Source organism: Sulfurimonas crateris (genome assembly GCF_005217605.1).
In the GTDB taxonomy this organism is placed as follows: Bacteria; Campylobacterota; Campylobacteria; order Campylobacterales; family Sulfurimonadaceae; genus Sulfurimonas; species Sulfurimonas crateris.
In genome coordinates this window covers 115,344-228,689 of record NZ_SZPX01000001.1, presented here as the reverse complement: position 1 = coordinate 228,689, position 113,346 = coordinate 115,344, and the positions used below count along the sequence as shown (strand labels likewise).

General features: G+C 40.2%; 121 protein-coding genes and 2 pseudogenes (2 of these 123 running past the window's edge). 63 read left to right on the top strand and 60 right to left on the bottom strand.

Features of this window, described 5'->3' with window-relative positions; translation table 11 throughout:
• Positions 1-372, top strand: partial view of a cation:proton antiporter gene (locus FCU45_RS01145; RefSeq protein WP_137011444.1) — the 3' portion only. Its footprint begins 792 nt before the window's first position; 372 of the gene's 1,164 nt are visible here — the last part of the coding sequence; the start codon falls outside the window, past its left edge; it ends in the stop codon at positions 370-372.
• Positions 373-406: 34 nt separating this feature from the next.
• Positions 407-817 carry a thioredoxin family protein gene (locus tag FCU45_RS01140; protein ID WP_137011442.1) on the top strand — a complete coding sequence of 137 codons (411 nt, stop codon included), beginning with the start codon at positions 407-409 and terminating at the stop codon, positions 815-817.
• A 7-nt stretch (positions 818-824) separates the two neighbouring features.
• Here the strand turns inward: FCU45_RS01140 and FCU45_RS01135 are convergent, their stop codons facing one another.
• Positions 825-1,778, bottom strand: coding sequence for an NAD(P)-binding domain-containing protein (locus FCU45_RS01135; protein ID WP_137011440.1), 954 nt, complete (start codon positions 1,776-1,778; stop codon positions 825-827).
• Positions 1,779-1,881: 103 nt separating this feature from the next.
• On the opposite strand from FCU45_RS01135, the gene FCU45_RS01130 reads away from it, so the two are divergent.
• Positions 1,882-2,472 (top strand): class I SAM-dependent methyltransferase, encoded by a 591-nt coding sequence (locus FCU45_RS01130; RefSeq protein ID WP_137011438.1) that lies wholly within the window; start codon positions 1,882-1,884, stop codon positions 2,470-2,472.
• Positions 2,472-4,277, top strand: coding sequence for an asparagine synthase (glutamine-hydrolyzing) (gene asnB / locus FCU45_RS01125; RefSeq protein ID WP_137011436.1), 1,806 nt, complete (start codon positions 2,472-2,474; stop codon positions 4,275-4,277). The genes FCU45_RS01130 and asnB overlap by 1 nt, the downstream gene beginning before the upstream one ends.
• Positions 4,278-4,279: 2 nt before the next feature.
• Here the strand turns inward: asnB and FCU45_RS01120 are convergent, their stop codons facing one another.
• Positions 4,280-4,930, bottom strand: a complete 651-nt coding sequence (locus FCU45_RS01120; protein ID WP_137011434.1) for a carbonic anhydrase — start codon at positions 4,928-4,930, stop codon at positions 4,280-4,282.
• A 382-nt stretch (positions 4,931-5,312) separates the two neighbouring features.
• Between FCU45_RS01120 and FCU45_RS01115 the strand changes: the two genes are divergently transcribed.
• The 5 genes and pseudogenes from FCU45_RS01115 to FCU45_RS11845 all read left to right on the top strand — a co-directional run.
• Positions 5,313-5,594 carry an NgoPII family restriction endonuclease gene (locus FCU45_RS01115; RefSeq protein WP_170175809.1) on the top strand — a complete coding sequence of 94 codons (282 nt, stop codon included), beginning with the start codon at positions 5,313-5,315 and terminating at the stop codon, positions 5,592-5,594.
• On the top strand, positions 5,591-6,649 hold the full coding sequence (locus tag FCU45_RS01110) for a DNA cytosine methyltransferase (protein ID WP_137011430.1): 1,059 nt from the start codon (positions 5,591-5,593) through the stop codon (positions 6,647-6,649). Before FCU45_RS01115 ends, FCU45_RS01110 begins: the two co-directional genes overlap by 4 nt.
• Positions 6,646-7,866 (top strand): DNA cytosine methyltransferase, encoded by a 1,221-nt coding sequence (locus FCU45_RS01105; protein ID WP_137011428.1) that lies wholly within the window; start codon positions 6,646-6,648, stop codon positions 7,864-7,866. Before FCU45_RS01110 ends, FCU45_RS01105 begins: the two co-directional genes overlap by 4 nt.
• A gap of 11 nt (positions 7,867-7,877) precedes the next feature.
• Positions 7,878-8,915 carry an HNH endonuclease gene (locus tag FCU45_RS01100; RefSeq protein ID WP_137011426.1) on the top strand — a complete coding sequence of 346 codons (1,038 nt, stop codon included), beginning with the start codon at positions 7,878-7,880 and terminating at the stop codon, positions 8,913-8,915.
• A pseudogene (locus FCU45_RS11845) lies at positions 8,912-8,956 on the top strand (hypothetical protein); the annotation flags it as partial. The gene FCU45_RS01100 and the pseudogene FCU45_RS11845, both read left to right, overlap by 4 nt.
• A 24-nt stretch (positions 8,957-8,980) precedes the next feature.
• On the opposite strand, the gene FCU45_RS01090 reads toward FCU45_RS11845, so the two are convergent.
• The 9 genes and pseudogenes from FCU45_RS01090 to FCU45_RS01050 all read right to left on the bottom strand — a co-directional run bounded on the left by FCU45_RS01090 (position 8,981) and on the right by FCU45_RS01050 (position 17,174).
• A complete protein-coding gene (locus tag FCU45_RS01090) occupies positions 8,981-9,865 on the bottom strand; it encodes a class I SAM-dependent methyltransferase (RefSeq protein WP_137011424.1) in 885 nt (294 codons plus the stop codon).
• Positions 9,866-10,492, bottom strand: coding sequence for a uracil phosphoribosyltransferase (gene upp / locus FCU45_RS01085; RefSeq protein WP_137011422.1), 627 nt, complete (start codon positions 10,490-10,492; stop codon positions 9,866-9,868).
• Between the two features lie 43 nt (positions 10,493-10,535).
• A pseudogene (locus tag FCU45_RS01080) lies at positions 10,536-11,844 on the bottom strand (aminotransferase class V-fold PLP-dependent enzyme).
• Complete coding sequence (locus tag FCU45_RS01075) at positions 11,837-13,396, bottom strand: nitrite/sulfite reductase (RefSeq protein ID WP_137011420.1); 1,560 nt, start codon at positions 13,394-13,396, stop codon at positions 11,837-11,839. The pseudogene FCU45_RS01080 and the gene FCU45_RS01075 overlap by 8 nt, the downstream one beginning before the upstream one ends.
• Before the next feature lie 9 nt (positions 13,397-13,405).
• On the bottom strand, positions 13,406-14,818 hold the full coding sequence (cysN, locus tag FCU45_RS01070) for a sulfate adenylyltransferase subunit CysN (protein ID WP_137011418.1): 1,413 nt from the start codon (positions 14,816-14,818) through the stop codon (positions 13,406-13,408).
• A gap of 1 nt (position 14,819) precedes the next feature.
• Positions 14,820-15,731, bottom strand: a complete 912-nt coding sequence (cysD, locus tag FCU45_RS01065; RefSeq protein WP_137011416.1) for a sulfate adenylyltransferase subunit CysD — start codon at positions 15,729-15,731, stop codon at positions 14,820-14,822.
• Entirely contained in the window at positions 15,728-16,438 is a 711-nt protein-coding gene (locus FCU45_RS01060) for a phosphoadenylyl-sulfate reductase (protein ID WP_137011414.1), read from the bottom strand. Before FCU45_RS01060 ends, cysD begins: the two co-directional genes overlap by 4 nt.
• A 13-nt stretch (positions 16,439-16,451) precedes the next feature.
• Positions 16,452-16,682: a DUF2061 domain-containing protein gene (locus FCU45_RS01055; protein WP_137011412.1), complete on the bottom strand. Its 231-nt coding sequence runs from the start codon at positions 16,680-16,682 to the stop codon at positions 16,452-16,454.
• 45 nt (positions 16,683-16,727) lie between these two features.
• A complete protein-coding gene (locus tag FCU45_RS01050) occupies positions 16,728-17,174 on the bottom strand; it encodes a DUF4395 domain-containing protein (protein ID WP_137011410.1) in 447 nt (148 codons plus the stop codon).
• A gap of 233 nt (positions 17,175-17,407) precedes the next feature.
• Here FCU45_RS01050 and FCU45_RS01045 point away from each other — a divergent pair, with 233 nt between their 5' ends.
• Together FCU45_RS01045 and FCU45_RS01040 are read left to right on the top strand one after the other, a co-directional pair.
• The gene (locus FCU45_RS01045; RefSeq protein ID WP_137011408.1) at positions 17,408-17,812 is read left to right on the top strand and encodes an RrF2 family transcriptional regulator; all 405 of its coding nucleotides are present in this window, start codon (positions 17,408-17,410) and stop codon (positions 17,810-17,812) included.
• Between the two features lie 12 nt (positions 17,813-17,824).
• Positions 17,825-18,259 (top strand): DUF4395 domain-containing protein, encoded by a 435-nt coding sequence (locus tag FCU45_RS01040; protein ID WP_137011406.1) that lies wholly within the window; start codon positions 17,825-17,827, stop codon positions 18,257-18,259.
• A 145-nt stretch (positions 18,260-18,404) separates the two neighbouring features.
• Here FCU45_RS01040 and FCU45_RS01035 read toward each other — a convergent pair whose 3' ends face one another.
• Entirely contained in the window at positions 18,405-18,860 is a 456-nt protein-coding gene (locus FCU45_RS01035; protein WP_137011404.1) for a hypothetical protein, read from the bottom strand.
• A gap of 67 nt (positions 18,861-18,927) precedes the next feature.
• On the opposite strand from FCU45_RS01035, the gene arsC reads away from it, so the two are divergent.
• Positions 18,928-19,281, top strand: coding sequence for an arsenate reductase (glutaredoxin) (gene arsC, locus FCU45_RS01030; protein WP_137011402.1), 354 nt, complete (start codon positions 18,928-18,930; stop codon positions 19,279-19,281).
• On the opposite strand, the gene FCU45_RS01025 is transcribed toward arsC, so the two are convergent.
• Genes FCU45_RS01025 through FCU45_RS01015 form a run of 3 tightly spaced genes read right to left on the bottom strand, consistent with a single transcriptional unit; the run spans position 19,278 to position 21,103 of the window.
• Positions 19,278-19,820: an iron-sulfur cluster assembly scaffold protein gene (locus tag FCU45_RS01025; protein WP_137011400.1), complete on the bottom strand. Its 543-nt coding sequence runs from the start codon at positions 19,818-19,820 to the stop codon at positions 19,278-19,280. The genes arsC and FCU45_RS01025 overlap by 4 nt on opposite strands.
• 2 nt (positions 19,821-19,822) lie before the next feature.
• Positions 19,823-20,266, bottom strand: coding sequence for a deoxycytidylate deaminase (locus tag FCU45_RS01020; protein WP_137011398.1), 444 nt, complete (start codon positions 20,264-20,266; stop codon positions 19,823-19,825).
• 3 nt (positions 20,267-20,269) lie between these two features.
• Complete coding sequence (locus FCU45_RS01015; RefSeq protein ID WP_137011396.1) at positions 20,270-21,103, bottom strand: peptidylprolyl isomerase; 834 nt, start codon at positions 21,101-21,103, stop codon at positions 20,270-20,272.
• A gap of 93 nt (positions 21,104-21,196) precedes the next feature.
• Between FCU45_RS01015 and gltX the strand changes: the two genes are divergently transcribed.
• The 4 genes from gltX to FCU45_RS00995 are packed head-to-tail and all read left to right on the top strand — an operon-like array spanning position 21,197 to position 26,921.
• The gene (gltX, locus tag FCU45_RS01010) at positions 21,197-22,585 is read left to right on the top strand and encodes a glutamate--tRNA ligase (protein ID WP_137011394.1); all 1,389 of its coding nucleotides are present in this window, start codon (positions 21,197-21,199) and stop codon (positions 22,583-22,585) included.
• 4 nt (positions 22,586-22,589) lie between these two features.
• A complete protein-coding gene (locus FCU45_RS01005) occupies positions 22,590-23,123 on the top strand; it encodes an RBBP9/YdeN family alpha/beta hydrolase (protein ID WP_137011392.1) in 534 nt (177 codons plus the stop codon).
• Complete coding sequence (locus tag FCU45_RS01000; RefSeq protein ID WP_137011390.1) at positions 23,120-24,952, top strand: ABC-F family ATP-binding cassette domain-containing protein; 1,833 nt, start codon at positions 23,120-23,122, stop codon at positions 24,950-24,952. Before FCU45_RS01005 ends, FCU45_RS01000 begins: the two co-directional genes overlap by 4 nt.
• Positions 24,953-24,983: 31 nt before the next feature.
• Positions 24,984-26,921, top strand: a complete 1,938-nt coding sequence (locus FCU45_RS00995) for a CHASE domain-containing protein (RefSeq protein WP_137011388.1) — start codon at positions 24,984-24,986, stop codon at positions 26,919-26,921.
• Here FCU45_RS00995 and FCU45_RS00990 read toward each other — a convergent pair.
• From FCU45_RS00990 to FCU45_RS00970, 5 genes are read right to left on the bottom strand one after another with little or no spacing between them, the layout of a single operon-like run.
• Positions 26,918-27,676, bottom strand: coding sequence for a hypothetical protein (locus tag FCU45_RS00990; protein WP_137011386.1), 759 nt, complete (start codon positions 27,674-27,676; stop codon positions 26,918-26,920). The genes FCU45_RS00995 and FCU45_RS00990 overlap by 4 nt on opposite strands.
• A gap of 27 nt (positions 27,677-27,703) precedes the next feature.
• On the bottom strand, positions 27,704-28,216 hold the full coding sequence (locus FCU45_RS00985) for a YgjP-like metallopeptidase domain-containing protein (protein WP_137011384.1): 513 nt from the start codon (positions 28,214-28,216) through the stop codon (positions 27,704-27,706).
• Complete coding sequence (gene dbpA / locus FCU45_RS00980; RefSeq protein ID WP_137011382.1) at positions 28,204-29,574, bottom strand: ATP-dependent RNA helicase DbpA; 1,371 nt, start codon at positions 29,572-29,574, stop codon at positions 28,204-28,206. Before dbpA ends, FCU45_RS00985 begins: the two co-directional genes overlap by 13 nt.
• Positions 29,574-29,765, bottom strand: a complete 192-nt coding sequence (locus FCU45_RS00975; RefSeq protein ID WP_137011380.1) for a YwbE family protein — start codon at positions 29,763-29,765, stop codon at positions 29,574-29,576. Before FCU45_RS00975 ends, dbpA begins: the two co-directional genes overlap by 1 nt.
• Positions 29,766-29,769: 4 nt before the next feature.
• Entirely contained in the window at positions 29,770-31,023 is a 1,254-nt protein-coding gene (locus FCU45_RS00970; RefSeq protein WP_137011378.1) for an EAL and HDOD domain-containing protein, read from the bottom strand.
• 79 nt (positions 31,024-31,102) lie between these two features.
• On the opposite strand from FCU45_RS00970, the gene FCU45_RS00965 reads away from it, so the two are divergent.
• Together FCU45_RS00965 and FCU45_RS00960 are read left to right on the top strand one after the other, a co-directional pair.
• Entirely contained in the window at positions 31,103-32,317 is a 1,215-nt protein-coding gene (locus FCU45_RS00965) for a DNA recombination protein RmuC (protein ID WP_137011376.1), read from the top strand.
• Positions 32,318-32,357: 40 nt separating this feature from the next.
• Positions 32,358-32,588 (top strand): hypothetical protein, encoded by a 231-nt coding sequence (locus tag FCU45_RS00960; RefSeq protein WP_137011374.1) that lies wholly within the window; start codon positions 32,358-32,360, stop codon positions 32,586-32,588.
• Here FCU45_RS00960 and FCU45_RS00955 read toward each other — a convergent pair.
• Positions 32,585-32,836, bottom strand: a complete 252-nt coding sequence (locus tag FCU45_RS00955) for an EscU/YscU/HrcU family type III secretion system export apparatus switch protein (protein WP_137011372.1) — start codon at positions 32,834-32,836, stop codon at positions 32,585-32,587. The two genes, FCU45_RS00960 and FCU45_RS00955, sit on opposite strands and share 4 nt — an antisense overlap.
• Positions 32,833-34,425, bottom strand: a complete 1,593-nt coding sequence (fliK, locus tag FCU45_RS00950; RefSeq protein ID WP_137011370.1) for a flagellar hook-length control protein FliK — start codon at positions 34,423-34,425, stop codon at positions 32,833-32,835. The genes FCU45_RS00955 and fliK overlap by 4 nt, the downstream gene beginning before the upstream one ends.
• Positions 34,426-34,609: 184 nt before the next feature.
• Here fliK and FCU45_RS00945 point away from each other — a divergent pair, with 184 nt between their 5' ends.
• From FCU45_RS00945 to FCU45_RS00930, 4 genes are all read left to right on the top strand, one after another.
• Positions 34,610-35,533, top strand: a complete 924-nt coding sequence (locus tag FCU45_RS00945; protein WP_137011368.1) for a hypothetical protein — start codon at positions 34,610-34,612, stop codon at positions 35,531-35,533.
• A gap of 79 nt (positions 35,534-35,612) precedes the next feature.
• Entirely contained in the window at positions 35,613-36,527 is a 915-nt protein-coding gene (locus FCU45_RS00940; protein ID WP_137011366.1) for a DUF234 domain-containing protein, read from the top strand.
• A complete protein-coding gene (locus tag FCU45_RS00935) occupies positions 36,523-38,619 on the top strand; it encodes a helix-hairpin-helix domain-containing protein (RefSeq protein ID WP_137011364.1) in 2,097 nt (698 codons plus the stop codon). Before FCU45_RS00940 ends, FCU45_RS00935 begins: the two co-directional genes overlap by 5 nt.
• 6 nt (positions 38,620-38,625) lie before the next feature.
• Positions 38,626-39,177, top strand: a complete 552-nt coding sequence (locus FCU45_RS00930) for a GNAT family N-acetyltransferase (RefSeq protein WP_188109164.1) — start codon at positions 38,626-38,628, stop codon at positions 39,175-39,177.
• A gap of 4 nt (positions 39,178-39,181) precedes the next feature.
• On the opposite strand, the gene FCU45_RS00925 is transcribed toward FCU45_RS00930, so the two are convergent.
• The 13 genes from FCU45_RS00925 to FCU45_RS00870 all read right to left on the bottom strand — a co-directional run bounded on the left by FCU45_RS00925 (position 39,182) and on the right by FCU45_RS00870 (position 49,381).
• Entirely contained in the window at positions 39,182-39,934 is a 753-nt protein-coding gene (locus FCU45_RS00925; RefSeq protein WP_137011362.1) for a TIGR04219 family outer membrane beta-barrel protein, read from the bottom strand.
• 102 nt (positions 39,935-40,036) lie between these two features.
• Positions 40,037-40,540, bottom strand: coding sequence for a thiol peroxidase (gene tpx / locus FCU45_RS00920; protein WP_137011360.1), 504 nt, complete (start codon positions 40,538-40,540; stop codon positions 40,037-40,039).
• A gap of 107 nt (positions 40,541-40,647) precedes the next feature.
• On the bottom strand, positions 40,648-41,625 hold the full coding sequence (tsaD, locus tag FCU45_RS00915; protein ID WP_137011358.1) for a tRNA (adenosine(37)-N6)-threonylcarbamoyltransferase complex transferase subunit TsaD: 978 nt from the start codon (positions 41,623-41,625) through the stop codon (positions 40,648-40,650).
• Positions 41,626-41,632: 7 nt separating this feature from the next.
• The gene (locus FCU45_RS11780) at positions 41,633-41,758 is read right to left on the bottom strand and encodes a hypothetical protein (protein ID WP_281276875.1); all 126 of its coding nucleotides are present in this window, start codon (positions 41,756-41,758) and stop codon (positions 41,633-41,635) included.
• A gap of 143 nt (positions 41,759-41,901) precedes the next feature.
• The gene (locus FCU45_RS00910) at positions 41,902-42,120 is read right to left on the bottom strand and encodes a hypothetical protein (RefSeq protein ID WP_137011356.1); all 219 of its coding nucleotides are present in this window, start codon (positions 42,118-42,120) and stop codon (positions 41,902-41,904) included.
• Positions 42,107-42,334 carry a hypothetical protein gene (locus FCU45_RS00905; RefSeq protein WP_137011354.1) on the bottom strand — a complete coding sequence of 76 codons (228 nt, stop codon included), beginning with the start codon at positions 42,332-42,334 and terminating at the stop codon, positions 42,107-42,109. Before FCU45_RS00905 ends, FCU45_RS00910 begins: the two co-directional genes overlap by 14 nt.
• 5 nt (positions 42,335-42,339) lie before the next feature.
• Positions 42,340-43,008: an HNH endonuclease gene (locus tag FCU45_RS00900; protein ID WP_223175799.1), complete on the bottom strand. Its 669-nt coding sequence runs from the start codon at positions 43,006-43,008 to the stop codon at positions 42,340-42,342.
• Positions 42,998-43,615 carry a DNA methyltransferase gene (locus FCU45_RS00895; protein ID WP_137011352.1) on the bottom strand — a complete coding sequence of 206 codons (618 nt, stop codon included), beginning with the start codon at positions 43,613-43,615 and terminating at the stop codon, positions 42,998-43,000. The genes FCU45_RS00900 and FCU45_RS00895 overlap by 11 nt, the downstream gene beginning before the upstream one ends.
• Positions 43,616-43,723: 108 nt before the next feature.
• A complete protein-coding gene (dxr, locus tag FCU45_RS00890; RefSeq protein WP_137011350.1) occupies positions 43,724-44,785 on the bottom strand; it encodes a 1-deoxy-D-xylulose-5-phosphate reductoisomerase in 1,062 nt (353 codons plus the stop codon).
• Positions 44,786-45,541, bottom strand: coding sequence for a phosphatidate cytidylyltransferase (locus FCU45_RS00885; protein ID WP_137011348.1), 756 nt, complete (start codon positions 45,539-45,541; stop codon positions 44,786-44,788).
• Positions 45,542-45,676: 135 nt separating this feature from the next.
• Positions 45,677-45,985: a hypothetical protein gene (locus tag FCU45_RS00880; RefSeq protein WP_137011346.1), complete on the bottom strand. Its 309-nt coding sequence runs from the start codon at positions 45,983-45,985 to the stop codon at positions 45,677-45,679.
• A 69-nt stretch (positions 45,986-46,054) separates the two neighbouring features.
• A complete protein-coding gene (locus tag FCU45_RS00875) occupies positions 46,055-47,380 on the bottom strand; it encodes an NFACT family protein (protein ID WP_137011344.1) in 1,326 nt (441 codons plus the stop codon).
• 27 nt (positions 47,381-47,407) lie between these two features.
• On the bottom strand, positions 47,408-49,381 hold the full coding sequence (locus FCU45_RS00870) for a sensor domain-containing protein (protein ID WP_170175808.1): 1,974 nt from the start codon (positions 49,379-49,381) through the stop codon (positions 47,408-47,410).
• 131 nt (positions 49,382-49,512) lie between these two features.
• Between FCU45_RS00870 and FCU45_RS00865 the strand changes: the two genes are divergently transcribed.
• The 14 genes from FCU45_RS00865 to FCU45_RS00800 are packed head-to-tail and all read left to right on the top strand — an operon-like array spanning position 49,513 to position 63,530.
• Positions 49,513-49,845, top strand: coding sequence for a hypothetical protein (locus FCU45_RS00865; protein ID WP_137011340.1), 333 nt, complete (start codon positions 49,513-49,515; stop codon positions 49,843-49,845).
• Between the two features lie 30 nt (positions 49,846-49,875).
• On the top strand, positions 49,876-51,678 hold the full coding sequence (locus tag FCU45_RS00860) for a TonB-dependent receptor plug domain-containing protein (RefSeq protein WP_137011338.1): 1,803 nt from the start codon (positions 49,876-49,878) through the stop codon (positions 51,676-51,678).
• On the top strand, positions 51,678-52,505 hold the full coding sequence (locus tag FCU45_RS00855; RefSeq protein WP_137011336.1) for an ABC transporter substrate-binding protein: 828 nt from the start codon (positions 51,678-51,680) through the stop codon (positions 52,503-52,505). Before FCU45_RS00860 ends, FCU45_RS00855 begins: the two co-directional genes overlap by 1 nt.
• A complete protein-coding gene (locus FCU45_RS00850; protein WP_137011334.1) occupies positions 52,506-53,198 on the top strand; it encodes an ABC transporter ATP-binding protein in 693 nt (230 codons plus the stop codon).
• Positions 53,195-54,139, top strand: coding sequence for a FecCD family ABC transporter permease (locus FCU45_RS00845; RefSeq protein ID WP_137011332.1), 945 nt, complete (start codon positions 53,195-53,197; stop codon positions 54,137-54,139). Before FCU45_RS00850 ends, FCU45_RS00845 begins: the two co-directional genes overlap by 4 nt.
• 34 nt (positions 54,140-54,173) lie before the next feature.
• Positions 54,174-55,796, top strand: coding sequence for a YcaO-like family protein (locus tag FCU45_RS00840; RefSeq protein ID WP_137011331.1), 1,623 nt, complete (start codon positions 54,174-54,176; stop codon positions 55,794-55,796).
• Positions 55,793-56,218, top strand: a complete 426-nt coding sequence (locus tag FCU45_RS00835; RefSeq protein WP_137011329.1) for a hypothetical protein — start codon at positions 55,793-55,795, stop codon at positions 56,216-56,218. The genes FCU45_RS00840 and FCU45_RS00835 overlap by 4 nt, the downstream gene beginning before the upstream one ends.
• The gene (locus FCU45_RS00830; RefSeq protein ID WP_137011327.1) at positions 56,219-57,016 is read left to right on the top strand and encodes a phosphotransferase; all 798 of its coding nucleotides are present in this window, start codon (positions 56,219-56,221) and stop codon (positions 57,014-57,016) included.
• Positions 57,013-58,011, top strand: a complete 999-nt coding sequence (locus tag FCU45_RS00825; RefSeq protein ID WP_137011325.1) for an aminotransferase class I/II-fold pyridoxal phosphate-dependent enzyme — start codon at positions 57,013-57,015, stop codon at positions 58,009-58,011. The genes FCU45_RS00830 and FCU45_RS00825 overlap by 4 nt, the downstream gene beginning before the upstream one ends.
• A gap of 60 nt (positions 58,012-58,071) precedes the next feature.
• Entirely contained in the window at positions 58,072-59,103 is a 1,032-nt protein-coding gene (locus FCU45_RS00820; protein WP_137011323.1) for a virulence RhuM family protein, read from the top strand.
• Entirely contained in the window at positions 59,100-59,999 is a 900-nt protein-coding gene (gene cbiB, locus FCU45_RS00815) for an adenosylcobinamide-phosphate synthase CbiB (RefSeq protein WP_137011321.1), read from the top strand. The genes FCU45_RS00820 and cbiB overlap by 4 nt, the downstream gene beginning before the upstream one ends.
• A 36-nt stretch (positions 60,000-60,035) precedes the next feature.
• Positions 60,036-60,458, top strand: a complete 423-nt coding sequence (locus tag FCU45_RS00810; RefSeq protein WP_137011319.1) for a hypothetical protein — start codon at positions 60,036-60,038, stop codon at positions 60,456-60,458.
• Between the two features lie 23 nt (positions 60,459-60,481).
• Complete coding sequence (locus tag FCU45_RS00805; protein ID WP_137011317.1) at positions 60,482-61,864, top strand: PhoH family protein; 1,383 nt, start codon at positions 60,482-60,484, stop codon at positions 61,862-61,864.
• A complete protein-coding gene (locus tag FCU45_RS00800) occupies positions 61,854-63,530 on the top strand; it encodes an HD domain-containing protein (RefSeq protein WP_246032207.1) in 1,677 nt (558 codons plus the stop codon). The genes FCU45_RS00805 and FCU45_RS00800 overlap by 11 nt, the downstream gene beginning before the upstream one ends.
• Before the next feature lie 260 nt (positions 63,531-63,790).
• Here the strand turns inward: FCU45_RS00800 and FCU45_RS11865 are convergent, their stop codons facing one another.
• Positions 63,791-64,324, bottom strand: coding sequence for a methyl-accepting chemotaxis protein (locus tag FCU45_RS11865; protein WP_425471116.1), 534 nt, complete (start codon positions 64,322-64,324; stop codon positions 63,791-63,793).
• Positions 64,325-64,788: 464 nt separating this feature from the next.
• On the opposite strand from FCU45_RS11865, the gene FCU45_RS00785 reads away from it, so the two are divergent.
• Positions 64,789-66,186 carry a cobyric acid synthase gene (locus FCU45_RS00785; RefSeq protein ID WP_137011313.1) on the top strand — a complete coding sequence of 466 codons (1,398 nt, stop codon included), beginning with the start codon at positions 64,789-64,791 and terminating at the stop codon, positions 66,184-66,186.
• Between the two features lie 71 nt (positions 66,187-66,257).
• On the top strand, positions 66,258-66,743 hold the full coding sequence (locus FCU45_RS00780; RefSeq protein ID WP_170175807.1) for an SHOCT domain-containing protein: 486 nt from the start codon (positions 66,258-66,260) through the stop codon (positions 66,741-66,743).
• A gap of 56 nt (positions 66,744-66,799) precedes the next feature.
• Here FCU45_RS00780 and FCU45_RS00775 read toward each other — a convergent pair whose 3' ends face one another.
• Positions 66,800-67,144, bottom strand: a complete 345-nt coding sequence (locus FCU45_RS00775; protein WP_137011309.1) for a HepT-like ribonuclease domain-containing protein — start codon at positions 67,142-67,144, stop codon at positions 66,800-66,802.
• Positions 67,137-67,433, bottom strand: coding sequence for a nucleotidyltransferase family protein (locus tag FCU45_RS00770; protein WP_137011307.1), 297 nt, complete (start codon positions 67,431-67,433; stop codon positions 67,137-67,139). Before FCU45_RS00770 ends, FCU45_RS00775 begins: the two co-directional genes overlap by 8 nt.
• A 221-nt stretch (positions 67,434-67,654) precedes the next feature.
• On the opposite strand from FCU45_RS00770, the gene FCU45_RS11770 reads away from it, so the two are divergent.
• From FCU45_RS11770 to FCU45_RS00735, 8 genes are all read left to right on the top strand, one after another.
• Positions 67,655-67,780, top strand: coding sequence for a hypothetical protein (locus FCU45_RS11770; RefSeq protein WP_281276870.1), 126 nt, complete (start codon positions 67,655-67,657; stop codon positions 67,778-67,780).
• Between the two features lie 107 nt (positions 67,781-67,887).
• Positions 67,888-68,391, top strand: a complete 504-nt coding sequence (locus FCU45_RS00765; RefSeq protein ID WP_137011305.1) for a bifunctional adenosylcobinamide kinase/adenosylcobinamide-phosphate guanylyltransferase — start codon at positions 67,888-67,890, stop codon at positions 68,389-68,391.
• Positions 68,388-69,113: an adenosylcobinamide-GDP ribazoletransferase gene (locus FCU45_RS00760; protein WP_137011303.1), complete on the top strand. Its 726-nt coding sequence runs from the start codon at positions 68,388-68,390 to the stop codon at positions 69,111-69,113. The genes FCU45_RS00765 and FCU45_RS00760 overlap by 4 nt, the downstream gene beginning before the upstream one ends.
• Entirely contained in the window at positions 69,110-69,649 is a 540-nt protein-coding gene (locus FCU45_RS00755) for a histidine phosphatase family protein (protein ID WP_137011301.1), read from the top strand. The genes FCU45_RS00760 and FCU45_RS00755 overlap by 4 nt, the downstream gene beginning before the upstream one ends.
• A 33-nt stretch (positions 69,650-69,682) precedes the next feature.
• Positions 69,683-70,882 carry a P-loop NTPase family protein gene (locus FCU45_RS00750; RefSeq protein WP_137011299.1) on the top strand — a complete coding sequence of 400 codons (1,200 nt, stop codon included), beginning with the start codon at positions 69,683-69,685 and terminating at the stop codon, positions 70,880-70,882.
• A 14-nt stretch (positions 70,883-70,896) separates the two neighbouring features.
• On the top strand, positions 70,897-71,775 hold the full coding sequence (locus tag FCU45_RS00745) for a mechanosensitive ion channel family protein (protein ID WP_137011297.1): 879 nt from the start codon (positions 70,897-70,899) through the stop codon (positions 71,773-71,775).
• Positions 71,775-72,830, top strand: coding sequence for a nicotinate-nucleotide--dimethylbenzimidazole phosphoribosyltransferase (locus FCU45_RS00740; RefSeq protein WP_137011295.1), 1,056 nt, complete (start codon positions 71,775-71,777; stop codon positions 72,828-72,830). Before FCU45_RS00745 ends, FCU45_RS00740 begins: the two co-directional genes overlap by 1 nt.
• Positions 72,831-72,921: 91 nt before the next feature.
• Positions 72,922-75,939 carry an EAL domain-containing protein gene (locus FCU45_RS00735; RefSeq protein WP_137011293.1) on the top strand — a complete coding sequence of 1,006 codons (3,018 nt, stop codon included), beginning with the start codon at positions 72,922-72,924 and terminating at the stop codon, positions 75,937-75,939.
• Between the two features lie 6 nt (positions 75,940-75,945).
• On the opposite strand, the gene FCU45_RS00730 is transcribed toward FCU45_RS00735, so the two are convergent.
• The 13 genes from FCU45_RS00730 to FCU45_RS00675 form a co-directional block, all read right to left on the bottom strand.
• A complete protein-coding gene (locus tag FCU45_RS00730; protein ID WP_137011291.1) occupies positions 75,946-76,152 on the bottom strand; it encodes a hypothetical protein in 207 nt (68 codons plus the stop codon).
• Positions 76,149-77,903 carry a Na/Pi cotransporter family protein gene (locus FCU45_RS00725; protein WP_188109162.1) on the bottom strand — a complete coding sequence of 585 codons (1,755 nt, stop codon included), beginning with the start codon at positions 77,901-77,903 and terminating at the stop codon, positions 76,149-76,151. Before FCU45_RS00725 ends, FCU45_RS00730 begins: the two co-directional genes overlap by 4 nt.
• A 73-nt stretch (positions 77,904-77,976) precedes the next feature.
• A complete protein-coding gene (locus FCU45_RS00720; protein WP_137011287.1) occupies positions 77,977-78,696 on the bottom strand; it encodes a class D beta-lactamase in 720 nt (239 codons plus the stop codon).
• A gap of 4 nt (positions 78,697-78,700) precedes the next feature.
• Positions 78,701-78,925 carry a DUF2798 domain-containing protein gene (locus tag FCU45_RS00715; protein ID WP_137011285.1) on the bottom strand — a complete coding sequence of 75 codons (225 nt, stop codon included), beginning with the start codon at positions 78,923-78,925 and terminating at the stop codon, positions 78,701-78,703.
• A 19-nt stretch (positions 78,926-78,944) separates the two neighbouring features.
• Positions 78,945-79,784, bottom strand: coding sequence for a DNA damage-inducible protein D (gene dinD, locus FCU45_RS00710; RefSeq protein ID WP_223175798.1), 840 nt, complete (start codon positions 79,782-79,784; stop codon positions 78,945-78,947).
• 330 nt (positions 79,785-80,114) lie between these two features.
• Positions 80,115-80,579, bottom strand: a complete 465-nt coding sequence (locus FCU45_RS11540) for an FKBP-type peptidyl-prolyl cis-trans isomerase (protein WP_170175806.1) — start codon at positions 80,577-80,579, stop codon at positions 80,115-80,117.
• Between the two features lie 11 nt (positions 80,580-80,590).
• Positions 80,591-80,941 (bottom strand): MmcQ/YjbR family DNA-binding protein, encoded by a 351-nt coding sequence (locus tag FCU45_RS00700; protein ID WP_137011283.1) that lies wholly within the window; start codon positions 80,939-80,941, stop codon positions 80,591-80,593.
• 41 nt (positions 80,942-80,982) lie between these two features.
• Complete coding sequence (locus FCU45_RS00695; RefSeq protein ID WP_137011281.1) at positions 80,983-81,516, bottom strand: pyridoxamine 5'-phosphate oxidase family protein; 534 nt, start codon at positions 81,514-81,516, stop codon at positions 80,983-80,985.
• An 11-nt stretch (positions 81,517-81,527) separates the two neighbouring features.
• Entirely contained in the window at positions 81,528-82,148 is a 621-nt protein-coding gene (locus FCU45_RS00690; protein WP_137011279.1) for a fumarylacetoacetate hydrolase family protein, read from the bottom strand.
• Positions 82,145-82,567 (bottom strand): PhzF family phenazine biosynthesis protein, encoded by a 423-nt coding sequence (locus FCU45_RS00685; RefSeq protein ID WP_137011277.1) that lies wholly within the window; start codon positions 82,565-82,567, stop codon positions 82,145-82,147. Before FCU45_RS00685 ends, FCU45_RS00690 begins: the two co-directional genes overlap by 4 nt.
• 104 nt (positions 82,568-82,671) lie before the next feature.
• Positions 82,672-82,797, bottom strand: a complete 126-nt coding sequence (locus FCU45_RS11765; protein WP_281276862.1) for an MmcQ/YjbR family DNA-binding protein — start codon at positions 82,795-82,797, stop codon at positions 82,672-82,674.
• Entirely contained in the window at positions 82,794-83,171 is a 378-nt protein-coding gene (locus FCU45_RS00680; protein WP_137011275.1) for a cupin domain-containing protein, read from the bottom strand. The genes FCU45_RS11765 and FCU45_RS00680 overlap by 4 nt, the downstream gene beginning before the upstream one ends.
• 128 nt (positions 83,172-83,299) lie before the next feature.
• A complete protein-coding gene (locus FCU45_RS00675; RefSeq protein WP_137011274.1) occupies positions 83,300-83,917 on the bottom strand; it encodes a hypothetical protein in 618 nt (205 codons plus the stop codon).
• 230 nt (positions 83,918-84,147) lie between these two features.
• Here FCU45_RS00675 and FCU45_RS00670 point away from each other — a divergent pair, with 230 nt between their 5' ends.
• From FCU45_RS00670 to FCU45_RS00660, 3 genes are all read left to right on the top strand, one after another.
• The gene (locus FCU45_RS00670) at positions 84,148-84,585 is read left to right on the top strand and encodes a DsrE family protein (protein ID WP_170175805.1); all 438 of its coding nucleotides are present in this window, start codon (positions 84,148-84,150) and stop codon (positions 84,583-84,585) included.
• Between the two features lie 76 nt (positions 84,586-84,661).
• Positions 84,662-85,327 (top strand): Crp/Fnr family transcriptional regulator, encoded by a 666-nt coding sequence (locus FCU45_RS00665; RefSeq protein WP_137011270.1) that lies wholly within the window; start codon positions 84,662-84,664, stop codon positions 85,325-85,327.
• Between the two features lie 68 nt (positions 85,328-85,395).
• Positions 85,396-86,397: a hypothetical protein gene (locus FCU45_RS00660; RefSeq protein WP_137011268.1), complete on the top strand. Its 1,002-nt coding sequence runs from the start codon at positions 85,396-85,398 to the stop codon at positions 86,395-86,397.
• A 5-nt stretch (positions 86,398-86,402) separates the two neighbouring features.
• Here the strand turns inward: FCU45_RS00660 and FCU45_RS00655 are convergent, their stop codons facing one another.
• From FCU45_RS00655 to FCU45_RS00635, 5 genes are all read right to left on the bottom strand, one after another.
• Positions 86,403-89,201, bottom strand: a complete 2,799-nt coding sequence (locus FCU45_RS00655) for a helicase-related protein (RefSeq protein WP_137011266.1) — start codon at positions 89,199-89,201, stop codon at positions 86,403-86,405.
• Between the two features lie 84 nt (positions 89,202-89,285).
• Positions 89,286-92,360, bottom strand: a complete 3,075-nt coding sequence (locus FCU45_RS00650) for an efflux RND transporter permease subunit (protein ID WP_188109161.1) — start codon at positions 92,358-92,360, stop codon at positions 89,286-89,288.
• On the bottom strand, positions 92,360-93,427 hold the full coding sequence (locus FCU45_RS00645; RefSeq protein ID WP_137011262.1) for an efflux RND transporter periplasmic adaptor subunit: 1,068 nt from the start codon (positions 93,425-93,427) through the stop codon (positions 92,360-92,362). Before FCU45_RS00645 ends, FCU45_RS00650 begins: the two co-directional genes overlap by 1 nt.
• Complete coding sequence (locus FCU45_RS00640) at positions 93,424-94,620, bottom strand: TolC family protein (RefSeq protein ID WP_137011260.1); 1,197 nt, start codon at positions 94,618-94,620, stop codon at positions 93,424-93,426. The genes FCU45_RS00645 and FCU45_RS00640 overlap by 4 nt, the downstream gene beginning before the upstream one ends.
• A 69-nt stretch (positions 94,621-94,689) precedes the next feature.
• Positions 94,690-95,004 (bottom strand): hypothetical protein, encoded by a 315-nt coding sequence (locus FCU45_RS00635; RefSeq protein ID WP_137011258.1) that lies wholly within the window; start codon positions 95,002-95,004, stop codon positions 94,690-94,692.
• A 157-nt stretch (positions 95,005-95,161) separates the two neighbouring features.
• Between FCU45_RS00635 and pta the strand changes: the two genes are divergently transcribed.
• Genes pta through ppsA form a run of 5 tightly spaced genes read left to right on the top strand, consistent with a single transcriptional unit; the run spans position 95,162 to position 102,728 of the window.
• The gene (gene pta, locus FCU45_RS00630) at positions 95,162-97,246 is read left to right on the top strand and encodes a phosphate acetyltransferase (protein WP_137011256.1); all 2,085 of its coding nucleotides are present in this window, start codon (positions 95,162-95,164) and stop codon (positions 97,244-97,246) included.
• The gene (locus tag FCU45_RS00625) at positions 97,243-98,409 is read left to right on the top strand and encodes an acetate/propionate family kinase (protein ID WP_137011254.1); all 1,167 of its coding nucleotides are present in this window, start codon (positions 97,243-97,245) and stop codon (positions 98,407-98,409) included. Before pta ends, FCU45_RS00625 begins: the two co-directional genes overlap by 4 nt.
• Positions 98,410-98,455: 46 nt before the next feature.
• Complete coding sequence (locus FCU45_RS00620; protein ID WP_137011252.1) at positions 98,456-99,013, top strand: hypothetical protein; 558 nt, start codon at positions 98,456-98,458, stop codon at positions 99,011-99,013.
• A 34-nt stretch (positions 99,014-99,047) separates the two neighbouring features.
• Positions 99,048-100,277 (top strand): MFS transporter, encoded by a 1,230-nt coding sequence (locus FCU45_RS00615; RefSeq protein ID WP_137011250.1) that lies wholly within the window; start codon positions 99,048-99,050, stop codon positions 100,275-100,277.
• A 54-nt stretch (positions 100,278-100,331) separates the two neighbouring features.
• Entirely contained in the window at positions 100,332-102,728 is a 2,397-nt protein-coding gene (ppsA, locus tag FCU45_RS00610; RefSeq protein ID WP_137011248.1) for a phosphoenolpyruvate synthase, read from the top strand.
• Positions 102,729-102,742: 14 nt separating this feature from the next.
• Here ppsA and FCU45_RS00605 read toward each other — a convergent pair whose 3' ends face one another.
• The 3 genes from FCU45_RS00605 to FCU45_RS00595 form a co-directional block, all read right to left on the bottom strand.
• A complete protein-coding gene (locus tag FCU45_RS00605) occupies positions 102,743-103,345 on the bottom strand; it encodes a mobile mystery protein B (RefSeq protein ID WP_137011246.1) in 603 nt (200 codons plus the stop codon).
• Positions 103,345-103,725 carry a helix-turn-helix domain-containing protein gene (locus FCU45_RS00600; protein ID WP_137011244.1) on the bottom strand — a complete coding sequence of 127 codons (381 nt, stop codon included), beginning with the start codon at positions 103,723-103,725 and terminating at the stop codon, positions 103,345-103,347. The genes FCU45_RS00605 and FCU45_RS00600 overlap by 1 nt, the downstream gene beginning before the upstream one ends.
• Positions 103,726-103,788: 63 nt before the next feature.
• Positions 103,789-106,356, bottom strand: a complete 2,568-nt coding sequence (locus FCU45_RS00595; protein WP_137011242.1) for a cation-translocating P-type ATPase — start codon at positions 106,354-106,356, stop codon at positions 103,789-103,791.
• A 20-nt stretch (positions 106,357-106,376) separates the two neighbouring features.
• Between FCU45_RS00595 and FCU45_RS00590 the strand changes: the two genes are divergently transcribed.
• The 9 genes from FCU45_RS00590 (at position 106,377) to FCU45_RS00550 (ending at position 112,964) form a co-directional block, all read left to right on the top strand.
• The gene (locus FCU45_RS00590; RefSeq protein ID WP_137011240.1) at positions 106,377-106,718 is read left to right on the top strand and encodes a hypothetical protein; all 342 of its coding nucleotides are present in this window, start codon (positions 106,377-106,379) and stop codon (positions 106,716-106,718) included.
• 61 nt (positions 106,719-106,779) lie between these two features.
• Positions 106,780-108,048, top strand: coding sequence for a hypothetical protein (locus tag FCU45_RS00585; RefSeq protein ID WP_137011237.1), 1,269 nt, complete (start codon positions 106,780-106,782; stop codon positions 108,046-108,048).
• Positions 108,049-108,207: 159 nt separating this feature from the next.
• A complete protein-coding gene (locus tag FCU45_RS00580; RefSeq protein WP_137011235.1) occupies positions 108,208-109,086 on the top strand; it encodes a metal ABC transporter substrate-binding protein in 879 nt (292 codons plus the stop codon).
• Positions 109,083-109,832: a metal ABC transporter permease gene (locus FCU45_RS00575; protein ID WP_137011233.1), complete on the top strand. Its 750-nt coding sequence runs from the start codon at positions 109,083-109,085 to the stop codon at positions 109,830-109,832. The genes FCU45_RS00580 and FCU45_RS00575 overlap by 4 nt, the downstream gene beginning before the upstream one ends.
• Position 109,833: 1 nt before the next feature.
• On the top strand, positions 109,834-110,145 hold the full coding sequence (locus FCU45_RS00570; RefSeq protein WP_137011994.1) for a hypothetical protein: 312 nt from the start codon (positions 109,834-109,836) through the stop codon (positions 110,143-110,145).
• On the top strand, positions 110,138-110,461 hold the full coding sequence (locus tag FCU45_RS00565; RefSeq protein ID WP_137011231.1) for a DUF309 domain-containing protein: 324 nt from the start codon (positions 110,138-110,140) through the stop codon (positions 110,459-110,461). Before FCU45_RS00570 ends, FCU45_RS00565 begins: the two co-directional genes overlap by 8 nt.
• A 17-nt stretch (positions 110,462-110,478) precedes the next feature.
• A complete protein-coding gene (locus FCU45_RS00560) occupies positions 110,479-111,231 on the top strand; it encodes a DUF481 domain-containing protein (protein ID WP_137011229.1) in 753 nt (250 codons plus the stop codon).
• A 45-nt stretch (positions 111,232-111,276) separates the two neighbouring features.
• A complete protein-coding gene (locus FCU45_RS00555; RefSeq protein ID WP_137011227.1) occupies positions 111,277-112,098 on the top strand; it encodes a mechanosensitive ion channel family protein in 822 nt (273 codons plus the stop codon).
• The gene (locus FCU45_RS00550; RefSeq protein ID WP_137011225.1) at positions 112,095-112,964 is read left to right on the top strand and encodes a DUF481 domain-containing protein; all 870 of its coding nucleotides are present in this window, start codon (positions 112,095-112,097) and stop codon (positions 112,962-112,964) included. Before FCU45_RS00555 ends, FCU45_RS00550 begins: the two co-directional genes overlap by 4 nt.
• Here FCU45_RS00550 and FCU45_RS00545 read toward each other — a convergent pair.
• Positions 112,948-113,346 carry the 3' end of an MFS transporter gene (locus FCU45_RS00545; RefSeq protein WP_137011223.1) on the bottom strand. The gene runs 717 nt beyond the window's last position, so the window shows 399 of its 1,116 coding nt (coding positions 718-1,116); the start codon falls outside the window, past its right edge; it ends in the stop codon at positions 112,948-112,950. The two genes, FCU45_RS00550 and FCU45_RS00545, sit on opposite strands and share 17 nt — an antisense overlap.

The following is a 113,346-nucleotide window of genomic DNA, read 5'->3' as shown; positions in this document are numbered from 1 at the left end:
GGCTTTGGTTTTTTAGTACCTATATTTTTCATTCATATCGGAAGTTCATTTAACCTGGAGATGCTCTTTATGGAGGGGCTTATAACAAAAGCGCTCTTTATAACACTTGCTATGACGCTTATGAGAGTGGTGGCATCTTTGGTATTTATAAAGGATCTCGGTTTTATAGACTCAATCCTGATGGGACTCTCACACTCTATGCCGCTGACACTTCTTATCGCAATGGCAACTCTTGCATATAATGCAAACAGTATTGATGAGCTTCACTACTACGCTCTTATTTTAGCTTCTCTTTTCCAGGCGATCGCTATAATGATCATTATCAAGTTGATAAACAACTACAAAATAAAAAAAGGTATAGAGCCTGCTTGATAATTTTGCCAACCCAACAGAAAGGGGATAGCCTATGAAAGCTCTGCTAGCATTTTTACTTACCGTTTTAATAGCCTCCGCACAAAGCTACAAAGAGTTTGCCAAAGAGATGGGATACGAGACAAACTACGATACGGCACTCAAAAAAGCAAAAGATGAGAACAAGGGGCTTATGGTAGTTATAGTCACAAATAACTGTCCGTGGTGTATAAGATTTGAAAAAACGACACTCTCTGATAAAACTATAGATGAACTTATAAAGAAAAAGTATATCCCTCTCATCATAAATAAACGAGAGGGAGGATTTCCGCCATACCTCAACACTCCCTTAGTGCCTACAACCTATATTATAGACCCAAAAGATGAGCAGTCAGACTATGAGAGAATGGGTTTTATGGGTAAGGCAGAGTTTTTAGAGCTCTTTGAAGAGCTTGAGCTAGAATAAGCTCTCTCTACTGCTCTTGCTCCTGTATATGACATGCAATCGCATAGCCGTGGTTAAGCCCTAGAGCTATACTTCCGCCTGATTCTTGAGTTATATCGCCGGCTACAAAAAGTCCTTTGACATTTGTCTCATAATTATCGTCATGTACAGGTTTGCCATCCTCCTCTTTTATGCCCGAACTTGCCAAAAATGCGCTTGGCGTAGTGCCGCCGATGGCATAGATAACTCTGTCAAAAGTTCGCGGCTCTATATCGTTAAAGATGACTTTGACCCTGCCCTCATCACTCTCTAACGAGACGATATCTATCCCTAAAATGGGTTCGACCTCTTTATGCGAAATAGCATTTGCGATATCACGCTGGTTTGTAGGGTTAGCGCGTCTAAAGGTCTCTCTTCTGTAGCATATAAAAACACTATTTTGTCCACTTAGATCAACAGCGTACTCGATCGCGCTGTCCCCGCCGCCGACAACCAACACCTTCTCGCCGCCAACGCAGCCGTCTAGTGTAAAGCCTACTCTGCTTTTTATCTCTGGCGGTATCTTATAGTCTGGCTTATTTGGTTTTCCCATTCTACCTATAGTGACAACTACATACTTCGCCGTTATGCTGCTGCCAGCGATGAAAACCTCAAAATATCCATCTCTTTTCTCTATCTTTTGAACCTCTGTATGTGTTTTAAGTTCGACGGAGTGGTTTGCCAAGATCTCATCAAAAAAATCCAGCGTTGTCTCTTTTGTACCGTCAACAAAGTAGATCCTGCCGTCAAGCTCCACCTTCTGACCCTTCCAATCCTTGTCTACCCTTTTGTTATCCTTGTAATATTTGCGTATAGTGGAGTTGTGATTCTCATCCTTTTCAAACAAAATGATATCTCTAATGCCCAAAAGATAACTCTCAACCGCCGTTGCAATTCCTGCAGGACCGGCACCTATTATCGCAAGATTGTACATATGACTCATAATTATTCCTTATAACATATTGTCAACATTCTAACATAATAAAAAAACAATCTAAATATTTTTTATACTATAATTTCAAAAATCAATCTATGTTGGAAAAGCCATGCCCCGCGTTGACAGTCAAAAATTCTACTCATCAGCCATAGACAAGTACGGCATTACGGCAAAAGGGGTAAACTGGCACTCTAAAGAGTCTCAAAAAATAAGGTTTGATATTATTTTAGAGATGCTTCCCGATGAGCTAAACTCATACAGCATTGCAGATGCGGGGTGCGGTTTTGGAGACCTGTACCTATATATGACAAAGAGAAAAAGAGCTCCAAAAGAGTATATCGGTATAGACTCCCTTGCTGATATGTACTCCATCGCAAGTGAGAGAACAGGGTGCGAGATTATAATAGCAGACATCTGCAAGGAGAAGCTTCCTGCGGCAGATTATTATGTCTGCAGCGGCGCTATGAATGTGCTTGAAGAGTTTGAAACACACCTATTTGTGCAAAACTGTTTTAACGCCAGCCGAGTCGGTTTTATCTTTAACGTGCTTCACGGGGAGAGAAAAAGTGAGACATACAACTATCTTACAACCTCGCAGATAGAGCAGATGGCGGCACATCTGGGAGTTCAAAAAGTAGTTTTAAGAGATGATTACATGCAAGAGGATATAACCGTCCTTTTTCTAAAAGAGTCTATCTGATGTGTGCAGTTTTTGGGATCTTAGGAGAGTATGACGCAACTACTGCCAGAGCTGCTCTTGGCAGACTTACTCACAGAGGACCTGACTTTTGCGGTGTTGTAGAGAGAGAAGACCTCTTTTTTGCGCATCAGCGTCTTGGCATAACAGACACTCACCACCGCTCAAATCAGCCGCTCTCCTTTGAGAAGATACTGCTCTCATTTAACGGAGAGATCTACAACTTCAAAGAGCTTAGAGATGAGCTCAAAAACGACTTTTATTTTAAAACCCAAAGTGAGGGCGAGGTTATTATCGCGGCGTATCTTAAGTGGGGAGTCGGTTTTGTAGAGCACTTGCGCGGTATGTTTGCAATCGCACTTCTGGATGACGAGACTCTCTACCTTTTTCGCGACAGACTCGGCAAAAAACCGCTCTTTTATCTGCATGGGAGATCTTTTATATTCGCATCTGAGATAAAAGCGCTTCTGCCCTTTTTGCAAAAAGTTGAGATGGATGAGGATGCGCTTCTTAGCTACCTCTCATTTTTAGCTCCCGTCCCTCCCTTTACCTTTTTTAAAAACATAAAGAAGTTGGCAGCGGGCGAGTACCTTACTTTTAAAAATAAAAAAGTCGAAGTAAAACGCTACTTTGACCTGCTGGATGCCACACCAAACCTCATCACAGAGAGAGATGAAGCCGTGTTCACGCTAGAAAATCTTCTACAAGAGTCCGTAAATATAAGACTTAGCGCAGATGTTCCAATGGCATCGCTGCTCTCAGGAGGAATCGATAGTGCTCTAATAAACGCCTTTGCCATAAAAAACGGAGTAAAACTGCAGACCTACACACTGGGCTACAAAGATTTTGCAAAATATGACGAGAGGCAAAACGCCAAAGAGAGCGCGGAGTTTTTGGGTGTCTCAAATCAGGAGGTCGAGATCTTGCAAAACGACTTTATCGATGCGCTTGACAAAACTCTCGATACGCTTGACGAGCCTCTAAACGATCCGGCGGCAATCCCGCTCTACCTGCTTTTTGAGCGTATTAAAAAAGATGGCTACAAAGTGGTTTTAAGCGGAGAGGGGAGCGATGAGCTCTTTTTGGGATATAGACAATATTTTGAATTTTTGGATGTGCAATCACTCACAAAACTCAAGAACAGAAACTGGCTAAGCAACTATTTTCACTCTAACTTCTCGATGAACAGAGAGTGGGAGAGGTACAAAAGGGTTTTTGACAACACACTTCTGTTTCGCACCACAGGCGAGAGCTTTACAGACCTGCAAAAAAATATGCTTCTAAGAAGAAATGTAAGAGATAATGAATCGCTCAAATATATAAAGAGCTATAGAGAGAGATTTGAGAACTCACAACACCGTGATGAGAGCATCTGGTACAGCTATATTGACCTGCATCTTTTTCAAGCCGAGCACTTTTTGAGTAAACTTGACCGTGTAAGCATGGCGCACTCAATTGAATCACGCACACCTTTTTTAGACCATAAATTAGCGTCTGCGCTATTCTCGATCGATCCAAAGCTGCGTTACGAGGATGGCACCACTAAGTCGCTTCTTAAATCGATCGCAAAGCCGTATCTCGGTGAAAAAATTCTCTCTCGCAGAAAAAAGGGGTTCTCTAACCCATATATGGAATATTTGGTAGAGAGCAAAAAGATAGAGCTAATCAGAGAGGTAAACGACAAAAGCGGGATCTTTAAAAAAGATGCTATCGAGGAGTATATCCAAAACGCTTCAAGGGGAGCTTTTAAACAGCATGTCTGGGGGCTTTACGTACTAAGTGTCTGGATAAAAAAGTATCTGCTTTAGCTCTATTTTTTTAGCGAGCTAAGCGGTAGGAACTGTGATATCTCAGGGTCATAGTACTCTATCTCCCCGCTCTCAATATCGTAAACCCAGCCGTGAATTGAAACTTCATTCTTATCGACCCTTTTTTTAACAGATGGGTAAGTTAAGAGATTTTCAAGCTGAGAGATGACGGAGAGTTTTTCCGTCAGACGAAGAAGCGCTGTTTTATCTGCATTGGGTCCAAGTGCGATAAGCGCCTGCGACTTTGCGCTCTCGCCGAGTGTCAACCATGTTTTTGTATGAACAAGTTCAGGATCATCACTGCAGCTCTTGTTATGGATAGCCTCTATCGCCCCGCACTTTGTGTGACCGCATACTATGATATTTTTGACTTTAAGCACGCTCACGGCGTACTCAATAGCCGATGCGGTAGAGTGAAAATCCTCATCAGGTTTATATGGTGCGACAAAATTTCCTATGTTTCTCACGACAAAAAGATCACCAGGTGCGCTGTTTGTCATCAAATCGGGTACGACTCTTGAGTCAGAACACCCTATATATAGCGCTTTTGGCGTCTGCCCCTTTGTAGCAAGTTCCAAAAGCTCCTTTTCATGAGCCTTGAAATAACTTTTGCGAAACAGCTCGTTACCCTGAATAATGTTGTCGTGAGTCATTACAAAACCTTTTCTCTTTAAGGCAAAATTATAGCTAAAGAAAGAAAATTTGGATTTTGTTATTTGCCTTACTCGACTATCTCTATAGATATTACTTTTGTGCGATCTTTCTCGCACTCAAAAAGAGATAATCCTTCCCCGTTACCACTGCTCTGTACTTTTTTTGCTAAAACATATATTGTTTTTGTAACTTTATTTTAGCGACATGCAACAATCAAAAAAACAACCATATCTTGGTCTTTAAATATTATTTTCTTTATAATTACTTTATAGCACTAAAATTATAAATATTGCAAAATGACATATTTTTAAAGTGCTTTATCAAAAAATAGTACTATACATAATTAAAAGATATAATTTTAAAAATAGTAAGGGTTGGAAGTTGTCAAATATACTCAAAACATTCATAGATATCGTAAATAACTATCAAACTGCCGGAGCTAGTGTAACAACAGGAAACAATATAACAAACAATATGGGTGAGGACTTAGAAAACTATGAAAAAGATGCTTTTACAGACACGATGAATAAGCCAAACGGACAAATATGGCTGCAAAAGTTTTCACAAACTTACGTATATAGCGGAAATAAAAATAACCCAGAAGATTTGATTTTGAGAAATTGTGACGCTATAGAAATTCCTTATAAGAAGACAATAAGATGAAAGCATTAGATTTATTTTCAGGATGTGGCGGTTTCTCTTATGGATTTCAAGAAGCTGGATTTGATATTGTACTAGGAGTTGACAATGTAAAGGTTGCTCTAGATACATTTAAATATAATCATACAAATTCAGAAGCACTTGTAAAAGATTTGTCATGTAATAAAAATATTCAAGATATAGTAGATTTTTTGGATAAAAAAAATGGAGTGGATGTAATTATTGCTGGTCCTCCTTGTCAAGGCTTCTCACTTACTGGTACTAGAGATGAAAATGATAAGCGAAATGAGCTTTTTTATTCTGTATTTAAAATAGCACAACTCCTAAAAGCGAAACCAAAAGCAATCATTATTGAAAATGTGCCAGGACTTGCTACTTTATACAAAGGAAAAGCTAAAGTTGAAATTGAGAAAAAATTTAAAGAAAATGGCTATATACAAAACTCAACCATATTGTATGCTCCAGATTTTGGAGTTCCTCAAATTAGAAAGAGATTATTTTTTGTAGGTTTATTAGAAGAGTATGGTAAATTTGAGTTTCCAAATAAAATTTTGTCCCAAGACAACTATGTGACTTGTGAAGAAGCAATTTCGGATTTACCACATTTAAAAGATAATTTGGGTGCTGAAATATTAGAATATGCAAGTAAACCATTATCAGAGTTTCAACAAAACATGAGAAAAAATTCAACACAAGTACGAAATCATATAGGTACGGCTCATTCGGATTTAGTTAAAAGTGTAATCTCTCAAGTACCCGAAGGTGGAAATCATAAAGATTTACCAAAAGGAGTTGGAGAGAGTAGAAAATTTAATGAAGCATGGACAAGGTATCATAGTAAAAAACCATCAAAGACTATAGATACGGGACACAGAAATCATTTTCATTATAAATTTGATAGAGTACCAACAGTTAGAGAAAATGCTAGATTGCAATCTTTTCCCGATGATTTCATTTTTTTAGGCACAAAAACTGAACAATACAGACAAGTTGGCAATGCCGTACCACCACTTTTAGGCTATCACATTGCCAACAAATTAAAAGAAGTTTTACAATGAAATACAATTATATAGATTTATTTGCTGGTTGTGGTGGATTAACAGATGGCTTTGAGCAAACCAATAAATATATTCCTCATGCTTTTGTAGAATGGGATAAAAATGCTAGCAACACTCTCAAACATAGATTAAATACTAAGTGGAATATTGAAAATGTTGATGAGAAAGTTTTACATTTTGATATACAAAGAATGGATGAATTACTAAATGGCTTTGATGATGAAGAATATGGTAAACATATTGGATTAAAAAGATTAGTTAATAACACAAATATTGATGTAATTATAGGTGGTCCACCTTGCCAAGCTTATTCACTAGCTGGTCGAGTTCAAGATAAAAACAATATGAAATGTGATTATAGAAATTATTTATTTGAAAACTATTTAAAAGTTGTCAAAGAGTTTAAGCCTAAATTATTTGTTTTTGAAAATGTTCAAGGGATTTTAAGTGCTATGCCAGATGGGGTTAATATTATTGATAGAATTCGAGACGATTTTGAAAAAGAAGGATACGTGATTACATCCGATTTAAAAAAAACTGCATTATTGGATTCATCAGATTATGGAGTTCCACAAATAAGAAAAAGGGTGATAATTATAGGAATAAATAAAGAACTTACCAAGCATAATTCAGAAGATGTATTGGAAGATTTTTACTTAAATATCTTGCCGTCTTTCAAGGTTGATAAAAAAATTACAGTAAAAGAAGCTATATCGGATTTAGAGCCATTATATCCTTTAAATGAAAATCACAAATATAATGTTAAAAAAGTATCTCACCATAAATCAAATATTGCAAATCACATACCAAGATTTCATAGCCCAAGAGATATAGAAATTTTTAATGAATTAGCTCTTGATGTACAAAATGGCTCAAAAAAATACCCAAATATAGACTCTTTAAAGCAATTGTATTATGAAAAAACAGGCAAAAAATCATCTTTTCACAAGTACAATGTCCTTGCTTATGAAAAGCAAAGTAATACAATTCCAGCTCATTTGCACAAAGATGGATTAAGACATATTCATCCTGATCCAAAACAAGCAAGAAGTATAACTCCAAGAGAAGCCGCTAGATTACAAACATTTGATGATGACTTTGAATTTTTAGGAAGTCAAGGAGCTTGTTATCAAATGATTGGTAATGCTGTTCCTCCACTATTAGCAAAGAAAGTGGCTTTAGCTGTTGATGTTTTATTAAAAAAATATTTTATATAAAAAGGAAAATTATGCAGTTTGATAAAGTGTATATTCATAAATGCTATGAAAATGAATTAGGATATAGAAAGGGCGTTCCTAAAAAAGCAGGTAGATTCCTTTTTATAGGAAAAAATATAACTAATTTTTTCCCACATTTAAGTAAACTAGAGCTTAATGATAGTGTTCTTCTTGATATTATTGATATGAATAACAATATTGTTTCATGTAGTTATGTATATCATAATAGTAAAACAGCGACACCAGAAGTAAAAAAAACTAGAGATGAATATAGATTATACATTCCAACGGAAATAGATACAGATAGAAATTTATTTCAGCCTGATGATATTATTGCTTTTACAAAATATACCATTGATAACAGAGTATATTTCAAATTAAATTTATTTACGGTTTCAGAAAATACTTTCCATTATAGAGAATTAAATACATTTTTACTTAATGCAAAAACTGGAGTAAAAAATATAAATCATTTATTGATTGATTTAGAGCTAGTTGATTTTCTTCATACTCCTATTGATGTTAATGTAAAAACAATCATTCCTGATGAAACAATAAAAATTATGTTTGATACACAAAAACATTTATTCGATAATTTAGAAGAAACTGCTGAACATAGAAAAGAAGTGCCATCTGATGAAACAGGCTTAATTAAAAGTAATAATTTTAGAGATATTGTATTGTTTGCATATATGGGGAAATGTGCAGTCACAGGAAAATCAATAAGCTATGAATTATTATCCAATTTAGAAGCTGCACATATCATGCCACAAGCACACAATGGACCTGATGCAGTGCCAAATGGAATGGCTCTTTGCCGAGATTTGCATTGGGCATTTGATAAAGGTTTTTTTACTATTAAAAATATAGATGATGACTATATTGTCAATGTTCATGAGAAAGTAAAACAAAATGAAGTATTAAAAGATATTGATGGCAAAGTTATATTTAAACCAAGCGATCCAAGATTTAGGCTACATCATAATGCTTTAGAATATCATCAAAAGCATATATTTGGGACATTTAAACAAATTAGATCAAATAAATGAACATGATATCCCTCTTCAGCGGTGCAGGCGGTTTAGATTTAGGCTTTGAAAAAGCAGGTTTTAAACTAAATCTTTCTCGCACTCAAAAAGAGATAATCCTTCCCCGTTACCACTGTTCTGTACTTTTTCTGCTGTAGATACTTTTTACAGAAGTGTATATCTTTTAAAACAAGTCCAAGCTCGCTAAATGAGTAGTTAGGGGCTTTTGCGCCGTAGATCATCTCGCCCTCTATCCATCTGCAGTTTGGAAAACCGAGCAGCATTGCACCGCCCTCTGCCAAGTAGTTTTGGTACATGGACATAAAAGTAGCATTAAACTCGATGTTTGAGCTTTGAAGCGTTCCTATGGAGATAATGAGGTCAAATCTTCCTAACTCCAGCTCACTAAGAGCGTTTATGTCATGGCAGATAAACTCGACATTTTCACAACGAGAGAACTCTTTTTTTGCAAACTCGATCGCCGAAGCGGAGTAGTCAATCCCGATAAACTCCATATCTGCAAACTCTTTGCCATCAAGCATATCTTTTATGACACTAAACTCATCACCGCGGTTTACTCCGAGGTTTAAAACCCTCTTTTTACTCTTAACATCTATAAATTCCAATGCTTTTTTATAGTGGTACAAAAAACTGAACTGCTTTGTTTTGTCGATACTGAAAAAATCGCTCTCTACGCCATACTTTTCTCTGCCGTTGTCTTTATCGTTATGAAAAGAACTGTTGAGATGCAGCTTTTGAAATCTTAAAATGGTTGTGTTTTCATCTTTTTTTATCGGGGTAAGAAGCTTCATAAAATAGAGCTGTGCCAGATCGACACAAGCCTTGTAGCCGATACTCTCTATATCGGACTCTAGGACCTCAGCCTCTACTATTTCACCGCCCTCTACATCCAGAGCTTCAAAACACTCCAGTATCTCGTTTGAGGTTTTGCCTCTTAAGTCTATAGTCATCTACTGTTTTACGGTGTTGTAAGAGCGATCACCAGCGTCCCCAAGCCCCGGGATTATGAACTTATCGCTGTTAAGTCTCTCATCTATCTGCGCTATGTAGATATCTACTTCAGGATACGCCTTGCTTACTTTCTCCAAGCCCTCAGGCGAGCCTATGATATTTAGCGTAATTATCTTCAGCGGCTCTCTGCCCTTGATAAGCTCTATGGCATCCATCATAGAGCCTCCGGTTGCAACCATCGGATCAACCAAGATAACGGTTTTTCCCTTGCAGTCAGGCAACCTGTCATAGTATAAAACGCTTTTGTGAGTAGTCTCATCCCTTTTCATCGCCAAAAATCCTGCAGAGACCCCAGGCAGAAGGTCCACCGCGCTATCAAGCATCGGCATTCCTGCCCGTAAAACGGTTGCGACCACAATATTGTCCTCATCTATAACTTCATAACTCTCTTTGCCGCGCCATGTCGTTATACTCTTTTGCGTAAGAACCGGCTCTTTAAGCGCCTCATACATCAACTGCTTTGTAAGCTCCATAACGGTATGCCTAAAACGGAGGGCATCGCTGCTCTGGTCTCTTAAATGCATAATAAGAGTCTTTGTAACCGGGTTTGATAATTCATAAACCATTTTACACTCCTGAAATTTTATTAAATTGTACTATTGCAAATATTCAATAGCTCTTAATCTCACAGATGGTTTTATTAAGTGCCGCAAGAAGATAGTCAATGTCGCTTATCTCTTGGGAAAAGTGGATACTTATACGGAGCCATCCCGGTTTCTCCTCTATGGCATGTTCATCCTCCAGCCCCAAAAGATCATGCCCGTACGGTCCTGCGCAAGAGCAGCCTGCGCGAGTCTGCAGACCGTTTTTGCTTGACATGCTTGAGCATAGACTATATGGGTCTACCCCCTCTATATTGAAAGAGACTATCCCTATATTCTCCTCTCTCATATTTCCATAAATTGTACAGCCTGGAATTTTCAACAGGCCATCTATGAGATGTTTTAGGAGTCTGTTCTTCTCATTTTTTATCCAGGTAAATCCGATCTTGTTTCTAAGCTGATATGCAAGTGCGGCGCGGATAAGCTGCAGAATGGGAGATGTCCCGGCGTCTTCTCTTAACTCTTTTTCATCAATAAACTTATGAGAACTGCGGTCTACATACTCAACCGTTCCTCCGCCCGCAAAAGATGGAGATATGCTCTCATCGATAAGAGATTTTCTGATAGCCAAAAGTCCGCATGAACCAGGACCTCCTATAAGTTTATGCGGAGATAGAAACATTACGTCATAAAATGAGGAGGGAACATTCATATATGGAGATGATGCGGCACCGTCAAAGCAGACTATTGCACCATATTTGCGAAGGAGCAGAGAGATCTTTTCATAAGGGGTGATAATGCCCGTTACATTTGAAGCGATACAAAAAGCTCCTATTATCTCTCTACCTCTGTTTTTTTTTAAAACATTCTCAAGCTGCCCTGTATCAACCACTCCGTTATCATCCAATCCTATGCGAACTATGTCACACAAAGCCTCTCGGTAACTCACCTCGTTTGAGTGGTGCTCATAAGGCCCTACTATCACCAAAGGGCGTGATCCGCCACAGCTTTGAATATTAAATCTTTTACGAGTTGCAGGCGGAATATATATCCCTAGTATCTCCTGAAACCTCTTTATAGCTGCCGTTGCTCCGCAACCTGATGGCAGTATCGCAAAATCCGGTTCAAGTTTTAAAGAGCTCTTTAGATGTCTGCGTGCTTCTCTGTACAAAAGATCCGTTTTTGCAGCCATTGAAGCCTCTTTTGAGTGAGTATTTGCATAATTCCGCCATACGAGACTCTATTGCTTTATATGCCAACCCAGAAGCCGTATAATCAAAATAGTACTTTTTATGAATCCCTATAATACTCTTCTTTATCTCCTCTTTTAGCTCTTTTTTGCTGGCAAGAAGCGGTCTAAATATATCTTTACTCATAAATTATTCCGTAAGCATAATCATAAAAATTTTTGTAATGGCTCCCCTGATAACTCTCTACTATGCTCTCAACAACCCTAAATGTATCATCTGCTGCAAATTTTATCCCCGTTTTTCTCCCAAAACTGCTCTTATCTCCCTCTAAATTTCCACCTAAGACAAGCTCAAATCCTGAGACACTCTCGCCGTTCCTCTTCACTTTACAACCTAAAAGCCCAATATCTACTATATGCGGATGTGCGCATGAGTTTGGGCATCCGTTGACGCTAAAGGAGAGCCTCTCTTCAAAATGCGGAAATTTTCTCTGGAGATGTTCAACCAGTTTTGCTGCCAGATCTTTTGTCTCGGAGACGGCAAATTTACAAAAATTTATCCCCGTACAAGAGAGCGTTCTTGCCTTAAACACAGATGGCTCTGCATCAATACCCATCTCCTTTAACTCCTCTACCACAAAGACGGCATTTTCACTAGGCAGATCTGTAATGACAAAATTCTGCGCCGTGGTCGCTCTTATAGCAGTAACGTCATATTTTTTAGCTATCTTTATAAGCCCGCTCAACCCCTCGGCTCCTATTTTTCCCCCATTTATGGCACAACCTATGTAACTTCTGCCCTCATTTATACTCTTGTGTATACCGAAATGTTCTCTATTTACATAAGGAGTATATTTTTGCACGTCATCCAGTTGAAGTCTGAAATCTACTTTTGAGTGCAATATCTCGATAAATTGTTCAACCCCCAGAGCGTCGAGCAGATGCCCGAGTCTTGCTCTGTTTCTATTCTCCCTGTTACCATAGTCTCTGTAAATCTCCGTGATTGCTTTGGCAACTGCTAAAACCTGATGCGGTTCTATATAGCCTATATGAGAAGCTATACGCTTGTTTGATGCCAGTCCTCCGCCCACGCTGACATCAAAGATCACTTCGCCCTCTTCACTCTTTTTTGCGTTAAAGCTTAGATCCTGTATCTCATGCGAGGCACAGTGTTTGGGACAGCTGCTGATTCCAACCTTATATTTTCGCGGCAAGTTCGATATCTCTCTGTTTGCGTCAAAGTAGTCATTAACTTCTTTGGTTATCGCCTCCACATCATAAAGGCGCTCTTTATCTACATCGCTTACGGGACATGTAACCACATTTCTGGCAACATCTCCGGCCGCAAAAGCGGTAGTAAGTCCCACCTCGCTCAAACATGAAAAAATTGCAGGCAGATCCTCCACTCTGATAAAGTGAAACTGCAGATCCTGCCTTGTCGTAAAGTCAGCCGTGCCTCTTGCATACCTCTTTGAGATCTCCAGAGCCGCTTCAAGCTGATTTAAATCCATCCTGCCGCTCTCTAGCTTAACCCTTAACATGAAGTAGAGCGTCTTGTCCTCTCTCTCTTGAAGATTGGTGTTTTGGGTATATAGCCCGTACCATTTAAATCTGTCTATATCTTCGGGGTCAATATCTTCGCCGCTCTTTGCATAGCGGTAGATATCTGCAAAAACATCTAGACCGTCTTTTTCTCTTTTTATACGTTCAACTCTTTGTGCTTTTGTCTCTTTTGACATACTCTTTTCCTAAAAAATCTCTTTTGCTTCCCAGTGCGGAAAATGTTTCCTTACAAGTGCATTTAGCTCTGTCTCAAACTCTGAATATTCGTGAGCTTTTGCTTTTGAATCTGTTTGAGATTTTTGAACGATCATCCCAGCTCCGAGTGTGTTGTTTGTAACTCTGTCTATGATTATAAAGCTTCCCATAGCCTTGTTTTTAATGTATGGGTCATACGCCAGATGACTCTCAAGAGAGAGCTTTGCATGTCCTATCTCGTTTAGATTTAGTAGATTTGCACTCTGATGCTCCTGTGTGTTTACATCCGTTTTATAGTAAAAGCTCTCAACGCTACCCACAACCACAGAAGAAGCTCTTTTTATAAAATACTGCTTATGCTTAAGCAGCGGCTCTTCGCTCATCCAGACGATATTCACATCAAAAGTGTTGGCACTGTCCGGCTGCTCATCGCTCTTCACCATGATATCCCCACGACTTATATCTATCTCATCTTCAAGTGTAATGGTTACAGCCTGCTGCACGTAGGCATACTCTAAATTACCATCATAAGTCACTATCTCTTTGACCTTTGAGCACTTCCCTGATGGCAAAACGGTAATGCTCTCTCCCACCTTTATAACACCCGAAGAGATCGTCCCGCAGTATCCTCTAAAGTCCAGATTTGGTCTATTTACGTACTGCACCGGCATCCTGAAATGAACCAGATCCCTGTCGCTCTCTATCTCTATATTCTCCAAACAGTGCAGAAGCGTCTCACCTTTGTACCACGGAGTTTTTTTGCTCATATCAACAACATTGTCCCCGTTTAAGGCAGATAACGGAATAAGCGTAATATCTTCACTAAGCCCTATATCCTTTGCAAATGAGAGATACTCTTTTTTAATATTTTCATAAACATCCTCAGAAAAATCCATCAGATCCATCTTATTTACGGCAACTACGATATGCTTGATCCCAAGCAGTTTTGCTATAAAAGAGTGTCTCTTTGTCTGTGTCTGGATCCCATGTCTTGCATCGATGAGGATTATTGCCAGATCCGCAGTACTGGCACCCGTTGCCATATTTCTCGTGTACTGCTCATGCCCCGGAGTGTCAGCAATAATGAACTTTCGCTTGTCCGTCGTAAAGTATCTGTAGGCAACATCTATGGTGATACCCTGCTCTCTCTCGCTCTGCAGACCGTCAACTAAAAGTGATAAATCAAACTCCCCCTCCGTTGTTCCGCTCTTTTTGCTATCTTTTTTTATGGCTGCAAGCTGATCCTCAAAGATCATCTTCGAGTCGTGCAAAAGCCTTCCAATAAGCGTACTTTTGCCGTCATCAACGCTCCCGCATGTAATAAATCTGAGTAGCTGCTTATTCTCATGCTCTTTGAGATAACTCTCAATATCTGTTGCTATTTTTTTCTCTAGTACCGACATCTTAAAAATACCCCTCTATTTTTTTCTTCTCCATTGAACCCGCCGAATCATTATCGATCACACGCCCCTGTCTCTCACTTGTCTTAGTCAAGAGCATCTCTTGAATAATTTCACCAAGTGTTGTCGCATTTGACTCAACCGCACCCGTAAGAGGGTAACACCCTAAAGTTCTAAAGCGCACCATCTCCTCTTTTATCTCTTCGCCCTCTTCGATCGGCATTCTCTCATCATCGACCATTATCTTGACGCCGTCCTTTTGAACAACGGGTCTTTTTTTGGCAAAGTAGAGCGGAACGATCGGGATATGCTCTAGGTAGATATATTGCCAGATATCAAGCTCCGTCCAGTTGCTAAGAGGAAAAACTCTTATGCTCTCGCCCTTATGAACACGCGAGTTGTAGATACTCCATAGCTCAGGTCTCTGATTTTTCGGGTCCCATCTATGGTTTTTATCTCTAAAAGAGTATATCCTCTCTTTTGCTCTGGATTTCTCCTCATCTCTCCTTGCCCCGCCAAAGACAGCGTCAAACTTATATTTGTTAAGCGCCTGTTTGAGCCCCTGAGTCTTCATTATGTCCGTATGAACTGCCGAGCCGTGAACAAATGGATTAATATCCATCTCTACTCCCTCGGGGTTGGTGTGAACAAGAAGTTCAAACCCCTCATCTTTTGCTCTTTGATCCCGAAACTCTATCATCTCCTTAAACTTCCATCTTGTATCTACATGCAGAAGCGGAAACGGCAGTTTTGCCGGAAAAAAAGCTTTAAGTGCGAGATGTAACATTACCGCCGAATCTTTACCCACAGAGTACATCATCACGGGATTGTCAAACTCAGCGACCACCTCTCTAAGAATATGGATCGATTCGGCTTCTAGCTGTTTTAAATGTGTCAATCTCTTTGTATCTATCAATTTGTCTCCTTTATGTGCAATCCACACTCTTTGTGTTCCGGGCTTTCCCACCACCATCTGCCGCTTCGTAAATCTGCACCTGCTTGAACTGCTCTCGTACAAGGTTCACACCCAATGCTTGGGTATCCCTCATTATGCAGTGAATTATATGGCACACCGTTTTCTCTAATATAGCTCCAGACATCGCTCTCGCTCCATGAAATCAGCGGATTTAGTTTTATTACACCGTTGCTCTCGTCCCACTCTAACATCTCTGTCTCTTCACGCGTCGGGCTCTGCTCGGCTCTAAGACCGGTGATCCAAACTTCAAGCCCGTTTAGAGCTCTTTTAAGAGGTGCTATCTTTCTTACATAACAGCACTCTTTTCTATTCTCTACGGAGTCGTAAAATCCGTTAGCCCCCTGCTTGTGATAGAGTCTCTCTACATCTCTGCAATCTGGGAAGTAGACCCTTATTTTTGTTTTGTACTTTAAATTTGTTCTGCTCATAACATCGTAGGTCTGCTGCGGCAATCTACCTGTATCGAGCGTAAATATCTGGGTATTTGCGTCTATTTTTAAGATCATGTCAGTTAGTACCTGATCTTCTGCACCAAAACTTGACGATAGAGCTATTTTGTCTATATAGAGTTTTAAAAAATGCTCCAAAACATCCTTTGCATCCAGATGTTTAAACTCTGTATTTAATTTTTGAACCTTTTCTCTCATAAAATCCCTTTATCTAAATATGATAATCACCGGCAACCGCTTTATGCCTGCCTATATCTATCTTGTTCCATGCTCTCTCATGGTAGTAGTAGAGGATCATCTTCGTTACCACCTCTATAGAGCCTATGGAAGCCGCCATAACCAAACTGCCTGTTATAATATAGGAGATGACCATTGTATCTATGGTCCCAAGCGTTCTCCAAGAGATTGTTTTAATTACCGATCTGTAAGCTTTTTCCTGCATCTTTGCTCCCTGCACCAGTGCCAGAAACTATATCATTCACATAACTCATAGTGACTCCAGCTCAATATTTCTGCTCTTTAGCAGCTCATAAAACTTGCACGCAAAACAGAACTCTTTTGTAGCTTCTGCGATTTTCCATATGCTTAAAAATCCAACCAGCAGATAAGCGATCGTCGTCTCATTTAAAAGTTCTGCGCCAAGAGATGCAAAAAGAAGTGTCAAACCGACATGAGAAGCAAACTCTTTTGCGTTTTCATCCGTAGCTTCTCTCTTAAGTCCTGCTATCTTGACTAAAAAAGTAGAGATTAAATATATAGGACTCATATGCGGTGCCATATATATTCTCATTAAAAAGTCATAAACCAAAACATATAAAATAGCTACATTCGCGCTAAACAGATAGGCGCACATCAGCATAACCAAGAGTCCGGCATGCATACGGCTCTGATTCTTGCAAAAAAGATCTTTTGTTATATGTTCACTTTGTGACATCTTAATTTTCTCCAATTTTAATTTATTTGACGAAAGTATAATCGGTTTCAGAAACAAAGTCAAGTGATTTTGTTGTGTTATACATTACTAAATTAGTATAGATTATAAACATAAGCCTATAATTGGGGGGAATTTAATGAAGAAAAAATATATATTTAATTACAAGTAAATCACTTTACATTGTTTTGAAAAAAGTGTATACTTCGCGTTGATATAATAGATTTGGAGTAACAATGCCACTAATATCAACGAAAGGCAGTTACGGTCTTGCCGCTATTTGCGAACTAAGCAAGCATGAAGGCGACTCTGTGATGCAGATAAAAGATATAGCTGCCAACGCAAACATTCCTCAAAATTATCTTGAGCAGCTTCTTGGAAAACTTAGGCGTGCAGGGATCGTAGAGAGCATCAGAGGTGCCAAAGGCGGCTATAAACTCGCACGCGATCCAAAAGAGGTAAAAGTTTTGGATATTCTAATCGCTCTTGAGGATGACCTGAAAATTGTTGATGCAAAAATCAATCATCCTCTATTGAATATGTTTTTTGAAGAGTCAAGAGAGAGCATAAAAGATATTTTTGATATTAGCATTATGGAACTCTCAAGCTATCAAAACAAATTTTTAAACTATACGATATAAAGGGAAAAATAGATGGGGTCTTGTCCTGTAATATTTAAAAAAGTCGATCAAAACGTGGTCAGAGTAATGGCAGGTTTGGTCTCTGCCATAGCGGTTATATTTATAATATCTCCTCAGCTCTGGCTTTTAACACTTCTGCTATATGATTTTTTGGTGCGCTCTTTGGACTATAAAAAAGCAAGCCCTATTTTTCATCTCGCAAAAATTATCGCTAAGATGCTAGGGCTTAAAAAAATTGAGATAGATGCCGGAGCAAAAGAGTTTGCCCTTAAGATCGGTTTTGTGTTCGTGCTTATCTCTTTTATAATGTTTAGTTTGGGAGAAGCACTCGCTGCGGTTTTAGTTGTTGCCGTGCTTCTGGTCTGCGCATTTTTAGAACTTACATTTAACTACTGCGTAGGCTGTCAGATATATAAGATTTTAAAGAAATTTACAAAACTTTTTTAAAGAGGAATGTTAAGCACTAAAACGAACGCGTCCGTTTCAGTGGCAGGGACAGATGTCCCTTGCAACCCCCTAAAGCTACGAAAACTAGCGAAAGCGGTTTTTGCGAAGCAAAAAAGTTTCTTTAGTAAAAATAGGTTTTTCGAGATTAAGAGAGGATATGTCTTAGCTGCATCGCATACCAGAGCACTATAAGATTTAAGAAAAATATCATCATAGAGCTTGCACGCGACACGATCTTTTGAACAATTGTGCGTTCGTTTTTATGCGTCTTTAGAGCGATTCTCATGTGAACAATGGTAAATAGAGTTATCGCACCCACATAAAATAGTTTGTTGCTCATCATATAACCAAGCTTCGACTCGTCAATGTCAAGCGTCAATACATCTATAAGATTAAAATTAAAAAAGAGAAATGTCCCCGTACTTAACAAAACTACCAGCCAGAAAGTCTCAAAATAACCATAAAGCGGCCCCAAGTACTCATAGGTCTGTTCCTGAGCCTCTTTCCCCTTTAAGAGTATGCCGAGCGCAAATAGCAAGAGTGCTCCCCCGATCCAAGCAGTCGCCCCCAATATGTGAATATAAAGCACTATATCTACCATAAAATTTCCTCATACAATTTTCGTTTTTTAGATTATAGTGTAAAATACCGACAAAAAAGAGGTCAAAATGCAAGAAATAAAAATATGGCACAACCCCAAATGTTCAAAGTCACGCGAAGCTATGGAGATACTAAAAGAGAAAAAGTGTGATGCCAAAGTTGTAAAGTATTTGGAAGAGTCTCCAAATGAAGATCAGATCAAGAGCATATTAAAAATGCTTGACATTGCGCCAAGAGAGTTGATGAGAATAAAGGAAGATATATACAAAGAGCTGAATTTAAAGGATGTCAAAGATGATGAAGCTCTAATAGAAGCGATGGCAAAACATCCAAAACTTATTGAGCGCCCCATAATTATAAAGGGCGGTAGAGCGATAATCGGGCGACCTACCGAGAGGATCGCGGAGTTTTTAGACTCTTAAGATTTTTTCTTATCTTTTGCAACAAGATTGCACTCTTTTGTAGAGTATGGACAGGTTTTAACTATGCTCATCTCAAACTGCTCCTCATCTATGCCACCCAGTTTTCTATCATAATGGCGCATTGCGGCACGAAATGATGTAAGCACCATATTTGCGCTGTCTTGATGCTCTGTTGAGATATGCTCGACCTGCTCGCCTTCTGGCTTGCTTGTATCTACTTTTGGCGCAGGAATAGCCGCATAACTCTCTTGTAGATCTTTCTCCAAATTTGAAGTTATCTCAAGCGCCTCTTCTATGCTCTCACCCTTTATCATTTCGGTAAAGATAGAACCAAGCGTGGTAGTGTCCTGATTTCCGTTTGTACCAAATTTTACGTCAAGTATAGAGCTCTTGTCTCTGTTTATATACATAATGACATAACTTTTCGTCGCGTGGTCAATCCCCACTCCGACACAAGTAGCTTCTTCAAGTTTGCCATAGTTTTCCGGCTGCATAAGATGTCTTCCTATCTCAGCCTCTAATGCTTTTTGTTCATCCATTTTTAACCTCTTTGACCTAACATTTCAATGATTACATTGTTATCTTTTATAAATTTTGAGATGATCTCTGAGTGATTATGCTCATAAGGTTTCAGATAGACTATGCGCTTGATTCCGCTCGCTATGATATTTTTACTGCACTCGCTGCAGGGCTCAAGTGTGACGTAAATTGTTGCGCCCTCTATGCTTATGCCTTTTCTTGCGGCCCAGATGATTGCGTTCATCTCAGCATGTATCTCGTAAGTCTTTGACCACTCATGATGCTCGGAAGTATACTCTCCCTCCCAGTGCTCACGACAGTTTATATACCCTGCAGGAGTTCCGTTATAGCCTGTGCTTAGTATTCTGCCATCTTTTACTATTACTGCACCGACCTGCTTGGAGACACACTTTGAAGCGCTTGCTAGTTCCTGCGCGATATTTATAAAATTTTCATCACTCAACATCTTTTAGAGTTCTCTAATTATTTTTATATCCGCACTGTTTCTGAGTCTTGCAAAGTGATCACTCAGTACCTGCTCTCTTTTTTGAGACATAATAAGGTTCATTATCTGATTTTTAACACCCTCATACTCTACGCTGCTTGGCACTTTTACCTCTTTTAGGTAAAAACTCACGAACATACCGTTTGGCTCAGAGACAACGGGAGTAAATGTGTTGAGCTGAGTATTTTCAAGAAGTCGGGATAGTTCCGGAGAGATTCTGCCGTACTCCAATATCTGCTCATCCATCTTTATCTCATCTGAGTGAAACATAGGAATAGTCGTCTTTTTCTCAAGTGCATTTCTATTTTTTGAGCTGTATATCGTCACATCAAAAGCGCTTGGACGTAAAAACTCATCTTTGTGCAGCTCATAGTACTCTTTTAACTCATCTTCGCTTGGAGTGTCAATAGATGAGTAAGCGATCGCAGAGTAGAGTTTTTGTGAGAGGAGCTTCTCTTTTGTTTTAGCTTTAAACTCTGTAGAAGTTAGTCCGTTCGAGTTTCTAACCGCCTCGTAAAGCTCATCTATGCTCATCTTGTTCGTCATAGCGGTCTTTTTTATATCGTCATAAACCTCAGAGCTTGTAACACTTATTTTGCGCTCTTCTATCTCAGCTTCTTCGAGCTTTTTTCTTATGAGACTATCTGTCGCGCTCTGTGCATCGAGTCTAGATATTTTCATCTCCTCTTTTATATCATAAAGAGTTATCGGCTCCCCTTTTACTACGACGCCAACACCGTTAATAAGCTCCGCGTTTAACATCGCACCAATAAAAAGAGATAAAAGTATCTTATACATCTGCTATCCTGATTCATATTTAAAAAAAGTATTTTACCCGCTTTTAACAAATGTTAGCCTAAAATTCCGTAACTATTTTACAAAGGTTTTTTCATGGTTGTCACTCGTTTTGCTCCAAGTCCTACGGGCTATCTACATATCGGCGGCTTAAGAACGGCTCTTTTTTCTTATCTCTGGGCTAGAAAAAACAGCGGCAAGTTTCTTCTTCGCATTGAAGACACCGACAAAGCAAGAAATTCAAAAGAAGCGGCAGATGCCATCGTAAATGCATTTCATTGGCTTGGTCTGGAGCATGACGGCGAGATAGTGTACCAATCTCAAAGAGATGAGATATATGCAGGGTATATAGATCAACTTTTAGATGAGGGAAAAGCCTACAGATGCTATATGTCAAAAGAGGAGCTCGCAGAGCTTAGAGAGACTCAGATGGCAAACAAAGAGAGAACCAAATATGACGGCAAGTATCGTGACTTTACAGGCACTCCTCCTGAGGGAGTAGAGCCCGTTATCCGTATAAAAGCGCCTCTAAATGGAGAGATAGTCGTTTGTGATGGTGTCAAAGGCAACATTATTTTCAAAGCCGAGGATATTTTGGATGATTTTGTAATTGCCAGAGCTGACGGCTCTCCTACATACAACTTTGTCGTTGCAATAGATGACCATCTTATGGGTGTGACAGAAGTTATACGCGGGGACGACCACCTCTCAAACACACCAAAACAGATAGTTATCTATGAAGCACTAGGTTTTGATATACCGAAGTTTCACCATGTTCCTATGATCCACAACCAAGAGGGTAAGAAGCTCTCAAAACGTGACGGTGCAACGGATGTTATGGCATACAAAGAGATGGGATATACTCCCGAAGCGCTTCTTAACTTTTTAGTGCGTCTTGGATGGAGCCACGGAGATCAGGAGATTTTTTCCGCAGATGAGATGAGAGAGCTTTTTGACCCTAAAAACATCAACCGCTCGGCTTCCATCTACAACACCGAAAAGCTTGACTGGCTGAACTCTCACTATATCAAGAACACTCCAAACAACGAGCTTGCAAAACTGCTTGAGCAGTATGGTCTGCTTCTTACCTCTCACGATAAAAAAGAGATCCTGCTAGATGCCATAAAAGAGCGTGCAAAGACTCTAAAAGAGATGGCGTCTCTTGTATATGAGATCATAACGACTCCAAGCTATTACGATCAAAAAGCAGTGGAGAAAGCACTCAAAGGAGATGCATTTGAAGTACTAAACGCTTTTGGCGCAAAGATCTCTGCTGCCAAAGAGCTTCACCTTCCAAGCGATTACCACCACCTAATGCAAGAGGTCGTAGATGAGATGGGGATTGGTTTTGGCAAGATAGGACAGCCTCTGCGTGTCGCTCTTTTGGGCAAGATGAGCGGTCCTGGGCTTGACAGCGTTATGGCGATAATCGGCAGAGATGAGACCATGCTGCGTATTGCAAACGTTATTGCCGAGCACTCATAAAAAGATGAAGAGAGTTCTAATCCTTCACGGCTGGGGCGGGAGTAATTTCCCGCACTGGCAGAGTTGGCTGGCATCTGAGATCGCTAAAGATTACGGGTGTGTGAGTTTTTTAAAGTTTAGCGATGCTGACTTTCCAAACAAAAACAAGTGGTTAGTCCAGTTAACCAAAGAGTTGCAAGATTTTAAACCCGATATCGTTATTTGCCACTCAGTAGCAAATACGCTCTGGTTTCATCTATGCCATGAGGGTAAAACAGAAGAGATAGAGAATCTTTTTCTTGTTGTGCCTCCGAGCATGAAGTGCGACATTGAAGAGCTGAAGAGCTTTTTTCCATGCAAAATACCGACAAATCTGCATGCCAAAAATTCACTTCTCATCACCTCAACCGATGATCCATACATGACACGCCAAGAAGCAGATGAGCTTCAAAAAGCACTGGGTATCGAGATGCTGATTTTAAAAAATGCGGGACATGTCAACAGTGACAGCGGATACGGCGAATGGCCATGGATGCTTGAGACCATAAACAATCTATGATACAGATTCTTAATATCTCCAAAAATTTTGCAAAGCAGGAGCTCTTTAGCAACCTGAGCCTAAGACTGAACTCCGGCAATAAAGTAGGTCTTGTAGGTCGCAACGGAAGCGGTAAATCTACACTTTTTAAGATCATCTTGGGTGAAGAGACTCCCGACAGCGGTGAGGTTATCATACCAAAAGGGTACAAAATAGGCGCGCTTAAACAGTATCTTGAGTTTAGCGAGAGCACACTTAGAGAAGAGGCGGCACTAGCTCTTGAAGAGGATATGAAGTATGACCTCTACAGGGTCGAGAAGATCCTCTTTGGTCTGGGTTTTACACAAGAAGATCTGGAAAAAGACCCTCTCTCCTTCTCTGGAGGTTATCAGATACGCATTAACCTTGCCAAACTGTTAGTGACCGAGCCAAACCTACTTCTTCTGGATGAGCCGACAAACTACCTTGACATCATCTCTCTTAGATGGCTTAAAAACTTTCTAAAAGCGTTTGAGGGTGAAGTGATCCTTATCACCCACGATCGTGATTTTATGGATGGTGTAACGACCCATACGATGGGTATCATAAGAAAAAAACTAAATATCGTCCAAGGCGATACGCACAAGTTTTATGGGCAGCTTAAAGCGGATGAGGAGCTTTATGAGAAGCAGAAGATATCGCAGGATAAAAAGGTAAAAGAGCTTGAGGAGTTCATTGCCAAGAACAAAGCTCGCGCCTCAACCGCCGCTCTTGCACAGTCAAAAGTAAAACAGCTTGAGAAGATGGAGCTGCTTGAAGATCTTGGCTATGACTCCACGCTGAAGTTCGATTTTAGCTACAAAGATACACCCGCAAAAGTTCTGCTTGATGTTAAAGAGCTAAGTTTCGGTTATACGCCCCAGAACATCCTCTTTAAAAATATCTCTTTTGTACTCCAAAAGGGTGAGTGTCTGGGCATCATTGGAAAGAACGGCAAGGGTAAATCAACTCTTTTAAATACGATCGCAGGTGAGCTAAAACCGCTAAAGGGCGAAGTTCATATGCACCCTAGCACCTCTTTTGCACACTTCGGGCAGACAAATATTGCAAGACTCGATCCAAACAACAATGTCCTCGATGAGATACACTCAGCCAACACAAAACTTTCGGCTCAGGCTGTTCGTGGCATTGCGGGGGCTATGATGTTTAGCGGAGATAGTGCGGATAAAAAGGTCTCTCTTCTCTCGGGAGGCGAAAAGAGCCGTGTAATGCTGGGGCAGATATTAGCGCGGGATGTAAACCTTCTTCTTTTGGATGAGCCTACGAACCACTTGGATATGGACTCCATAGAGGCACTCACAACTGCTATACAGAATTTCGATGGCTCGACCATTATAGTAACGCACTCCGAGGAGCTGTTGCGCCGCACGTGTGACAGGCTTATTATATTCACCAAAGAGGGTGCAGAGTATTTTGACGGCGGATATGACCTCTTTTTAGAGAAGATGGGATGGGAAGAAGAGGAAGATGAGAAGTCCAAAGAGAAGCCAAAAACAAACAACACCAAAGAGAGCAAAAAACTAAGAGCAGAACTTGTAAGAGAGAGAAATGCCCAGACCTCGCCTCTGAAAAAAAAGGTTCAAAAGCTCGAAGAGTCTATTATTGGCACAGAGGAGCTTCTCTCACTCAATCACGACAAACTGACATCAGCTTCAAATGAGGGCGACACCATCAAAATAATGGAGCTTTCAAAGCTTATTGCGTCACAAGAGAGCGAGATCGAAGAGCTTTTTGAGCTTTTAGAAGCTACCCAGAGCGAACTGGATTTGATCAATCAAAGATATGATGAAAAGATAGCTCTGCTTGATTGAACTAAAAAAATAATATATTAAGGATAAAGACTTGACGTCAAGGTGTTACAACTCGCCCATATCATTTTCAAAAAAAGCTTTTGTCTATAACAGAGCAACTGTTTTTCTTGTATTTCTATTTTCAATTCTTGTTGCCGCTGCTATCTGGTTTGCTGCTCAGAACTTTCATAAAGCCCTTGCCACGCAAAAATTTGAAGATACTGTACATGAGAACATAGATATGATAAAAAACCGTATGCAAAGATATGAGAACATCCTTCAAAGCGGAGTAGGATTTTTTCACGGCAGCGAACATGTAAGCCGCAAAGGGTGGCATGACTTTATAGAAGCTATTAATGTAAAAAAGAACTATCCTGGGATTCAAGGAATCGGATTTTCAAAGATGATCAAGCCCGAAGATGTGGCAAAAGTAGAACAGGAGATGAGAGAAGAAGGGCTTACATCATTTTCGATCAGACCCTTGGGAGAGCGTGAGATATACAGCTCTATTTTATACCTTGAACCTCTGGATGAGAGAAATACTGCGGCAATAGGCTACGATATGTTCTCAGAGCCCACCCGAAGAGCGGCTATGCAAAAAGCTATGGATAGCGCAGAGGCTGCCATTACTGGAAAGGTGACTCTAGTTCAAGAGATCGACGAAGATGTGCAGCCCGGTATTTTAATGTATCTGCCAATATATAAAAAAGGCGTAAATATCAGCAGTATCGAGAATAGACGCAAAGCTATACAAGGATTTATCTACAGCCCTTTTCGTATGAACGACCTTATGAACAGAATAGTTTTAAAAAGGTCTGTTCTGAATTTTGACATATATGACAATGGAAATATCTCACAAGAGCACCTACTCTACAGATCTTACGAGCCATCATCATACAGATCAAAGTTTCAGGCCCAAAAAACGATCAAACTAAACAACGTATCTTGGCAGATAAACTTCTCTAGTACAAAAGAGTTTGATAGATCCGTAGATACTATATACCCACTTTTAATGACGGCGGCAGGCTTAGCGGTGCAGTTTTTTTTGCTATATATTGCCTTGACGCTTTTTAAAAGCAAACACATTTTTAAAATTCAATCTCAAGAGCTTTTAAAGCTCTCTCAAGCCCTCGAACAGAGCCCAAATACTATTCTAATTACTGACTTGGATGGGAATATTGAATATGCAAATAGAGCTTTTACAAAGATCACAGGCTATACAAAAGATGAGGCTATAGGAAGAAATCCGCGCTTTTTACAGTCGGGCAAGACGGGTGCCCAAGCCTACAACGATATGTGGCATACCTTAAAGCTGGGCAAAACTTGGCACGGAGAGTTTATAAACAAAAATAAAAACGGTGTAGAGTATATCGAGGGTGTAAAAGCGGCACCGATCTTTAGAGCAGACGGAACGATATCTCACTTCATGGCTATAAAAGAGGATATAACTGATAAAAAACGCTCGGAGGAGCGCATTAATTTTCTTGCAAACTTCGACTCTCTTACCGGACTTCCAAACAGATTTCAACTAGAGGAGCGTCTTGGCTTTGCCATAAAAATGGCAAAACGTAACAGCGAAAAGCTAAGCGTTATGTTTTTGGATCTTGACAACTTTAAAGAGGTAAATGATACTCTGGGACATGATGCGGGCGATGCTCTTTTAATAGGACTATCAAAACGCTTTAGCTCTGTCCTGCGCGAGGTAGACACTGTCTCGCGTCTAGGCGGAGACGAGTTTATATTTCTGCTGCCAAATACAGATGACTCAGGCGCTTCATACACAGCAGAGAAACTCCTTAAAATAATTGAGACACCGTGTGACTATGACGGGAACGATATGCTAGTTACAGGCTCTATCGGCATAGCGATCTACCCTGATGACGGGCTTGATCAACAGACACTCTTCAAAAATGCAGATACGGCGATGTATCTGGCAAAAGAGAGTGGAAGAAACAGATACCACTTCTTTAAACAAAGAGGATTGAATTAATCGATTCTCTTTATAAGCTCTTTAATACTCTCTTTCTCCTTTTGGGTTATCAGAGTAAATGAACACCCCTCTGTATCTATTTTATCCATCATCCTTTGTGCATTTGTCAAGTTATCTACAAGATAAATAAGCAAAAGAGAGTTGTCTCCCCAGCGTATAAGCATATCATCCTGTCGTATAATTCCCTTGAAATGTTTTACGAGCTCAGGCAGCTCAGATTCACTTTTCATATCGCTCTTTATTAGTATAGCGCTGATTATTTTCTTGTTAAAAGATGCCGCATCCTGATAGCTTTGTACAATATGCAAAAAGTAGTTTTTAGCATAAGCGCCGCTTGGCTGGTCAATACTTGCATTGTTCTCGATCATTATGCGTTTAATAAGCGTCTGGGTAATATCCTCAAAAACTGCAATCACATACCCGTCTATCTTGCGCACCTTTACTAAAAAAGCGTGCGGCTCGTAGGCAGATGTCATCATACTGACGATCCTCTCAGACTCCTCAAGCTCCAAGATAGCATCGACCCAGCTGCTCCCTTTTGCGATCTTTTCAGAGTGAAAATAGGATGGATGCGGAACAAAATTATTTATAAACGGACCGAACTCCTCTTTGTACTCATCCAGTGATGAGACCGCAAAAAACTTCTTAAACGCTCTGTTTATAAGAATCGGTGCATCATCCTCAAAAACTACTATCAGATCTTGCTGCGAATCAGAAATGCTCTGAATAATTGCTAAACTTGTCCCTTCTCTCATATCTTGCTCCCCTTTTATTTTTAATCTTTAATTCCACTCATCCATTTTGCCAAAAAGTTCCATCTGTGTCAGATAGAGCCTAAGATCAAACTCCACTTGGTGGTAAGATGGCTGCATATACTCGCACAGAGAATAAAATGCCCTATTATGCTCTTTTGCTTTAAAATGGGAGAGCTCATGCACCGCTATCATCTCCAAAAACTCCAAAGGCGCACTTTTAAACATTGAAGCTATGCGTATCTCGTTTTTGCTCTTTAGTTTTGCGCCCTGAACCCTTGAGATAAAGTGATGCGTCCCAAGAGCGTTGTGAATAACGTTTATCTTACCGTCGTAAAGAACCTTGCTAAGAGGAGGCGCATTTTTTATGTAAGAGCTTTTAAGCTCGTTCACGTAGCCAAATAGCGCTTTATCAGTTTTTACATCATGGGCAGTCGGATACTTTTTTTTGAGGTGCTCTCCCAACTTCTCCTGCGCTATAAGCTCTAGCACCTGCTTCTTTGTCGATTCCGAGTAGTGATTGATATATTTTAAAGAATCCAAACTGAAAACTTCTTCCCTTTTATCTTTCCGCTCTTTAACTTATCGTGAGCCTCATCAACTTTACAAGCCTCTATGGCGACGTAACTCTGTCTCTCATAGATATCTATCTTTCCAATAGAATCACCGCTAAGTCCCGCTTCGCCCGTAAGTGCGCCTAAAATATCGCCTGCACGCACCTTATCTTTTTTGCCGCCCTCTATGACAAGCGTTATATTTTGCGGCTTCATCTCAAAACCGTTAACACTCTTTAGAGTGGCTGCACCCTCAAAAAGGCGGCTCTCGTTTTTGTACTCATCCGCTTTAGGAGCCTCATAAGGAGCATAAAGAGTAAAAGCCTCACCCTCTTCTCCCGCACGAGCGGTTCTGCCTATGCGGTGTGTGTATATCTCTTCGCTGTGAGGGAGGTCATAGTTTACGACCATGGAGAGCTCTTTGATGTCAAGTCCGCGTGCGGCAACGTCCGTTGCAACTAACACTCTGCAGCTTTTGTTAGCAAACTGTACTAACACGTCGTTTCTCTCGTACTGCTCCAGATCCCCGTGAATAGCGAGTGCATCTATTCTGTTTTTCTGCAGAGTATCTGCTATCTCCTGTACCTCAACCTTTGTGTTAGCAAACACAATAACGTTATCGGGTTTGTAATTGCCGAGTATATTGATAAGCACGTTTATCTTCTGCGAACCCTCTACCTCATAAAAACGCTCTATAATCTTATTGGCAACTTCTGTAGAGGTGGTCTTTATATTTATGGCACTGTTTTGGATCGATGCGCTGATATCCATGATCTCATCGGTGTATGTAGCCGAGAAGAGAAGAGTCTGTCTAGCTTTTGGAACAAACTCCAAAACTTCGTTTATCTCCTCGCTAAAACCCATATCGAGCATTCTGTCCGCCTCATCTAAAACCAGCATATCGACATCTTCAAGCGAGAGTGTGGCTTTTTTTAGATGTTTCAGTATCCGCCCCGGAGTTCCTACGATAATATGTGCGCCGTGACGAAGCGAGCCGAGCTGAGGACCAAAGGCCGCTCCGCCGCAAAGTGTGAGTATCTTTACGTTGTGGGCAAATCTTGCAAGCATTCTAAGCTCACGCGCCACCTGATCGGCGAGTTCGCGTGTCGGACAGAGCACCAAAGATTGTACTCTGAACTTTTTTACCTGAAGCTTATAGAGCAGTCCGATACCAAAAGCGGCAGTTTTTCCGCTTCCCGTCTTTGCCTGAGCTATTACGTCCCTGCCCTCAAGTATATACGGCAGACTCTGCTCTTGAATCGCTGTCATCTCTTTATAGCCCATCTCACCGAGGTTATGCAGCATCTCTTTGCTAAGAGGAAGGTTTGAAAAATCTCTTTTACTCATTAATATATCTTCTTTACTCTGCCGACTTCACGGCTCATCAGACGGACTTTTATTCCGTGAGGATGCGTCGGGGATTTTGTCAAAATATCACGGACTATCCCATCTGTCAATCGCCCTGTTGCCTGATCCTCTTTAAGTACTATCGCTACGCTCATACCGCTTCTAATATCCGCTCTTTTAATTGAATCCATATTTTTATCCTTCTATTGAAGAGAGTGCGACCTCAAATACCGCAACCTCTTTCATACACTCTATTGTTATCTCCCCGATCACGCCGCTCTTAAGAGAGTGTCTCTCTTCAAACTCCATCATAGCTTTTGGGTTAAACTCCTCTATATCTCTAATGAGTGCATATATCTCGCCTAAAATACCGCTATCTTCCAGCAGTGCGTTTCGCACGACATCATATACGTTCATCTCATCGAGTATCTTTTGCATATCATCTTCAAAAAGGACATCTACTAAGGAGAGTACGCCCACAAAGTACGCCTGATCCAACATGCTTTTAGAGGCGTCTGGCAGTGTCTCTTTTAAGATTCTCTCCATCATGGCGGTACGGTTCTTTACCATAAGCATAATAGGCGATGTTTTTGGGTTTGGAATATTTGCCATGGAGTAGATCACGAGCATCAGCCACTTTGAGAGCGGCTCTCTTCCTACAAGCGTCAATATGTGATGTATAGACGAGATCCTATTTTTAAAGTGAAATGCCCCAGAATTTATATACTTTAGAAGCAGAATGCTTATCGAGCTGTTTTTTTTGAACTCATTTACAATAACTTCAAACTCCGCATCGTTTGCAAGAAGAGAGTAGAGTTTTAAGATGTTTAGTCTTGGCGGCTTGCACTGATCCTCCTCAAACATCTTTGCTTTTGAGAAGTAGTAGCCCTGAAAAAAGAGACAACCCAGACTTTTTGCAAACCCATATCTAAGCTTGTCCGATACATTTGTCGCAACAACGCTCACGCCCCTCTCTTTTACTCTGGCAACCATCTCTTTGCTATCTTCATTCACTAAAACAGTTCTGTCAAAATCTATCTTGATAAAAGAGACCTCATCAATAATTTTTGAATACTTGCTCATTGATGTAGCAGTTGGAGGAAAATCATCAATAGCTAACATATAGCCTCTTTCATTTAGGTCACTGACTCTCTTGATAACATCTTCTCTTATCTCTATGTCTGCGACTAACGAAAATACAAAAAATTCATACGAGAGCGTGTATATCTTATCGCTAAGGAGCAGCTTCTCGTCCACTTTTATAAATGCTCTTCGCTTTCCTAGAACCGACTGTCTGCCGATCTTTTGCAAAGCTTCAAGAAGTGAACTCTCAAATATAAAACCACTCTCCATATCCTGCGATTTTTGCGCTCTGTAGAGCACTTCATAAAAATCAACCTTTGCCTCTCTACTAAGAATCGGCTGGCGTGCGAAGTATAAGTTTTGCATAAAAAATCCTCACTTTTTACAAAAGTAGATTATATTATCTTTTTGCTACAATACCCTAATTAATAGGAGAATATGCACAATGTTTGAAGCCCTTTACGTAGCAGTAGGAGTGCTCTTTGGCGCACTTGGCGTCTGGATTGCGATTGTCGGCAGTTTAAAGAACGCCCTTGCTCAAGAGCGTGAAAAATCAGCCGCACTTCTAAGCCAAAACGCTGTCCTGCAGGAGCGCATTGAGGGCATAAACGAGAAGAACAGAGAGAAGTTTGAACTGCTGGAGCAGAGCAGAGAGCAGATGAGGCTTGAGTTTCAAGAGCTGGCGCAAAAGATCTTGGAGAACAACTCACAAAAGTTCTCTCTGCAGAACCAGGAAAATATCTCCAAGATGATAGAGCCGATGAGAGAACAGTTTAGAGAGTTTAAAAAGCAGATCGATGACGTCTATATCAAAGAGGCAAAAGACCGCTCGATGCTTCAAGCCGAGATAAGAAGCATCAAAGAGATAAATCATCAGATGAGCAAAGATGCCAAAAACCTCACAAAAGCGCTCAAAGGCGAGAGCAAAAAACAGGGAGTCTGGGGAGAGATGGTCTTAGAGAGCGTGCTTGAGAACTCAGGACTGAGGCTTGGCAAAGAGTATGAAAGAGAAGTAAGTCTGGAGCACGAGAGTGATGGAAGCCGCTACCGTCCCGATGTCTTGGTGCACCTACCCGATAATAGAGATATTATCATAGATGCCAAAACCTCTCTTACGGCATATGAGCGCTACGCTTCGGCTGAGAGCGAGGAGCAAAAAGAGCAATTTGCCATAGAGCATCTATCTTCTATAAAAAAGCATATAAAAGAGCTTAGCAGCAAGGATTACACAAATCTAAAGGGTGTAAAAACGCTCGATTTTATCTTTATGTTCATCCCTATCGAGAGCGCGCTTCTTATGGCAATGGAGTATGACGGCTCGCTCTTTGACCACGCCTTTAAAAGAAATGTTATTTTGGTTGGTCCAACCACTCTTATGGTCTCGCTTCGTGCGGTTGAAAACAGCTGGAAGTATGAGAGGCAGCAGAGAAATGCCCAAGAGATTGCAAAACGCGCGGGGCTTCTTTTTGACAAGTTTGCGGGATTCATTGAGAGTGTCGAGAAGCTCGGAAATCAGATAACCACCGTTCAAAAGACATACGACGAGACCTTTGCAAAGCTGCACTCTGGAAGCGGAAGCATAACGAGCCAGTTTCAAAAGCTTCAAAAACTCGGAGCGGCAAACAGCAAAAATCTGCCTGAATATATGCTTGAAGATTAAACCTGCTTCTGTATAATTATAAAAAGAAACAGGAGAAGATATGAAAGAAGAAGAGATATTAGGCGATACGGTTGAGTTTTTAGACGAAGAGCTTAAAAAGGCGCTTAACGAGATAAGCAATATAGCGGCAAAAGTCTACGAGAAGAAGATGGATGCCTACGAAGGGTTTTTAGAGACTGAAAAATACAACAAGATCGTCGTTGAGATAGGAAATAAACTAAAGGAAAAAGGGATAGATATAACCAAAATAGAAGAGTACCAGGATATTTAACTCTTTTTACTCACTTTGTATATAAAACTAAACACCTCTGCAACGGCTCTATAAAGTGCTTCTGGAACCTCTTTGTCTAGCTCCACTTTTGAGAGCAGCTCTATAAGGTCCTCATCCTTTTTTATGGGCAGATTGTGAAGTTCGGCTATTTTAATAATATTCTCCGCACTCTTCCCCTGCCCCTTGGCAACTACTCGGGGTGCCTTCTCTTTTGTTGTGTCATATCTTAGGGCTGCAGCTTTTTTCATATTTTTACCTCAAATCCCATATCGATCTTTGAGTCGCTGTTTTCGTATGCAGATGCAGTTGTCGGCGTATCCAAAATACGTATCTCTTTAGGAGTGATACGCAGCTCGATCAAGGCGGAGCGCAGAGATGCTATATTTTCTCTAACTATCTCCTTAAACTCCTTGTTCTGTGAATAGATATGGATATTTATCTGATTCTCTTCATAAAGAGCAAGTTTCAACTTCAGCTCCCCATACTCTTTTAACTTCAGATCAATATCGCAATAAAATGCAGAGTTTTTATCTTTTTTGATGTTTATATTCCCCTCTTCAAGGCTATCCCACGAGAATGGAAGATAGAGAGACGAGGAGGAAGAGAGATGGGAGAGCAGCTGGAAGTAGTCTATCTGAAGCAGCAGTTTATCCACATGTTTTAATATCTCCGCCTGATTTGGGTGCGAAGACTTTGCTATCTCTTCGCCCGCTTTTAGCAAGAGAGACTTCAGATCCCCAGACAATATCTCTTTAATGTTGCTCTGCACTTCCAATGTCTGCGGAGCCGTAAACTGGGTCAGTTTTGAGACAGCAGAGGCGACCTCTTTAGAAAAAACAGGGTCTGCTTTTTCAACGCCACTCTTTAAAACATCTATAACCGTGCGAATATCTTGGGGGAGCTTTTTATCCACAAAAAGATCCAGTGCGGCTTTTGGCGTCGGATTTTCAACCGTGATAACTTTTAGAGACTCTACTATCTTTACAAGTGCATCAAAGATACCCTTAACTTCGGGTTTTTGGCTCTGCATAAGCTGTGGGCTCTGTGCAATCTGAGTATTTAACTGCTTTAGAGCATCCACCAGCATTGCGGGTTTGAAATTCTCTGCGCTTAGCATCTTTTGAGAGACCAGATGCTCTACTTTTGAGAGTTGCCGCTCAAAACCTTTTGTCGTTATGATATCCGCGCCCTTTAGCTGCTCCGAGAGTTTTGATACAATATTCCCAATCCCTTTTGAGAGCTGTGCCAAAGCCTCTTTATTATCTTTTACAGAGTGCACAAGAGCGCTATTTGTTGCCTCTTTTAGAGTCGGAGTGTTAAGAAGCTCTTTAATGTTTTGAGCAAGCAGTTTCGCATTTGGCACTTCACTTTTTGCCACGCTCTTTTCAAGAGATGTCAGCAGATTTTTAAGCTCTACCTGAGGATTTTGCACGTTTTTGAGTCTTGATTCCAAAAAAATGCCCGAATTTTCAAGCTTCTGCTTTAAAACAGGCTCGCTTAGCTCTTTTATATCGACTAAAAACCTCTTAAGTGTCGTCTCAACGGGAAGAGGATTTTTTTCACTCTTTAGCGCACTTAAGAGCTCTTTTACCGTGCCTGTAATATTGCCCAGATCTTTTAGCGTGGGGTTGTTCTTTGCAAGATTTAAAAGGGTCTTATTGGTGTCTGGATTTACACTGCTCTCTTTAAGCAGAGAGTTTATGACTGACTTTAGGTCTTTGTTTTTTAGAACCGCCTCCATCTCTTTAGGCGTCGCATCTTTTAAAATAGCCGCTAACGCTCTGTTAGTGTTTGGAAGAATGATGCCGAGCTGTTTGTTTAGAGATGTGTTGATCATGGCTAAAGTATATCATTTATCAAATAAAAATAGGAATAGGTTTTGCTCCGCTTTGTTTGTCTTAACTTTTGTATGTGCGTAAAGGAGTCAAAATGACTCCTCTTGCCCTTAAGGGCAAAGCTTTAGTGACTGAATATAATTTGGACGAGTTCAAATTATATGAGATTTATTAGTAGGAGAAGTTATGAAAATAGAAAACTTTGTACTGGATTTACACTCTGAGTCCTCAAGAAGCAGCTCAAGCACGGTTACAACTTTTAGCAGCGAACTCCAAAACGAAAACTCAAAACGCCTCAAAGAGGTAGAAGCCCTCAATTCACAAGTAGCATTTTGCAAACGTCTTGAATTTGAGTTGATACAACAGCTTATTTTTAGACTAAACTCTAAGACATACAAATTCAAAGCGGTAGATGCAAGCGACTTTACAAAAAGAGAGGTCTCGGTGCATGAAGAGTATAGAGAGTCTCAGAGACTTGATGTAAGCATGCAGGGCTTTATCTACACATCAAACAGAAGAATAGAGTTAAATATGGACATATCAATGTCACACTCTTTTGTCTCAAACCATGAGATCATACGTCAGCAATTTTACGATCCGCTGGTTCTAAACTTTGATGGCGAACTGCCGGATCTTGATAGCACTAACTTCTCCTTTGACATAGATGCAAACGGCGAGTGCGACCAGATCTCAACGCTTAAAAAAGGGAGCGGATTTTTAGCACTCGATAAAAATTCTAACAATAAAATAGATGACGGCTTGGAGCTCTTTGGCACTCTTAACGGCAATGGATTTGCAGATCTAAAACGATACGACAACGACAACAACGGCTGGATTGATGAGAGCGACCCAATATTTGATGGTCTGCGCATCTGGCAAAAAACAAAAGATGAAGATACTCTTGTAGCTCTTGGCGAAGTCGGTATAGGCGCCATCTATCTTGGCAGCACTGACGGCAGGATCGATATTAAAAATGAGAGGAACGAAACACTCGGACGCATAAGATCGACGGGTCTTTTTCTAAATGAAGACGGCACAAGCGGAGTAGTCTCACAGATAGATTTTGCAAGGCAAAACTCACCCCTAAATGAGTTTTTAAAAACAATATAGATGGAGCGAAAAGCTCTATCTTCTCAATTAATCCTCAATATTCTAGTATAATTTCAAAAAACAATCTAAAGGCTTCTTCATGGCAAAATACCCCACGCTTCTAGAGCAGTTCCGCTCCTTTTGTTATCAAAACAAGGCTGATGATATTCAAAAGGCAATAGAATACTTTTCGGTATTTGGCGGCATGAGCTGGAGTGTTGACTTGAGTAAATCGCTTGAAGAGCTCATAGAGAGCAAGGTTTTAAAAAACTACACCTATATTCACGGCGATATTACAAAGATCACCCGAAGCGACAAAACAAGCCACGCTCTCTTAAGCGCCGCAGCAACGGGTGATGGCAGAGTTCACTCTGCGCTAAAGAGAGCACGCATCTCAAGAGCTGAGGGGGAAGAGGCTATAGATGATCTTTGCGATAAAAACATCCTAAAGCGTGAATACTCGCTTGAATCTCCGCCGATCGATGATGAAAAGATAGATGAAAAACTAAATTTTGGCACCCCTTTTATGCGTTTTTGGTTCGCTTTTGTCTCACCATATTTTAAGAGCATCAAAGATGGCGATTTCAAAGAATCAAAAGAGGCATTTGCCAACCGAAAAAGCGAATTTTACGAACTTACTTTTAAAAAACTCTCACACGAACTCATAAAAAAGAGCTTCAAAGATGACCAGATCGTCGAGATAGGAAGCTACTGGGACAGAAGAGCGCAGATAGATATCTTGGCAAAGACGAAGTCTGGAAAAGTTGTGGCGGGAATATGCAAATACTCCAACCAAAAAGCAAAAAAGAGTGAACTCGGCAAACTTCAAGAGCAGTGCACTCAAGCCGAACTAACGCCTAACATCTATGTTATTGTCTCTAAAGGCGGTTTTTCAAATGAGTTAAAAGCCCTAAGGGGCGAAGATGTTAAACTATTTGCTTTGAAAAATTTTAAAACACTCATAGAAGATATAAGCGAAAAAGATTTTATAGAGTGCGTAGGAAAAAAATATTAATAATTTAACAGACTTACTAACCAAAAAAATTGCTCTTAAACGTGAACATATAGAAAATATTCTAAAGCTTCTTGATGAGGGTGCTACTATCCCCTTTATCGCACGTTACCGTAAAGAGATGACGGGCGGAGCAGATGATGAAGTGCTTCGTGAATTTGAGACCATCTATGTTAGTGCCAAAAAACTTTTAGAGCGTAAAGAAGAGATCTTAAGGCTTATCGCCGAGAGAGCAACACTTAGCGATGCGCTCAAAAAAAGCATTGATGAGGCTGATAGTTTGCGTGTTTTAGAAGATATCTACCGCCCCTACAAAGAGAAGAAGAACTCCCGCGCCGCAACTGCCATGCAAAACGGACTTACTCCCCTTGCAGATATTTTGCAAAAAGCACAACTTAACCAAGCCGAGTTCAAAGCAAAAGCAAAAGAGTTTGTAAAGGGTGCTGTTAGCTCCGTAGATGAAGCCGTACAGGGAGCGCAGGATATCTTGGCGGAGCGTTATGCAGATATGCCGCGTGAGCGTGAAGCGATAAGAAACAATATGCTTCGTCATGGAGTTTTGGAGATTAAAAAGACAAAGAGTTTTGATGAGAACGGACTCTTTAAAAACTTCGTCCAAAAAAGCGAAAAGGTCGCTTATATTCCATCACATCGCTACCTTGCCATAATGCGCGGAGTACATGAAAAAGAGCTAAGTGTAAAGATAACGATCGATACCGATTACATAGAAGCAAACATAAAAGAGTACAAAATCCCCCGCAACGCTTCAAGTTCAAAAGAGCTTCTTTTTGAAGCATACAGAGACGGGTTAAAAAGGCTTCTGCTTCCCTCCATAGAAAGAGAAGTCCAAGCCGAGCTAAAAGAGAGAGCCGATATTGCGGCGATATCGGTCTTTGGAAAAAATCTAAACCAGCTCCTCATGACCCCGCCTGTAACCAAAAGAGTTATTTTGGGAGTAGACCCCGCTTTTAGAACAGGTTGTAAGCTGGCAGTCATTGATGAGAATGGCAACTATCTGGAGTCTTGTGTCATCTATCCAACGGAGCCTCAAAAGGATTATGAAAACTCCAAAAACAAGGTTATAACACTAACTAACAAGTATAACATCACGGGCGTAGCCATCGGAAACGGTACTGCCTCGCGTGAGACGCAGGAGTTTTTTGCACGACTAAACAGAGACGAGGATGCAAAGCTAAACTTCACGGTCGTCTCTGAAGCCGGAGCCTCAGTCTACTCCGCTTCAAAGATAGCTTCGCAGGAGTATCCAAATCTTGACGTGACCATAAGAGGGGCGATCTCTATTGCTCAAAGGCTTCAAGACCCGATGGCTGCACTTGTTAAAATAGACCCTAAAAGCTTGGGCATCGGACAGTATCAGCATGACGTTGACCAGAAACTTTTAGAGAAGAAACTGGGTGATGTCACGCAAGATTTGGTAAACCGCGTAGGTGTAGATATAAACTCCGCTTCACTCTCGCTTCTCTCTTATGTCGCAGGCGTAGGCGCAAAAGTAGCTCAAAATATCATAGCTTTTAGAGAAGAGAATGGTCCATTTAAGACAAAAGAGCAGCTTCTAAAAGTAAAAGGTCTTGGCAAAAAGGCGTACGAGCAGGCGGTGGGATTTATCCGCATCAAAAACTCAAAAAATATTTTTGACAACAGCGGGATACATCCCGAGAGTTACGAAGTTGCGAAGAAACTCATCGGGGTTAATCTAGGCTCAATCGATATCAAACAAAAAGCTTCTGATCTGAATGTCGGAGAAGAGACGCTAAAAGACATTATAAAAGAGCTGCAAAAACCCGGCTTTGACCCAAGAGAAGAGCTCCCACCCATTCCGTTTAAGGATGGCATAACCGACATAAAGATGCTGAGTGTGGGAAATTTTCTCTCTGGTATTGTTAGAAATATTACCGATTTTGGGGCTTTTGTGGATATCGGGCTCAAAAATGACGGTATGATCCACATCTCAAAGATGAGTGCAACAAAGATCTCTCATCCGCTTGAAGTACTCTCACTTAACCAATACCTGCCTCAAATAGAGGTCGTCTCTATAGATGAAGAGAAAGGAAAAGTCGGACTTAGTCTGATATAAAACATAATGATACCTACACTATATTTTCTAAGATCTTCAGAGCAAAAAATCGCAACCGATATGCTCCACTATGCCTACCGTCTTGATGAAGTCGGCAAGAGAGTTGAAGATGTTTTACACTTAGAGACTTACAGCAAATTTTACGGACTCTCGTCCAAAGATCTGGGACTTTACGCTTTAAGTGAACATAAGATCGCAGGCGCTGCATGGCTGAGATTGCTAAAAGAGGATGATAATGCGAATGGCTTTATAGATGAGAAAACTCCCGTTCTTACCATCGGAATAAAACCTGATTTTAGAGCCAAAGGCATAGGTTCTGCAATGCTTGAACAGCTATTTTTAGAATCAGGCGCACTTTTTGAACGTATCAGCGTAAGTGTCTTAAAGAGTGAAAAAGCACTCAGTTTTTTTAAAAAGCATGGGTTTGTAGAGGTTGAAAACTCTTTTGGCAAGAGTCCTGTTGATGGAAGTGAAGTCGTAACTATGGTAAAAGAACTCCCAAAAGAGAGGGTTGTGCGGCCGAGTGACGGCTACGACCCTCGCAGATGGATGGATTAAAAGCCTAAAAACGAAGCATCAAACCTACATAAAGACCGGAAAAGTCAATATCAAGCTTTGCATCCACGCCGCTCTCGTCAATATCTAACTTTTGAACTCTGTAACCAACCTCTAACGCGGGTTGAAATGCAGGAGTAAAATCAAACGTATAATCAACCTTTGCTCTTACGTCATAAACCGTAGAATCGCCTGTCGTTACATACTTAACATCCGCCTCTAAACCGATATCGGTTGCAGGAATTTCAACCCTTGCTCTCACGTACAGAAGCGGAACTGCAAAAGTCACGCTGTCGCTGTAACCCGTAAACGGAGCAGACGGGGCTGCCGTGTAAGAGGCATCGACTATTTTAATATCAAGTCCCAGATCAAGAGTGATCCAAGCCGTGTTGTCAAGAATATTGTAGTATGGAATAATGTCATACTGCTTCATATCGTAAGAGAGCGTAGTTGTTGCTGCTCCGATATCAAAATCTTTAAATGTTCCGCTTGCAACGCCGCTATCTTCCAGAGTTACATACTCTAGCCTAAGATTTGGCAAAACAGGAATCGGATGTTTTATAAGAGCCCAGATATAGGTCTCGCTCTTATCATTTTCGCTTGAGGTATAGCTACCGTCAGCTCCGCCGTCGGTATATGTAGCACTCCCTTTTGGAGTCTGCATCCATGCTCCCGCACCCATCTCAACGCGCGTAAAATCAGCCATAACGCCAGAAGCCAGAACTGCCCCTGAGGCAAATGTAAATAGTAATTTTTTCATATAGAGATCCTTCTATGTAAGATAGAATTATTGTATCGAAGTTTTGCTTGATTGATATAGGGCAAAAGCCCTATATTTAAAGAAGGAGGGTAGAAAAATCGCTTATTTAACTGCAGCGATCGCAGCGTCGTAGTTTGGCTCTTCAGTGATTTCAGGAACGATCTCTTTGTAAGTTACAACACCGTTCTCATCAATTACGAAAATTGCTCTACAAGTAACACCTGCAAGAACAGAACCGCCAAGAAGTACACCGTAAGCGTTAGCGAAATCTTTGTTTCTGAAGTCAGATGCAACAGTTAACTTATCGATTCCCTCTGCAGCACAAAATCTGCCAGATGCAAATGGTAGGTCCATAGAAACAACAGTAGTTTTAACACCCTCTAATGAAGCTGCTTTTGCATTGAAGTTACGAGTCTCAGTAGCACATACACCAGTATCTAGTGAAGGAACAACGATCACAAGTTGCTTAACGCCTTGAGCGCCACCAACTACTACATCGCCTAAACCGTCTGAGTTTACAACTTTAATTTCTGGTGCTTTATCACCAACATTTACCTGATTTCCTAATAGTTCTACGTCTGTACCCTTGAATTTTGTAGTTGCCATTTTGGCTCCTTTTTTTGTTTTTTTAATTTGTGTGGGAAGTATATTTGAAATGGGATAATTCTGCTCTTAATTAGAAAAAATGCACTTATAGTTAAGGACTTTTTAAGTTAAATGACACTTTTTGGACAGACTTCTAACTCATCAAGCGAACTAAACAACCCTTTTTCATACATCTCAACCCCGACTCTTCCTATCATTGCCGCATTGTCCGAACAATATTTTAACTCACTTAAAAGCAGATCCGCCTTATGGGGTTTTAGCAGCTCTTCTATCTGGGAGCGAAGGTAGAGGTTAGCGCTTGCTCCGCCGACTATTGCAAATTTTTTTGGAGGCACCTCTTTAAAATACTTTTTTAGCTTCTGGATAATATGCGCCGCAGCCACTCGCTCAAAAGAAGCGGCAATATCTCTGTAGTCACTCTCTTCTGCTTTTTCAACCGCAAGTCTTACCGAGTTTTTCAAGCCTGAATATGAAAATGCTATAAGCGGAGATTGATGCAGCGGAACGGTAAAGTTGTACTTTTTTCTATCTCCACCTTTTGCAAGCTCTTGGATCAAAGGTCCGCCGGGGTAGCCCAGATTCATCATCTTTGCCACTTTGTCAAAACTCTCTCCAAAGCTGTCATCCATGCTCTTTGCAACTGTTTTTATATCTTCTAAACTTTTTACTTCCATAACCTGCGTATGCCCGCCGGATACCAGCAAAACGGTAAGAGGAAACTCACTCTCTTTCTCTATAAAGAGCGAGTAGATATGCCCCACAAGATGATTTACCCCGATAATGGGAATGTTCAATGCGATGGAGATAGCTTTTGCCATAGTCACACCCTCGACAAGAGTCACGGTCAGCCCCGGTGAAGAGGTAACTGCAACAGCTTTAAGAGAGCCAAAATATGGTCTGCACTCCTCTAAGATCTTGGGCAGAGCTTCGGCGTGAAGTCTTGCTGCGAGCTCAGGAACAACACCGCCGTAAACTGAGTGTTCAAGCTCTTGGGATATCTTCTTGTGAAAAAGAAGTTTCTTTGTCGCTATCTCAGTGATTGCTATCGCGCTGTCGTCACATGAACTCTCTATGCTTAGTATCATCTGTAATCTACTCCTTACTGCTCTTTTTATCCCAAATAGCCAAACCTATTGCAACAACAATGAGCAATCCAAACATAATGCTCCAAGTGAGCAGATCACCGCCGCTTGTAGCTTTTTCAATATTTTCTGTCATTTATAACTTCTCTAAGATATGTAGATATTCAAAAGTACTACTTGCCGTATGGTTTCTATTCTCTGTCTTATCTGCTTTAAACCTTTGATACTCTTTGGTTTTTAAGTCATTATTTTTTATTTTTATAAATAAATTAAACCTCATTATTTTATCCTAGCTCGCTTTTTTGTGATACTATATCCCCATTGTTCCAAACCATCTTTAGACGTATCTGTATCTCCTTCATAGCTTTCTTCAGGAACTAAAGAACTAGCAAACTCTTCTATAGAATCATAATTGAATTTATAGTTTGGGTACTTTTTGTTGATATTTTCCTCATCAATAACTATTTCGACTTCTAGTAAGTATTTAAATGTCTTCATCATCATCTTCTTGTTGTCTATAGAATTCTTCTTTCGCCACAATTGCTAACTCATCGCATTCATATGTCCACATATCTGGCAATAACATATTTACTTCAATGTCGTATGTCACATCTTGCTTTTTATCAAACTTGTCTAAAGCTTCACTTAAAGAGGTGGCTTTAACTGTGGCTACAATTTCACCACCTCTATATTCAAAATAATATTCTTGCATTTCATTCATCCTTGAAAAATATATTTTCTATGATATTCTAAAAATTCTTCTCTACCAACAACTGGCAAATCTTCAATAATTTGCCTGTGAATAACTCCTATCTTATTAATATTATTCTTAAGCCGTTTTGATAACAAAATTTCTTTTTTATCTGTAAATGTAATCAGTCCAACACTTTTATCAAACAGTTTGTCAAACAATGGAGATAATAAAAAACCATTATTTACATCTAATCGTTCTTCATTGTTACTTAGTACCCAAGGCTTTATATGACTTGCAATTAATAATTTTGTATCATCAATATGTGTAATTGGGCACTGTTTTAAATCATTTATTAACTTGTCTCTAAAAGTACTGTGTCCTATTCTAATTTTTTGTGAACCAATTCGTTCAGTTTCTTGAGTTATTTTTATAGGTTTAAAAACAACATTATTCTTAGAACTTATTTCCAAGTAACCCTTATTATCTTGCTCTAGTTGCATAGCAAATTCTTCTGTGCAATAGATACCTTTTGCTATTCGAGTAAAACACCTTTGAGCTCTTTCTTGAATAGTCCTATCAGGTGTTTTTCCAGTATTTTTTCTGTACTTCTCTATGTTTTCATAAATCAATTTTAAAGGTGCAAAGCCACCATTTTCAATCATGACTTTTTCCATTGCTTTTTCATAAGTCATAAGATTTTCCCCCATTTTTATAAACATCCCCAATAACAACAGCAAAATATCTATTTTTATCAAGATGTTTTAAGCTATTTTCACAAATGATTTTAAACTTTTTTACAAACTCATTGATATTATCTATCTTTGACATATCATTTTCATCTTCTGTAAACTTCACTATATCCATATAAGGTTGGTGCATAAGTACAAATTGGACACCTTTAGTTTGAAGTTTTTCATTTGCATTTTGGATATTCTCATCCACTTGCTCATTATCTAAACTATTACAATGGTTAATATAAAAATTATGCTTATATGTTTCATCACTCATTGCATTGTTTACATATTCAAACATCACTGGGTTTATATCAAAACCTATATATTTACGACTAAGTTTTTCACACTCAAAAAGTGTAGTTCCGCTTCCCATAAAGGGTTCTAAAACAACCTCATTTTCTTTTGTATAACGTCTTATAAGTTGATTTGGAATCTGAGGAATGAAGTTTCCGTGATAGATATTTTTATGTTTTCCACTTTTATCACGCTCATTTATAAGCCAAAGAGAGTCTGTGTTTATGTCACACTCTTTCCAGTTTTTTAAATCTAAATCATTAAATTTCATTTGTATAATTTCCTTAGACTTGAATATATAAAATATATAAATTTTTCAGAACTTAAATATATGCTCTAATATAAAACTAAGAATATTTATACCATAAGAGTACAAAAATTATCTTATAAAGCTTCTCACTTCTTCATCAAGCCCAAACACATCATCAACGCTTTTGGGTGCTGTGTCAAACTTCTCATATGCTCTTATAACAGTTTTTGCTATATCCATAAAACCTATCTCACGGGCGATAAACTTCTCTATTGCCGCCTCGTTTGCCGCATTTACGACAACGCCTCTTGCAGGATTTTTAAGCAGTTCATCTTTTATCTGCCATAGAGGGTATCTGTCCGTGGTTATCTCACGAAACTCCAAAGAGCCCACTTTTAGCAGGTCTACATGCGGGAGGATATTCTCCTGCATCGTGGTATTTAGTGCAAAAGCGATCGGGAGCTGCATATTTGCATTGGCGAAGTGTGCAGTTGTTGAGCCGTCTTTAAAGTCGATTAGCGCGTGGATGAGCGATTTTGTCTCTATAATAGCGTCGTATCTGCCCTCACCAAATAGCCATCTTGCCTCTAAGAGTTCAAACATCTTGTTCATCATGGTCGCACTGTCTATGGTTATCTTTTGCCCCATCGACCAGTTTGGGTGTTTTTGAGTGTCTGCCAAAGTTGCATTTTTAAGCCTCTCTATCTCCCAGTCGCGAAATGCTCCGCCGCTTGCCGTGATAATCATCTTATCAACAGGACGCTCTTGCATCAGGTACCAAAGACCGAAATGTTCGCTGTCTATGGGCTGAATCTTTGAAGTGTCTATAAATGCTCCGCACGCAACGAGTGATTCTTTATTTGCAAGAGCGACTCTTTTGTTGCATTTAAGCGCTGTAAGTGTGGGGCGAAGTCCTAAAAAGCCGACAAGCGCATTTACTACAAGCTCACTGCTTGACTCCTCTATCGCTCTTAAAATCGCCTCTTCTCCACAGAAAACGTTTTTATGCTCTACTTTATGCAGATCATCTCTGTTTGCAATAACGACTGTTTTTGGATTGTGCTCTTTTATCTGGGTGTTTAAAAGAGAGATATTATTGCCCGCGACGAGTACCTCAACCTCTATTGAGAACTTTTTTGCCACCTCTAAAGTGTTTACGCCGATCGAGCCTGTGGAGCCTAGTAGTATCAATTAAACAAGTCCGCGAAGAAGTACGAGCATAACGATAGCTCCAAAAAGGTAGCCGTCTATGCGATCAAGCATTCCGCCATGACCTGGTAGGATGTTTCCGCTGTCCTTTACACCTGCACTGCGCTTGAGTGAACTCTCAAAGAGATCGCCGAAAATGGAGCCAACAGCCACCATAAAAGAGATGATAAAAGAGGTTCCCAGATCGACTACGCCAAGACCGACAAACATACCCGCCGTTGTTGCCACAACGACACCGCCTACAACTCCCTCCATAGTTTTGTTAGGAGATGTCGGGCTAAAAGGGGTCTTGCCAATGCTTTTGCCGACCGCATAAGCTCCGACATCAGTCATAGCAACGACCACCAAGAGCCACAGAAGTGATAGAACTCCATACTCCATATACATAGTCAGTATAAAAAGCATTCCTGCTGTCGGGTAGATAAATGGGAGGAAATTTTTCCAAGTGAGCTCTCTGTTGTATGCAACTGCACTTGCGTAAGCGACACCGGCCAAGACAAACAGGTCATCACCGTAAGGGTAGATCGCTGCGAGAAGCCATATTCCAACGGCGTAGTAGATAAGATCGCTGTTGTTTATTTCAAAAAGGTTCATCGCCTCTTTGAAGGCTAGAAGATATACCGCTCCAAGAAAGAGCCACATAAGAAAAAAACTATCTATAAAACCTATGACAAGCACTCCTGCGACAAGTGCCAAGCCTGTAGTCACTCTATCTTTGGAAGCCGTAAATATACTCATAAAAAATCCTGCAAAAATATTATAACTCTCGAAAAACTTGTTTTTCGTAGCTTTAGGGGGTTGCAAGGGACATCTGTCCCTGCCACTAAAACGGACGCGTTCGTTTTAGTGCGTAACATTAGTAATTATATCAAATCAGACTTTAATATCTAGTATATGCAGAGGCGGGGAGCTCTCTTTTTCCTCTTCCTCAGGCTTTTGGCGTTTCTTGTTTCTTGCACTCTCCTGATCCGCCTCATTTTTTTCATGCTCACGGTCAGGATCTATTTCATGAACTTCCTCTGCAGGACGAACTTCAAGAACCTCTTTCTCTTTCTCCTGCGCCGCCGCCTGAGCTATCATATTTTGAAACTCTACACGGTTGTTATGAGCATTTTGCAAAGCTGTAGCAGATGCGGTCTGCTGATTTACATATATTGCATTGCCGACTAATCCTATAGCCATAACAACCCTCCTTAATTTTACTTTGTTGGGCACTGAAGCTTGACACTTTCGTGTCAGAACCTACCTACTTTAGCGAGTATCTACCTCTATGGTTTTGTACTTATTATACAACACATTTGCACCGTTTTGAATGGTTACTTCTCTTCGTGGGGTATAATCGACCAAATACCTGTCTTTTTGAAACATCGTAAAATCTACACAGAGTCTTGCCGCGCTCTCGATGACCGACATCGGTACGTTTTGTTTATCTGTCGTGATTATGGCATGGGCTGATGGGCGCTCTTTCATATGAAGCCAGATATCCTTGGCGCGTGCCTTTTGAAGCAGTTCAATATTTCCCTTCTCACTCTTTCCAAGACTCACTTTGTAACCCTCTATCCAAAAAGTCTCAATTGCCTCGTTTGTCTTGACCTTTTTAGCCTGAACGTTCTTTGGAAAGAGAAGCTGGATTTTTGCAACATCTTTTGCCTCTTGCACCGTATGGATGAAGAGCTTTATATGCTCTATTTTTGAGAGCAGAGACTCTCTTTCAATATGCAGATGAGAGGCTCTCTGCTTCGCTTTTTTACTTCTTGTAAAGAGGGAATCAGCCATTCTTGCAACGGAAGAGAACTCTTTATGAAGCTCGATCTTGACCTTTTGCCCATCATAATCATCCAGCTCTATAACTCTCTGGTAGGGCTTAATGTTGTGCATATTTGCCAACAGCAGATTTCCGAAGTGGCTAAGCTTCCCCGCCTCCTCTTTAAGCAGCTCCTCATCGTCAAGCTTTTCGTAAAGTTTCTCTAGCTTCTTTAGTTTTTTATTTAGAAGCGAGAGCTTTTGTTTCTTTAAAGATGAGAGTCTGTCATCCATCTCTTTTGCGTACTCATCATATAAAAACTGCTCAACATCGTCTATTGGGTACTCTTTTGCCTCAAATGGAGCTTGTGGAACATCTAAGAGCTTCTGTCCTACTCTTACCTCGCGAAACGAAGAGAAGAGATCAACATGGCGGAGTGCCTCTAGAACTGTTTCGTTCTCATCAAGGATAATAACGTTTGTATATTTTCCCGTAAATTCAAACTGCAGATATGTCATCTCCTCTTTGTAAGCAGAAGCTACAGAGGTTTTAAACCTGACTATCTTATCGCCGCCGTAAAGCTCGACGTTTATTATATTGGCACGGTTAAAGCGTTTTGATAGAAGTACGTCAAAAGGAGCGTTGTAGACTTTTGAGCGGGCATAAGATGCGCATTTGAATATTCTGGAGTTTGAGCGCTGCATCTCAAAGTATAGTTCGTCGTCTCTGTCGAAAACTACTTTTATAATGGTGTCACTAACTCTGTAAATAGCGGAGATCTTAGAGAATTTTTTTAAGTACTGGGTTATCTGTTTTAAGTGTGAAAGTTTCATAACAAGATTTTATCACACTTATAACAACTATTCTTGCAACAATTTCTCCATATCTTTCATCGGCATCGGTTTTGCGTAGTAGTAACCTTGGATGGAGTCTATTTTGTTAAGCAGCAAAAAGCTGCGCTCCTCCTCAGTCTCCACACCCTCTGCGAGTATATGTATGCCGAGCTCTTTTGCCAAAAATATAACCGTCTTTACGATTATCTGATTTTTAGGCTCATCTCTTATGTTCATAATAAAAGATCTGTCGATTTTCAGTTTGTTTATTGGTAGATTTTTTAGATATGAGAGCGAGGAGTAGCCTGTACCAAAATCATCCATCGAGATGTAAAATCCTATTCCTCGTAACTCTTCTAGCAGACTTATAACTAGTTCCGGATTTTCCAAAACGGAGCTCTCGGTGATCTCAAGTTCTATCCAAGATGCTTCGCATCCGCTCTCTTTAAGCATATTTTTGAGTGTATTTATAAGGTTAAGATGAGTAAGTTGGCGTGCCGACATATTTATAGCCACCCTTCCCCAAAGTATTCCCATCTCATGCCACTTTTTCACAGTTTTAAAAGCGCTTCTTAGTACAAAATCCCCGATCTCGACTATCAGTCCGCTTCTCTCTGCTAGCGGTATAAAGACATCAGGCGAGATCATCTTATCTTTGTGCTTCCATCTCAGAAGTGCCTCAACGCCGACGATCTTTCCGCTCTCTGCTTCATTTTGAGGCTGAAAATAGAGCTCAAGCTCACTGTTTTTAATAGCCTGCTTCAGGCTTGTCACCATCTGCGTATACTCTACCGCTTCTTTTTTTAATTTTGAGCTATAAAAACTAAAACTGTTTTTGCCCAATCTTTTAGCGTTGTACATTGCCGTATCGGCTGCCTGATACATCTCCTCCATGCTCTTTACATCATCAGGGTATATGGAGATTCCCGAACTTGCAGTGATATAAATATCTATCATATCTATCGTAAAAGGGCTGTCAAATTTGTGGTGCAGTTTCTGCATCAGAGCTTCTATCTCTTTTTTATCGCTTTGGTTTAGAGCTATTGCGAATTCATCTCCGCCCATACGTGCTATAAAAGCGCTAGAATCAAAGACCTCTACAAGCACTTTGGATATTTCATAAAGCAGTTTATCCCCGAAACGGTGACCGTATGAGTCATTTACTATTTTAAACTCGTCAAGGTCGAGAAGAATAAGACAGAATGGAACTTTTTGAGAGCACTTCTCAACTAGAACTTCACTGATATGGAGCCTGTTTGGCAGTTTTGTGACCTTGTCTATATGAGAGAGATTATAAAACTTCTCTCTTGACTCCTCTAAAAAGTGTTCATGCTCTTTTTGGTTTGTTATATCTCTTGATATTCCAAAAATTCCAAATATATTGTTTTTCTCATCTACTAAAGCCCCTTTGGTCGCCAAAACTGTCTTTAAAGAGCCGTCTTTCATCGTAAGCGTGTGCTCTGTCGTGGATATTTCAGCGCTCCTCATAGTAGCTCTGTCTGCTATCTTAACTTTTATTGCATCTTCTACATCAAATATCTCTTCGTCGCTCTTTCCGAGTACGTCTTGAACATCAGCATGCACCATCTTTGCAGCGGCTTCGTTAAAAAGAATATATTTTCCATCAAGATCTTTTGCGTATATGGCATCTGGAGAGCTGTTTACTATGGTATTTAATAGAGTATCATACTTAGAGAGTTCGCTTTTAGAGTCTATTAAACTCTCTTTAGCTTTTTTGTGTTTTGCAATATGTTCTAAATTTGCGTCGTACTGGGACTGCATGGTGCGAAAAAATCTGTAGGTCAAAAAGTACAAGATTATTGTTGTTGCCGAAACAAAAAAGATCCCTTTATATATCTCTACCAATACAATTTTATCCGAATTTTCAATTACAAGTCCCACAGCATAGTCCGATATAACTATCCAAAGCAGTGCAGAAATAAAATATATAAAAGAGATCTGAAATGCATTTTTACGACATCTCAAATGGTTGTTTTGCACTTTATGCATCCTTAATTTAGAACATTTTAGAGACAATATTATACAAGATTGTCTAAGAAATGCAATGGCATCGAAAATTTCTTTCAGATTTATCCTGCTATAATTGCGAAAAATAGAGATGTGAGAGATTTGTGAAACTTCCAAAAGGCTTCGGCAAAAACTACTTTACGCTAAGAGCGATCACTGCAACCGTAAATCAAGTAACACTAAATGCTACCACTTCACGTGTACAGAATTTCCATATGCTGCAGTTCTCAAGCGATGAGCTTGAAGCGGAGTTAGAGGAAGAGGAGCTCGCCGCCACGCTCTGCCTTCTTGAACTCTCTGCGAAGCCTTGCCATTGCAACTGTTACTATTTAAAAAAAACACGCAAATCACTTCTGCTACACCCAAATCAAAACTACTTTTTCAACTACTTTAAAACCCTAAACAACGCTATATCTCCGCCATATTTTCACTTTTAGCTTACAAAAAAAATAAATTATGGGAAAAAAATGAAAAAAAAGATACTTTTATCACTACTGGCTTCAACCATATTAGTTGCTCAGGAAATTGAGCTAGAACAAATCACAGTAACAAGTGCGACAAAAACAGCGCAGTCAATCGAAGACGTCACATCAAACGTAAATGTAATCACAAGCAAAGAGATTGAAGAAAAGCACTACACAACTGTAACGGAGGCGCTAAACAGCATCTCAGGCATTAACTTTACAAGCAACGGCGGTCTTGGAACAACATCCGCTGTTTACCTAAGAGGTCTTGATTCAAAAAGAACCCTAGTTCTAATAGACGGTATCAGATACAATGATATAACCGGTTTAAACGGTGCTCCTTTTGGAGATTTGATGATAGGAGATATCGAACAAATAGAGATCATAAAAGGCGCGCAGTCCGGTATCTGGGGAGCTGATGCAACGGCAGGTGTCATCAACATAATCACAAAAAGTGCAAAAACAGGCTTGCACGGTTCTATCAACGCTGAATTTGGAAGTTTTAATACAAAAAAATATGGTTTACTAGCATCTTATAAAGAAGATAGATACTACATCAAAGCAGGTCTACAACAAGTAGATACAGATGGATTCACAGCACAATCTCCAAATGGCGACAACATTGACATGTACGAAGATGACGGTTACAAAAACACGACTTCAAACATAAAGCTTGGGTTTAATTTTGACGAAAATAACAAAATTGACATGTCGCACACAATAATATACTCCAAGACTGAATCCGACCCTTTTGCAACTCCCAACGGCATTGAAGATTCAATCACGGAGGACAGTTTCAGCCAAGTCAATTTCAACCACAAAAACAGTTTCACCGAGCTTGATGTTTATGCAAAACTTTCAATTTTCAACAGAGACTATCCCCAAGGTTGGACAAAAAAGTTTGACGGAGAGATTCAGGAATACGGCATAAAGTCTAACACGCCCTACAATGATGACGACTTTGTCGTCTTTGGTCTTGATTACAAAACATTTGAGCATAAGAACGACTTACAAAAAAAGTATAACAACAAGGCTGTTTTTCTTACAAACTCCAATGAGTTCACCCTTTTAGGCTCAAAAACAGTTGTCAGTGAATCTATACGCTTTGACGATTATGACAAATTTGATGACAAGACAACAGGCAAGCTCGGCGTAAAACATTTTTGCAAGAGTGTTGAGGGGTTAATAACAAGTGCAAACATAGGTTCGTCTTACAATGTACCCACAATATATAATCTTTATGATCCGACTTACGGAAACGAAAACCTGACGCCTGAAAATACGATGAGTTATGATTTGAGTGTTGGATATAAGGAGTTCAAAGTTACCTATTTTAACTCAACAACAAAAGATATGATTGATTTTGATTTAAATACCTGGAAATATTTTAATGCTACAGGAGAGACCAAAATCCAAGGTTTTGAAATAGAGTATAATACTAAACTTGGCGAAGATGTCTCACTTACATCAAACTATACTTGGCTCGATGCCAAAAACAGCGATGATGAAGTGCTCAGCAGAAGACCGAAAAATACTATTAATCTTGCATTAGATTATTATGGTGTAAAAAATCTGCATATAGGAATAAACGGCGAGTATATCGGTGAGCGATACTCAAACGATAACGAAAGCGGCACACGGACTGGAAAGTACACTGTTGTAAACCTTGTGACGAACTATAGCCTCAATAAAAACATCTCTATATATGCTAAAATAGAGAACCTGTTTGACAAATATTACCAAGTATTGGATGGTTACGCGACTGCTCCTCTGAGTGCATACGCAGGGATTAAGGCTCAATTTTAATGATAAAACTCTTTTTACTGCTCTCTTTGGCTCTGAACATCTTTGCAAGCGAGAGAATAATTGCCCTCTCGCCATCGGTAAATGAGATAATCTTTGCTCTTGGTGAGGGAGATAAAATTGTCGGCAACACAACCCACTCGCTACACCCAAAAGAGGCTCTCAATATCACCAAAGTTGGCGGCTATTTTGAGCCATCTTTGGAAAAAATAGTGGCACTGGAACCAACTTTGGTAATTATGCAGGAGAACAACTATAAACTTGGAGAAAAATTAAAACGACTCGATATTAAGAGCAAAATTGTTCGCATAGATACTCTCTCAAACATAAGAGGCTCGATTTTAGAAATTGGCAAAACATTAGAGAGAGAAGATGTGGCAATAAAGATTGTAGAAGAGATTGATGGCGAACTAAAAAAACTAAAAAATATAACAAAAGATAAGAGGATTTTAATCGTAATGGGGCACAACACCTCGCTTACTTCGAGAATTTTTGTAGCTGGTCAGAACCTATATTTTGATGATATTATAAATGAGAGCGGGAATAAAAACGCCCTGCAAAGTCAAAGGAAAGGGCAACCTGTTTTAAACATGGAAAATATAATCAGTTGCAATCCCGACATTGTCATTCTTCTTGCACACTCGATGAAAGAGATGGGATTAAGCAGAGATGAGCTTATCAACCCATGGCTTGAACTTCCCATAAATGCAGGCAGAACAAAATCCGTCTACATCATAGACAAGACATATTCAGGCATACCAAGCGACAGACTTGTCTATTTTTTACAAGATTTCAGAGAGATTTTAAATAACTATAAAAGCGGCAACTAGATGTTAAAAATAACAGAGTTTAGCAACACCATTTTAAGAGATATAGATTTTCATCTAAATGAGGGTGAAAATCTTACCATTTTAGGCTCAAACGGTGCGGGAAAATCGACCTTAGCCAAGATTTTGTGCGGCATTTCATACTCGCAGGCGGTTGAGCTTTTTGGCAAAAAACTACATCACTTTAGCGCAAAAGAGCGCTCAGAGTTTATAAACTATGTACCGCCAAAACTTGAGATGTTTGATGAGTATCTCTCTTTAGGAGAGTATCTTGAACTTAGCAGTCTATACTCAAAACTCACGATAGATCATGTTTTAGAGCTTTTGGAGCTAAAAGCTCTACAGCATAAACCATGTATAACACTCAGCAGCGGTGAGCAGCAGTTGGCTATGATTGCCTCATCTCTTCTTCATAATGCAAAACTTACCATCTTTGATGAACCAACCGCAAACCTCGACCCAAAAAAGAGTCTCAAAGTCGCAAAGATACTCTCCGGCGAAAAAATTCAAAACAGAATCATCATAACGCATGACTTAAATCTAGCCCACAAACTCGGATATAAAATTATCTACATGTTAGATGGGAAAATAGAGTTTTTTGACACAAACAAGAGGTTTTTTGAAGTGTGCAATATGGATAAATTTTTCGGCACAAGCATAAAACGCATAGATGATTATTTTGTGGTGAATCTATGAGATATCTATTTATAATCCTCTCACTTATTTTGCTACTTTTTGCTCCTTTTTTCGGGCAGATAGAAATTGAGATGTCAAAAATAAATCTTCTCTCATCCATGGAGTACAAACTCTTTTGGGATTTAAGAGTTCCAAGGGTGGTTGTCGCCTTTTTTACGGGAGCGCTTTTGGCTCTTAGCGGTCTAATATTTCAATCTCTCTTTAGAAACCCGATGAGCACTCCATTTACGCTGGGCGTTGCAAGCGGAGCGACTTTGGGAACCGCCTTTGCCATAGTATTTGGTCTTGCCTCTTTTATGGCTCTGTTTGGATTTGTCGGCGCGCTTTTGACTATAGTGATACTATTTAGCATAACCGCAAGGCTAAAAGCTTTTGAAACTTCCACTCTTCTTTTGGTAGGTATTGCCCTCTCTTTCTTTTACAGCGCCGCTTTGATGATACTTTTTTACATCAGCGATGAGACGCAGAGTTATGAGATAGTCCGTTTTACCATGGGAACGCTTGATGTTGTCGGTTTTAAAACAGTAGTGCCTATTGTCGCGGTATCCATCGCCCTTTTACTTCTCGCACTCAACTATAAAAGAGAGATAAAACTCCTCCTCACCTCCTACGACAACGCCTTTTTAAAGGGCGTGGAGGTTAAAAAAACAAACACCATACTGCTTATCTCGGTATCTATAGCAATCGGTGTAGCGGTAAGCGTTACGGGACCTATCGGATTTGTAGGTCTGATAGTGCCGCATATACTGAGGAGCATCTACAAAAAGAGTGCTGACAAACTTCTACATGTAACTTTTTTTTACGGCGGAATTTTTTTGGTGCTTTGTGACCTCATCTCAAGAAATCTCGGCACAGCCTCAGATATACCCATAGGCGTTGTGACCTCATTTTTGGGCGGACCGTTTTTCATCTACCTGCTCCTTAGAAGAAAACGGGTATGATTTGCAAAAATATTAACCCTCATACGAGCATCAAATGAACCTATTATCAAAAGAATCTCCACTCAAAGTAAGCATAGCAAAAATGAAAGCCGTGCTGGCAGATGTCGGATGTGAGACTACATTCTCACAGGAGAAACATCCGCTTGAGAATTGCTACTCGGTAAACCTTGGCTCAGTTGAAGCACCCTCACACATCTACTCAAACGGCAAAGGAGTTCTCTCGGATGCCTCAATGGCAAGCGCTTTGGGCGAGTATATCGAGCGGCTTCAGACAAACAACTTTTTTATAGATTTTTATCTTCCGAAAAAAAAACAGTATCCCGATGAGATGGCGTTTGAGTTTGGCGGCGACTACTTAAACGAGGAGCTCCTAAGCATTTATGATCCAGAGGGCGAGCTTGGGAGTGAAGATTTGGTGGATTACAACAGCGACATTACGGATAAGATTCTCTCTTTGCCCTTCAAAAAACACTCAAACGGGCAGAGCGTCTATTTTCCTATAAATATACTGAGCAACCTCTACCTCAGCAACGGTCTTGCTTCTGGAAACACTCCACAAGAAGCGCAGGTTCAGGCTCTTAGCGAGATATATGAACGCTACGCAAAAATCCAGATTATCAAAAACGGCTACGCGCTGCCGAAATTTCCGGATGAGACTTTAAAATCCCACTCCAAAGTTTACAAAGACATTACGGCACTCAGAGAGCTCGGCTACATCGTAGAGGTTCTCGACGCAACGCTTGGCGGAGTTTTTCCAGTAACCGCAATCTCTTTGATAAACCCAAAAAACTCAACACTCTTCGTCTCTTTTGGAGCACACCCCATCTTGGAAGTCTCACTAGAGAGAACAATGACCGAACTTATGCAGGGACGCTCTTTGGAAAATCTCGACACCTTTGAGACTCCTACTTTTGACATGAGCATAATTGAGGACAGTTTTAACCTTGAGTCCCACTTTGTCGACTCAAACGGAAAGCTCGGATTTGGCTTTTTAAGCGCTAAAAAGAGCTTTGAGTTTTCGCCGTGGAGATACAACGGAGATGGCACTAAGGATGAGTTTGAATTTTTAACAAACATCGCCAAAGAGATGGACAAAGAGATCTACATCAGAGAGTATGACTACCTTGGATTTTACTCATGCCAGCTTCTTATTCCGAGCATTTCAGAAGTCTATCCGATAGAGGATTTAACCTATAACAACAAAAACAGCGGCAAACTCATACGTGATATGGTTTTAAATTTTAGCGAGTATGATGCAGATGATATTTTAGACGAGGTTGATGGGCTCGACAACTCTCTAAACGTGGAAAAATATATAGGCGTTATCTTTAAAAACAACTTCACGATGGCGGAGTTTAAAGCGCATCTGTATCTTCTACAAGACAACACAGAGGCGGCTCTGGAGCTTTTAGAGTTTGGTGAGAAGAGACTTGGACATGTAGTTGCCGAGCTTATACGCATGGGTGATGAGGGGCTTGATTTTGAAGATTACAGAGAGGGGCTTTTTAATATCTTTACTCCTGAGATGGTAGAAAAAGCTGTGAGAATCCTTGAAAAAGAGGAGTTTTTCATTGATATTACTCTGCATAACGACTACTATAACATGTTAGCGATGTACGACAGACTTGAGAAGAAAAAAAGAGGTATGGCAGCATGAGTTACGGCGAGTGGTTTGAGCAGCATGCAGATAAACACAAAAAAATAGTCGATAAACTCGTCTCACGCGGATACACAAAAGAGCAGATACTAGAGTACTTTGAGTTTGAAAATATGGTGAAAGCGGAGAGTGATTTTTGCCCTTTATATAAGGATAACAAAAAGTGCCATGATATGGGGGAGCTGAACTGTTACCTCTGCGCCTGCCCAAAATTTAGATTTGACGACAAGGGCATAGAAAAAGTAGATAACAAAACCAAATACAGCTTCTGCGCAATAGAGTCAAAAGACGGCGAGCAGGGAGTCTATGGCGACAAGATACATCAGAACTGCTCAAAATGCACCGTACCGCACCATAAAGAGTATGTCCAAAAGAAGTTTGACCTTGATTTCAGAGAGATTATGAGAGAGTGTTCTTTGTAAATGGGCGTTAAAACTCTCATCACCCTGAGCGAACTGAACAGACTCTTTGCATCTTACGAGTTTACAGAGCTTGTTGCGACAACTTCGGGGATTATCGATACGACCTACATAGTTTCTACATCCAAAAACCAATATATCCTAAAAAAGTACGAAAGAGAGCTCTCAAACAAGATAGTTGAGGAGATAAGAGTTTTAGGCGAACTCAAATCAATAGGGCTAAATGTTCCTCTGTGCATCGCCAAAAGCTCTGAATGGTACCTCTACGAAAAACTCCAAGGTTCTCAGCCAAAGAGCGTAAAAAGCTTCCATATTCAGGCATTGGCAAGATTTTTGGCAAGATTTCACAAACATACCTACAAAAAGAGCTGTTCATCAAACCTCATAGACAAAGATGAGATAAACTCACTGCTAAACTACGCAAAAAGAAACTATTTTTCTTACTACAAAAAGCTTGAATTTTTAAAAAACTATGCGCCAAAAAATGACGGGCTTATCCACGGAGACATCTTCAAAGACAACACTGTTTTTGAGGGTAGAAAAGTCGGTGTTTTTGATTTTATAGACTCGACATGCGGAAGTTTTGCTTTTGATGTTGCGGTTACCCTTGTGGGGTTTGAGTCGCTAAGGCACACGCCATATTTTTTAAATCTTTTTTTAAACACATACAATCAACATGCTCCACGAAAACTAAACAAAAAAAATGTCGCAACAGAGCTTGAGAGAGCCTCTGCATTTTATGCGCTCAAGAGAATCAACAGCTATAAAAACACACAAAAAGCAAAAGAGTTAATCAGATGAAACACGGTGCAAACATATACAAATACGCAAAAATGCTCTCATGCGCAGATGAGGAGATTATAGACTTCTCATCAAACATAAACAGCTATCACCCAAAAATAAAACTAAAACCCACTAACGAGATGTTAGTCAAATATGCCGATAACAGTTATCTTGATTTAAAAAAAGCAATCGCCAAAAAATACGAGATAAAAAAGAGCTCCATTGCACTCTATAACGGTGCAACTTCTGCCATTTTTGAACTCTTTAAAACTCTAAGGGAGAAGAGAGTCTATCTCTATGCGCCTCTTTATGGCGAGTATGAAAAAGCGGTGCCAAAAGAGAAAAAAATCATTAAAATCAACCGTTTTAAAAACTTACATCTGAAACCGCAAAAAGGCTCTATCGTTGTCTTTGTAAACCCCTCTACTCCGGATGCAAAATATTACAATCTGGATAAACTTTTCAGACTCTGGAAGAAGCAAAACTGCACAATAATCCTGGATGAATCATTCATAGAGTTTGAAGGGCTGAAATCTTTGAGAAACCAAACAGAGAGTTACGAGAAGCTCTACATCATACAATCTTTCTCCAAATTTTACAGCTGTGCGGGGGTAAGGATAGGCGCGGTTTTCTCCAATAAAGAGAACGTAAAGGAGCTGCTGACTCCCATGTGGAACCTCTCATCTTTTGATGTGGAATTTTTAACCAAAAGGCTTCAAGAGAGGGAGTTTGAGCCCAGAAGTAAAAAGCTACATGTAAAAAATAAAAATGAACTTTTTGAGATACTAAAAGAGTCTAACCTTTTTACTAAAATACACAAGAGCGACTCCAATTTTTTTCTTACAAAATCAAAGAGGGCAAAAGAGATTTTCGCGCATCTTTTAAAACACAAAATTTTGGTTAGAACTTGCGGAAGTTTTGACTTTTTGGATGAGAGCTATCTCCGTTTTGCGGTCAAAGAGAGCTACTCGCACAACAAACTGAGAGAGGCTTTAAATGGCATATTGCAATAAAAATTATACAAAGATTTTCTTTTTGCTAAAATATATCGATAAAAGCCTGAAGGATTTTGCATGAATCAAAACAAAACACTTACAACACAAGATGAACTAACTGAATTTTTACTCTACACAACGCCCAACAGTGAAGTGAAAGTCGAAATTTTTGTAAACAACGAAACTGTATGGCTGCCACAAAAAAGAATGGCTGAGCTTTTTGGAGTTAATGTTCCTGCTATCTCTAAACATTTAAACAATATTTATGAAGATGGTGAATTAGACAAAGAGGCAACTATTTCCATTTTGGAAACAGTTCAAAAAGAAGGGAATAGAAGTGTCAAAAGGGAGGTCGAATATTATAACCTTGATGCAATCCTCTCTGTAGGCTATCGTGTAAATTCCTCACAGGCTACACAGTTTAGAATCTGGGCAACAAAAGTATTAAAAGAGTACATCATCAAAGGTTTTGCCATGGATGATGAGAGGCTAAAAAACGGCAGATACTTTGGCAAAGACTACTTCAAAGAGCTGCTTGAACGTGTTCGCTCCATCCGTGCAAGTGAAAGAAGAATTTACCAACAGATTACCGATATCTTTGCAGAGTGCAGTATTGACTATAACTCTAAATCAGAAACTACAAAAAACTTTTACGCAACTATACAAAACAAATTTCACTTTGCCATAAGCGGACAGACTGCTGCGGAAATCATTTACCAAAATGCCGATAAAACAAAACCTTTTATGGGCTTACAAACCTTTAAAAACTCACCGGATGGAAGAGTTTTAAAGTCAGATACAACCGTAGCTAAAAACTATCTCAGCGAAGAGGAAATTAAAAAGCTAGAACGTGCAGTATCTGGCTACTTTGACTACATAGAAAGGCTTATAGAAAATAAAACTGCCCTTACTATGGAACAACTTGCAGACTCTGTAAATAAGTTTTTGGAATTTAACGAATACCAAGTACTCCAAAACAGCGGTAAAGTCTCTAAAACAGAAGCTGAATTAAAAGCATTTGCAGAGTATGATGAGTTTAACAAAACACAAAAAATAGAATCTGATTTTGATAGGGAAATAAAGAAGATTTTAGGAGAATATCAGGTATGAGCAATATTTTAGTTGCCGCTCTTGCCTACATCACAGACAAACTCTTTGGTGAGTTCAGATTTATAAAACACCCGATAATCTTTATAGGTGAGCTTATTGGCATTTTTGAGAGCAGGTTTTACAAAGATAGCGTTATGCGCGGTTTGTTGCTTGTTATGTTTGTTTTACTTCTCGTTACTCTCGCCTCACTTCTGCTTTGCTCTTTTTTTGGATGGTTTGGCACGCCTCTAAATACCATCCTGACCTCTCTTACAGCTTCTATGTTTTTAGCGCACAGGATGCTTTTTGATTCAGTGAAAAACATTCTTACATGTAAGAATAAAAAAGAGGCGATCTCTATGCTTGTCAGCCGTGATACAGTGCATTTAAGCGAGAGCGACATCTACAAAGCCTCTATCGAGACTTATGCCGAAAATCTGAGTGACGGAGTTATTGCACCTCTTTTTTATCTTACTCTTTTTGGACTCCCTGGTATTATCATCTACAAAGCCATAAATACCATGGATTCTATGGTCGGCTACAGGAATGAGAAGTACGAGAAATACGGAAAAGCTGCGGCATATTTGGATGACGCGGCAAACTTCATTCCATCGAGAATAACCGCTGTTTTGATTATGCTTCTTGGCGGAGTAAAAAATATCTTCTCTTTCTACAAAGACGGCAAAAAACATGACTCTCCAAATGCCGGACACCCCATAACCGCGATGGCTCTTTTTTTACATGTAAGACTCGGCGGACCTACTAGCTATTTTGGCAAAATAAAAGAAAAACCATACTTTGGAGGCGGTGCGCTTGACATAAAAGCGGATGATTTACAAAAAGCTCTCTCTCTAAAACCAAAAATAGATTTTGCAATTATTCTCACTTTGGCTTTACTTTATTTTTTTATAGGATAAAATTTAAGTTTAAAGAGTACAAAGAGGAAAGAAAGTATGAGTTATATTGAGTGGTTTGAACAGCACGCCAAAAAACATAAAAAGATAGTTGAGAAACTTGTAGCGCAAGGCTTAAGCGAAGATGAGATCATAGACTATTTTGATTTTGAGAATATGGTAAAAGAGGAGAATGAGTTCTGCCCGCTCTACAAAGAGCCTGTGAAGTGCCACGACATTGAGAAACTAAACTGCTACCTCTGCGGATGTCCGCACTTTAGGTTTAACGATGATGGGCTTGGAGAATACAACGGAGCAAAGATTCTCAGTAAGTGCGACATAAACAACGGCTCTAAGCTTGCAGCCGGCGGAGCGATCCATCAGGACTGCTCAAAATGCACAGTTCCACACCACAGAGCCTATGTAAAAAAGAAGTTTGACCTTGATTGGAAAAAGATCATGAGTAAAGTAACCGCTATGTAACAAATATCTCATACCATTTTAAGATGAAAAAAGAAAAAGTTTATGTCGTAGACACAAATATTATTTTGCAAAATGTGCAAAATATAGAGACTCTTAGCGATCAAGGTTCTAACATAGTCGTGATACCGGAGACGGTACTGCTTGAACTTGAAGATAAAAAGAAACTCTCAAATGAACTCGGTTACTACTCAAGAGAGTTTGCCAGATTTCTAGCCTCCACTAAGATTAAAGAGATAGATTATAAGAAAAATTACAAGGTTGTAAAACTCTACAAAGGTGACGTAGTCATTCACGTCATCTCCAAGGATAGCTACGACACTCAGATAGAACAGCACCACATCTCCGAGAGCAACGACAAAAGGATCATAGAGGTTGCCGAGGTTGCGAGGGATTACTACAAAGGACAAAAGGTCATTTTTATCTCTATCGACATCTATGCACGAACATTCGCACTCTTTAAAAACATCAAAACCCAAACGCTCAATGACGACAAAAGCGAAGTTCCAGACTTCTCTTTTGTAAAAAGCACGCCGCTTGAGTCTATCTACTTTAACAAGCTCAATCTTCAAAGTATCAAAGAGATTGACGACGGATACAAGCCGGAGAATTTTTGCTACACATTTGAATCTAGCGACGGAAACAGCGCATACGGCATTGTGGCAAATGGGCGCGTGATGGTTATGGATGAGAGCGATTTTCACCCTCTTGCCGTAAAACCGGCAAACATGAAGCAGAAATTTTTTGTCAAAGCCATTATCGAAAATGTTTATAATCTGCTTGTAATTGACGCCAAAGCTGGAAGCGGAAAAACGCTTATGTCTTTTGTGGCGGCAATGAGACTCATAGACAAAGGGCTTTACGACAAAATAGTTTATGTGCGAAACTCCATAGAATCTATAGACAGAGGAGCAGAAGTTGGTTTCTTATCAGGCAATGACGAGAAGTTCCGCATCTATAATATGGCACTGAGTGACACCTTAGAGTTTATTGCCAAAAAAAGACTCAAGAAGGGAGTAAACGCAGAAAATCCCGAATCTATTCACTCTAAAACAGAAGAGCTTATTGCAAAGTATGACATCCAAACACTCTGGCCTGGAGAGGCACGAGGAAGGACTCTAAGCGAGGCTATCGTTATCATGGATGAGTGGCAAAACAGCAGCGAAAAGACGACACAGCTTATCCTCTCACGACTTGATGAGAGCTGTATGGCAATCGTTATCGGCTCTAACAGGCAGATAGACAACCTTTACTTAAACAAATACAATAACGGCTTGACAACTCTTCTAAAACAGACAAGAGCGACACATCCAGAGCTTGGCATGTTTGCCATAGAGCTTGAAAAAGCAGTGCGCGGAAAGTTTGCAGAGTTTAGCGAACGAATATTTGAAAAGTCTAATGACAAATAGATTTATCAACGATACGATTTACAGTCACATTGAGTATACAAAGCTTGAAGGCAAAGTCCTTCAAACCAAGATTTTAAGCCGTCTGCAGTTTATAACGCAAAATGCGCTTGCCTACTTTGCTTTTCCCTCCATCAACACCAAAAGATATATCCACAGCTTAGGGACAATGCACCTTGCTTCTCACATGTACAAAGGAGCGCTTTTAAATGCAAATAGCGATGTTCGCTCCATCTTTTTAAAAGATTTGTACAAAGTTATCTTAAAAATCGAAGACGAACTCTCCATAAAAAGCAAGATAAAAAGTTGTGAACTCTTTGAAGATGATACACTCTACCAGTTTCTTATCCCACTAAAAAACTCCAAAGAGAAGTACGCCTATCTTATCTCACTCCAAGCACTCCGGCTTGTAGGACTCTTGCATGACGCTGGGCATCTGCCATTTTCACATCAAAGCGAGTATGCTATGCAGAGCCTTTATGAGAAGCTATCACTCCAAGAAGTTTGCAACGCCAAAGAGCAGAAATTTTTGGATTTTTATGAAAAACTGATAAACAAAAATGCTCAAGTGCTTCACGAAGCTATGGGCGTAGAGTTTGCAAAAATGCTTCTTGATTATGAGATACTCCAAGACTTTACCAAAGAGAACGAAAGAGAGTATATCGTGCTTATCTACAGAGTGGTTGACTACATCCTTCAAGATGCCTCATTCGGTGGATTTGATTTTGGCGTGCTGCACTCTTTTATTGACGCAACCATTGACGCTGACAGGCTTGATTACATCAACCGCGATATGCTTGCAAGCGGCTACATCGGCGGGGCGGTTGACTTGTTGCGCATAGCAAAACAGAGTGTTTTAAGCCATAAAAACCAAGAATTCAGGGTTAGTTTTTTTGACAGTGCCATTTTAGATATAGAACATGTGCTAGAGATGCGTTTTAACCTATACAAAAAGGTGATTTTTAACCATGAGATAGCAAAAAAAGATGCCATGCTTGAAAATCTTATCCTCTATCTTGCAGAGGAGCACTTTAGAAAAAAAACAAAAGCCAAACGAAATGACATCTCCATGCTGTGGAGTTTTTTGGATGCCGCATCTAACCAAAAAAGGCTTGACACTATTAGCCTACTTGATGAAAACTGGCTTATCTCACTCTTTAAAGAGGAGTATTTTATGCTTAAATACTCAAAAGAAAAAGAGACACAAAAGATGCTTATGATTTTTGAAGAGGTGCTCTTTGGCAAAAAATATTTTCACTCTCTTTGGAAAAATCTCAATGATTTTTATGATGTTTTAGGCTTTAGCATGAAACAAAAATATCAGTTTCGTGAGAGTTTTGGCTACATCAACAAAGCAAAACTCTCACTTCTTAGAAATTCACTCCAAAACTTTGTATCGCACTATGAAAAGGGCAAAAATATCGCTTTTGCCTATCAAATCGTCTCTTTTAACCTCGGTATGGCAAAAGATTTTTCTCTCTATAACGGTAAAAATCTTATCCCTATCGACGAAGTCTCAACTCTTAGAAAAAGACTTAAAAAGTCGATGCTAAACACCGTTGCGTTTTTTCTCTACTGCAACAAACAAGAGTTGAGTGCGCAGATGATAGAGAGCCTAAGAGAGATTTTAATTTTAGTTTTTGAGAAAAATATGGAGTGGAAGCAGTAAAATAACTTTTACTTAATGTCTACTGCTTCTCTCCTCTTTTAACATTGCATCCAAAATATCTATTACGGTATTACTTGCTTTTTCAGCCTCGCTAAAATAGCTCATAACATTTTTTGACTCTTTCGTACAGGTGCCGTTCTCTACACACTCTACGGCTTTTTTGATGTTGTCGTGAACAAGCGAGTGCGGTGTCTCAAGTTTTGCATAACTTTGAGTTTTACTAAACTTCTCTCTGCCTATGCCGCTCTCATACCATCTTCCTAGGCGGCACTCTTTTGAGAGACAAACTCAGTATCTGTCTCCCCTTTAAAGACCACTTTATAACCGTTGGCCTTGAAAAGAAGATGGTCTAGTTTTACCAAGATCATAAATATCGCATTTGTAACATCTTGGTTCTCCTCAGCAATAACCTTAGAACTGTCACGCAGAGTGCTGATCTTATGCTGAAGTGATCCTATCTGCTCATTGGAGTTTACAGAGAGCTCCTCCATTGACTTGGAGTGTTCGTGAACCTCCTGAGTGTTTTGCTTGAGGCTTTGAACTGTTATCTCAACTTCAGCCGTTGCCTTTTGGGTTCTCTCTGCAAGCTTTCTTACCTCATCGGCAACAACGGCAAACCCTCTTCCATGCTCACCGGCTCGTGCCGCTTCGATCGCTGCATTTAGGGCAAGAAGATTTGTCTGATCGCTTATATCTCTTATAAGATTTATCACATCTGAGATATTCTCGACATTTGTATTTAGCGTGTTTACCTGATCGTACGTACTTGTGATGTGCTCAAGTAGAGAGCTCATAGTCGCCATCAATGTATTTGTGTTTAAAAGCGACTCTTCAGCGCTCTCAGAATTGAGATGGCTTCTTTTGTCTATATCTTCAAGCGCCTTTAAGTTGTCGGTCAAATCTGTTTGAAGATGTGCCATATCTGCGGTACAAGCCTGCGTCAAGCTTGCGGTCAAGGATTTGATAAGCTCGCTCATTATCTGATTCTCATCTACCCTATTGACGCTTTGCTCAAACTCTCTTATTTTTGCATTCGCCTCTTCAAGCTCATTTTTAAGAGCCTCTATCACTTTGTCCTTAGCATCTAACTCTACCCTGCTTTTATCGCTTTTACCAAAGAACATTCACAACCTTTGTATTGTTTTTTATTTGTTTATAGATAGTACACTTCTTTTCTTAAACAGCTTATTAAATGGATCCAAAGTATGTTTTTTTAGATAAAATAGGACTCTTATAAAACTTCACTAAAAGCAATAAAATGAACTCACTAAGTATCTTCGGCACAAGCAGCGACGCGGGAAAATCTACCCTCAGTTTTGCACTTACATATCTTCTGCACCATAGAGGCATCAGCGTAGCTCCTTTTAAAGCCCAAAACGTCTCAAACAATTCGCATGTAACGGATAACGGGGGCGAGATAGCAATCCCTCAGCACTTTGCGGCAGAGGCAATAGGGCTAAAAACCACCACAAACATGAACCCTGTTTTGCTAAAGTCGGGCACAAAAAACAGTGCGCATCTCATAATCAACGGCAAAAGCGTGGGTGAGAAAGATGTGCATGCATATTACCGTGACATAAAAACACTCCAACCCATCGTAAAAGAGGCATTTTTAAAGCTCAAAGATGAGTATGACGTCATTGTAGCCGAGGGAGCGGGGAGTCCTGTTGAGCTTAACCTCATGGATAAAGACCTCTCAAATATCTATGTGGCAAGTGAGTTCAATACAAAGATAATCTTAGTCGCTGACATAGAACGCGGCGGAGTTTTTGCATCTATTTACGGAGTTTATAAACTGCTTCCAAAAAAACTGCGTGAAAATGTTATCGGAGTAATCGTAAATAAATTTCGAGGCGACATAACTCTTTTTGATGAGGGCAGAGTTATCATAGAGAAGAAGTTCGGCATAAAAGTTTTGGGCGTTGTGCCATACAAACCGTTCAACCTCGGTTTTGAAGACAGCCAATCTATAATGAACTATGTTCAGGACAATTCAAAAGCCAAAATCAACGTAGGCGTTATAAAACTCCCGCACATCAGCAACTTTACAGACTTTGAACCGCTTGTTGCAGACCGTGAAGTTGCACTCTCTTTTATCTCAAATCCCGCCGAGGCTTCTGTATGTGACTTGATCGTTCTGCCGGGAAGCAAAAGAGTCGTGGATGATTTGGCGTGGCTGCGAGAAAGAGGCTTTGAGGAGATTTTAAGCTCAACAAAACAAAAAATAGTCGCCATCTGCGGCGGTTACGAGATGATGTTTGAGCGTATTTTAGACCCTAAGTGCGTGGAGTCCAAACAAAAGGAGACAATCGGTTTTGGACGCATAAAAGGCGATGTAGTTTTTGGCAAAGAGAAGATCGTCAAAAAGGGGTGCTACTATCTTTTTGGCTCAATGATAGATGGCTACGAGATACATAACGGAGTTGCTAAAAAAAGGGTTGTAAAGAAGAAAAATCTATACGCCACTTTTGTGCACGGTATCTTTGAGAACGATGAATTCCGCTACAGACTCTTTTGTAAAATAGACAAGAGCTATGAGGGATACGACTTTAAAGAGTACAAAGCAAAAGCTATAGATGAGTTTGCCGAGCATATAAATCTACATGTAGATATTGATTTTATACAAAAGGCACTCACTGTAAAAAACTTGGTTTAAATTTATGCTTTATGCTAAACTACATGTATAAAAATTCTGAACTAATAAAAAGGCAAAAAATGGCAAATGATATGAAAAATGCGGGAGCGGCTACGCTATTTGCGGCGGGGATACAAACAGGCGGGTTTGGGGCTAGATTATTTGGGTATTTTTTGTTTTTCATTCCTGCTTCTTTATTATATATTTTTGTTATTTTTATTCCCTCAAAAGGCTTTGGTGGCATTCTAGATTTTTCCAAAAACCCTCCTGAAAATATCATAACTATTACGCTTGCAATAATTGCTATTTCTGCGCCAGTTATTCTACCTTTTGTCCTCTGGGAGAGAAGCATAAGAAAATTCCGTCGCAAGAATGGGCTTAGCATTTATAAGAATGTCAGGGAAGAGCTAGAGCAGATAGAGTTTAATAAAGAATATGCCAAGGAAGCTAAAGCTAGAGAGGCTTTTGAGACTAGTAAGTCAAGCGATAAAATGAATATTAATTATTGGTTTGAGCTTTTGCAAAAGGGAGCGATTACGCAAGATGAGTATGAAGCTAAAAAGCGAGAGCTGCTTTAACTAGCGGTTCTTTACACTAATAGATAAGGTGACAACCATAACTTGATAATTGTCGATTAGCTTTTATATATTTTATCCACTGTTTGCCAAAACTGCTCAAAATCCTCGCCTAGCGTATCCCACAGGACTTTATCATCCAAACCAAAATAGTGATGAGTTAATACATCTCTCATTTTAGCGATTTCGCTCCATGGAATGTTTGAATAGTTTTTGGTAATCTCTTTTGGAAGCTGTTTTACTGCTTCGCCTATATTTTCAAAGGCTTTTGCCACGGCATAAACTTTTTCCAAATTTTCCGTGAACTCTTCGTATGTTACGCCGTTTGTAAACTTTTTGATATTTTCACACTCTTGTAAAATATCTTTTGCATACAGCTTCCAATCTCTATTGGTACTAAACATATATGACATCTTTTGATATGTAGCTTTTTAACGACTCTTTTATTGTAGCTTCTCTTACAAGGTCAACTTTTGCATGGAAATTTTCTTCAAGATATTTATTTAATTTTAAATACGCAAACATTGAAAACTTTTTATCTTTATCTATCTCATAAATAATATCAACATCGCTGCTTTTGGTTGGCTCGCCTCTTGCGTATGAGCCAAATAGTCCTATTTTACTTATACCAAATTGCTCATGAAGGAATTGTTTTTTGTTTTTTAAATAATCTAAAATCTGTTCTTTATTCATACAAGCCCCCCATAAATTTTTTTCATTATAGCAAAATGTTATTGAAAAATCTCCTCATCCTAGTTGAGAACGTAAACTGCAATAAAAGATAAAAATTGTCTTAATTAAAAACAGTACTTTAAAAACCGTTAGAAGCTTAAAAGTTAAATAGGATAAAATTTGTCTGATTTAAAAATACTAGAGGGTAAGGCTCTCTTAACAAAGGACAGACAATGAAAACATTGATTTTATTAATCGGATTAACACTAGGTGCTCTTCAAGCTGACAATATCGTAACTTACGATACAAACAACGGTGGCAATACTGATAGCATCAAGACAAATCACCCTACTCAAGACCTTTACTAAGGCTTGAATTTACGCCTCATCCACTCTTGGATGGGGCTTTTTTAATTTTATAACACAAATCTCTCCACAAAACCTCACTTTTTCATTTCATTAGATAAAATTTCAAGATGAAAACTAAAAAAGCACTCTTTATCGGCGGCATCAAAAGCGGAAAATCTCTAAATGCAGAAATATACACACTTAAAAACTCTTTAAAAAAACCAATCTATCTGGCAACTACAGAGTTTATTGACGATGAGATGCAAAAGCGCATCGACGCTCACAAACTCCAAAGAAGCGCTCAGTTTGAAACTCTTGAAGAGCCTCTCAAACTTTATAACGCAATAACTAAGTGTGATAGCTCTGTTTTAATTGAGTGTGTTAGTATCTGGATAAACAATATGCTCTACCACGGATTTGGGTTTGATGAGATGAAAAGAGAGTTGGAAGCTGTTTTAGCGCTTGATAAAACGGTCGTCTTTGTTTTAAATGATGTCGGGTGCGGGATAATTCCAGAAAACAGGCTTGCACGTGAGTTTATAGATATAAGCGGGAAATTATCTCAGCTTATTGCAGCTTCTTGCGACGAGGTCTATCATACGATAGCAGGCATATCAATGAGAATAAAATGAGAAATATCTTTAAAGGTCTTGCCCTTGCGATCTCAATGTTAACAACTCTTCCTTTTTTTAAAATTCACGATTTTTACAAAGGCATAAACGGCTACGCAGTTATGTTCTACCCGTTTGTCGGCTTCTTGCTGGGCGCTGTGTTATGGGGAGTGCATGAATTTTTAAATCCGTTTGTAACATCAACTCATCTTGGCATTATCATCTTTGCTCTCTTAGTTCTGCTAACTGGTGCTCTTCATCTTGACGGTTTTAGCGACACGGTGGATGGACTTTATGTTCCAAAAGAGAGAGCCTTGGAGGTTATGAAAGATTCGCATGTCGGCGGAATGGGGATGATAACAGGTGTCACTTTTCTCATTTTAAAAGCCTCATCCTTGGCATACTTTGAACTCTTCTATCTTCTGCCGCTTGTTCTTATGCTCTCAAGACTAAACGCTGTTTTGGCAATCTACTTCTACCCTTACATAAGCCAAAGCGGGATGGGAACTCTGGCGAAAGAGGAGCTTACAAAACCGCAGATGCTCATCACACTCTTCTGCTCGTTCTTGATAGTTCTGATATATAACAAACTCCTTCTGCTTGTTAGCGCACTGTTAGTTTTGTTTGTTATAAAAAGCTTTTTTATTAAGAGGTACGGCGGATTTACAGGCGATATTTACGGTTTTACGATCGAAGTGACAGAGCTTGTCTTGCTAAATGTTCTTCTTCTTGGCTTATTATGAGAGTAACTCTACTCCGACACGCAGAGGTTGAAGAGAGATACAAAAACTGCTATAACGGACACATAGATATAGGCTTATCAGAAAATGGCTATCTTCAAGCAAGAGAACTCGCAAAAGAGCTTGACACATTGAAGTTTGATGCGGTTTTCTGCTCAGACCTCAGACGTGCGAAAGAGACGCTGCGACACTCTTTACACGCCCAAGATGCAAACTATACGGAGAAACTAAGAGAGAAGTCGTGGGGAGTGCACGAGGGACTTAGCTTTGATGAGATCATCGCAGAGGGCAAAGTAGCGTATATAGACTTTTTACAGTGGATAGAAGCACTTGATGGAGAGGCGCACGAAGAGTATGTAAAAAGAGTTGAAGAGTTTTTTTTCGAGTTTTTGCCTTCACTTAAAAAAGAGGATATCTTGGTCGTTACCCATGCGGGAGTTATCCGCGTTTTGCTCTCTCTTATAAACGGCATAACGCTTGAAGAGGCTTTTGGCATAAAAATTGAGAACGGTTCGCTAACAAGAGTTGAAATATGCTAAAATAAACCAAGATTTGAGAAACAAGGCCGAAAAATGGGTTCTATTTTAGAATTTTTAAAAAATAGGTTTGAGCAGTTAAAAAAGGCTCTGGGCATAGTAGACAAAAAAGCACCTATCTCCTTTGAGCTCTCCGAATTTATGCAAGAGACAGAATCCGCACTTCAAGAACTTCCAAAAACCCACAAAAAACTCTATGAATTTGCTCCTGCAGGAGCTAACTTTTTTGTAAACAGACTTCAAGAGCTTCAAAAACTTGAGAACTCTTTTACAAACTGGACGAAAAACCGTTTTGTTACCTGTGCGATTGTCGGGGAGAAAGGGTGTGGAGTAACATCTATGCTTGATGCTTTTTTAGACACGATCCCGCAAACAGAGACTATTAGAGGCGAGCTTCACGAGAAGATATTTACCCAAGATGAGTACTTCAACTACTTCAACTCTCTCTTAGGCAGTGACAATATCACTACTAACAAAGAGCTGATCGATCATCTAAACGATACCCAAAGCGCAAAGATAATCATTTTAGAGAACCTTCACCATATGTTTTTGAAAAAAGTAGGCGGATTTGAGGCTATAAAAATGCTATTTGAGCTTATCTCATACACTACTAAAAAAGTGCTCTGGGTAGGTGTATTCACACCTGAAACATGGAGCTATCTTGACAAAACAATCTCAATATCAAACTACTTTACAAGCGAGATAGTAATGGAGCCGCTCAGCCAAGAGAGTATACAAGGGATAATCTCTAAACGAAATGAGTATGAAAATCTAAAAACTGAGTTTCTCAAAAAAGAAGAGAGCCTAAAAAGTACGACTTTTGAAAGACTTGAAGATGATGAAAAACAGACATTTTTGAGTGAGAGGTTTTTTAAGCAGCTGCACAAACTCTCAAACGGAAATATCTCTCTTGCTATGCTCTACTGGATTCGCGCAATAGAGAAGATCGATGAAGGCGTTGTTTATGTAAAAGGAATTGACGATCTTGATTACTCTTTTATCAAAACCCTATCCTATGAAGCCCTCTTTGCACTTCAAGCACTCATGCTTCATGACGGACTTACTTTGCATGACTTCTCTATCGTTATGAATGAACCGCCTGAAGAGTGCCGCAAGATGCTTATGCCTATGCTTGAGAAGGGGTTGCTGATACAGCCGCACAAAAAATACAACATAAATCCTGCCATTTACAAGCATCTGCACGATTATCTCTCATCTAAAAATTATATCCACTAAAACGGAGCGCCGATATGAAACTTATAACTCTATTTCTTTTTACTTTTTGTGCACAGATGCTATTTGCGGTTGATATACTGCCCGATGATGTCTCATCTAAAGTTGACCCTATAGATTTTTTTGTAATATTTTCTCTCTCTAAAATTCTTTGGACGCTGCTCTTTTTTGTTATTGCTTATATATTTATTACTCTCTTGACAAAAGTGTTGGAATTTTTTGCAGAGAAGAGCGCAAAAGCAAGAATACCCATAAAAGGGTTTGTTCCTATCCTTAGAATCGCCCTTTGGACGCTCTTTATAATAGCGATCATAAAAATAATATACAACCCTCCAAAAGAGATGCTTCTCACAACCCTTGCTTCCGTAGCGATTGCAGTCGGTTTTGCAACTCAGGATCTGCTGAAAAACATTTTCGGAGGAATCATGCTTCTTTTTGACCGCCCTTTTAAAGTTGGAGATAAGATCGAGGTGGGTGATAACTACGGCGAGGTTATAAATATCGGACTTCGCGCGACACGCATTGTAACACCCGATGATTCAATGGTTGTAGTTCCAAATATGGAGCTTATGAACACGCACGTATCAAACTCCAACTCAGGCGAACTCTACTGTCAAGTAGTTGCAAAAGTTATGCTCCCCATAGATGCACCTATGGACAGGATCCGTAAAATCGCCATTGAAGCGGCGCAAGTCTCAAGATATGTCTATCTTAATGAACCTATTGTCGTGCTTTTTTCAAATAAGATGAATGAGAACAGGTCATATCTGGAGATGAAACTAAAAGCTTATGTTATGGATATACGCTATGAGTTTAAATTTAAAAGCGATATGACGGAGATAGTTATAAAAGAGCTGCTCTCTCAAGGCATTATCAATAAGGATGATCTGAACTGATGAACACGTACAACATATTTACAAACGAACCGGACACACTTCCAGAGGGCAAAGCGGACTTTTTATTAGCTGCCTCTGTTACAAGGACCTGCGAAATAGAGGGGATAACGCAAGCGGGGATTCCTGGTATGATTCCACTCACTCCCACACTTGATGCGGAGTTTATCATCAACCAGAGAGTTTTCTCTTTGGACGAAATTGCAGAGACTCCAACAGGCGTGCCTACTCCTGCAATTATTACAAGAGCCGTTCATAATCTCGCACCCTTTAGTTCTATAGAGATATTAGATTTGGGGCTTAGCAAAACTCCTCAAAATTCTCTGTGCCACGACTTTGATATTTCACCATCAGGCTCCATTTCAGGGGGAGCGGACATAGATGCAAGAGCTGTTTTTGAAAAAGGTTTAAAAGCGGGAGAGCGTTACGAACTAAAAGGAAACTATCTTATTTTGGGAGAGAGCACTCCAGGCGGAACGACGACTGCCTCCGCAACTGCCGCTGCACTCGGTTATGATTGCAGAGATAAATTTTCTTCAAGCTTTTGCAATGTGCCTAATAACATAAGAGACGAGACGATAAACAAGGCGCTATCACTTATAAACGACGAGATGAGCAACTTTGAGAAGCTCTCGCATGTAAGTGACAACATGCTTCTGTTTTGCGCCGGTTTTATTATGAGTGCTTCAAGAAGATTTCATGTGGTTCTAGGAGGCGGAACACAGATGGCGGCATGTCTGCTTATAGCCGACAAACTCAGAGAAGATGTTTTGATGAGAGTAAAGCATGAAAATATCACTATTGCTACTACCTCATGGGTAGCAAAGGACGAAAACTCCGATATAGCTCATATACTATCGCTTCTTAGCTACAAACCGCACGCGGTATATACAACCTTTTCATTTGAAAAAGCAACCATTCCTGTACTTAAAAAATATGATGAGGGAGAAGCGAAAGAGGGTGTGGGCGCTGGAGCCGCCATGGCATATGCAGCTTCAACAAACATAGAGAAAAGCCAACTTTTAGAGGAGATTGAGTACATTATTTACTCTATATAGGTATCACACAAGTATCACAAAAATAAAATATGCTACAATACATATAATTTCTATTTGCTTCGGCAGATTAAGGCGCAAGGAACTCTAAAGGATGAGACTGGATTTAAAGGCGAGACTGCTTTTTTTGCTGATAGTTCCGCTATTTTTCGTAATGCTCTTATCATCGATGATCTTGCTTGAGATATATGATGACAAAAAAAATCTTGAGTTTACAAGACATCATATACTTGAAGCAGAGACGATATCAAAAGTAGTACACTATATGCAGATAGAGCGAGGTGTTACCTCCGGACTTATTGCAGCCGGAAACTTAGATGAGAACAATGAGAACCTCTTAGAGGCAAAAAAGAACCTCAACCGCGCTCTTGAAGATGCAAGAGAGATAATATCAGATTGCACCGTCTGCAGAAACAATGTGGACACTCTCGCTCATCTCGATAAGATAAAATCAAGAAACAGTGACAATCTTCTCGGTCTCTCAACCATTAACGCAAGAGCCTACTATACGAAAAATATCGCATTTTTCCTTGATCTTATAAAATCCACTCCTGCACAGATGGACGATATGGAGAATAGAAACTACATACAGGCATACAGCTACCTCTCCTCTGCAAAAGAGTCTTTAGGGCAGACCAGAGCTATTTTAGTGGAACTCTTTACAAGCAAGGAGTATTTAGATGAGCCTTTTACCGCATTTAAAGAGGATCTACGAATATACTCCCTTGAAACGAACAACTTTAAGACAACCGCACCAATGGATATTCTTAACTTTTACTACGATGTTTACAGGGGCGAAGTGGTAGATGAAACATTTAGGATGATAAATATTGCCGTCAAAAACAGATATGCGGCAGATTTGGGAATAGAGCCTCCGTACTGGTTTGAAAAATCTACACAGACCATCAATCTTCTAAAAGAGGTCGAAGACAGACTCTTTAACGATGTAAAAATACTCATCAACGATAAACTCGATTTCACCTCCTATAAACTTGTAACTCTTATTGCATTTTTGATCATCTCTGCTATTGTCGTTACATTTTTAATGATACTTATAGTGAGAAAGATCCTCTTCTCCGCCGACAATTTAGAGAGAGAGTATGGAAATTCGCAAGCTCTTTTAGAGCAGTACAAATCTACGGTGGATGGAACTTTTATAGTCTCAAAGACGGATGCAGAGGGCATTATCACATACGTAAACGAAGAGTTTTGCAAACTTAGCGGCTACTCCAAAGAGGAGCTTATCGGAAAGTCACACAACATTATGAGACATCCAGATATGCAAAAAGAGGTATTTACCGATCTGTGGCATACAATAAAGGATTTAAAAAAGACCTGGGTCGGAGATATGAAAAATCTCTCTAAAGACGGCTCTTCGCACTGGTTAAGAGCGATTATAAACCCTATTTTAGATAGTGATGGAAATGTTGTTGAGTATATCGGGATGAGAACCGACATAACACAGCAAAAAGAGATAACAAGATATTTTGAAAACCAGTTAAAAATCTCTACAAAAAACTTTGACTTCTCCATGCACCTCTCCAAGGAGTATGAAAAGGCAATAGACTCAAGCACCATTCTCTCAAGGGTAGACAAATATGGAAATATTACCTATGCAAACGATAAGTTTTTAGAGATAAGCGGTTACTCTCTTAATGAGCTTGTTGGAAAGAGTCAAAGTGCAATGGGTCAATGCGAGGTTGCCAAAGAGGAGTCTGGCGATGTTTGGCAAGAGGTTTCCAGCGGTAAAATTTGGCACGGCATAATAAGAAACATAACAAAATCCGGAAAAGATTTTTGGGCAAAAACTACGATAGTGCCTATCAAAGATCTAAACGAAGAGATCGTAGAGTATCTTGTCATAAAATTTGACATAACCGAGATCGTAGAGCAGAGAAAAGAGTTTGAACGCATCGCAAAAACAGATCCGCTTACAGGATGCGGAAACAGATTTAGACTTAACTACGAGATGCAGGAGCTTGAAAACATCTCCGTTGCGGTATTTAACATAGACAACTTCAGACAGATAAACGACTTCTACGGACATCAGTTTGGGGACATGATAATAAAATTCACCGCAAATAAAATATATAACCTCTTTTTACGAGACGAAAAATTCAGATTTTATAGGCTTCAGGGCGATGAGTTTATTGCCATAGCCATAGACTACTCAAAAGAGCTCTTGATAGAAAAGGTCAAACAGATATTAGCGGCCATAAAGGAGAAATTCACTATAAAAGATAAAGATATGCTCATCTCTTGTACCTGCGGTATCTCTTTTGAAGACAAAGAGTACCTCCTCTCAACCGCAAACATGGCACTTAAAGTTGCTAAAAAAAGCAATGTCGATTTCTTGGTCTACCGTGAAGAGATCTCTTTGAACCGCCAATATGAGAACAATATCACATGGACAAGAAAACTCTCAAATGCGCTAAAAGAGAAAAATATCATCACCTACTATCAGCCGATAGTCAAAAATTCAGACCTCTCTTATGAAAAGTATGAGTGTCTAGTAAGAATTAAAGACGGAGCAAAGGTAGTATCTCCTTTCTTCTTCCTTGACGTTGCAAAACAGACAAGACAGTACTTTGACATTACAAAAACAGTTCTTTATCAGGCGTTTGAGATGTTTAAAGAAAAAGATGTCGAGTTCTCCATAAACCTCTCCATCCTAGATATACTTGAGCCTAAAATCTCCAAATATATTCTCTCCATGCTAAAGAAATATGACATAGGCTCAAGAGTTGTCTTTGAGATAGTAGAGTCTGAATATATGGAGAATTTTGAGGGCGTTATGAACTTTATCGGCGAGATCAAAAAGTATAACTGTAAAATTGCCATCGACGACTTTGGAACAGGTTATAGCAACTTTGAGTATCTTATAAAACTAAAAGCGGACTACCTAAAAATAGACGGCTCTATTATAAAAAATATAGACAAAGATGAGAACGCATATTTGGTTGTATCGACCATAGTCGAGTTCTCAAAGAAGCTTGGAATGAAAACCATTGCCGAGTATGTAGAGAGCGAAGAGATATTCAAGATCGTAAAAGAGCTGGGCATCGACTACTCTCAGGGCTACTACTTCTCAGAACCTAAAGAGGGTCTCTAAAAGAGGCTAAACTCTCTCAAGAAGCTTTTTTAGGATGTAGAGCTTGGCTCTTAGATCTGAAGCCTCCTCATCATCCTTTGCGCTCTTTATCTCTTTTTTTGTCTGCTCTATCTTTTTGTGAAGCTTCTCTCTTAGCTTCTGCTGTTTTTTCTCATCACTTATCTCGCTGAAGAAGAGCTTCTCTATCCCTTCAAATACCTTATCTATCTTCATTCTTTTACCCCCAATGTTCTTATGTCCGGATCCTTTATCCACAATATTGTAGCAACTTGTATCAACTTTTGTGTTACATCATACGCAAACGAGCTGTCGTTAATAAGTGATGTCGCCATCTTTGAGTCAATCTTTCTCTCTCGTATAAGTGCATCTATCCTGCTGTTTTTTATATTGTCCAGCGCCTTTGTGCTCTCTTTTAGAAGCTCCGTAGTAGAGATAACATCCAGCTCGTCATCATGCTCTTTTATCTTCTCTATGGTATCGATCGTCTTTGCTATATAGACTCTTAGATTGTCATACTCCTCTTTAATGTACTGGTTCTTAGACTTGGAGTAGTAAAAGATGTTTTTTTGCAGATCTCTCATACTTTTTAGAGCCTCTACTATCTCTCGCGAAGCAAGCTTTAGATCATACACCCTGTTCTGGTCATCTTCGTTCATGTTCTCCTGAGAAAGCGTTGCATAGTGGATGATCTCGCCGTATAGCGATTTTATCTTGCTCGCATAGAACTCGTTTACATCTGTATTTATACTTATCTCGGAGCTCTTTACAACCCCCTCAATGTCTTTAGAGCCTATAAACTCGTGACGGTGCAGGAACATTGAGTGCGAGATAGCTTCAATAGCGCTGTTATAGAGGTGAATTATCTCTTTTTTTATGGATTCGATCGCTGCGTCCGGGACGTTGATGACGACATTGTCAAGATAGAGCGGTTTTAGCGCATAGATATTTACCTCTATAAAAAGTGTCTCCAAATACTTCACGAGCCTGTGCGTAAAAGGAGATACCATCATAACACCGATGAGATTGAAGATAGTGTGAAAAAGTGCAAGCTTCATAGCATAGTCACCATCTGCAATGCCGACTTTTAAAGCCAAAAATGCCGTTAAATCGCTAAGCGGGTAGAGGAAGAGTATTGCAAATGATGCCGTTATGATGTTAAAAATGAAGTGCGCAACCGCGACTCTCTTACCGTTTGAGTTTGATGAGATGGCGCCAAGAGCCGCCGTGATGGTAGTGCCTATATTTGCACCTATTGCCAGTTCGATCGCATTGATGTAGATGATCTGATTTGCTGCAAGAGCGGTGATGATAAGCGCCATAGTGGCACTGCTAGACTGCATAATAACTGTTGCAACTATACCAAGCGAGATATATACCAAAGCACCAAAATAGCCCTCAACAGCGAACTTTGAGATATCAAGTGTCTTTTGCAGAACCTCAAAACCGTCTTTCATGTAATCGATACCAAGAAAAACAAATCCCAGCCCAAGAAGTATCTTTCCCACCCCCTGATAACTCTTGGACTGGGCAAACTTAAGCACTGCGCCAAAGATTATCATAGGCATCGCATAAGTAGCTATATCTATCTTTACACCAAAAGCAGAGACTATCCAAGCCGTCGTAGTTGAGCCGATATTTGAACCGAAGATCACCCCAATTGCGCCACTTAGCGTAATAAGCTCCGCACTTAAAAATGAGATGATGATGACAGAGACCAAAGAGGAGCTCTGCATAATGGCAGTTGCTACAAACCCCGTACCTATAGCTTTTGGCAGAGTGTCCGTACTGACTTGCAACACCCTCTCAAGCACCCCACCGCTAAAGAGCTTAAAGCCATCCTCCATAAAAAGCATACCGACCAAAAATATAGCGACACCGGCGATGATGATCTTGTAGTCGTCGCTGTAAAAGACCACAAATGCAAGTGCAAGTAAGAAAAACTGAAAATAGTACTTTTTAAACATCAACGACCTTGGATGATATGAGTGTGATTTAACATACTACTATCTTTTGTTTTAAATTTGCTTTTTAGTAAAATCATCTTTTTAAATACTCTAGTGCAACTCTTTTTGCCTCTAGCCCGTTTGCGCCATCGCCCTTGATATTAAAAGCAAAAACAGTAGTGTTATCACTATTTTGCACAAAACCCACAAACCAACCAGCTCCGGCGCAGCTTCCTGTTTTTGCCGCCAATTTATACTCCCCCTGCTCTTGTAAAGTCATAATATCTTTTGTAATATTCATGGCGCGAGGCGAAAACGGCAACTCATTTTTAGCAAGTGCTGCCATAAAATCTACTTGTTCATTTAGCGATATTTTTATACTTCCGCCGCCAAGCCAAAAGCCATCCAACGAACTTGAAATATCCATGTTTCCATATTTTATAGCTTTTACGCTCCTACTCATCTGATCCTCACCAATGCGCCGTGCCAACTCTTGATAAAACCATACTGTAGATACGGCTATGGCAGAGCGCATTGAGTGATCGCGGTTCCATGCTTCATACTCTCGCCTCAATCCATCCCACTCTATGATCTCATCTTCATCTTTAATCGCTTTGCTATCAAGAGCGATCATTGAGTTTAAGATCTTAAAAGTTGAACATGGACTAAGTCTCTCATCCGCTCTGCTTCCAAAAATTTTTTTTTCTAAACTGTTCAAATCTAAGATAACCGCACTTCCGTCATACTTGCCAAAATTTGGTTCTTTATCAGATAGCGGCAAAATCAACATAAATACAATAAGCAGTTTATACATTTTTTTACTTTGACGCTATTTTCATAGCAAGCTTACGGGCAAAGGGAAATACAAGCAGTATGGTAGGAAATGCAATAACATAAGCTACCAGCCATGCATGTATCCAAATTGAGACGAAATCATCCACCCACCCTAGGTTAATAAATGTGATCGCTCCCGACATGATAAAACTCATAAAACCAGAGAGCAAAAGGGATTGAACCTGATGAAGATATTTTGCTGAAACCATTTTTTTCCTTACTAATGTTTTACTTTAATTTATCCTTGCCATTTAAAGTTTTTTTCTTCTCACTAGCAAGTTTCCTCTCTACTTTTTTGATGTCTTCTTCAGGTTTTACATTTTCAGGAACAATTCCGCGAGAGATGAGGGTTTCTCGTACTGCTTTATTGTTAGTTACATGTTCATTTGAGATTTGATTCTCACTTTTCATATTCTTTTCTTTTGCATTGTAGATGGTTATTTCCGTTGCAAAATCTTTTGCTTTTAGCAATATAGTCGGCATAAAATCGGCTAAAGGTTTGTTTTTAATATTCCATCTCTCTTTCATCTGTGCCGTTGTACGGTTGAAAAGTGCCTGATCGCCTTTGCTTCTAATATATGCAAAATCATTATTGCCTCCTGTTTGCTCATATATTACTTTTGATAGTTCTTTTTCTGTTTGAGCTAATTTAGCTCTAGCTTCCACCCTCTCGTTTTCCAGCAGCCTTTGTTCAACAAGTTCGGCTTTTCGTGTTTGAAGGGCAAAGTAAGTTTGGGCAAAAGCAATCTGCTCTTTTTTGCTGTCACCGTTTTGAGCTATGAGATAACACGCATAACGAGTAAGCATAATGTCATCGACTTCTTTTTTTGCACCAGAACCTATTTCAACCATTTTGTTAACGTCAACAAAATGGTCTGCAATATTTTGACCCGAGACTTCACAAGCCGTTTTTGCTTTTAAGATAGCATTTTGAAAATTACGCCATTCTGTATAACCAAGCAGATGTTGCAAGTCTCTCGCCAACCAAAACTCGACACCATCATCTGTTTTATTTACAAAATCTTCAAAATTTTGAGTCAAGCTGTGAATAAGCTCTTTTTCTATCATTTTACACTCCAAAAATCAAATAATTACAAATATATTAGCAAGAAAAGTTGAGAGTCATAAAATATATGGCTATTTGTCATATATTTTATTTCTTATTTTCACATGCCAAGCACTATCTTAATTTTTAAAACTCTTTCATCTGCTTTGATAAAACTGCACTTTATATTTTGCATTTTATTAGAGTTATTCTTTAACTTTTAATCACTTTATTATTCAAAACTCATTGACCACTGAATACCAGTTAATTCTCTAAAAACCTTCATTTGCATAAATCCATAAAAAACTTTATACTCTTTAAGGTTTGAATACTGCTCCATTAATGCATTGAATTTAAGTTACCACTCCATGCTCCGCCTTAAGCAGCTCTTCTGCAGCTTCATCCGAGAGCTGTTCTATCTCTAATATCTTGCCGCTTGCTACGAGCGGGATGCCTGCTAGTTCATGATTTGCGTTGAGGACTGCATGTTTTTTTTCTATGCTCTCAACTACATAAATGACATCTTCCTCTTCGCCGTCAAGTTCTGCACCTACATATATATCATCAGGCAGATCATCCAGCAGTTCTTTTAAAACCAAAGTCTCATCGTACTCTCCAAACGCTTCTGTCGGAGTGAGCGTAACATGAAAAGTATCACCTGCTTTTTTCCCCTCAAGCTCATCTTCTAGCTTTTTAAAGATTTGATTATAGCCGCCGTGAATATACATAAGCTCCTCACTCTCATCAATGATGTTGCCCTCTTCATCTTCTAACTTTATAAGCATTGACACGACAGTGTTTTTTTTGATTTTATCCATGGAGATTCCTTTTATTGTCCGAGTGACTCTTTTTGTTTTTTGGTAAGTTTACCGTAAACAAGCTCATAAGAGTGGTCGATTAGCTCTTTTAAAAGCGCATCATCCACATCGCCGCCGAGCCTTACGGTGTTCCAATGTTTTTTGTTCATATGGTAGCCGCCTTTTACAGAATCATACAAAGAGCGAAGTTCTAGGGCGTAAATGGGGTAGCATTTTAGGTTTATGGATAGCGGCTCTTCATCCGCCGTAAGTGCAAACATTTTGTCGGCGACACGATAGACCCGCACCGTTTTATCAAACGGATAGTCAAAAGTAGCTCCATTTTTAGAGAGCAAATAGGTATCTAACTCAGCAAAGTTCATTTTGTGCACCTCTTACATAAAAACTAAGATTAAACATACTACTATTTTTTGTATTTGCTCAGATCAGGCGGTGTATGATTTTTTTGCATATAACCCTCCAAACGCCTCTCTTCATCTGAGTCTTGACACCACTCACGCAAATCGTTTCGCTCGCCCTTAAACTCATAGTAAGGCATGCTCATACCACAGCTATGCTCTACACAGTAGATATGAAGCTTCACAAAACGGCGCATACCTGAAAAATCGCTACCTTCAAAAAGTGAGCGTGCGTAATCGTCATGTTTGTCGATAAGCTCACCTTTGCAAAAAAGACGCAGATTAAGAGGCTGCTTTTCAAACGACACAAAAAGCACCGTAACCTCGCCGCCTGCCTCAATATCACGTGCAGTACGGTTACCGCTGCCCGCATAATCCATAAAGATCGCCTCATTCTCCCCGATAACCCTAAAACAGTCATACCCTCTAGGACTCAGGTTCACTTCACCGTTGTTGCTTGCACTTGCTATGAAAAAGAGATGCTGAGCATCTATAAACGCTCTATCCTCTTGGCTGAGCTTCTCGTATCGTTTGCCCATTGTAAACTCCTTTATTTTTTATTCTCTTTAACTTCCCACTTTGAAACGACCAAAAGTTCTTCGTTGCAATAGATTTTTCCCTCAAAAAGATCGCCTATTTTATAGGTTGCCACCCCTTTTGGCGTGCCGCTCATGATTATATCACCGTCTTCAAAACTCATAAATGAAGCGATCTCTCTCAGCATCACGTCGGGTTTGTAGATCATCAGATCATAAGTCGCAAACTGCCGTAACGTGTCGTTAATAAAAAGTTCAAACCGCAACTTCGTAATATCGCCGTTAAAAGCGACAAAATGCCCCAGCACCGCTGAACTATCAAACGCTTTGGCACGCTCCCATGGCAAGCCTTTGGCTTTAAGGCTGTTTTGGGTATCTGCTTTGGTGAGATCGAGCCCAAACCCTACGCCCGCAATATTTCCTTTTTCAATCAAAAAACATATCTCCCCCTCAAACCTCGTATCCTCGCTGATAAAAAAGAGCATGTCGCTGACACTTGAATTTGGCTTGTTGAATACGACAAGATTTTCTGGTATCTCATTGCCCAGTTCGTGTATATGTTCGACGTAGTTGCGCCCGATACAGACCACTTTGCTCGGTGTAACAACGCAGTTTTCAAAGAGAACGGTTTTCATAGCTGTATCACTCCCTCAAGATATTTCACGGCGTAACCTGCCATGATCTCTTGCGAAAAAGCCTCTTTCAAAGCACGCGGAGTTTCACATGGGATAAGCTTTTGAGCAGGAAAATCCATCACGTAGCGTTCACCATCTTTTCGTACCCGAAGTAAGCCACTTTTTGACTCAAAAAGCACAAAAGCACTTGAAAGCGTGGCATGTCCGCACATATCTACCTCTGTCAAAGGGGTAAACCAACGAATGCGGTAGTACGCCTTCTCCTTGACAAGGTACGCCGTCTCAGATAGATTATTTTCCATCGCGATCTTTTGCATTAACGTATCGTCAAGCCACGCTTCAAGCGGCACAACCGCCGCAGGATTTCCCTCAAAAACGGTTTTAGCAAATGCGTCGATCTGGTAGATCTTTAGATTCATTTTTTCTCCTAGAGTGTTATTAAAAGCAATATCTAAAATTTGTACTACATATGCCTTTGAAAAGATAGCTTCACAATGTCATATACTATTTTAAACTATCTTTACTACCTAAAGTTTTTTCTTCTCATCAGCTTTACTGCCAAAGACTCTCTAGCCGCCGTAAGCGCAAACATCTTGTCAGCGATACGATATATACGTGCTGTTTTATCAAATGGATAGGCAAAGTTCACTCCTTCCCTCCTTGCACCCTTTGACTCACATTTGAGATCTCAAATATCACTACATCACCATCGGCAACAAACGGACCATGTAGCTCAAACGGCGGTCGGCTGGCGTAATGCCCCTCTTCTAGCCATATACCAAATGCCTTGTCGTAGAGCCGACCTTTTACAACAAATATCTCTTCGGGGTAGTCGTGGCTCTTTGCGCCGAACTTTTGAGAGTCATAGCCGTCTTTAAAGAGTGTGAGTCTTGTATAATCTCCCGTGATCTCATCCTCGGCAAGTGTAATATAGAAAATATTTCCCTCCGATCCTTCGAGCTCGTTCCACATATCAAGATTCTCGCTCGTCAGCGGATTAAAATAGCTATATGTTGATTTCATCTATCCCCCCATTTATGCTAAAAAATAGTAACACAAATCAGTTTATAGTATCATATTTTATCGGAACCGTTTTTGCTTGTTGTATATCATTAAAACTATAAAGGGTTATCATACGACTTTTTTGAAGTTCATTTCACTCCTAAAATATTCATTAGCTCTTGTATCCTACGGTCACTTTCAATTTTTTTTGCCATATTTTGATGGATAATTTCACTACTTTCTTTGTCTAAAATAACTTTGTTATAGTAGTCTTGGTTTGATATGACTCCATTTTCTTGGAGGGCTTCTTGAAAATAGTTCTCTAGTAAAGAGCCATAACTCTCTATCTCCGTTTTATGCTCTGTTATAAATTTATCATTAGCTAAGCTCTGTTGATGTTTAGAGTCTTTTTGAAGGTACTCTTTTATTTGCGATTTTTCATCACCGGCTAGCATATTGTCATTTGTTAATGTTCCAACGAAATTCCAAAAATCGTAATTTATTTCACCGATTTCATTTGAAGGCACAATATAATCTTGAAACCAAGAAGGAAGAGAATAAGCTTCAACGGGAAGTGTATCAGTACTTTGAGATGTAGTATTTTCACTTGTTTTAAGTAGTTGTTTTGCTTCATCGGAAATAGTCACTCTGTCTGTTTTTTTAGATCTCTCTGTTGTTGATTCAGCATATTTAGGATCTAAAGTCTGGTTTTGTAAATTAGAGTTATATGCATTATATCCGGTTTGTAAATTATTGATTATCATCATTCATCTCCCTATTTTTATAATTAAGACTCTACATGCTAAAAGAGCAAAATCTGCACCACTTTTTCACATTTATAGTAATGCTGCTCATTTTTACCGTATGCTTAATTGACTATGAACTATGCCAAATTTTTAAGAGAGATTATGTGATAAGAGTCACACAACAAAGTTCTCAAATTTTCTACAATTCTCACATGCATCAAAAAATGCAAAATTATCTTAGGAGGGTTGAAATGAACCTCAAAAAATTAGTTGCAGGAATCCTTGGAGTCTTTTTATTGGTATCAAGTGTAAATGCAGATACAAACGAGAGTAAAAATACGAAAAAAATAGTCGTAACAATCACGGATAGTTCTATAGTAAAATCAGGTTTTGGCTTAGCGGTTGCAAATGCAATGCAAGATGCAGGAATCCAAAGTACAGTTTTTGTCTCCGCAGAAGCAGTCGATTTTGCACTCAAAGACGGAAATCACGAAAAATTTGCAGGAAGTTCTGCACAAGAGTGGATAACACAACTCATAAAAAAAGGCGGTAAAGTTATGATTTGTGAAGGCTTTGTAAAACTTGGCGGCATTAAGAATAGTGATATGGTCGATGGCGTAGGTGTTTCTTCTCCTGCTAATTTAGCAGGTGCGCTTTACGTTCCAAACACACAAGCGATGACTTTTTAGTTTTCTAAGACAGTAACTCCTACTTCAAAACATGATATGATTTTTCATATCATGTTATTTCAACTTAAGGGCAATTATGCAACTTCAAGAGTATCAGTTTTTTAAATCCTTAGAACCACATGCCATACAAAAAGTACAAGAAGATGCCAAAATAGTCTCTGCTGGAGTCGGCTCGTTTCTCTATTATCAAGGCGATATAAATGATGGAATTTTATTTTTAGAAAAAGGTTCAGTCAAAGTTTTTTTACACTCCGACGAAATAGGCAAAGGGGAGATCACACTGTACTATATAACCCCAGGGGAGCAGTGCCTCGTCAATACGCTGAGCACTATTTCTCAAACTCCAGCGACTGCAACAGCAATTGTAGATGAGAGTATAACAGGATGGTTAGTTCCTACAAAAACTATGCAATGGCTTGTTGAAAATTCTCCCGCCTACAGAGAGTTTAAAGTTGCATTTTGTGCACAAAGACTCGGAGAGATATTTCAGCTTGTTGAAGAGCTTCGTTTTAAAAGAATGGACCAAAGAGTGCTAAATTGGCTTTTTGTACAAGGAAGAGGCACAATACATACGACCCATGAGCAGATAGCAACTATTTTAGGAACCTCAAGAGAGGTAATAAGCAGAATTTTAAAAAATCTTGAAAAAGAAGGAGTTGTTTCACTCGGTCGCGGTTGGATAAAACTCATGCAGGGCTTTACTTCTCTGCACATTCCAAATCAGAAAAAGATTACTCGCTAAAACAGTATCATATTTTGTCGGAACTGTTTTTGCTTGTTTTATATCATTAAAACTATAAAGGAGTGGTTATGGAGACTTCTGCCGCTTATCAAAGCTATTTAAATGTAATGAAAAACTACCAAACAACACAAGGGCGCAGGGATTATCAGGCTCCTTTTGCCGAGAGTTTTGAGCTTATCTACGCAAAAGCGCAAGAGCAAGATGTCAAACTCTCAAATGCCAAAAACTTTTTGGAGTCACTCTCTCAAAGTGAACTAAGAACACTTCAAAAATACTCTGGTCTTGCAGATTCTATCAATGTAAACTCGCTCTCTGCCGAGGGCGCATACAACCTACTCATGCATGACAATGAGCAGTATGATTTTGACGGCAACGGAACTGCGGAGGTTGGAATCGGTAAGCATATATTGCCCGTTCCCATGAATATGCCTGCCGATGTTCAAGAGGCGTATATTTCGGCTATGAACTCTCTTAGCGACAAAGATAAACTTATGGCGATGACGCTTACATTTGACCCTGCACGCTTGGATGCGCTTATAAACAACAAGCCCTATACTCCGACTAATATGGACTACAACTACCTGAAGAGTAGAGTTGACAATATGCTAAATCCTCAAAACGGAGGGTATACATCTCTCGAAGCAAAAGAGAGCATAACGGCATTTTGGAACGCTTTTGATGCATCTTACAATGGAGACAAAACTCAAAATACGCAAACTCAAAGCGAGGAGAACATTGCGGTAGAGAAATTTTTAAATGACCTGCGCACAAAAGGAGCCGCTAAATTCTTGGCTGATCTGAATCAAGAGAAGATAGACAAGATGGTAGAGGAGTATAAACAGAAGCTCATAGAAGAGATGGGCGACTCTCCCGAAGCCATGGAGAAGATAGCGAAACTTGTAGATGAGTTCAAAAAGAACCTTATCGAAGAGATGAGAGAGAAGATGCAAGATGAGCTGAAAAATGCCAAAGATGTAAATTCTGTAAAGCTTGACACCTTTATGATGACCATGCTCAACAATATGCAGGAAAAAGAGCCTTCGCCGCTCAAAGAGCTGCTAAAGGCATAAACGCGCTACCTCTTCCTATACCCTCTATTGCTTATCCCTCGTCCTGCGTAGTTTTTCTTAAAGCATGACTGGCAGATGCCGTAAGGGGAGTTTGGCGGCAGCGGTGCGTTGCACATTCTGCACTTTGTGGCAAGCTGGCTCTGCTGAAGCGAGTTTTCTATAAACTTGTTTAAAACCCCTCTTGCGGCTCTGGCTCTGCCTGCATCTACAAAGTAGTCGCTAAACCTGTAGCTCAACCAGAGATAGAGCGAAATCTCCTTTACCATATCTTCGGCGCGCAGAAGCTCATCCGTCGTCTGTGCATAACTTCCGCTTAGCGGCGGAGCGATGTAGGGAATAGGCATCTTCTTCTCAAGCGCCCCCAAGTAACTCTCATACGCTGAGATGATATATGGCGATTTGAGAGTTAGCGGCGCGCATGCCAGATGGTACTTTGTAGCGATGTCAAGATCATAACTGTCCACCAAAACGGATACTTCAAGCATATCATCCAGATTTGTGGCGATAAAAGGACCGTCAAACTCCATATTTTTTGCAAAAAACTTTAGTATCTCATGAAGCGACTTCTCTTCCAAAATACTTCCCACAAGCTTTATATGGTCAAGATTTGCCATAACTTTAAAAGGGATGGTTATCGCTTTTGCCTCTTTATGAAAATTCTTCTTTATCACATTTAAAACATCGCCGCTAAGCGCTCCGACATAACCGTTCTCATGCAGACCAAATCTTCCCGCACGACCCGAGATCTGATGGATCTCGCTTGGAAGCAGGCTTCTATCGCTTACGCCGTCAAACTTCTCTGCTTTTGAGAAGAGTATGGTTTTTATGGGCATATTTAGCCCCATGGCAATGGCATCGGTGGCAACCAGTATCTGCGTCTCGCCTGCACGAAATCTTCTTGCCTCTTCACGCCTTACCTCTGGGGAGAGATTGCCGTAAACTACGCTAACGCTGAAATATTTTGAAAATATCTGTTTTAGTTTTAGCACATCTTTTCTGCTAAAAGCGATGATCGCAGTGCTAGGCTCTACGTCCTTTTCATGAGTAGGCTCATTCAATAACGTGAGCGGATTTTTTCTCTCAAACTCTACAATTTCAAGCTCTTCGCCCAGATACTCGGCAAGTGCTATAACCGCATTTTTTGCGTTTGGCGAACCCGTCATAATGATCTCTTTTGCGGGTGCGCCTATGATGGCATTTGCCCATGCCCAGCCGCGGTCACGGTCATCTATCATCTGCACCTCATCGATAACGCAGACATCTACATCCACATCAAAGTTTACCATCTCGATGGTTGAGCTGATGTGTGTTGCTTCTTCGCTGAGAATCTGCTCCTCGCCGGTTATCAAAGAGGCTTCAACTCCGCTCTCCCTTAACTCCTCATACCCCTCAAGTGCGAGAAGTCTAAGCGGTGCAAGATAGTACCCTGTGTCGGCATTTTTTAGCTTTTTCATCGCCTGATAAGTCTTTCCGCTGTTTGTCGGGCCTATGTGAAGAGTTAGCTTTCTTCTCATGTCGCGTGCTAGCGGGAAAAGGTTTTTAAACTCTCTTATTGTGCGCGCCAAGAGTTCGTATCTCTGTTTTTTAAGTATCGCATCGTGTATATTATGTACAAACCGTCTCACGCTTTTTCGCGCGATTTTTGAAGAGATATTAAGAGATGCGCTCAGCAGCTCTAAAAGCACATCGTAGATTTTGGCATAAAGCGCTTCAGGAGTTAGATGAAGCAGAGCGGCGTATGAGTTACACTCCTCTGCAAGAGCCGCTAGATCACTCAAAGACTGCTCTTCATGCTCTCTTTTTGACTCATTTACAACGTCGCTGAAATCAAGCTCGTTCGCACTCCAAATATCCTCCAAAAGAGAGTTAAGCTCTATATGCAGCTCCAAAGTGTACTCTTGGCTCTTTTTGCTGTATGGCAACTGCAGACTCTCTTTCACTCTTACTAAAAGCTCCTCCTCGTGAAGCTCTATCTCCACATCTCCTAGCTCTTTTGAGATAATGCCCAGCAGAATACTCTCTTTTAAAAGCGGGTATGAGACCTTTGTCTTTGGCGGAGTTGCTCGAAGTGCGCCTACTATCTCTTTTTGGCTCAAGTACGGATGCGGATCTTTGAGCTTTTTTATAAAAGCCTCTATCTCTTTTTGTTTTTTTGCTCTGACTCTCTCTTTTTCTTCCAGTATCTCATCTATAAGCTGCGCTTCATCACACTCTTGTAGATACTCATACTCGTAGACTTTTGTGTTAAGCGTGAGTATCTTGTGAAAGCTCTGTCCATACAAAACATAGTGAAGCGAAGCATTAAACTCCAAAGAGTCGTCAATGTCAAAAAAAGCGTCAACCCTCTTCTCAACGCTCTCTTTTTTGAGGTTGTACCTGATGTGGCGGAGTTTTGACTCCATCTTCTCAATGGTAATCTTTTTGCTTCTGACATCTGCAAACGATTCATGCAGAAGCGCTGCCTCTTCATGTGTGACATCAAGTTCGCCTATGAGCACATCTATCTTATCTTCTCTGTCCAAATTGGGCTCTTTTGGAGTAGTTGATTTATAAACCTTGCCCTCGCTTGCAAAAAAGTTTAAAATGTCAGAGCGAAAATCTCCGTTCCCCTCGCTCCACAACATTCTTGCCAACTTCACAAGCATATCTTTGCTCTGATCGATATCATACATTCCAAGTGTCGTAAACATCTCGCTTAGCGTGTGCGTGCTTACTCTTGCGACTCCTACGTCAAATGGGTCGTCGTCAAAATATTTTCTTATTTTTTGGTTTATTTTTGAGTTTTTCTTATTTTTCTTTGCCATACAAAATTGTAGCCAAAAGCCTTTAATAATAGAGGAGAAATTTTATATTATGCACTACGGTTACAGTGCATAATAGTTTTAATTCTACGGTTTTTCCAAATCAGACTCTTTGGTAAATTTCAGATAAAGTAGCGGCAATACAATAAGTGTTAAGAGTGTAGAACTTATCAGGCCGTTGATGACTACAATAGCGAGTGGTTTTTGTATCTCTGAACCCGGACCGGTTGCAAAAAGCAGTGGTACGAGACCAAATGCCGCAATTGTTGCAGTCATAAGAACAGGACGAAAACGCTTCAGAGTACCTTGGCGTACGGCGTCTATAACTCTATATCCATTGTCCACAAGATGGTTGAATGTATTTACAAGAACAACCCCGTTTAAGACCGCAATACCAAGAAGTGCAATAAAACCTACCGATGCTGGAACAGAGAGATATTCGCCGCTTAGGTAGAGTCCTGCGAATCCACCGATGAGTGCCAGCGGAACATTTATTAGAACAAGCAGTGCCTGAGTTATTGAGTTAAATGAGACAAATAGCAAGATAAAGATCAGAAAAAGTGCTATCGGCACAATTATCATCAGTTTTGCAGCCGCTCTTTGTTGATTTTCAAACTCGCCGCCGTAGGCTATATAGTACCCCTCTGGCAGATTTACATTCTGCTCTATTTGCGCCTTTACATCCTCAACAAAGCCTACAAGGTCGCGATTTTCCACATTGCTCTGAACAACGGTTTTACGGTAGCCGTTCTCATGCTCTATCTGCACCGAACCCGTTGTTTTAGAAAATGTCACAAGAGCCTTCAGCGGCACACTTCTGCCATCTCCAAGAGTATAGTAGAGCGACTCTAGAGTATTAAGAGAGTTTTGCATAGCAGAGTTGCCTTTGACCATAAGGTCAATCCGCCTCATCTCCTCTTGGATGATGCCTACCTGAGTCCCATTGACCATTGTTTTCATAAATAGGGCAATTTCCTGCTCACTCACTCCATAGTAGCCAAGAGCTTCTTTGTTAAAACTAAGTTCAAGATACTCTACCCCTTCATTGCTCTTTTTATAGACATCCCTACTTCCCTCTGTCTTTTCCAAAATAGTTTTTATCTCTTGCGCGATCCTCTCAAGCTCGTCATGACTCTCTCCAAAGATATCGATAGCCAAATCACCGCGAACTCCCGTTAGCATCTCAGAGATACGCATCTCAATGGGCTGCGTAAAAACATACTCTACCCCACGCATCTCATCAAGAGATTTTCTTATCTCATTTTTTACCCACTCTTTTGAGGGCTCGCGCCACTCCTCTTGCGGTTTGAGAATAAAAAAAGTGTCTGTGTCGTTTAGGCTCATCGGGTCAAGTCCAAGCTCGTCAGTTCCGGTGCGTGCTACTATAGATGAAATCTCAGGAACATCTCTCATCAATTTTGTCTGAATCTTATTGTTAAGCTCTATGCTCTCCTCAAGACTGATGGATGGCAGAGACTCTATCATTACAATCATAGTTCCCTCATCCATGGTCGGCATAAAGGCTTTACCAGTTTTTGAAGCGAGGTAAAGAGAGAAGCCAAAGAGCAAAAAGACAGTGACAAAGACGACAGTCGCATGTTTGATCGCATAATCAAGGGTAGGCTTAAAAAACTTTAGCAAAATTTGAATCAGCCAAGACTCTTTATCGGGACGAATTTTCAGTATAAACGAACTTAGCACCGGTATAAGCGTCAGTGCAAGTATTAGAGAACTAAAAAGAGCAAACACGATACTAAGTGCCACAGGCTTAAAGAGTTTTCCCTCCAATCCTTCAAGCGTTAAGAGCGGCATAAATACAATGATGATGATAAGCACGCCAGTTACGATAGATGGCGCCATCTCAACTGCAGCATGATAGATAATGTGCGTCTTTTTCTCATTTTTACGCTTCTCATTTCCAAGCTCTGCAGTAATGTGCTCAACCATAACAACTGCGGAGTCGACTAGTATGCCTATTGCAATGGCAAGACCACCCAGACTCATAAGATTAGCGCTCAGATCGAAGTAATCCATAGCAATAAAACTCATAAGCAGCGCAAATGGCAAGATAAGTGCGACGCTAAAAGCTGAAGCGAAGTTTCCAAGCAGAAGTAGAAGAACAATGATAATAAGAACAGTTGCTTCCACTAGTGAATTTTTTACGGTATCTGTCGCGAGATCAACAAGGCTTGAGCGATCATAAAAGATCTCTATTTTTGTATCAACAGGAAGCATTGACTCCATTTTTAAGAGCTTCTCTTTTGCCTCTTTGACAACTTTTTGTGTATTTGCCCCCTTAAGTCCTAAAACTATCCCCTGCACCGCCTCGCCATTTCCATTTTTTGTTGAAAAACCTGCGCGCGTGAGGTGACCGATATGCACATCTGCTATATCTTTTATATAGATGGGCTTGTTTGCAATTGTCGTAACACTTAAGTTCTCAATATCATAAATATCATTGATCCTCCCAACACTACGCACAAGCACGCTGTTTACCCCTTGTGTCACACGTCCTGCACCATCATTTAAGTTGTTTTTCTCCAAAGTTTCAAGAAGCTGCTCAAGCGTGATCTGGTAGGTTCGCATCATATCGAGCCTTGGTGTCACTTCATAGGTCTTAACCTTGCCTCCAAGAGAGTTGACCTCCGCTACACCGTTAATAGAACGGATCTGAGGTGCGATAACCCAGTCAAGTAAAGAGCGTTTTTGTATTAGATCAAGTGTAGGCGACTCGATCGTAAACATTAAAATTTCACTCAGCGGCGTACTGATGGGGGCAAGCCCTCCTTCAAGATTTGCAGGTAGCTCATCCATTATGGCATTAAGACGCTCGCTTACCTGCTGACGTGCCCAATATATATCAGTTCCCTCTTCAAAGTCGATGGCAATATCACAGATGCCATATTTTGAAGTTGAGCGAATAATTGTCTGATATGGGATTCCAAGCATCCCCATCTCAACCGGAATAACAATGCGTGATTCCACCTCATCAGGCGTCATACCGCTTGATTTCATAATAATTTTTACCTGCGTAGGCGAAATATCCGGAAAAGCGTCTACTGCAAGATTGTTGTATGACTTGATACCAAAACCCAATATTACAAGAGCCAACAGAGATGTAAAAAGCCTCTGTGAGAGCGCAAAAGAGATAAGCTGGCGCATTATTCGTCCTCTTGGAGTCTATTTTGCAGGATGCTTGTTCCACTCACGGCGATCGGCTCTTTAAGCTCCTCTTGATACTCCAGATAACAAACGTCACGATTCTCTGAGAGCACATTTACTTTGAGCAAACTGTATGTCTCTCCTTTTTTTACAAACACCATATTCTCTTCATCTTCTCTGATAAGAGCTTTCTTGCTGACTACAAAAGCGCGTTTTGCAACACTTAATTCGACCTTTGTTCTGAGTCCGGCTAGAAGATTCGCATCTTTTGGAAGAACAAAACGAACATATCTTGTCTGATTAAGAGGGTGAAGAGTAGGAGATATAAGGAGTATCTTCGATCTTATCTCATCTTTGCCAACCTTTAAAGTAACCTCCTGCAAAGGCTGCAGAGTTTTTGCAACCTCTTGTGGAATATCTGACTCTATCCAATTTTCTCCGTCTCTTTTTATAACAAAAAGAGCGCTTGATGGAGAGACATTCTTGCCTACTTGAATATCTGTTTGTAAAACCACCCCGTTAACCGGTGAGCGAAGTTCGATATTTGTAAAAATTGCGAGTTCTTCAAAGAGTTTTTGAATCATCCCATCCGTCGCTCCGTAAGATCTAAGAAGCGCTTTTGAAGCTTGAAGCTTTATGGTGTCTCTTTTCATATTCTCATTAGCTATCAGGCACTCTTTTTGGGCAATTATCTCCTCTTTGCAGAGTTGCGCTTTTCGATCTGCCTCATTTTTACTATATGAGAGCTCTATCCAAGTATCGATTGCCTCTTTTTGCGCCTCTATCCACTCTTGTGAACTCAAAGTTGCAAGAAGCTCACCTTTTTTTACACTCTCAAACTCTGTTTTGTGCAGCTGCGCCACTTGTGCTTCATAAGGCAAGGAGGTAGTGTGAAGAAGTTTTGGCGGGATAGTGACCTGCATCATATAGACATCAAGAGGCACATGTGTGACCTCTTTTGCTTTGGCACTCTGAATCTGCCAGCTTTTTTCCTCTTGTGGTGTAAGTGTGACATCTGCGCTAAGCCAAAGTGCAAATAGCATCTGCACCATAATTATTTTTTTCATAGTTCTTCCTTCGTTTGTAAAATGCTATAGAGTTTAAATAGTGTTTCGTAATATTTTTTGTAATGTTCGATAAGCTCTTTTTTAAGGCTTGTAAGCTCTCTTTGGCTTAAAAGATACTCTATAACGGAGTCCTCCCCAAGTTCATAAGCGCTTTTTACAAGAGGCATCAGCTCATTTTCATACTTCTGTACCATAGCTTGGTATGCGGTTATATTTTCATAATTTTGCAAGAGCTCTTTTTTAAGCGCCTCTGCATATGAGCTCTTCTGTAACCTTACTCCCTCTTTTTCGTGCATAAGCGCACTTTTTTTATGCATAGCTGCTGCACGGTTATCTTCGTTAAAGGAGTTTGTAAAATTAAGCGGCATAGAGAGCGAGAAGACAAATCTATCAGTATCAAGCTCATTCTCATAAGCTGCTCCAAGAGTAAAAGAGTCAAAAGAGACGTTATACCTCTCAAAATCACTCTGATATGTCAAGATCTTTTTATCGATCGACTGCTCTAAAAGCGTCTCGCCTTCATAATCAAACTGTAGCTCTTTTGTGATCGGCACGATGTCTTTACAGAAGAGCTCATCTTCTCTCAAAGATGGCAAAAGAGCTTTGGACTCCAGATTGTCACGGGAGATATTCACCTCATTCTCATAAAGCTTATACTCGGCTTGGATCCTATCGAGCTCTATTTGAAGCGCTAAAAGATCTTTTTTAGAGATCTCGCCATGCTCATAGGCTCTCTTCTTTTTCTCATAAAACTTCTCAAAAGCCAAAAAAGAGTCTCTATACTGCAGAGTGTTTTTTTGGTTTAAACAGTTGACGTGGTAGAGAAGCTTTACCTCTTGGCGCAAAACAAAGAGATCATTCTGCAGCTCTAAGATCTCCGATTCGTTCTGGTATTTCACAGAGTGTGCGGCGCCTTTTTTAGCATCCGGATGCATTATATTTTGAGCCAAACCAACGCTATACTCATACCCCGCTTTATCTGCATCAGGCTTAGCGTACGCTCCTCCTGCCGAAAACTCAAGCGGCTCATTTAGTTCTGAGGCTCTGTTTTGTGAGGAGTGTGCCTCTTTTAGCGATTTGATCGATTTTGAGAGCGGATGTTCATCTTTTACTCTTTGCAGGATCTCATCTAGCGTGATCGTAGCTGCGTTTAGAGAAAAGGCAGCGATCAAAAGAGAGAATACTATTTTCATAATTACCCTTTTTGTGCATAAAAATATGCTTTTATATTTGAATTTTATAGATTTTAAGTGCTTAGAGAGTTATGCTATCGGGGGCTTAAAAAAGTTGAAATAGGCTAGAGATATAAATGTTTTGCTATATTTAAAAAGCTCATCTTTTTCTTGGACAACCGGAGTATAAGATAGTTTTTCTACAAAAAGAAATGCCGAGTGATACTCTGTATGAAGCTCACATAAAATAGCGCTTTTTTCATCCGATGCACTCAGGAGAGCTTTATGAATATAACTGCTTAAAAAGTAGTGATCATCTTTGAGCTTGGCAAAGGCATAGTCATGGACTACTGAGAAGCTTATTGTAGAGAGAAGTAAAAACAGCCATATTTTTTTAAAATTCATTCTAGAATTCTAGTAAAAAACAGTAAATGAACTTCCTCTAAAATGACAAGCCTATCTATTTGCCATAAGCTCTCTTTTGTTTTTTTATATTTGCAACTACAGCCGCTTTTAACAAAAAACATTCTAAGATTTAAGATATCAATTTTTAGGTAGATACATGAAGATCAAATCACTCTATATATCTGCAGGCCAAAAGAACGCAGGTTCACTTTTTATCTCCATAGGGATGATGGAGATACTAAAGAGAAACCTGCACAAAGTCGCTTTTTTTCGCCCTATTATTCTTAGCAGAGATGTTCGTGACAAAGATATCGACTTTATTTTACAAAAGTATGAGCTTGATATGGAGTATGAGGATGCCTATGGCTTTGATTTGGATCACATAGAGAGCATGATCGCCTCAAAGCGAAGCAACGAACTTATAGATGAGCTTATAAAAAAATTTAAAAAGCTCGAAGAGAGTTATGATTTTGTTCTTTGCGAAGGCATAAGAAGAGAGTTTTTAACACCTACGATAGAGTATGACTTAAATATGCTGCTTGCCCAAAACTTCGGCGCGCCGATCATAAACATCATTAACGCAAAAGATAGATCTCTGCAGGATATTTACGAAAACGTATTGATAGAGAGAGAAAATATCTCATCTCATGAATCTTCCCATTTTGCTACATTCATAAACAGAGTGGATGAGAAGAGTTATGTAAAACTCAAAGAAAAACTTCATGGCATCGATGCAAATATATATATATTAAAAGAGGTAAAAGAGCTTGATGTCCCGACCATAGGAGATGTCATAGAGGTCTTAGGTGCCAAGGTCACGCACTGCTTTAACTCCTGCAACACTAGAGCCGTAAGAGGGTTTAAAATAGCTACAGGCAGTGTTGAGAGCTTTTTGAACTCTATCAAAGAGGATGATCTTGTTATCGTTGAGGCTGATAGATCAGAGATCATTCTTGGGATTGTGGGTGCCTTTTACTCAAAAGAGTTTGCAAAAATAAGCGCGATCCTGCTTGTCTCGGGCACAGAGCTGAACCCTAATATTCAAAAGATACTCTTTGGACTTAAAGATTACAATATTCCTATTTTGTCTGTCCCGTTTGACAGCTACGAGAATGCGAAAAAATTATCGAACATTCACTCAAGGCTAAGAGTAGAGAGCGAAAGGAAGATAGCTCTCTCCCTTGGACTCTTTAACTCCTCGGTGGATATCAAAGCGATTGAGCAGAGGATTCAAACGCATCAGAGCAAAGTGATGACTCCGATGATGTTTGAGTATAAACTCTTTGAAATGGCTCAAAAAAAGAGAAAAAAGATACTCCTGCCTGAGAGTCTGGATGAGAGAATACTAAGGGCAGCGGAGATAATCCTTCGCAGAGACGTTGCAGATATAGTGCTACTGGGAGATGAAGAGGAGATAAAAGAGAGTTACCAAAGATTGGGTCTTGATCTTAGCAGAGCTGCAGTTATCGATCCAGAGACTTCACCCCTTATGCAAGAGTTTAGCGATCTTTTTTACGAGCTGAGAAAAGAGAAGGGTTTAAGCCGCCAAAATGCAAAAGATGCAATGACGCATAAGAACTACTTTGCAACTATGATGGTACATCTGGGTTATGCAGACGGTATGGTAAGCGGCGCCGTGCACTCAACCGCGGACACCATAAGACCTGCTCTTCAGATCATAAAGACCACACCTGATGTAACCATAGTCTCAAGCCTCTTTTTTATGTGTTTAAAAACAAAGGTTTTGGTCTATGGAGATTGTGCTCTCAATCAAGACCCAAATGCGGATGAACTTGCTCAGATAGCCATCTCATGTGCTAGAACCGCACACATCTTTGGGATAGAACCAAAGGTGGCAATGCTCTCCTATTCAACCGGCGAGAGCGGAAGCGGCGTAGATGTCGACAAAGTGCGCCAAGCAACGCTCTTTGCCCGCAAAATGGAGCCTGAACTTGAGATAGAGGGACCTATCCAGTACGATGCGGCGATTGACAAAAGCGTTGCATCTCTTAAACTTCCAAACTCAAAGGTGGCAGGAGAAGCAAACGTTTTTATCTTCCCCGATCTAAATACTGGAAACAACACCTACAAGGCAGTTCAGCGCTCTACAAATGCAGTAGCCATAGGACCGATCCTGCAAGGACTTAAAAAACCCATAAATGATCTAAGCCGCGGATGCAGCGTTAAAGATGTTGTAAACACCATCCTAATTACGGCGATTCAAGCAGGAGAGAGAGGTTGAAGATAGCCGTCATAAACTCCGGAAGCTCATCTATAAAGTGTAAAATTTTTCTAATGCCTAGCGAAGAGATGTTGGCGAGCATTGTTGTCGAGAAGATCGGCGAGGAGAGCTCTCTTGTAACATTTAGGCAAAAAGAGAGAAGATTTACGCAAAAAGAGGCTATAGCGACACATCATGAAGCGCTTAAGAAGATAAATAGCATTCTAAGCGAAGAAAATATTGTTGCAAACTTTGCTTCACTTGATGCAATGGCGCACAGGGTCGTTCATGGAGCTGAGCATTTCAAAGAAGCTGTTGTAATTAACGATGCGGTTTTAAAAAAAATAGAAGAGCTTATCCCCCTAGCACCCCTTCATAACGGAGTAAATCTTGAGGGAATCCGCATCAGCCAGAAAAAGGCTCCAAACGTAGCGCAAGTCGCGGTTTTTGACACTGCATTTCATGAAACGATGCCAAAAGAGGCGTACCTCTACGCTCTGCCTTATGAGCTCTATGAGAAACATAAAATCAGAAAATATGGTTTTCACGGAACGTCGCACGCATTTGTTATGCAAGAGGCTGCAAAAACAATGCAAAAAGATGCCACGGAGTGCAATATGATAACGCTTCATCTTGGAAACGGCTCAAGCATCTGCGCCATAGAAAATGGCAAAAGTATCGACACCTCTATGGGATTTACCCCTCTGGAGGGGCTTATAATGGGAAGTAGATGCGGAGATATTGACCCCGCCGTAGTTCTTTATCTTCAAAGAGAGCTCTCTCTTGGTGTTGATGAGGTAGATGAACTTCTTAACAAACGCTCGGGACTTCTGGGAATTTGCGCTCAAAAAGATGTAAGAGAGATTCAAAAAAGAGATGATGAACTCTCTCGTTTGGCTCTTTTGATGTTAAAAAGAAGGGTTGTAAAATACATTGGCTCCTATATGACTCTTTTAAAAAGAGTCGATGCGCTGGTTTTTACAGCAGGAATAGGTGAGAACTCATCATCTCTTAGAGCAGAAATCTTGCGAGATCTTGAAATTTTCGGGATCTTTTTGGATGAGGAGGCAAACCTCAAAAATAGCCTGCTTATCTCAAGTGAATCAAGCAAAATAAAAGTGTTTGTGATCAAAACCGATGAAGAACTCCAAATCGCAAGAGAGACAATAACAATTTTGAGATAACTCTGTTATGTTATACTGCCACATATTAAAAATGGAGTGTACCGCTATGAAACAAATTTTACTAGCACTGCTTGTGCTTCTCTTTGCATCGGGATGTGTAGATAAAAAGAGAGTTTTAAATATCCAGAACGAAGGGCTGTGCAGTGCTGAAGTAGCAACGCTTTATCTAAATGAGATCGAAATAAAAAACGGTGACGAGTCATTTCACATAACCGAGGATGAGATCAGAGACACTCTTGCGAAGTCACTTAAAACTACCGGATGTTTTAGAATCTCTCTGGATGCAAAAGAGAAAGAGTCGCTAAATGTTGAGAGTGAATATCTGCTTGACACGAAAGCGAATCTATTTAGAGAAGAAGAGATCTCAGAAAAAAATATCTTTAAAGACGAAGAGAGAGAGTTGCTGCAGCTTATAATCACTCTTCATGCGCACAACAAAACCAAAGACCTAACAGCTACGACAAAGAGCGAGCTTACAATTAACAGGTCCAAAATTTTAGGTTTTACAATAACACAAGAGCAAGAGAGCGATAAGAATACGGTTCTTACAAATGCGGCAAAGAAGATCTCCATTTTACTACAAGAGGGTTTTAGCGAATTCTAGTAGAACGAAGTGCTAATAGAGAAGGACAAAAAAGATGATTATAAAAGAGAAATTCTCCCTGCTGCCCATATCATCCCTATTTTTTGCAATAGGATTCTTGGCTATCGGGTATGGGATGATCTTGACTTTTATAGGCGTTCATCTCAAAGAGACGGGTTCAAGCAATATTGCCATCGGTCTTATCAACGCATCCTTTTTTCTGGGAGCCATAGGCTCATCCATCTTTAGCCAGAAGATAATATCAAGCGTCGGACATATAAGAAGTTTCGCTACATTTGCCTCCATTATGATCATAGGTTTTTTGGGACACAGCCTCTACTTTAACGAACTCTTCTGGGCAATTTTAAGGCTGCTATCGGGTTTTGCCTACTACGGGCTGCTTATCATTTTGGAGAGCTGGCTCAATGAAAAAAGCTCACCATCACACAGAGGGAAGATACTTGCCATCTACACGATCATCTTCTATCTATCCACGGCGATCGGTCAGCTTCTTCTAAATATCGGCGATCAAAGCGGCTCTATCTTTTTTGTTATCGGCTCGATTTTGGTTCTTTTCTCGGTAATCTTTATCTCTATGACAAAGATAAAAGAGCCTATTTTAGAGCCTTTTGAGAGATACAGCCTCCCTAAGATATTTAGCATTGCCCCATTAGCGCTTGCAAGCAGTTTCATAGGAGGCTTTTTTGTCGGCGGATTTTTCACCATGATACCGGTTTTTATAGTGGAGACATTTGGCTCTATCCAGACGGTCTCCATCTTTATGACCATCACCATCATAGGAGCTCTTCTCTCTCAATGGCCCATAGGAATACTCTCAGACAGGCTTGGAAGAAGAAGGATGATAGCATTTAGCGGTTTTTTTATCGCTATTGTATCCATCGGGTTTCTGCTCTTGGCATACGATGAGAAGAGCTTTTATATCTTGGGGGCGCTTCTTGGAGTGGGCATATTCTGCCTCTACCCTTTGGCGGTGGCACGTGCAAATGATGTCGTTGATGAGAACAAGAACATCATAGAGATAAGCAGAACTCTGCTTTTTGCTTACGGTCTGGGCTCTTTTGCCGCACCGCTTATCATAGGAGCAGGGACATATCTTTTTGATGATTTTATATTTATCTCTTTTTTAACTCTAAGCATTCTTCTAGGCTTCTACGCGCTCTCAAGGGAGAGAGTGCCTGATGAGAATATGAGCGTTTTTGTCAATATCCCCAGTATCTCGGGTGCGGAGTCTGCTTCCCTTGATCCAAGAGGAGAAGAGACTTAAATAGTCATCAAATTATGCTAACATAATCTATAATTTTCGCAAAAAGGTATCTTTATGAAATATATACGATTTTTCAGCGAACTAAACATAGGCGATATTGCGATAGTCGGCGGCAAAAATGCCTCACTTGGGGAGATGTACCAGAACCTGACCCCAAAAGGTGTAAATATTCCAAACGGTTTTGCAACTACAAGTGACGCCTACTGGCTTCTTTTGGAGGAGAACTCTATTAAAGATAAGATAGCTTCCATCTTAAATGATCTCGATATTAGCGATACGAACAATCTTCAAGAGCGCGGGCTTAAAGTCCGCAATCTCATATTAAACTCACATCTTCCTAAAACCCTTGTTGAAGAGCTTAAAGAGGCGTATAAAACTCTCTCAAACGAGTACGGCAAAGAGAGCGTAGATGTAGCTGTTCGCTCATCAGGAACGGCGGAAGACCTTCCCGATGCCTCTTTTGCTGGGCAGCAGGAGACCTTTTTAAATGTTGGCACCGAAGATGAACTTTTAGATAGTGTCCTAAGATGTTTCGCTTCGCTCTTTACAGACCGTGCCATCAGCTACCGCACAAGCCGTGGATTCAGTCACTTCAAAGTCGCTCTCTCGGTCGGTGTTCAAAAGATGGTGCGAAGTGACATCTCCTCAAGCGGGATTATGTTCACCATAGACACTGAGAGCGGCTCAGAAAATCTCATACTCATAAACTCCATCTGGGGCTTGGGCGAGAATGTAGTAAGCGGACGAGTCAATGCGGATGAGTTTTTTGTCTTTAAACCTACGCTTAAAGAGGGCAAAAGAACCATACTAAAACGCTCTTTGGGAAGCAAAAAAGAGAAGATGCTATATGATAAAAAATCCCGCACCCTAAATATCGCCACTACAAAAGAGGAGCAAAACAGTTTCTCCATAACCGATGATGAGGTTATGGAACTAGCACATGAAGCGCTTATTATCGAGGGGCATTACGGTCGTCCAATGGACATCGAGTGGGCGAAAGACGGAGACGATGACAAGCTCTACATCGTTCAGGCAAGACCAGAGACCGTAAAAAACCAAGAGAATAAAAGCCTTACAAACGAGCGATACACGCTTGATGGGCTTAAAGATGCAAAAATTTTGACATCAGGACGAGCGGTTGGAGATAAAATAGGAAGCGGAAGAGTGACCATTATAAAGGACACGACGGAGTTTGAACGCTTCAGTAAGGGCGATATTTTGGTTGCTGACTCTACAAATCCCGACTGGGAACCGATCATGAAAAAAGCTTCTGCCGTTATAACAAATCGCGGAAGCCGCACATGTCATGCGGCGATAGTTGCACGTGAGATAGGAGTTCCTGCTGTCGTCGGATGCACGAACGCTACAGAAGTGCTTAAAGATGCTCAGATAGTAACAGTTAGCTGTGCGCAGGGGGACGAGGGGTATGTTTATGAGGGAGAAGTTCCTTTTAGCGTCAAGACCATAGATATGAAAGAGCTAAAACCTACCAAAACAAAGATATTTGTAAATGTCGGAAATCCCGCAGAAGCTTTTCATTTTGCAAAGCTGCCAAACGACGGCGTAGGACTTGCCAGAATGGAGTTCATCATGAACAACTCAATCGCTGCACATCCGATGGCGCTTGTCGATATGTATAAAGGCAAAAACGTCAAAGACGAAGAGAAGATACGCTCCTTTATGACTCCATGCCGTGATACAAAAGAGTTCTTTTTGCAAAAACTGAGCGAAGGCATAGGCATGATCGCTGCGGCTTTTTACCCAAAACCTGTCATTATCAGAACAAGTGATTTTAAGAGCAACGAGTACCGCAATATGCTGGGCGGACTTCTTTATGAGGCAGAGGAAGAGAACCCGATGATAGGCTTTAGAGGGGCTAGCCGCTACTATGACGAGAGCTACCGTGAGGCGTTTGAGTGGGAGTGTGAAGCACTTAAGAGAGTGCGTGAGGAGATGGGACTTAGCAACATCAAAATAATGATCCCCTTTGTCCGCACGCCTGATGAGGGAAAAAAAGTTATAGAGATCATGAACAAGCAAGGTCTTTCTCAAGGCAAAGACGGACTTGAGATATATGCAATGTGCGAAATCCCCGCAAATGTCATACTGGCCGACAAATTTTTAGAGCTGTTTGACGGCTACTCCATCGGCTCAAATGACCTCACACAGCTCACTCTTGGCGTTGACAGAGAGAGTGCAAAGATCGCCCATATTTTTGATGAGAGAAACGAAGCGGTTAAGAGAATGCTGCAGATGGCGATAAAAGCGTGCAAAGAGAGAGGCAAATACATAGGCATCTGCGGTCAGGCACCGTCTGACTATCCTGAAATCACTGAGTTTCTAGTGCAAGAGGGCATAGACTCCATCTCGCTCAATCCGGACTCACTCTTTAAGATGCGCGTGATTGTGAGTGATTTGGAAGAGAAGAAAGTGGACAAAGCAGTTCTGTGACCCGCTTTGTCTGATTAATATGTCACTCTGTGCATCTCAATCAGTTTACTATAATCCCCATTGTCAGCCTTTTTTAAAGCGCTGATATACTTACTTCTTTTGGGATTTTCTTTAGCTAATAAATCCTCTTGCCAACGAACAGGCATTTTGCCATGTTGTCTTAAATAAATATTTGCCAACATTCTGCTCCATCTACCATTTCCATTTTGAAATGGGTGAATTTGAACTGCTCGATGATGCATCCTTGTAGCTATCTCAAACAGATCATATGTCTTGTTTTTACTCCAATACTCCACATCATCACACAGATTTTTAAGCTCCATCGACACACGATAAGCTTGAATACCTATGGAGAGCTCTATTTTTCTAAATTTTCCAGCCCACTCCCATACATCGCCAAACATCTCATAATGCAACTCCATCATCCAGCTATAACTAAAAGGTGCTTCTTTTGTTGAAGGTGTGGCTGAGAGATATTTCAGTATTGCTTTTGCAATATTCTGGGCTTCTTTTTCATGTATCTCTTTAAGTGTATAAACTTTTCCTTTTGGAAGTTTTAAACCCGATACATCATTGATGGGTGTTGCGTCATCGATAGGCTTAGTAGAATCTATCATCACGCCACCCAAAGCCTATCTTTATATTGACCGCTTAAAAACTCTTGCTCAAATTTATAAATCATTTTATCTATACTGCTTTTTTCTAACCCCTGCATTTCAAGAGCAGATGTGCTTTGAACAAGTGATACCATAAAGATCGCTTTTTCTTTGGCTCTTTTTGCTTTAAGTTTATTAAGTGAAATGATCTCATTTCCTGCAAAATCAAGACCAAGTATATTTGTTATCTTTTCAACCGTGCTGAGTTTTACATCGTCACCGGCAAAAAATCTATTGAGCGTTCTCATCCCAATATCTGACAATTTGGCTAGATTTTCCATAGTGATGTTAAGCTCTTTTTTTCTATGTTTTATCTTATTTATCAATTCTGCTCTTGTCATAAATGTCCTTTAAGCATATTATGCCATAAATGGCATAATATACCAACTGTATGTTTTAGTTCTTCAATATAATTTTTTTCTAAAAAACTTCTCTGCTTCCATCACCGCTACCAAGGTCAGGGCAATGAGCAGCAGTGTTGCCCACATCTCCAAACTAACCGGTTGAACACTGAGTATGGACTGCATAAAAGGTGTGTACATCGCTATCATATGAATGCCTTGTGCAGAGATGACGGATATCCAAAAAAGCATATTTTTAGCGTGGTCGATCTTGAAGATTGATCTGTTCTCGCTGCGTGAATTAAAAGCGTGAACATTCTCAAAAAGTACCATCATAAGCAGTGTGATATTTCTTGCCGCCTCCTCTTGATACCCAAACTCAAGCAGTGTATAAAAAAGAGCAAATGCCGAGATACCCATGTGCAAACCGCCCACAACCACCCTGCTTATCATAGTCCTGTTAAATATAGGCTCTTTTGGATCGCGCGGCTTTCGTTTTAACACTCCCGGTTCAGCCTTCTCAACGGCCAGTGCGACATCCTGTATGCCGTTTGCAACAAGGTTTAGCCAGAGTATTTGTACGGGCAGAAGCGGAATGGGGATAAAAAATATGATCGAGAGGAGCACGAGCACTATCTCTGCAAACCCCGTAGCTATAAGAAGATGGATGACCTTTCTGATATTGTCATACGCTACGCGCCCCTCTTCAACACCGTTAACGATAGAACCGAAGTGGTCATCTGTGAGTATCAAGTCACTTGATTCACGGGCTACATCCGTACCGCTTTTGCCCATAGCTATACCGATGTTTGCAAACTTAAGTGCGGGCGCGTCATTTACACCGTCACCCGTTACCGCTACAAAGTGACCGAGTTCTTGAAATGTTTTGACTATAAGCTGCTTCTGCTCGGGAGAAACCCTTGCAAAGACGCGCTTGCTTGCTATCTCCTCTTTTTGCGCTCCCCTCTCCTTCCAGTGAGCGATCGCCACTCCGTCCATTATCTCATCTCTACTTACGGCAATACCGAGTTCTCTAGCTATATAAAATGCGGTATTTGGGTGATCGCCAGTAACCATAACCACCTCAATTCCCGCCTCTTCTGCAGTGCGCAGAGCCTCTTTAACTCCCTCTCTGAGCGGATCGGTTATAGCCGCAAATCCAAGATATACATAACCATCCTCTGCGATGCCACTGCCGCTGTTCACTCTGTATGCCAAAGCTATGTTTCTAAACCCGTTAGCCGCCCACTCATCAACCTGTTTTAAAGCGTGCTCTTTCTCATCATTGGCAAGTTCGCTTTTGGCAAGAATGACCTCAGGTGAGCCTTTAATAAAATCAACTTTTTTGCCATCGATCTCATAGCTTGAGGCCGAGTATTTATTGAGAGGTTCGTAAGGGATCTGTGCGATTGGCTTTATGTTTTCAAACTTTTTAAAAAGAGTCTCGTCAAGCAGCAGGGCATATCTCGATAGTGCTATATCCACCTGATCGCCTATAAAGAGATACTCTCCCTCCTCCTTACGATGAGTTGATTCATTGCATAAAAGAGCACTTAAAACTATATGCTCATCTACTGCCTCGCTGCTGCTATAAGTTTTTTCGGGAGTTATAAAGTGTTCAACGCTTAGACGGTTTTGCGTCATAGTTCCTGTTTTGTCACTTGCTATAAATGTACATGAACCAAGCCCTTCAATTGCGGAGAGCTTGCGCACAATTACATTTCTCTTGCTCATTACACTGCTTGCAACGCTAAGCGCGACAGTAATTGCGACAGGAAGCCCTTCGGGAATGGCGGATACCGCAAGAGCTACCGTGAGAAAAAAGATATCTTTTAGCGGCATATCCTGATAAACGCCGAGCATGATGATAAGCAGCGCAACGCCGCTTATTATTTTAGAGATGTTGAAAGAGAACTTCTCCATTCTAAGCATCAACGGCGGTTTTGCGATCTTTGCCTCTGCCAGAAGAGAGGCTATTTTACCGACTTCCGTCTGCTGTGCGATCGCTGTTACAACTCCAAATGCCCGACCTTTTGTAACCAAAGAGCCGGCGTAGAGCATATTCTGTCTCTCTCCTATGGGTTCATCTTCGTCCTGAGAGATATATTGTGGATTTTTGCTTACTTCGATAGACTCGCCTGTAAGAAGCGATTCATTTACTTGCAGATCATTTGTTTTTATAAGACGTATATCGGCGGGAGCCTTTACGCCTGATTCAAAAAAGACAATATCGCCTAATGTCACATCTTCGCTTAGTATCTCTACTTTGTTGCCGTCTCTTAAGACATTCACATAGGTCTTAATCACTTTTTTAAGAGCATCCGCCCTCTCGCCGGCATTGTACTCCTGATATGTTCCAACTACGGCATTGACAAGAAGCGCCGCCATAATAAAACCGGCATCACTGAACTCTTTGATAGCCAGAGATATAACGGCAGCGATAAGCAGAACATAGATGACAGGGCTTTTAAACTGTTCAATAAATATATTTAAAAGAGTGCGCTTCTCACCCTCGGGTAAAACATTTTTACCGTAGTGACGAGCGCGAAGCGCAACCTCCTCACTACTTAGCCCATCAACGCTGCACTCTAAACCCCCAAGAGTCTCTTCTGCGCTTTTTGTATGAAACACTCTTTACTCCTATGCTCTGTATGATTGTCATCATAGTTTTTAAAACCTTAAATCAGACTTCAACAAGAGATAAAAAATATGCTAAAATTGCACTTATGAAATTTAACGTACTGCTTTGCATTATCTTTGCCATTGTTACAAGCTTTGCTGCTATCCATGAGGTAGAGCATATTGAGCATAACGACGCATCAACCTGTTTGGTATGTACTGTTAATAACAACCTAGTATCTGATGATGCAATTAAATTTGCATCAGATATTGAGATTTTTCACTTTGAAGCGATCGCTCACAAAGCGCCTATTTCATATCTTCATATAGAGAGTTACTCCAACCAGAACCGCGCACCACCCGCTCTATCCTAAACCCCAAAAAAACAATCATTACAAAAACAAAAAAATATATTATTCCTTAGGATAGAAAATTATGAAAAAAATATTATTATCAAGCGCACTATGCGCGACTTTAGTTTATGGTGCGGATGTACTTCCGGTAGAAAAAAGAACTTTTGATCAGTCAAAATTTATTCCAGATATCTCTTTGGTCATGGATGCTTCTTATGTTGATAGAAGTGTAAAAGATGCAGAAGTTGGGCACCTCGAAGTCCCTGGTGTGGTTCACGGTCTGCTTGGTTCACACTCTCATGGCGATGACAATCATGCGACTTACAATGCAGAGAATGGATTTAACCTAAACTATGCAGAGCTTGTGTTATCTAGCTCGGTTGACCCGTTCTTTACAATGGACGGTATATTTCACTTCTCAGAGAACGGCGTTGAAATTGAGGAGCTTTTCTTTACCTCAAATGCTCTTGGGCACGGCACAAAACTGAAGGGCGGGAAGTTTAACTCAAACTTCGGTTACCTCAACGAACATCACCATCATTCTTGGGATTTTGCAGATATGCCTTTGGTTTATGAGTCATTTTTAGGAATGCACGGTATCAATGAAGTAGGTGCACAGATTCAATGGACAGCGCCTACTCCTTTTTACCTGATGGCAGGTTTTGAGATACTTCAGGGCGAAAACGAGCAGATGTTCGGCAAAGAGACTATCGGCGATGTTGAAAACCCGATAGCAGAGGGCGAAGATGGTCCTGCTCTTTATGTAGGCTACATCAAAGCCTCTCACGATATAGGCGACACAACAATCCTCGGCGGTATCTCTTATGCGCAAGGTACATCAAGAATTGACCACAGCGCAGACGCAGAGAACCCGCATGCATTTTCAGGCGATGCAAAACTATACGGTGCGGATTTTGTACTTTTACACTCTTTGGATTCATACAGCTCTATAAAATGGCAGAGTGAATATTTGGAGAGAGAGCTTGACGGTACTCAATTTGCACTGGATGTGGACGGAAACGTAACAGGCTCGCCATCTATGCTTAAAAAACAGAGCGGTCTCTACTCACAGCTTATCTATACGCACGATAAAAACTGGAAAATGGGTCTAAGATACGATACTATTTTGAAAAATGATGTTACTAAAGCGGGTTTTGACGTAGAACAGCCAGACGGTCTTGACAAATACACGGCAATGGTAGAGTATCACACAAGCGAGTTTGCAAGATTCAGACTGCAGTACAGCCAAGATTATGCAATGTTCAACGAAGACGGTCAAAGAGAGAAGATAAACACTATCATCCTTCAGGCAAATATCTCTATCGGCGCGCACGGTGCTCATAGTTTTTAATTAGAAAATCTTTTATAACACATACTCGCTCATTTAGGCTTCACGGTGGGTACCCCAAATCTCGCCGTGCGAGATTTGACCCTTCCGTTGCAGAATCATTCGCTTCGTAAGGTTATAAAAGAAATTTATTAGCCTCATTTGAGGCAGATTGGAGTACATTTGAAAAAACTACTAACACTTATAACACTGCTGCCGCTAACACTGTTAGCTCATCTAAATATCGCAGTAAGCTACCCATACATTGGGGCGCTTACTAAAACAATAGGCGGGGAGCATATTACGACTACGGTTTTAGCAAAGGGAAACTGGGACCCGCACTTTATCATTCCGCGCCCTTCGCTAATCGCAAAAGTTAGAAATGCTGATGCGCTCATTATGAACGGAGGACAGCTTGAAATCGGCTGGCTTCCCCCTCTTATAAACCGCGCAGGCAATCCGAAAACTTCGCCATCATCTGCAACATTTTTAAATCTCTCGCATCATGTAGAGCTTATAAACAAGCCAAGTGAAGTCGATAGAAAAGATGGCGACATCCATCCTGATGGCAATCCGCACTTTCATCTTGACCCAAAAAATATTCTGCATCTGGCAAATACAATTAAAGAGTTTTTAATCTCTATCGACAGAGTTGATAAAGAAGTCTATGAAAAAAACTATGCCGAATTTTCAAAGATGTGGAACCAAAAGATGCGCGAGTGGAGCCAAAAGATGAGTGATAAAAAAGGTCTAAAAGTCATACAGTTTCATGACAACTTGGCTTACTTTAACAAAGCGTACGGAGTTATAAACATTGGTACTATAGAGCCTTTGCCTGGCATTCCGCCATCTTCAAAACATGTGATTGAAACGATAGAGCTTATAAAAAAAGAGGGTCCTTGCTGCATACTACATGATGTTTACCACTCAACAAAAACAGCCGATTTTATAAGCCAAAAGGCAGGAATCAAGGTTGTTTTAATGCCTCACGATATAGAAGCGCTTGAGAATATTGACAACCTGAGCGCCCTCTTTGACCATCTGACAAGTGCGATAAAATGATAGATATCCTGCTTGTTCCCATTGCGCTTGTCATCATACTTGTGATGCTTCACTCCTACTTTGGCATGGAGATACTAAAACGCGGCATCATCTTTACCGACCTTGCCATCGCACAGTTCGCAGCCCTTGGCTCATCCATCAGCCTTGGCTATTTTCACGAAGAGCACTTCTATATCTTAACACTTGGTTTTGCACTTCTAAGCGCCTTTCTTATAGCATTTGCTTCAACTAGAAAACTCCATCTTGAGGCCTTTATAGGGATACTTTACGTTTTGGGGGCGAGCGGGATTATGATGGTGCTCTCTCACTCGGCTGAGGGGATGGAGCATTTCAAATCACTTCTGGCAAGCGATATACTCTTTACCCCTCCGGTTGAAGTTGCAAAGAGTGCTGTTATATACTCATTTATCGCCCTTGCTCTCTACTTTATCTACCCAAAACTCAGCGGTTTTTTAAAGGAGCTTCTATTCTTCTCGCTTCTTGCCATTACCGTTACCTCTTCGGTTGCGCTTGCTGGAGTTTTTGTGGTTTTTGTGCTTCTTATCGCACCGCCTTTTGTAGCGCTCTCTTTAAACTTTAAAAAACCTTTGCTGGGCAGTTTCTTTTTTGGATGGTTTTTTAGTATAAGCGCAATTACACTATCATACTTTTATGATTTACCGACTGGTTACAGCGTAGTCTTTTTAGGCGCATTTTTAACCGCTGTTGCTGTTTTGGCAACATCAAAAAAAGCAGATGAGAATTGATATGGAATTTCCAAACGAGTGGACGCAAAAAGAGTTTTTACAGAACAAAAAAAAGCTTGAAGCAGAAGGTGTAAAAGTACTCCTAATCGATACCATCCTCGCACCAATTGACAATGCCGACACCGTTTTATACAACCCTTTTGAGCTAAGAAATGAGCCACAGGGGAGTGTTTTTGTCTTTTACTGCGACACGGGAAAAGCGACCCTTAACAGGCTAAAAGAGTTCAAAGCAAAATTCCCAAAACATCACTGCATATCTCTAAAGGGCGGCAGAGGCTACTGGAGAGAAAATATGATGGTTTTTGATGAGTAGGCATGAAAAACAACTAGAGCTTTTTGTACAAAATCTGCAAAAACAGAACTTCTACGATGCGCATGAGGATCTGGAAGTTCTTTGGTATGAGAGAAGATTTGAAGAGTCTGATGAAGTAAAACTTCTCAAAGGATTCATCAACGCCTCCGTCTGTTTTGAACTTCACAAAAAAGGCAAAACAGAAGCCTCACAAAAAGTTTGGAACAACTACCTCAAATACAGAGATCTTATCCATTCTACAGACTCCATACACAAAGAAAAATATCTTCTTATCATAGATGAAATAGAGCGAATCAAGAAGAGTTTTATAAAGTAGCGGGTAAAATTCGCGCTATGAAACTTTTACTGCTGATTACGCTCTTTGCTACACAATATCTTTTTGCTCTTGTTACGATCTCTCCTGTTGAGATCGGTGATAAACCCGGATTTTCCAGCACTATCGAAGCCGCCCTTGAAACAAAAAGAGGCAATAGCGATACAGACAGCTACAAAGCTTCGGCAAGAGTAACCTACGACAGCAACACGACCTATGTTTCATGGGCAGAGATATCGGGAGCTTACGGCAAAGCAAACGGGGAGGAGAACACGAACAAACTCTTCTCGCACGCAAGATATATTCACACCATCACCAAAGAGATAGTCAGAGGCGAAGCTTTTTTGCAGCTTGAAAATGATGAATTTAAACATATCAACAGCAGAGCTCTGGCGGGCATTGGCGGAAGATTTAAACTCAAAGATATAATTGAAGACTCAAGGGGCTACCTCGGTCTAGGCGCTTTTTACGAAGATATAACCTACAACAATCCGCTTATCAATCCATCTGAAGAGAATATAAGAGCAAACGCATATTTTGCATACTCTATAAATTTCAGCAGCGACTCATCGATCGCATATACGCTCTACTATCAGCCAAAACTAAATGACTTCAGCGATAACGTTCAGTCTCATGAAGTGGAGCTGAAACTAAGCATCTATAAAAATCTTTTTTTAAAGTTCACTCTCTCCTACGATACAGACAGCAAGCCTCCCGTAAGCGTTGAGAGATACGACTTTACGCAAAACACCTCTTTTATCTTTAACTTTTAATTTCCCTTTTGCTATAATCCGCAGACATTAAATAAAGGATAGAGCATGGATATCTCAAAATATAGCGATTTGGCTATTGTTTATGCAAGCGAATACGGTTTAAAAGTTATTGCTGCAATAGCTATATTTCTTATAGGGAAGTGGGGTGTTAGAAAGTTCACTACCTTTACAAAAAAGCTGATGCTAAAAGCCGAGGTCGACCTCACGCTTGTCGAATTTTTAGAAAACGTTATCTACTTTGCTCTACTTATCGTTATTATCTTGGCATCTTTAAATGCACTTGGTATTAACACTACCTCATTCTTAGCAGTTTTCGGTGCGGCATCTTTAGCTATAGGTCTAGCACTCAAAGACTCCCTCTCAAACATAGGCGCTGCAGTGCTTATCATCATCTTTAAGCCTTTTAGAGTAGGGGATTTTATTGATGCCGCAGGCGCATCTGGTAAAGTAGAACAAATAAATCTCTTCTCGACCATCATGGCGACACCGGACAATAAAACCATAATGATCCCAAATGCTTCGGTCATAAGCTCAAATATAACAAACTACTCAAGCAAGCCTACACGCAGAGTAAATCTTGTTTTTGGAATTGACTACAATGATGACCTAAAACTTGCAAAAGAGATACTAACTCGTATTGCAAACGAAGATGAGAGAGTTCTTCAAGACCCTGCTCCTTTCGTTGCAGTCGGTGAGCTCGCTGACAATAGCGTAAACTTTGTCGTTCGCCTTTGGGTAAAAACAGAACAGTATTGGGATGTACACTTTCATATGATAGAAAAAGTAAAGCTTGCCTTTGATGCAGAGGGTATCTCCATACCATTCCCGCAGATGAATATACATATACAAAAAGAGGAACAAAAATGAAAAAAACTGTAGTCGTTTTATCTCTTATCGCAGCATCTGCCCTGATCGCAGATGAAGCACAGATCAAGAGCGAGATAGAGAGCACAAAAGCTGAGATAGCAAAACTAAATGAAAATATAAAGCGCTTAGAGTCTCAACTTCCGAAACCTAGATACGAACTCAATGCACGTATGGAACTCGGTTATATCCTAAACTCAGGAAACTCCGACTCTGAAGCTTTTAACGTCGATACAAAAATTAAGAATCGTTTTGACAACCACTCTCTTGAGCTCTCACTGCTATATCAATATAGCGAACAAGACGGCATTGAGAGCAGAAACAGGTTTTTAAGCGAACTTCTATATGAATATGCGCTTAGCGAGAGACTCTCTATAAACTACCTTCTCGGTTATAAAGATGACAAATTTTCAGGCTATAACTACCAGATATATACTGGACCCGGTACAAAATATAAAGTTTTAAAAACCAAGACTCAAGAGTTGTCGCTAGATGGAAGTATACTCTATGCATATGATGACATAGAAGACACATATACTCTTGGCGGCGTGCCGGTTTCATACCCTTACCCTGCAGGAAGCGTAAGCCAAAACGACGGTTATACAAACTCTTACGCGGCATATAGAGCACAGCTTCTATACAGCGCTCAGATAAAAGAAAATATGAAGTTTAACCAAACGCTTAGCTACAGATCAGAGTTCTCTGATGCAGACAACTACTTTGTCTACTCAAAAAGTGCTCTCTCGCTTAAAATATCTGATATTTTCTCGGCGGGCGTCAACTACTATGTAGATTATATAAACAAGCCGGCTTTTGGTAAAACATCTACAGACAGGATCTTCTCTTTCAGTCTTATTGCCGACTACTGATCTTTTTTTGTTCAGTTCCCCAAAGATATAGAGAATAAGCTGCCCCAAGTGCGATTAGAGTCGCACTTAAAAAGAGGTACCTTGGATAGAGCTCATATACATATCCTGCAATAAGAGCCCCCGCAAATGCCCCAAAGCCGTACGTTATCCCTGAGAAAAACTGCTGTGCAAGCGATTTATGCTTGTAAAGATAAAAGAGATAGCTGATCGCCGCAGAGTGAAAGAGTGCGAAACTAAGAGCGTGAAGAGCCTGAGATACAAAGAGCATAGTGACGTTATCGGGGAATATAAAGAGTATAAGCCATCTAAGAGCGGTCGCAAAAGTAGTAAATTGAAGTATCAACAGAAGATTTCTGCGAAGAAGTGCTCCTTGAAAATAGAG

Excerpts from the sequence above, each read along its gene's own strand:
- FCU45_RS00930 (WP_188109164.1), top strand. The coding sequence starts at position 38,626 with ATGATACCTACACTATATTTTCTAAGATCTTCAGAGCAAAAAATCGCA.
- FCU45_RS00955 (WP_137011372.1), bottom strand. The coding sequence starts at position 32,836 with ATGAAAAAAGCTGCAGCCCTAAGATATGACACAACAAAAGAGAAGGCA.
- FCU45_RS00655 (WP_137011266.1), bottom strand. The coding sequence starts at position 89,201 with ATGGCAAAGAAAAATAAGAAAAACTCAAAAATAAACCAAAAAATAAGA.
- gltX (WP_137011394.1), top strand. The coding sequence starts at position 21,197 with ATGGTTGTCACTCGTTTTGCTCCAAGTCCTACGGGCTATCTACATATC.
- ppsA (WP_137011248.1), top strand. The coding sequence starts at position 100,332 with ATGAAATATATACGATTTTTCAGCGAACTAAACATAGGCGATATTGCG.
- dbpA (WP_137011382.1), bottom strand. The coding sequence starts at position 29,574 with ATGAGTAAAAGAGATTTTTCAAACCTTCCTCTTAGCAAAGAGATGCTG.
- FCU45_RS00555 (WP_137011227.1), top strand. The coding sequence starts at position 111,277 with ATGGATATCTCAAAATATAGCGATTTGGCTATTGTTTATGCAAGCGAA.
- FCU45_RS00700 (WP_137011283.1), bottom strand. The coding sequence starts at position 80,941 with ATGAACTTTGCTGAGTTAGATACCTATTTGCTCTCTAAAAATGGAGCT.
- FCU45_RS00965 (WP_137011376.1), top strand. The coding sequence starts at position 31,103 with ATGTTTGAAGCCCTTTACGTAGCAGTAGGAGTGCTCTTTGGCGCACTT.
- FCU45_RS11780 (WP_281276875.1), bottom strand. The coding sequence starts at position 41,758 with ATGACAGAAAATATTGAAAAAGCTACAAGCGGCGGTGATCTGCTCACT.
- FCU45_RS01140 (WP_137011442.1), top strand. The coding sequence starts at position 407 with ATGAAAGCTCTGCTAGCATTTTTACTTACCGTTTTAATAGCCTCCGCA.
- FCU45_RS00960 (WP_137011374.1), top strand. The coding sequence starts at position 32,358 with ATGAAAGAAGAAGAGATATTAGGCGATACGGTTGAGTTTTTAGACGAA.
- FCU45_RS00605 (WP_137011246.1), bottom strand. The coding sequence starts at position 103,345 with ATGATAGATTCTACTAAGCCTATCGATGACGCAACACCCATCAATGAT.
- FCU45_RS00805 (WP_137011317.1), top strand. The coding sequence starts at position 60,482 with ATGAAAAAAGAAAAAGTTTATGTCGTAGACACAAATATTATTTTGCAA.
- FCU45_RS00990 (WP_137011386.1), bottom strand. The coding sequence starts at position 27,676 with ATGAGAGAAGGGACAAGTTTAGCAATTATTCAGAGCATTTCTGATTCG.
- FCU45_RS00560 (WP_137011229.1), top strand. The coding sequence starts at position 110,479 with ATGAAACTTTTACTGCTGATTACGCTCTTTGCTACACAATATCTTTTT.
- FCU45_RS00825 (WP_137011325.1), top strand. The coding sequence starts at position 57,013 with ATGAAACACGGTGCAAACATATACAAATACGCAAAAATGCTCTCATGC.
- asnB (WP_137011436.1), top strand. The coding sequence starts at position 2,472 with ATGTGTGCAGTTTTTGGGATCTTAGGAGAGTATGACGCAACTACTGCC.
- FCU45_RS00725 (WP_188109162.1), bottom strand. The coding sequence starts at position 77,903 with ATGTTTAAAAAGTACTATTTTCAGTTTTTCTTACTTGCACTTGCATTT.
- FCU45_RS00600 (WP_137011244.1), bottom strand. The coding sequence starts at position 103,725 with ATGACAAGAGCAGAATTGATAAATAAGATAAAACATAGAAAAAAAGAG.
- FCU45_RS00835 (WP_137011329.1), top strand. The coding sequence starts at position 55,793 with ATGAGTTACGGCGAGTGGTTTGAGCAGCATGCAGATAAACACAAAAAA.
- FCU45_RS00900 (WP_223175799.1), bottom strand. The coding sequence starts at position 43,008 with ATGACTTATGAAAAAGCAATGGAAAAAGTCATGATTGAAAATGGTGGC.
- FCU45_RS01060 (WP_137011414.1), bottom strand. The coding sequence starts at position 16,438 with ATGAGAGAAAAGGTTCAAAAATTAAATACAGAGTTTAAACATCTGGAT.
- FCU45_RS11540 (WP_170175806.1), bottom strand. The coding sequence starts at position 80,579 with ATGGATAAAATCAAAAAAAACACTGTCGTGTCAATGCTTATAAAGTTA.
- FCU45_RS11865 (WP_425471116.1), bottom strand. The coding sequence starts at position 64,324 with ATGAGCTCTCTACTTGAGCACATCACAAGTACGTACGATCAGGTAAAC.
- FCU45_RS00820 (WP_137011323.1), top strand. The coding sequence starts at position 58,072 with ATGAATCAAAACAAAACACTTACAACACAAGATGAACTAACTGAATTT.
- FCU45_RS00720 (WP_137011287.1), bottom strand. The coding sequence starts at position 78,696 with ATGTATAAACTGCTTATTGTATTTATGTTGATTTTGCCGCTATCTGAT.
- FCU45_RS00735 (WP_137011293.1), top strand. The coding sequence starts at position 72,922 with ATGAGACTGGATTTAAAGGCGAGACTGCTTTTTTTGCTGATAGTTCCG.
- FCU45_RS01005 (WP_137011392.1), top strand. The coding sequence starts at position 22,590 with ATGAAGAGAGTTCTAATCCTTCACGGCTGGGGCGGGAGTAATTTCCCG.
- tsaD (WP_137011358.1), bottom strand. The coding sequence starts at position 41,625 with ATGATACTAAGCATAGAGAGTTCATGTGACGACAGCGCGATAGCAATC.
- FCU45_RS00810 (WP_137011319.1), top strand. The coding sequence starts at position 60,036 with ATGAGTTATATTGAGTGGTTTGAACAGCACGCCAAAAAACATAAAAAG.
- FCU45_RS01130 (WP_137011438.1), top strand. The coding sequence starts at position 1,882 with ATGCCCCGCGTTGACAGTCAAAAATTCTACTCATCAGCCATAGACAAG.
- arsC (WP_137011402.1), top strand. The coding sequence starts at position 18,928 with ATGCAAGAAATAAAAATATGGCACAACCCCAAATGTTCAAAGTCACGC.
- FCU45_RS00675 (WP_137011274.1), bottom strand. The coding sequence starts at position 83,917 with ATGATGATAATCAATAATTTACAAACCGGATATAATGCATATAACTCT.
- FCU45_RS00800 (WP_246032207.1), top strand. The coding sequence starts at position 61,854 with ATGACAAATAGATTTATCAACGATACGATTTACAGTCACATTGAGTAT.
- FCU45_RS00730 (WP_137011291.1), bottom strand. The coding sequence starts at position 76,152 with ATGAAGATAGATAAGGTATTTGAAGGGATAGAGAAGCTCTTCTTCAGC.
- FCU45_RS01040 (WP_137011406.1), top strand. The coding sequence starts at position 17,825 with ATGGGGTCTTGTCCTGTAATATTTAAAAAAGTCGATCAAAACGTGGTC.
- FCU45_RS00575 (WP_137011233.1), top strand. The coding sequence starts at position 109,083 with ATGATAGATATCCTGCTTGTTCCCATTGCGCTTGTCATCATACTTGTG.
- FCU45_RS00640 (WP_137011260.1), bottom strand. The coding sequence starts at position 94,620 with ATGAAAATAGTATTCTCTCTTTTGATCGCTGCCTTTTCTCTAAACGCA.
- FCU45_RS00910 (WP_137011356.1), bottom strand. The coding sequence starts at position 42,120 with ATGAAGACATTTAAATACTTACTAGAAGTCGAAATAGTTATTGATGAG.
- FCU45_RS00740 (WP_137011295.1), top strand. The coding sequence starts at position 71,775 with ATGAACACGTACAACATATTTACAAACGAACCGGACACACTTCCAGAG.
- FCU45_RS00780 (WP_170175807.1), top strand. The coding sequence starts at position 66,258 with ATGAAAAATGCGGGAGCGGCTACGCTATTTGCGGCGGGGATACAAACA.
- FCU45_RS00680 (WP_137011275.1), bottom strand. The coding sequence starts at position 83,171 with ATGAAATCAACATATAGCTATTTTAATCCGCTGACGAGCGAGAATCTT.
- FCU45_RS00615 (WP_137011250.1), top strand. The coding sequence starts at position 99,048 with ATGATTATAAAAGAGAAATTCTCCCTGCTGCCCATATCATCCCTATTT.
- FCU45_RS01000 (WP_137011390.1), top strand. The coding sequence starts at position 23,120 with ATGATACAGATTCTTAATATCTCCAAAAATTTTGCAAAGCAGGAGCTC.
- FCU45_RS01025 (WP_137011400.1), bottom strand. The coding sequence starts at position 19,820 with ATGGATGAACAAAAAGCATTAGAGGCTGAGATAGGAAGACATCTTATG.
- FCU45_RS01055 (WP_137011412.1), bottom strand. The coding sequence starts at position 16,682 with ATGCAGGAAAAAGCTTACAGATCGGTAATTAAAACAATCTCTTGGAGA.
- FCU45_RS00895 (WP_137011352.1), bottom strand. The coding sequence starts at position 43,615 with ATGAAATTTAATGATTTAGATTTAAAAAACTGGAAAGAGTGTGACATA.
- FCU45_RS01075 (WP_137011420.1), bottom strand. The coding sequence starts at position 13,396 with ATGTCAAAAGAGACAAAAGCACAAAGAGTTGAACGTATAAAAAGAGAA.
- FCU45_RS00940 (WP_137011366.1), top strand. The coding sequence starts at position 35,613 with ATGGCAAAATACCCCACGCTTCTAGAGCAGTTCCGCTCCTTTTGTTAT.
- FCU45_RS00885 (WP_137011348.1), bottom strand. The coding sequence starts at position 45,541 with ATGAGTATATTTACGGCTTCCAAAGATAGAGTGACTACAGGCTTGGCA.
- FCU45_RS00880 (WP_137011346.1), bottom strand. The coding sequence starts at position 45,985 with ATGGCTATAGGATTAGTCGGCAATGCAATATATGTAAATCAGCAGACC.
- tpx (WP_137011360.1), bottom strand. The coding sequence starts at position 40,540 with ATGGCAACTACAAAATTCAAGGGTACAGACGTAGAACTATTAGGAAAT.
- FCU45_RS00665 (WP_137011270.1), top strand. The coding sequence starts at position 84,662 with ATGCAACTTCAAGAGTATCAGTTTTTTAAATCCTTAGAACCACATGCC.
- FCU45_RS00850 (WP_137011334.1), top strand. The coding sequence starts at position 52,506 with ATGTTAAAAATAACAGAGTTTAGCAACACCATTTTAAGAGATATAGAT.
- cbiB (WP_137011321.1), top strand. The coding sequence starts at position 59,100 with ATGAGCAATATTTTAGTTGCCGCTCTTGCCTACATCACAGACAAACTC.
- FCU45_RS00750 (WP_137011299.1), top strand. The coding sequence starts at position 69,683 with ATGGGTTCTATTTTAGAATTTTTAAAAAATAGGTTTGAGCAGTTAAAA.
- FCU45_RS01015 (WP_137011396.1), bottom strand. The coding sequence starts at position 21,103 with ATGTATAAGATACTTTTATCTCTTTTTATTGGTGCGATGTTAAACGCG.
- FCU45_RS00570 (WP_137011994.1), top strand. The coding sequence starts at position 109,834 with ATGGAATTTCCAAACGAGTGGACGCAAAAAGAGTTTTTACAGAACAAA.
- FCU45_RS00905 (WP_137011354.1), bottom strand. The coding sequence starts at position 42,334 with ATGCAAGAATATTATTTTGAATATAGAGGTGGTGAAATTGTAGCCACA.
- FCU45_RS00760 (WP_137011303.1), top strand. The coding sequence starts at position 68,388 with ATGAGAAATATCTTTAAAGGTCTTGCCCTTGCGATCTCAATGTTAACA.
- FCU45_RS00715 (WP_137011285.1), bottom strand. The coding sequence starts at position 78,925 with ATGGTTTCAGCAAAATATCTTCATCAGGTTCAATCCCTTTTGCTCTCT.
- FCU45_RS00635 (WP_137011258.1), bottom strand. The coding sequence starts at position 95,004 with ATGAATTTTAAAAAAATATGGCTGTTTTTACTTCTCTCTACAATAAGC.
- FCU45_RS00550 (WP_137011225.1), top strand. The coding sequence starts at position 112,095 with ATGAAAAAAACTGTAGTCGTTTTATCTCTTATCGCAGCATCTGCCCTG.
- FCU45_RS01135 (WP_137011440.1), bottom strand. The coding sequence starts at position 1,778 with ATGAGTCATATGTACAATCTTGCGATAATAGGTGCCGGTCCTGCAGGA.
- FCU45_RS00775 (WP_137011309.1), bottom strand. The coding sequence starts at position 67,144 with ATGTTTAGTACCAATAGAGATTGGAAGCTGTATGCAAAAGATATTTTA.
- FCU45_RS00970 (WP_137011378.1), bottom strand. The coding sequence starts at position 31,023 with ATGCAAAACTTATACTTCGCACGCCAGCCGATTCTTAGTAGAGAGGCA.
- FCU45_RS00975 (WP_137011380.1), bottom strand. The coding sequence starts at position 29,765 with ATGGATTCAATTAAAAGAGCGGATATTAGAAGCGGTATGAGCGTAGCG.
- FCU45_RS00845 (WP_137011332.1), top strand. The coding sequence starts at position 53,195 with ATGAGATATCTATTTATAATCCTCTCACTTATTTTGCTACTTTTTGCT.
- FCU45_RS00670 (WP_170175805.1), top strand. The coding sequence starts at position 84,148 with ATGAACCTCAAAAAATTAGTTGCAGGAATCCTTGGAGTCTTTTTATTG.
- FCU45_RS00855 (WP_137011336.1), top strand. The coding sequence starts at position 51,678 with ATGATAAAACTCTTTTTACTGCTCTCTTTGGCTCTGAACATCTTTGCA.
- FCU45_RS00650 (WP_188109161.1), bottom strand. The coding sequence starts at position 92,360 with ATGCGCCAGCTTATCTCTTTTGCGCTCTCACAGAGGCTTTTTACATCT.
- dinD (WP_223175798.1), bottom strand. The coding sequence starts at position 79,784 with ATGATAGAAAAAGAGCTTATTCACAGCTTGACTCAAAATTTTGAAGAT.
- FCU45_RS00770 (WP_137011307.1), bottom strand. The coding sequence starts at position 67,433 with ATGAATAAAGAACAGATTTTAGATTATTTAAAAAACAAAAAACAATTC.
- FCU45_RS00745 (WP_137011297.1), top strand. The coding sequence starts at position 70,897 with ATGAAACTTATAACTCTATTTCTTTTTACTTTTTGTGCACAGATGCTA.
- FCU45_RS00860 (WP_137011338.1), top strand. The coding sequence starts at position 49,876 with ATGAAAAAAAAGATACTTTTATCACTACTGGCTTCAACCATATTAGTT.
- cysN (WP_137011418.1), bottom strand. The coding sequence starts at position 14,818 with ATGTCGGTACTAGAGAAAAAAATAGCAACAGATATTGAGAGTTATCTC.
- pta (WP_137011256.1), top strand. The coding sequence starts at position 95,162 with ATGAAGATCAAATCACTCTATATATCTGCAGGCCAAAAGAACGCAGGT.
- FCU45_RS01105 (WP_137011428.1), top strand. The coding sequence starts at position 6,646 with ATGAAATACAATTATATAGATTTATTTGCTGGTTGTGGTGGATTAACA.
- FCU45_RS01050 (WP_137011410.1), bottom strand. The coding sequence starts at position 17,174 with ATGTCACAAAGTGAACATATAACAAAAGATCTTTTTTGCAAGAATCAG.
- FCU45_RS00840 (WP_137011331.1), top strand. The coding sequence starts at position 54,174 with ATGAACCTATTATCAAAAGAATCTCCACTCAAAGTAAGCATAGCAAAA.
- FCU45_RS00830 (WP_137011327.1), top strand. The coding sequence starts at position 56,219 with ATGGGCGTTAAAACTCTCATCACCCTGAGCGAACTGAACAGACTCTTT.
- FCU45_RS00585 (WP_137011237.1), top strand. The coding sequence starts at position 106,780 with ATGAAAAAAATATTATTATCAAGCGCACTATGCGCGACTTTAGTTTAT.
- upp (WP_137011422.1), bottom strand. The coding sequence starts at position 10,492 with ATGGTTTATGAATTATCAAACCCGGTTACAAAGACTCTTATTATGCAT.
- FCU45_RS00945 (WP_137011368.1), top strand. The coding sequence starts at position 34,610 with ATGAAAATAGAAAACTTTGTACTGGATTTACACTCTGAGTCCTCAAGA.
- FCU45_RS01120 (WP_137011434.1), bottom strand. The coding sequence starts at position 4,930 with ATGACTCACGACAACATTATTCAGGGTAACGAGCTGTTTCGCAAAAGT.
- FCU45_RS01100 (WP_137011426.1), top strand. The coding sequence starts at position 7,878 with ATGCAGTTTGATAAAGTGTATATTCATAAATGCTATGAAAATGAATTA.
- FCU45_RS00785 (WP_137011313.1), top strand. The coding sequence starts at position 64,789 with ATGAACTCACTAAGTATCTTCGGCACAAGCAGCGACGCGGGAAAATCT.
- FCU45_RS00685 (WP_137011277.1), bottom strand. The coding sequence starts at position 82,567 with ATGAATCTAAAGATCTACCAGATCGACGCATTTGCTAAAACCGTTTTT.
- FCU45_RS01090 (WP_137011424.1), bottom strand. The coding sequence starts at position 9,865 with ATGACTATAGACTTAAGAGGCAAAACCTCAAACGAGATACTGGAGTGT.
- FCU45_RS00690 (WP_137011279.1), bottom strand. The coding sequence starts at position 82,148 with ATGAAAACCGTTCTCTTTGAAAACTGCGTTGTTACACCGAGCAAAGTG.
- fliK (WP_137011370.1), bottom strand. The coding sequence starts at position 34,425 with ATGATCAACACATCTCTAAACAAACAGCTCGGCATCATTCTTCCAAAC.
- FCU45_RS00755 (WP_137011301.1), top strand. The coding sequence starts at position 69,110 with ATGAGAGTAACTCTACTCCGACACGCAGAGGTTGAAGAGAGATACAAA.
- FCU45_RS00660 (WP_137011268.1), top strand. The coding sequence starts at position 85,396 with ATGGAGACTTCTGCCGCTTATCAAAGCTATTTAAATGTAATGAAAAAC.
- FCU45_RS00925 (WP_137011362.1), bottom strand. The coding sequence starts at position 39,934 with ATGAAAAAATTACTATTTACATTTGCCTCAGGGGCAGTTCTGGCTTCT.
- FCU45_RS00590 (WP_137011240.1), top strand. The coding sequence starts at position 106,377 with ATGATTGTCATCATAGTTTTTAAAACCTTAAATCAGACTTCAACAAGA.
- FCU45_RS00645 (WP_137011262.1), bottom strand. The coding sequence starts at position 93,427 with ATGAAAAAAATAATTATGGTGCAGATGCTATTTGCACTTTGGCTTAGC.
- FCU45_RS00620 (WP_137011252.1), top strand. The coding sequence starts at position 98,456 with ATGAAACAAATTTTACTAGCACTGCTTGTGCTTCTCTTTGCATCGGGA.
- FCU45_RS00875 (WP_137011344.1), bottom strand. The coding sequence starts at position 47,380 with ATGAAACTTTCACACTTAAAACAGATAACCCAGTACTTAAAAAAATTC.
- FCU45_RS01035 (WP_137011404.1), bottom strand. The coding sequence starts at position 18,860 with ATGGTAGATATAGTGCTTTATATTCACATATTGGGGGCGACTGCTTGG.
- FCU45_RS00765 (WP_137011305.1), top strand. The coding sequence starts at position 67,888 with ATGAAAACTAAAAAAGCACTCTTTATCGGCGGCATCAAAAGCGGAAAA.
- FCU45_RS00695 (WP_137011281.1), bottom strand. The coding sequence starts at position 81,516 with ATGGGCAAACGATACGAGAAGCTCAGCCAAGAGGATAGAGCGTTTATA.
- FCU45_RS01045 (WP_137011408.1), top strand. The coding sequence starts at position 17,408 with ATGCCACTAATATCAACGAAAGGCAGTTACGGTCTTGCCGCTATTTGC.
- FCU45_RS01020 (WP_137011398.1), bottom strand. The coding sequence starts at position 20,266 with ATGTTGAGTGATGAAAATTTTATAAATATCGCGCAGGAACTAGCAAGC.
- FCU45_RS00565 (WP_137011231.1), top strand. The coding sequence starts at position 110,138 with ATGAGTAGGCATGAAAAACAACTAGAGCTTTTTGTACAAAATCTGCAA.
- FCU45_RS01110 (WP_137011430.1), top strand. The coding sequence starts at position 5,591 with ATGAAAGCATTAGATTTATTTTCAGGATGTGGCGGTTTCTCTTATGGA.